This is a genomic window from Gracilimonas qinghaiensis, assembly GCF_046602855.1.
Lineage (GTDB): Bacteria > Bacteroidota > Rhodothermia > Balneolales > Balneolaceae > Gracilimonas.
Genome location: NZ_JBKINJ010000001.1, coordinates 1,499,459 through 1,610,017, shown reverse-complemented (window position 1 = coordinate 1,610,017; position 110,559 = coordinate 1,499,459). Strand labels below are relative to the sequence as shown.

Genomic DNA, 110,559 nt, shown 5'->3' with positions numbered 1-110,559 from the left:
TATAATATCTTAAGCCTCGTTTAATTATGTTGAACGAGGCTTTTTATTTCAATCATAAATCGTCTTCATGAAAACGTTACCTCTGCTGTTATTTTTCACATTGACAATACTCAGCTGCAGTGATATTCAAAGTCAGAACTCACCGGCAGTAAAAACCGGAGCGGAAGTGTTATTGGATGAGCATCTGGAAAAGCTAAAGGGAAGAAAAGTTGGGTTGATCATGAATCCCACCTCCAGAGTTGATGGCACCCACATGCTGGATACTTTATTGAGCCTTGGTGTAAATATTAGAGCCTTATATGCCGCAGAACATGGTTTTAGGGGTGAGGCCGCGGCCGGAGAGATCATTGAAGACGGAGTAGACCGGTCTACAGGTTTACCGGTCTATTCGTTGTATGGAAGTTCTAAAAAACCGTCTGCAGAAATGCTCGATAAAGTAGACCTATTACTATTTGATTTGCCTGATATGGGAGTCAGGTTTTACACCTACAGCGCAACGATGGGTATGGTACTTGAAGCCGCCTGGAAGAATGATAAGGAGGTATGGGTCCTTGACCGCCCCAACCCATTAGGCGGAGAGTATGTTGCCGGATGGACTCTGGAAGAGAGATATAAATCGTTTGTCGGTTATTATCCTATGCCCATAGTCTATGGTCTTACCATGGGGGAGATCGCACAGATGGCGGTTGGTGAAGGGTGGATCAATACAGGAGATAACCTGAAATACAAGGTCATTGAAATGGAAGGATGGAATCGCAAGATGATATGGCCGGACACCAAGTTACCTTGGATAGCGCCGTCTCCTAACTTGCCATCATTCGATCATGCATTTGCCTATACAGGAACGGTGATCTTTGAAGGTACTAACCTTTCAGAAGGCAGGGGAACTGACGAACCGTTTTTGACCATTGGATCACCCGGTTTTACCTATAACTCATCTGATATCAGGAATCTTGAGGAAAAACACCACGTTAGGCTCGACTCAGTCTGTTTTATTCCCAAAAATATTCCTGGTAAAGCTTTAATTCCCAAATTGGAAAATATACCATCTAAAGGGATAAAGATCTCTTTTCCAAACGGTTATGAAAACACTGATCCTTTGAAGCTGGGATTAGATCTTTTAGTCTACGCAAGAGAACATACAGACAACTTTGAGGTCACAAACTTTGCAAACAAGCTGTTTGGGATAGATATTGAGTCTTCTATTGAGAGCGGTAAACCATTACCCGGCTGGGAAGAAGATGTCAGCATTTTTAAAACTAAAAGACAACCTTACCTATTATACAAATAGGTACTAATTTGACCTTCGTCTCTTCCATTCATAAGAAACCAATGCTGCGCTCACAGATGCGTTTAATGATTCTACGTTATTCTCCATAGGGATCTTGATAAGTGAATCACATCTCTTAAGGTTTTCCGGTAAAATGCCTTCCCCTTCATTCCCGATCATAAAAGCTATCGGTCTGTCAAGGTCTGCTTGCCATAGTTCTTTTTTAGCACTGCCATCCAGTCCTACGATTTCAAATCCTGTTGCTTTGAGATCTTTCAATCCCTGATTAAGGTTATGCACGCGGATGATAGGAATTCTTCCGGCTGTTCCGGCAGAGGTCTTGAATACGGTAGCATTGACTGGAGCCTGATTTTGCATGGGGATGATCACCGCATCAATACCGGCCCCGGCAGCTGAGCGCAGTATAGCTCCAAAATTGTGGGGATCCTCGATACCATGAAGTAACAGAACAGCGGGGTTTTCAGTAAGGATCAGAGTTTCGGCCCAATCAAAAAAATCGGTGTATTTTGCAGCACTTATCTGTGCCACAAACCCCTGGTCATTTACCTTGCCAACCAGGCCGTAAATTTTAGCTCCGGGAACTTTAACAAGGGGAACTTCATTTTGATCTGCAAGTTCTGAAATATCCTTGTAAGTAGATGGTTTGATGTTATTTTTCACAAAGATCTTATCGACCTCGTGAGGCCTTTCCTTCAGGGTTTCTTCCACTGGATTTCGACCGTAGATGAAAAAATTGTCAGTATTTGGCATAAATTATTTTAAATCCATTCTACTTTCATTATAATGAATGAAAGTTATGGGTTAATAAGTTAGCAAGAAAGATAAAGGTTATGTTTGAAGAAGAAGAATTTAAAAATCCCACCGTTAGCAACGATCTTCAAGATCATATAAAGTCAAATAAAACGTCACGAATATCCGTGTTTATGGATAAGGTCCATTCTATTGATGGTCTTTATTTCGTTTCTTCCCTGTTACAGATATTCTTGGGCAGTGCTGTGGTAGCGCTTTCACTGATTGGAAGTATTCAGCCGGTTTGGCTAGCCACTCTTATGACTGTATTTGGATCAATTTCCTTGATGAGCGGCCTGTTCATGCTGCACAGAACTATTGCCTATGCAGGTACATTTGATTCATTGCTGCAAAAAGCGATCAAGCATGTGATCAACAATCAAAATTGAAGGGACTGTTAACTCTTATTTATCGTAGATATAGCTGCATTTCTTATTGCGGTTTCTTGTTATTAGGTTCGCTTACCTTCTTTTTCCTATTAAATATTTCAGTAAATGCACAGGTGAATGATATGCCCCTTCCGGTATCATTATATTCAGATAATGGTGATAACTTTGTGGTAATTGGTCATCGGGGTGCCAGTGCCTACTATCCTGAAAATACCATGGGTGCATTTAAAGCCGCCTATGATATGGGGGCTGAAATGATAGAAATGGATATTCTGCTAAGCAAAGATGGAATTCCTGTTGTGATTCATGACGAAACACTAAATAGAACAACCAATGGCAAAGGCAAAGTGGTTGACTACTCTTATGAAGAGTTAGCAAAACTAGATGCGGGATCATGGTTTGGGGAAAAGCATTCACATGAAAGAATTCCTACCTTGGAGGAAGTGCTTATATTTGCCAGAGGCAAGATAGCTCTGAATATTGAGATAAAGACAGAAGCAGTCACAGATGAACTTAAAAATGGTATTGAAGAAAAAGCCTACAACCTCGTAAAGAAATACGATATGAGGGATCATGTCTTATTCTCTAGTTTTGATTACCGGTCAGTGGCCTATTTAAAGGAATTAGATGTGAATATCGCTGTTGGCTTGTTGTATGATAAGCAACAATCTGAGGGTATGGGGCCAAAACAGTTGGTAGATGCCTATGAGGCAGATGCCTTTAACTGCAGTTACCGTCAATATTCAAAAAAGTGGGCAGAAGAGGCAACAGGCGCTAATATCCCGGTTTTTGTTTATACTGTAAATAGTGAGCGAAAAATGAGAAAGATGATCAAACGGGGTGTGAACGGAATTTTCAGTGATAAGCCGGACGTACTTAAACAAATTGTGGATAACATGTGGAAAAGTAAGGGTGGATAATTCCCGTTTTGCATTGAATGAGGGTAGGGAACCCCCTATATTTTACATCCATCAACCATACTCACATCTCGCATGTCCACTAAATATATTTTTGTAACCGGAGGGGTTACTTCTTCGTTAGGTAAAGGAATAATCTGTGCATCTCTGGGGCGTTTACTTGTCGCTCAGGGTCTTAAGGTAACTATCCAAAAACTGGATCCTTACATTAATGTTGATCCGGGTACGATGAATCCCTACGAACACGGTGAAGTATATGTAACGGATGATGGAGCTGAAACCGATCTGGATCTTGGTCATTATGAACGGTTTCTTGATATACAAACTTCTCAGGATAACAATGTTACGACCGGTCGTATCTATTATGATGTGATCACAAAAGAACGTCAGGGTGCTTATCTGGGTAAAACCGTTCAGGTTATACCTCACATAACTGACGAGATCCAATCGCATGTCCTTAAACTCGGTCAGTCCGGAGATTATGATATTGTGATCGTAGAGATCGGTGGTACTGTAGGCGATATTGAAAGTTTGCCCTATATAGAGGCTGTGCGACAGCTGCGTTATAATGTAGGGCGGCATAATACGCTGTCTATTCACCTCACTTTAGTGCCTTATCTGGCTGCTGCGGGTGAATTGAAAACTAAACCAACTCAGCATTCTGTAAAAACACTTTCGGAAAGTGGACTTCAACCTGATATTTTGGTTTGCAGAACCGAGCATCCTCTTGATGAAACAATTCGCAGAAAAGTTGCCCAGTTCTGTAATGTAGATCTTGAAGATGTGATAGAGTCTATTGACGCCAGCAGTATTTATGAAGTTCCGTTGCTAATGCAGAAAGAGGGACTAGATAAACGTGTCATTGAAAAGCTTAAGCTAGAAACCAAAGAACCGAATTTAGATAACTGGCTTGGATTTGTTGAAGCGGTTTGCAATCCATCCGGTGAAATTGAGATCGCACTGGTAGGAAAATATGTTGAACACCACGATTCCTATAAATCGATTGTTGAAGCTTTCATACATGCCGGTGCAGTTAACGACTGTAAGGTGAAAATACGGTGGGTCCAATCAGAAGAACTTACTAAAGAGAACGTGACAGAACATCTGAAGGACATCTCCGGTATTTTAGTCGCACCGGGTTTTGGTGGACGTGGAATTGAAGGTAAACTGGCATCCGTAAAATATGCCCGGGTCAACAACATTCCCTTCTTAGGGATCTGTTTAGGTATGCAGTGTGCTGTTATAGAATTTGCACGAAATGTATGCGGATGGGAAGAAGCCAACAGTTCAGAGTTTAATGAGGATACCGAATATCCTATCATCGATATTATGCAGGATCAAAAAGATATCGAAAATATGGGTGGCACCATGCGTCTTGGTAAGTACACATGTAAGCTTGATAAAGATTCTAATGCATACAGGGCTTATGGTCAAGAGATCATAGAAGAGCGTCATCGCCATCGATATGAGGTTAATAACAACCTCAGGTATAAGCTCACCGAGAATGGAATGAAGCTGGCGGGAATGAATCCTGAGCGCGACCTGGTAGAGATCATTGAGATCCCTAAGCATCCTTGGTTTGTTGGAGTTCAATTTCATCCTGAATTAAAGAGTACGGTCAATAACCCGCATCATCTGTTTGTGGACTTCGTTAAAGCCAGTCTTCATAATGCAAAAGACTCTAGTCTGTACAACTCACTTAAAGCTGAAGAAGAAGAAGTAGCTAAATAAATTAATGGACAAGAAAAGATACTCCGATAAGATCAGGGTTCGTTCTTGTGGTATTCTGATCGAAGAAGGGAGAATCCTGCTTATAAAACTTCATTCACCCGTTACAGATAAACTTATATGGATACCGCCGGGTGGTAGAGTTGATTTCGGTGAAAGTCTCAGTGAAGCCCTAGAAAGAGAGTTCAAAGAAGAAACAGGCTTGAATATTACTGTGAAAGACCTATTATATGTAAGTGAAGTGATAAAAAATAGAATTCATGCTATTGAATTCTATCATTCTGTAGAAAGAACTGGTGGAAATCTTTGTATAGGAAGAGATCCGGAGGTAGATGACCGAGACCAGATCATTAAGGATTTGAAATTCTTCACTATGGAGGAACTAAATGATATTAATGTGGTTCCCTCATATGTAAAAAAAGATTTATGGAAAAGAACAGACCTGATCTGAATTATTTCGAACCTGAGTCATTAAATTAAGGTCAACTTTTGTAAAATAGGATCTTGATTGAGGTTAATTTGGATGCTCACTTATCATCTCATGACTCAATGCTTATATTCAGTAAAATTCTAATCAAACTATGTGTATGAAAAATTTATTAATTACTGTTTTCATGTTATCTGCATTGCTAACGGCTTGTTCAGATAATGCGGATGTGAAGACATTCGTAAATGCTAACGGTTATACCTTTTACAACGACTCACTGATCACTTTTCAAAAAATGATCATTGAAGATGGAAAAGTCAGACAGGTTGGAAGTGAAGAGCTATCCAATATTGGTGAGGCCATCGATGTTGAAGGAAAAACTATTTTGCCCGGTTTAATTGATGCCCACGCCCATGTTATGGGGCTAGGGTTTCAGGAATTAAATATTAATGTGGCAGGTATTGAAACGCTTGAGGCTACATTAGACTCTATCAAGGCCTATGCTGAGGCAAATCCTGAATTAGAGTGGATTCAGGGACGTGGGTGGAATCAAACACTATGGCCCGAAAATGAATTTCCTACAGCAGCCGATCTTGATAAGGTTGTTCCCGATCGTCCGGTTTGGTTAACTCGTGTTGACGGCCATGCAGGCTGGGGAAACACAAAGGCACTAGAGATCGCCAATATAAGTCAGGACACTCCGGATCCACAAGGTGGTAAAGTGATCCGCGATAGAAGCGGTAAGGCAACCGGAGTTTTTATTGATGCAGCAGAAAGTTATGTAACCCAACATATTCCGGCCCCGACCGCAGAGGAGCGAAAACTTGCACTCGAAAAAGCCCTTGAAAAAATGTCGAGTGAAGGAATTACATCCGTACATGATGCTGGTATTCCGGCGCAAACCTGGGAACTGTACAAGAATTTTGCTGATGAAGGTAAAATGATCACACGGATATATGCTATGATCGCCGGAACAGGAGACGATTTCGATAAGCTATCAAAGAATGGTCCTATCAAATCATATGCAAATGACAGGCTTGCCCTCAGAAGTGTAAAGATCTCTGCCGATGGGGCGTTGGGGAGTCGCGGTGCAGCTATGAAGGAACCGTACTCTGATGATCCCGGAAACAGAGGCTTATTATTCTATGATCAGGAAGAATTGAACGAAATGGTTGATAAATCTATCTCAAATGGATATCAAACCAATATCCATGCAATTGGCGATAGAGCAAATGATGTGGTATTGGACGCTTTTGAACAAGCCATTGAGGAATTTGGAGACCAAGGCCTTCGCCACAGGATCGAGCATGCACAGATCGTTTCGCTGGAAGACATTCCACGTTTTAAAGAACTCAATATCATTGCTTCTATGCAGGCTACGCACGCAACCAGTGATATGAATATGGCTGAGGACCGAGTTGGTTCAGAACGTATTAAAGGAGCGTATGCCTGGCAGAAGTTTCTAGATCAGGGAACCGTAGTAGCTAATGGTTCTGACTTCCCCGTAGAACACGTTAATCCATTCTTTGGGCTGTATTCTTCAGTCACCCGGAAGGATCATGAGGGAAATCCACCAAACGGCTGGTATCCTGAAGAAAAACTAAGCAGGGAAGAGACACTAAGGTCTTTTACATTAGACGCTGCCTATGCGGGACATCAGGAAGATGTACTTGGCAGTCTTGAACCCGGTAAATGGGCAGATTTCATTATTATAGATCGTGATTTCTTTGAAGTTCCCGCCATTGAGATATGGCAAACCGATGTATTGGAAACATGGGTTGCAGGAGAGAAGGTATACAGTGAATAAGCACTGAAAGTGATATTTATAAAGGCTCAGATCTCTGATCTGAGCCTTTTTTTAATTTATGATCCGGCACCTGAATTTGCTGACTGGTTTGCATATATTATATGTAAGAAATATGTAAACTATTTATGAATATGGACAAAAATGCTATCCGGGGTCGAGGCGCTTCAGATAATCCGGTCAACAGGTTTGAAGGAAATTACGTGGATTATGACCTGGATGAGGAAACAGGTGAGAAGCCATCCCCTAAAACTCAACTAATACGGGATGCCTCGAAATCGCTGATCACCTACAATAATAGTCCTGATATTGGTTTCAATGCAAGCATCAATCCATATAGAGGCTGCGAACACGGTTGTATATATTGCTATGCCCGACCATATCATGAGTACCTTGGCTTTTCCTCAGGGCTGGATTTTGAAAGTAAGATCATGGTCAAATATGATGCGGCATCGATTCTGAGAAAAGAGCTTCGAGCTGATAATTGGAAGCCGCAGGTTATTGCCATGAGTGGAGTTACTGATATCTATCAACCCATAGAGAAAGAACTTGGTATTACCAGAGAGTGCCTGAGTGTACTGGCTGAATTCAGAAACCCGGTTGGTTTGATCACAAAAAATCATCTGGTAACGAGAGATATCGACCTGCTAACCAAACTTAATGAGTATAACTGCATAAGTGTTACGATATCTGTCACAAGTTTGGATAAAAAAATCACCGGTGTGATGGAACCACGAACTTCACGTCCAAGTAGGAGACTGGAAGCTATAAGAAAACTCTCAGAAGCAGGAATACCTGTAGGTGTAAATATTGCCCCCATAATTCCTGGTATTACAGACCATGAATTAGTATCCATACTTGAGAGTGCAAAAGAGGCCGGAGCAGATTTTGCCGGTTACAGTATTGTTCGGTTGCCATATAAGGTGAAGGACCTGTTCGTTGAGTGGCTGGAACAACATTTCCCAGACCGCAAAAATAAAGTTTTAAATAAGCTTCTCGACATTAGAGATGGCAAATTGAACAATAGTAAATGGGGTGAGCGTATGAAAGGTCAAGGTTCCTATGCTGCACAGATACGAGATCTTTTCCATGTTCATGTAAACAAACTAGAGTTGAATAAAAATAGGCATAAGCTATCCACAGAACATTTTATAAAGGATACAGGCGAACAACTTAGATTGTTTTAAAAATATGTTGAATTTAGATGCAGGCTATAATTTTTTATAGAAATCAACAATTTTTATGTGTTATATGAACCCGACATCACACAACAAGGTTTTAGAAAGTTGCTTCTTATTCCTGGTCCAATGTCACATGCATACCTGGATATAAATAGGTAACAGATGCCATGATTCATTCAATCTTCACTTTTACGTCGTATTTCAAATTTGACATTTGATTACCTGAAATTTACTATTCAGGTGCCAATCTAAATACTCAGTTGAGGAGGATACGTCATGAATAATGAAGCATTTCTAGAAGCCGCAGAAACCGGCAATATCGAAACAATATCCCGGCTACTTAAAGAAGGGATAAATGTTGATACACAGGATAGCCATGAGAGAACGGCTCTTTTAAAAGCAGCTAAATACGGACATATGGATATAGTAAAATTATTAGTTAAAAATGGGGCAGAGGTAGATCACAGAGATAACAGAGGTACGTCGGCTTTATATTGGGCTTCCACAAACGGTCATTATAAAATAGTGCAGTACTTGATAGAACAGAGCAGTGACGTGGATGTTCATGATGACAGGGGCTGGTCAGCTAAGGATCAAGCCATAACTCATCACCATGATAATGTAGTGGAATTATTAAACTCAGCAGGCGCTCACTGAGCGGATTAATTTATTGAACAAAAAAAAGCAGTGATAAATGATTATCACTGCTTTTATATTTTTAGGCTGTATTACCTAAAACTTTTAGTTGTCAATTGGGATAGCGCGCTGTTCTATTTCCTGAATAAGGTTAGGAAGTTCTCCTTCAAAGATAGGTGCAACTTTTTCTAACTGGGCATCCACCTTGTCAGCAAGGTCAACATACACTTCGTATTGTTGTTGTGTAGGTCGTCCGTCACCAGTGGCAACAGTACTTGCAAGCGCAGCAAGTTTGTTATTTAGCTTGATAGGGAAGTTAAGAACATCCTGATACGACTCAGCTTTAGTCTGCATGAGTGCACTTTCAACTTCTTCAAGAACATTCAGCATTGCGTCTGCACGTTCCTGAATTTCAGTATTGCCGGAATAGTCTGACTTCACATCATTGATCTGAGTACGAACATCTCTGATTCGGTTGATCGTCTTATGAGTGGTATCAAGTTTGGCAATAATGGTTTGATGCAGATCAAATTGAGCCTGAAAGTCTTCCTGAGTAGTTTCAATTCGGGGGTCCTTAGTCAGCTCAAAATTTTCCGAACCAACTACATCACCATCCACGATCAGTCGTACTTCATATGTACCAGGAATAGCTTCGGGTCCGGATGTATTACCTGACCAAAGAATCTGGGTACCATCAATATCTGTTGCACCAGGATATCTGAGGTCCCATTCGAATGAGTTGTTGCCCATTTTTGTGGTTAATACATCACCGGGAACGTTGTGTTCTACTTCATAGAAGTTTTCTGACTCCTCGACAGGGGTTCCGTCAAGCCTTTCCTTATTAGAGAACGTTCTGATCACAGTTCCATCATTCTCCAGGAATTGAAGTTGTATTTCAGAGTCAGGTATTTCGTTCAGGTTATAATAAACTACTGCTCCGGATTCCGGATTTTCACCAAATGTTTCACCTGGACTTGGCTCAGAATGGCGACCAAAGAGATAAGTAGTTTCCGGTTTATACAGATAGTAATCCGAATTTTTAACTTCATCGCTTAATTGATGTAATACAGTCAAATCATCAAGGACCCAGAATGAACGACCCTGTGTTGCAATGATCAGATCTTTGTCTCTTTTGTGGACTGTAAGATCTGTGATTGGCACAGCAGGCAGGTTCAACTGAAGTGGCTGCCACTTGCCACCATCATCAAATGAAACGTAAACACCGGTTTCAGTACCTGCATAAAGTAGACCTTTTTTATTTGGATCTTCACGTATTACACGGGTAAAGTCACCTTCCGGTATTCCGCTTGTGATCTTGGTCCAACTTCTTCCGTAGTTATCAGTTTTATACAGCATGGGTGAAAAGTCATCGAACTTATACCGGTTAGCTGCAAGATATGCCGTAGCAGGATCGTGTGGGGACGGGTCTATAATACTCGCCATGGCTTCAGGCATTCCTTCCGGAGTTACCTCAGTCCAGGTCTCACCATTGTCTCGGCTAACATGAATTAAACCATCATCTGCACCGGCCCATAATACACCCGGCTCAACGGTTGATTCCGCAAAAGTGAAAACTGTATTGTAATACTCAACACTAGTGTCATCTTTTGTAAGCGGACCGCCTGACTGACCTTGCTTTGATTTGTCATTTCTGGTCAGGTCATCACTTATGGTTTCCCAGCTCATACCTTCGTCAGTTGAACGGTGTATGTACTGTGAAGCTGCATATAATACATTTGGATCATGAGGAGAGATATAGATCGGGAATGTCCACTGAAATCTATATTTGAGGTCCTCAGCACCTGCACCCATTGGATTGTCAGGCCATACATCTACACGATCACTCTGATCAGTAAAGTCGTTGAATTTGTTGAAATACCCACCGTAACTACCACCATAGGTTACATTTGGATCTTCAGGGTCAGGGGCAATATACCCACTTTCACCACCGGCAACTGGAGCCCAGTCTCTTTCTGTGATACCGGAACCTGAAGTTCGGCTCAAAATACCAACTGTACTGTTATCCTGCTGTGCACCGTATATCCTGTATGGAAACTGATTATCAGTAATTACCTGATAAAACTGTGCAGTGGCATATTTGTGGTAAGAAGACCAGCTTTTTCCACCGTTATAACTTACCTGAGCACCACCGTCATCGGCAACAACCATCCGGTTACCATCGTTAGGTGATATCCATAGATCATGGTGATCGCCGTGGGGTGTGCCTAATCTTTCAAATGATTCACCACCATCAATTGACTTGTGGAAACCTACGTTCAGCACATAAACCTCATCTTCACTGTTGGTACCGGCAACTACGTGAGTGTAATACCAGGCACGCTGACGCAGGTTACGATCTGCAGTAGTTCTGCTGAAGGTTTCTCCGCCATCATCTGAACGAAAAAGGCCACCATTATCTGCTTCGATTATAGTCCAAACGATGTCAGAATTCAAAGGGGAAATAGCTACACCGATCTTCCCTTTCATGCCTTTGGGAAGGCCGGGTCTTTGTGAGATATTCTCCCATGATTCACCGCCGTCAGTACTTTTGTAAAGGCCGCTGCCTTCACCACCACTAGACATCTCCCATGCGTTTCGGTAGGCTTCCCACATAGAAGCATAAAGGATACGCGGGTTGTTCGGATCTATCTCAATATCAACAGCACCGGTTCTGTCATTGTGAAAGAGCACCTTATCCCAGGTCTCGCCGCCATCGGTAGTTTTGAAAACCCCTCTCTCAGAATTTCCTTCCATTCCAAATGCGTGCCCTAGCACAGCAACCCAAACAACATCTTCGTTGTCCGGATGAACTACGATCTCTCCAATAAAATGAGAATCACCTAAACCGATGTGTTCCCATGTTTTACCACCGTCCACAGAACGGTACATACCGTCACCTGCCGACATATTACCCCTGATACAGGTTTCACCCATACCGGCATAAATTACGTTGTAGTTTGAAGGGGCTACCTGAACGGCACCAACGGATCCGGTTTTAAAATAACCGTCAGATACGTTGTACCAATTGTTGCCGCCATCGGTAGTTTTATAAACACCACCACCGGTGAAACCACCGTAATAGGTGTGAGGTTGGTCAGCATGACCTGCAACGGCTACGGAACGTCCGCCACGGAACGGGCCAATATTTCTGTATTCTAAATCCTGCATAAGAGTGTGTTCATAGTCTGGGTTTTCAATATCCTGACCATGGCCAAAGATCTGTGCCTGAACAGGCGTAATGCCCCAAACAAGCAGAGCAGCCACACATGCAAATATGTAGGCACTGAGTTTGAAATGTAATTTATTCGGTATCATAGATAACTAATTTTATTGAAGATTTATGCTAAGCGCATGTAGCCCAATGTATAAAAAATAAAATGGGAGCAGCGTAAAAAGATGTGAACCCGATAAAAGGTTTTTTAAAAAAAGCCCCGACTTATAGATCGGGGCCTGTTAATGAATTTTGCCTGTTTACTAGTTGTAGGCAGAATTTTGAACCATGTTCTCATTTGCATCCATATCCCGTGATGGAATGGGAAATACCTGACGACCCGGATCGGTCAGTGATATTGGGTCACTACTGTTCAACCGTTCAATTCCGGATAAAGTACTGAGTGCATTTCCGGTTCTTACAAGGTTATACCATCTGTGGCCTTCCATGATGAACTCGAGTCCTCTTTCAAGTTCAATAGCTTCGAGTATCTCAGTAGCTTCATCTACACCTGTACCTGTAGTATCAGCCATTCCGGCACGATTGCGGATCTCATTCAGATCAGATAATGCTCCAGGCAGATCAGGAGAAGTCTTACGAACCCTTGCTTCTGCTCGGTTTAGGTACATTTCAGCTAAACGTAGTATCTGAATATTGTCATCACCACCGGCTTTGGCATATTTGGTTGGATAGTAAGCCCCAACGTTAGCATCAAATCCGATTAGATTACCGCGTTCATCATCTGCACGAGATGTAGCAAGTGCTACTATCTCATCGTGTAAGGCAATATCACCACGGCCACCTTCACTTGAAGGGAAATACCAACCACGAATACCATTACCATCGGTTGTAGTGTAGGTAAGTTCAAAGATAGCTTCTGCTGTATTTTCATCTCTGAATATACTCTGGAATTCAGGAACTAGTTGAAAGCTGTAATCGTCTATTACTTCCGTAGCATAGGTTTCTACCATATCGAAATCTTCGATATAAAGGCCCAATCGAGACTGAAGAGCTTTAACGGCTGCTTCAGATACCCTGTTAGGTGAACTGAAACCGGATAGTAAGCTTTCAGCCATATCAAGATCATCCTGAACCTGCTGATACGAATCAGCAATAGAGGCTCTGCTTGGAAAGCTGTTTTCGTTGATCTCGCGTGAAGGAGGTGTAACGATCGGCACACCGAGCTCACCGTAAACACCATCTACGCCACCAAAGGTTCTGGTAAGATCAAAGAAAGCAAGAGCTCTTATAAAGTAAGCCTCGCCCAAAATACGATCCTGTGTAGCCTGAGGGATATCATCGATAGCAGGAACATCAGCGATAAGGTTATTGGCATGGTTTACCGTTGTATAGGCCTGAGACCATAGGTTTCTGTTCTCAAGGTTACCGGCAGAGGTAACATAGGTATCCATCTCGCGATAGAAATCCCACGTACCAATGCTTTGGGATATATCAGATGTCACATCTGACATTATTAGCAGATTGTCCCCGTAGTAATCTCCTGCCTGTAATTGGCTATAGAGTCCATTGAGTGCAGCTTCTGCACTTTTAAGATCCCGGATAGCCGTTTCATCCGATATTGCTGTTTGTGGTTCCTGGTCGAGAACGTCGCACCCAACCGCCACCAGCAATGTTATAAGTAATATATTTCTAAAGTTTTTCATAGGTAATAAAATTTATTCAATTAAAATGAGATATCAATTCCACCGAGAATAGAGCGAGCTTGTGGCATGGTGTAAAACTCTATACCACGAGTCAGTGGTGAAGTTGCGGTTGCCGTAACCTCCGGATCAAGACCACTGTAGTCTGTGAATGTCAGGAGATTTTGTCCACTCAGGTAAATACGAGCCCTTGAAATTCCCACACCAACTTTGTTCAGAATCTCTACAGGTACGGTATACCCGATGGTAGCATTTTTGAGTCTCATGTAAGATCCGTCTTCAACAAATCGGGAAGGACGCAAGTTACCGGCATAGTTGGAACTGGTCATTTGTGGTACCATGGTAACGTCGCCGGGTTGTTGCCAGCGGTCAAGCTGTGAACTCAGATACCCGGTATTTCTGGTACCTCCGTGCTCCTGGAAGAATCGGTTCCAGTTTAACTGATCGTTTCCATAACTGTACTGGAAGAAGACCGACAGATCAAAGTTCTTGTAATTTACTTTGTTAGTGAATCCGCCAAAGAAATCAGGGTTTGCATCACCTACGATCTTTCGGTCAACATTTGGGTTGAAGGTGCCGTCGCCGTCTACATCGGTGAAGATAGGTTCACCGGTTTGTGGATCAACTCCGGTTTGCTCGTGGAAGTAGAATGAATACATTGGGAATCCTTCCTGATAACGGTAGATGTCTCGGTTGTAAACATTAAACGGGGCGGCCAGTTTAAGGATTTTGTTTCTGTTGCCTGAGATGTTGAAACTCAGATTCCAGTTCAGATCTTCTTTTTGGATCACATCGGCAATAATTCCGAATTCCATACCTTTATTCTCAATTTCACCAAAGTTTTGAACTAGCTCTTCAAACCCTGTTGAGAATGGCACCGGTACAGCCAGAAGAAGATCTTCTGTCTTTTTGTAATAGTAGTCATAGACAAAGTTCAAGCGGTCATCAAAGAGTCCGATATCCAGACCGATATCCAGTTGTTTTGTTGTTTCCCATTTCAAATCAGGGTTCCCAAGCTGGTTTGGACTTGTTCCGGGACTGTCGCCGTAGCTTTCACCACCCCACAGGCCACGGGATTGAAAATCATTAATACCACTTTGATTACCGGTGATACCGTAACTTGCACGAAGCTTCATTTCAGAGATATTATTGAAATTGAAGAAATTTTCCTCTGAAACAATCCAACCCACTGCTACAGAAGGGAAAGTACCCCAGCGGTTGTTCTCACCAAATCGGGAGGAACCGTCATGACGCACTGTAATTGTAGCCAGATATTTGCTGTCGAATTCATATTTTACTCGACCGAAGAACGAGGCAATACCCCAGCTGCTACCGGATGAGGAGGCTGCCTGAACAGCGGCATCCTGAATGCGACGGAAATCGTTGCTCGGGAACTGTTCGCCTTCAGCAGTAGTACGCTCAAACTCAGATTCCTGAACGGAAGTACCTATCAAAGCACTCACATCATGATTCCCTACGTTAAATAAATAACTCAGGGTATTCTCTGCAGTCCAGTTGCGAATGGTCGCAACCGTTGAAAGGGCACTACCATTTACGGCAGAACCATTGTTCAGAAGAGTATTATCGTAACGGTTTTCCTTGATCTCATTGTAATCCAGACTCCAGCTGGTTCTGAAGGTAAGACCCGGAAAGAACTCATAATCGGCAAAAACGTTACCTATAATTCGGTTCGTATCCATGTTGAAATCTACCTCATTGGCTGCGGCAACAGGATTCTCAAAGATACTGAACTTAGTGTAGTTGCCGTTTGCATCGTAAACCGGAAGGTTTGAGGGAGTAAAGTACACGCCTCCCAGAACACCGGTAATATTATCATTGTTACGGGCGCGGTTTCGATTTGAGAACGAGTAAGTTGAACTAGTTCCAAAAGTCAATTTTTCAGATGCAAGGATATCAAGATTGAGACGGGCACTGCTTCTTGTAAACGTAGCAGGCTTAACCACACCATCCTGATCGTAATTAGAACCGGATACGGAGTATTTTACATTCTCATTACCACCGCTTACAGTTACATCGTAGTTTTGTACGATCCCTGTTCTGAAAACTGTATCAGCCCAGTCTGTGTCAATAGCACTCTGAGGATTTGCATATGGGGCAGACCCACCATTATTCACAGCAGCCTCATTCATTAGCATTTCAAATTCCGGACCACTTACTAGGTCGGGCCTGTTAACCGGTTCTTCATATCCACGATACATGTTAACATTAACTCTTGGTTCAGAAAATCCACCACGTTTGGTAGTGATCAATACTACACCATTAGCTGCACGCGCACCATAGATAGCTGTTGCCGAGGCATCTTTCAGAATTTCTATGGATTCAATATCAGAGGGATCGATATCGGCCAGGGCACTGGTTGTTTCACCGCCCAGTCCGAGTCCAAAGTTACCGGTCTGAATAGGAATTCCGTCAACTACATAAAGCGGATCACTACCGCCTGAAATTGAAGAAGTACCACGGATCTTTACAAAGATACCGCCACCGGGCGTACCGGAATTCGTACTGATCTGTACACCGGCTGCACGACCCTGCATAAGCTGGTCAGTACTGGCTGAAGGTGTATTTTGCAGCTCTTCCGAGCTAATAGAAGAAACCGCACTTGTCAATGTTTTACGGTCTTGTTCACCGTAACCCACAACAATTACGTCCTCTAAAAGTTGCACATCTTCAGAAAGTTGAATATCGATCGTGGTTCTGTCACCAACAACTACTTCTTGTTTAATAAAGCTGATGTAGCTGAATTCCAAAACGGATTCTTGAGTGGAAACAGTAATTTCGTAATTACCATCCGCATCCGTACTGGTACCGTTCAAGGTTCCTTTTTCCAGAACATTTACACCGGGCAGAGGGTTACCGTCCTGTTCGGATGTAACTGTACCGGTCACTGTGATCTGAGCGTAGCCCAGAGTACTGATTCCAAACATGAGGATAAGAAAGCAAACGAGTTGCCGTCCCATACTCCGCATTCTTTGGAATTTATCTTTTGGGTTGGGTGCATTTATCCCTGCACCTATATTGTATCTGTAGGTCATATTATGCCTTCCTTATTGGTTAGTGATTTGGTGTCAAAAGCCTGTTTATTTAATGTTATGAATAGGAGAGTCAGGCTGATGACTTGTTACATATAATGTAAGTGACAGTGTCACAAATACTATTGTCCTTTAATAATTGTCTCTAGGCTACCCAAACAGAGCCATAAGGTCAATTTTTGGAAGCTTTTTTATTGTAGATATAATTGAGGCTTTAAGTAAAATAAAATCTATGTGCTACAGATATACATCAAGTATTTATGTAAGTAAATATTTGTAAATCCTCATAATATCTTCACAATAAAATAATACTGGCAGTTTTTGTGAAGCTATTACTTGCCATAAAGTAGAAAGATAGTAGGTCGTTTGTGAAGATTGGGAAGAGGCTTTGAATTCCACTCACTGATGTAAGATGTTCTAATATCTTCAGATGGAAGAGTTATATCGGTTGCCGTGCATAAACTTGTGGTAGGTGAGGCGATCTTTAAAATATCTTTCAAAAGCTCATTATTACGGTAGGGAGCCTCCATAAAAATCTGTGTGCGATCGTGTCGTCTGGATTCCCCATCCAGCTGTTTGATCATAGATCTGCGCTTATTTTGATCCATTGGGAGATAACCGTGAAAGGCGAATTCCTGACCGTTAAAACCAGCTGCCATCAAAGCTAATAAAATAGATGATGGACCGACAAGCGGAACAACCTTGATCTGATATTGATGAGCTAGTTTAACCAATCGGGCTCCCGGATCGGCTACTCCGGGTGCTCCTGCTTCCGAAAGAACACCGGCATCCCTGCCATTTAAGATTGGCCTGAGAAAGGAATGAATTTCCTGATCCGGGGTATTCTTGTTGAGAGGATAGAAATCGATCTCGTATTCCGGTATAGTATCACCTACCCATTGTAAAAACGATGATGCAGATCGGATGTTTTCCACCATCAAAACATCCAATTTCCGGATGATATTGAGGGTGTACTCCGGAAGAGTGTTATTTTCAGGGGTTTTGCCAAGAGTGGTTGGAATGAGATATAAAGTACCTGCCATTAATCTACCCGTTCAATTTCAAATTCATCAGCGTGCTCGTCAGCGGACCTGCGTTTTATAAATCGGTTCAAAAATATACCAGCTATGAATGTCACAAAAAGACCAATACCTGCCACACTCATATTGAAGAGAGAGGTGCTTTTTTGGATTTCATAAGTAGGAAAGAGGACGATCTCTTGAAATGCCCCTTCCTGATATCTGATAGGAATAGCTGAAGATTCCATCAATTCTTGGGCCATCTGTACCGAAAGTGATAATTTCCGTTCTATGACCTCACCATCTACCTTGAAACGAATATCTACATAGCCGTTACTTTGAGCCGCAATTTGCTTTATATCAAAATCCGTTACTTCTGCAAGATAAGACTCTCCGTTTTCAAAGGTATCCATAGAGCCTTTGTAAACCATGCCCTGTTGGAAAACGAGAAATAACAGATAGGCTGGAACAAGCCAGTAAGCATATAAAAATCGGTATTTACTCATTATCAGGAGTTATTGCTTTAAGAGTGGTTTCGTAAAGTGCGGGATCCCAGATCAGGCGCTGCTGATAATCTTCCTGCATATAATTTGCAGACATATGGACCCAAAATCCTACTGGCAGCTGATCAAAGAATACAGCTTGAACAGATGTATGTCCATCATAGATGGATGTTCCAAAATCGATCCCAACCAGTAATCCCATTCTGTTATCGTAAATAGCACCGTAATCTTCAAAGTTACGGGCAATGGGCTCAGAGCCCATAGGCCAACGCAATTTGTTTTTGACTCTTTCTGAGATCTCCTCACTTAGTATCTGATTATTCCATAGGCGCAGCATCAATGCAGCCAACTCACGTGTAGTAGCCTGAGGAAAATAAGCAAGGGCATCACGCTCTTCCATAAAACTGAGGGACAAGCGGTTTTCATCAAACTGATTTTTAACTGATCTATTGAAGTTAGGATCATTGTTTAGCTGTTCAGCAATTTGTATCACTTCCCCTGAAAACTGTTCAAATGAAATAGATCTCAGATCTGAGGTGTCATTGAGAGATGGATTTATTCTACTGTACATTCCACTGAAGGGAAGAGGTATTAAAGATTCAGCAACATTTAGAGAATCCATTAAAGAACGAATGTTCTCTTCTCCCAGTTTGAACCATATGTAATCTGCAGAAACCAGATCACTATTTTCGAGCATCGCTTTTACAACATCATCAAGTGGAGCAGTTTTATTATCGAACTCCTCGATTAGTTGACCGTGGTTGTTTTCACTGATCTCAGGAAGTGCAAATTTGTTGATCTCTTGTAAGGTTACTTCTTCATTTGGATCCAAAATTCCCTCAGTAACCTGTCTTTCATACTCGATAAGCAGAAATATATTGGCAGTTGCTCCCAAAGTTCTAGGCACATCAGATTGATAAAAGATGCCGGAGTCAGGATTATTGACGTTATATGAGGTTATTGAAACCCATTCAGGGTGTTCTCCTATGAACTGAGCAAGACCTTTGAGTGAATAAGTGCTTTCAATAAATTCACTGCCTTCGGCCATGCCCTCTTCATTTTGAAAAAGGGTCTTGAAACCGGAATAGTTTAACCCAATTACCATTGCGAAGACAAACGCAGCAGCAGCTAAAAAGACGAATAGAAACTTAAGTGCTCTCTTCAAAAAGTATAATTTTGTTACTGAGATTAAAATCAGCACAAAGATACAAAGAAGAAGAGAGCTTATCCCGATTTGTTAATGGTAAAATCTAATAGGCTCGATCGACGAAATGATAGTACGGCCGTTCTTAAAATCCTGATACAATGCGCATTAGTTCAGCACTTGCCCAGGCGCCGTACGTACCCAGCGCATATCCAAGCACAGCGAGTAAAACTCCAACCGGAGCCAATGCAGGGTGGAATGCAGAAGCTACTATTGGAGCAGATGCAGCCCCGCCAACATTTGCCTGACTTCCCACTGCCACAAAGAAGAACGGTGCTTTTATTAGTTTACCAACCAGTAATAAGATAAACACGTGAATGAGTATCCAAACGGCACCGATCACAAAGTAACCGGGAGCATCGAGCATGGAGGCAATATTCATTTTCATCCCTATGGTCATTACTAGAATGTAGAGGAAGAGACTCCCTATTTTTGAAGCTCCTGCCCCTTCAAGGTTACGAACCTTAGTGAAGGACAAGATCAGTCCCCCGGTTGTTGCAACCACAATAATCCAAAAGAATGAAGAGTTCAAGCTTAGTCGGGAAAGGTTAGGAGCATTCTCTGTGATCCACGGAGCGATGGTATCGCCTGCAAGGTGACCAACAGCAACCAAAGAGAAAGCAACTGCAATGATCTTGGTGAAGTCAACCAAAGTCGGAACCCGGGCAATACTTGCCTGATAGTCTGCAATACTTTGCTTTAATTGATCAATAGCCGAGGAATCAGCCTTAAACCAGCTATCCACTTTATCAGAAATTCCGGCTCCATAGAGTAAGAATGCCATCCATATATTGGCTACAATGATATCAACTGTTACCATGGCACCAAATAGGTCGGTACTGGGTTCATAGATCTCGAGCATGGCAGTTTGGTTGGCTCCACCACCGATCCAGCTACCGGCAATAGTGGCAAGTCCGCGCCATACTTCTTCAGGTCCGGATCCACCAATGATTTCAGGATTTACAGTGCCTACGATCAGAATGGCAATCGGCCCGCCTAACATAATACTGAAGGTACCGGCAAGAAACATAATGACGGCTTTGGGCCCAAGATTTAGAATTCCTTTCAGATCAATACTTAATGTGAGCAAAACCAGGCTAGCCGGAAGTAAGTAACGGGATGCCACGTAATATAGATTGGAATCAGCCTCGGATACAACTCCAAAGGTTGTTAAAAGAGATGGTATGAAATAGCATAGCAGCAGTGATGGTACGAACTTATAGAATTTCTTCCATATGGGATTGTCACTGTGTGAAGTGATGAAGATCGCTGCCAAAATAGCCATTAGCAGTCCAAACGTTACGGCATCGCTGGTAATAAGAGGTGTTGATTCCATGCTTTTTAAATGATCTCATTTTTATTAAAGAAAGAGGATACAAAAAACTGAGCATTCCATCATACTAGTTTTATCTAAAATAAAGTGGTTAAAAACATTTAAATAGAGCTTTTCTATAAGGGATTGGCTTGAAGTGTACTTATTTTCATTGCCTCACTTAACTCAATAATAAAAGTTTAAAAGTTTATAGATGATCGTATCAAAATTTGGCGGTACAAGTGTGGGCACATATGAGGCTATGCAGCGTAGTGCCGGTATTGTTGCTACTGATCCTGAAAGGAAACTTATTGTTATAAGTGCAACTTCAGGTACCACAAATGATCTTGTGGCTCTTTCTGCTTACAACCTTGATTCTACAACCAGGGAAGGAATATTGGAGAGAATTGAGAAACGGCACGTTGATATAATCAAGCAATGTGGTGAATCGGAGAAACTTGAAAAAGTTTTTTATTCTCAGCTTTCTGAATTGAGAGAACATCTCGATTTTGTGGGGCGTGATAAAAGATGGAAAGACCGGCTTTATGCATTTGGCGAACTTATGTCCACAAGTATCTTTGTTGAAGTTTTAAAAAAGAGAGGTATCGATGCCCAATGGATGGATTCACGTGAGGTCATCAAAACAGATTCAACATTTGGGAATGCTGAACCTGATTATGAGGTCATCAAAAAGAAAGCGGAAAAACTGATCGATAAAAATACGACCTATCTGGTTCAAGGTTTTATTGGGTCTGATATTTTTGGAAATACAACAACATTAGGTCGTGGCGGTAGTGATTTTTCAGCCGCACTTTTTGCCGAAGCCGTTGAAGCCAATACCCTTGAGATATGGACCGATGTAGCCGGAGTTTATACCACTGATCCGCGGATAGTTCCGGATGCCTTCCAAATTCACGAAATTTCGTTTGATGAGGCTGCCGAGCTTTCAGTGTTTGGAGGAAAGGTTCTTCACCCGGCCACGTTAAAGCCTGCAATAAGAGGCGGCGTGAACGTGAGAGTGGCTTCCAGCAGCGATCCGGCTGAACCTGGAACCCTTATAGTTAAAGAGGCTAAAAAGAAACCGGCAATCAGGGCAATTTCACTTCGAAAAGATCAATCTTTACTAACTGTAAATAGCCTGCAAATGCTCCATCAGCATGGATTTTTGGCGCAGTTGTTTAAGGTATTAGCTGAACATAAGATCTCTGTTGATCTGGTCAGTACTTCTGAGGTAAGCGTTGCTTTGACGCTCGATACCGCCGTAAATGCGGCTAATAAAGTGGAACTCACAGATTCAGTGCTGGATGAGTTAAGGGAGTTTGCAGAGGTATCAGTAGAAAGTGATCTGGCCCTTATTGCCTTGATTGGTAACGATATGCAGAAGACCTCAGGATTAGGCGGGCCGTTATTCACGGCTCTGGAAAGATATAATATCCGTTTGATCTGCCATGGGGCAAGCTCAAATAATCTGTGTTTTTTGGTGGATCATGGAGAAGCCGAGCAGATCGTACGAATGTTGCACGATAAATTTATCACAGAATAGTATATAGAGGTATGAAAATTTCAGTAATTGGACCCGGGAAAACTGGTAGACATGTAGTTGAGCTTTTAGGACAAGAACTGGGTGAAGCTTTTGATGAAAGCAATCCGCCTACGGTTGAAAAATTAAAGCAAGCGGATGCTGTTATCATTTTTGTGCCTGGAGATGCTGTACCTGATATAGTAGATGTTGTGATAGAATCAGGTGTGCCGGCTGCCTGGGGAAGCACAGGATATGATTGGCCTGAGGATCTGGATGAGAAAGTGAAAGCTAACAATTCAAGATGGGTGATTGCTACCAATTTCAGTCTCGGTATGAATATCATCCGTAAAAGTATAGAAGCCATCTCAGCCGGTTCAGAGATACTGAGGGATCCTGAGTTTCATATTCATGAAGTACACCACGTGCATAAAAAGGACGCCCCAAGCGGTACCGCTTTGTCATGGAAGGAATGGCTGGATAGGGAGGCTGAGGTTACATCAGCTCGTGAAGGAGATGTGAAGGGGATTCACGAATTAACGATGAAAACCGGCACAGAAGAGATAACCCTGAAACACAAAGCCCTTGACAGAGCTTTATTTGCAGAAGGTGCAATATGGGCTGCAAAGCAGTTGATCAATAATTCGAGTATAGAATCAGGAATTTGTACCTTTGGGCAGTTATATGACCAAGTAATGGAGGAACAGTAAATATGGAAAATTTTCCGCTTTGGACCGCAATAGTAACCCCTATGAATACCGACGGGAGCATAGATTACGACAGCTTTGAAAACATACTCAAAAAACAGGAAGAAGCCGGAAACGGCGTACTAGTTCTGGGAAGTACCGGCGAGGGGTTAAACCTGAATGAAGAAGAAAAACGTGAAGTTGTTACCTTCACCAAAGGTCTTGAATTGGATATTCCAATGATGGTGGGAGTGGGAGGCTTTGATCTTCCGGCTCAGGCTGACTTCATCCATTTTTGTAATGAGATCGAACCGGATGCTTTTCTTCTTGTAACACCATTATATGCTAAACCCGGCGCTGAGGGTCAATTTGAATGGTTCAGCGAACTGATGGCGGAAACGGAGATCCCTTGTATGTTGTATAATGTGCCGTCACGTACAGGCGTGAAAATGCACCCAAACGTTCCGGCACGATTAAGTAAGGAATTCGATCATTTAATGGGCGTCAAGGAAGCAAGTGGCAGTGTAGAAGAATTCAAGGAGTTTAGGCGTCAGGCCCCTGATATAAAATTCTACAGTGGTGATGATGGATTGACTCCAGCCTTCTCAGAAGAGGGTGGTGTTGGACTTGTTTCTGTAGCTGCCAATGTATGGCCAAAGGCTACCCATAAATATACAGAGTTATGTCTGAAGGGAAAGACTGATGATCTGTTTCCTATCTGGAAAAATGCTACGGATGCTTTATTCAATGCTCCAAATCCGGTTCCGGCCAAAGTGCTGTTGAACCGTAAGGGCTGGATCACAAACGATACAGTCAGGTTGCCGCTTTCACTTGGAGATATCTCCGAGGAATTGGAGCAGGAGCTTCTGAAAGCGGATAAAGAGATCAGCAGCTGGCTGGAAAAACACTAATTATTATCAGTAAGTTATTCTGGTTCCGATTTACCGGGACGAAAGATCTTCACATGTCTAAATTGTGTAGGTTCTTCGCTTTCGCTCAGAATGACTTATAAAGTGAGAACAAAAAGAAATTCAATAATCAAAAATACAGAATGAATTACGAAGAAGTTTTAGATAAACTGGAAGAAGGCACGCTTAGAGCGGCCAATAAGAATGAGAACGGCTGGGAAGCCAATATTGAAGTGAAAGAAGCTATTCTTGAATCCTTCAAGAATGGTGAGAATACTTCATACGAGGGTATTTACGAAGGCTTTGTGGATAAACACAATTTGCCACCTCGCTTTTTTGCACCTGAAGATGGCGTCAGATTAGTACCGGGTGGGTCTTCGGTACGCCGTGGTGCCTTTGTGGCATCCAGTGTGATCATTATGCCGCCAGCTTATATTAATGTTGGGGCTTACGTGGATGAAGGTTCTATGGTTGACAGTCATGCCCTTGTAGGTTCATGTGCTCAAATTGGGAAGAATGTGCACCTTTCTGCCGGGGTTCAGATCGGTGGAGTGCTGGAACCGGTTGGAATGAACCCGGTTATCATTGAGGACGACTGCTTTATTGGTGCCGGATCTGTGATCGTGGAAGGCATCCTTGTTAAAAAAGGAGCTGTGATCGCCCCCGGTGTGACCTTATCAAAAGCTGTTCCGGTCTATGATATAGTAAATGAGAAAATGCTGGATAGAGGATCTGATATTCCTGAAAATGCAGTGGTGATTCCCGGAACTCGTCCTGTCAATAATGAGTGGGCAAGGGAAAAAGATCTTAGTATGGCGTGTCCTATTATCGTGAAATACAGAGACGAAGGTAGTAATGCCTCCCTCGAATTAGAAAATGCTCTCAGATAAAAGTGTTATAGTGCAAAGGTATTACCGTGTTAAGGTACTCCTTGTACCACGGTAATGCCTTAACACTTAAACACCGTAGCACTTTTAATTAAACTGCCAATGCTTTATTAGCTACCGCCAATCCTTTCACAAATGCCTGTATTACAGCCTCAAGCGTATCAGGTGAAGCGCCTTTGGATGTGAATTGATGACCTTCTTTTTCCAGGGTTAGTGTAACAACGACCAGTGAATCGGTATCCGGACTAAGGATCTCAACTTCATGATTGATCACCTCTAAGGGGAGAAAGGCATCAGTTTCTGATTTGATGGCCGTCAGAATGGCATCAATAGGACCAACTCCCTGGTCCAGTGATATCACTTCGTCACTGCCCTGAATTTTAAGTTTAACAGCAGCACTAACCAGTCCGTGTTTACGCATGGTGAGTTTGTAGTCGACGACCTCTACCGGATGAGTCAGGTCAGTATCCTCGTTATAAACCAATGAACGCAGAACCTTGATCTCTTCTTCTTTTAGCGTTTTACCTTTGCGATTGATGTTATGAACATACTCATCATATAGCTTGGTATGGCCTTCATCCATGTTCACATTTTCAAAACCGTTATTTCGAGATTGACCCCAGCTATTCTTCTGCATGTCTGTAAAGCCTGAATCAATGTATTGTTGTATACGATCCAGGTTTGGGGGCAGCACAGGAGATGAAAGCGAATATTTTGCCACAATGTGGGCACTCTTTAACCCGGTTCCGGTAAGAACAAAAAGACATTTTTTACCTTTGAAGGTATCCAGGTTGTTTTTGAATGTAGCAAGTGGAATCGCACAAGCCGGCTCAGTGAAGTAGCCTTCTTCAACCGTCATTTCCTTCATGGAATCAAGTAGCTCATTTTCGGTGGCCGTGAAAGCCAAACCATCCGTTTCCTCGATGCCACGAAATACTTTATGGAAATCCAGAGGATCGGCCACAGCTACCGCATCTGCCATAGTGTTAACATGATCTTTGACGATCTTATCCTTCTTGAATATTCCTTCTACCACTGGTGAACTTTGTTCAGGTTGAACTGCTACAAAATGAGGAATCTTGTCAATGAGTCCGGCTGCTTTAAGTTCCTTATAACCTTTGTAGATCGCGGCAAAATTGGTTCCGGCGCCAATTGGGACAAAGATATAATCAAAGTCAGTCATTCCCTGCTCATATAGTTCATAGGAAAAAGATTTTTGTCCTTCTTGGCGGAATACATAATCACCGGCCAGGTAGTAATTACCGGATTTGGCAAATTCACGGCAAAGTTTCTCACATACCATGAAATCCCCTTTGATCTTGATGATGGTGGCATCATAGATGGTAGCCTGAGCCAGTTTTACTTCCGGAGTTTTTTCAGGTACAAATACAAAACACGGGATCTTAAAGTAGCAGGCATAGGCTGCTACAGACGCGGCCATATTTCCGGTTGAAGCAAGGCAAATGGCGTCAGCACCTAATTCGAGGGCTTTCTGGACCTCAATGTAACTGCCACGATCTTTGAAACAACCTGTAGGATGTTCAAATTCGAGCTTTCCGTATAGTTCGGCGTCATATTTTTCAGAAAGCCTTTCCAGCTTTTTCAGTGCTGTAAAGTGATTTTTGAGCGGATCCGGTTTGATGTTTTTAAGAGGGTACTGAATTTCCTTACGTGCTTCTTTGTACTCAATATCAAGAACACCTCCACATTCAGTACAGTACGTACTTGTTTCTTTTTCATCATTTACTTTGCCGCACATAATGCAGCTTATTGTGTATCCGGAATTGGTCGCTTTCATTAACTAATTGATTGTGGAATTGCTCTATTGTTTATGGATCAAATGTATCAAAAATTTACGAAAAAAGCGCTTTTTTAACGATCTGGATCACAAGGGAAGCAATATGATCTCTTCAAAATCAAGGTCAAGCTCTGACAAGACCGGTGCCGCTATTTCTTCTATTTCATCTTCAGCGTAATCATTGAGACCTTCCAGCTTCACATATAGAATCTCATTTTGTTCGTCAATGAAAAATTGAGCATCAGTGGATTCAAAACTTGCTTTTAGCGTATTGATCAGGAATTCAACGTCCTCTACAAATGCTTTAATTTCGTCTTCGGTAGGTTCGCTCATTTTGCTTAGGTTCTTGCTTAAAAGTTATACGTAAAACTATGAATAAATACATCGCAAAACTGAGTGAAATTTCAGCTAAACCGGAGCGACTGATCGTTGGTTTGATGTCAGGCACATCCCTCGATGGGCTTGATATCGCGTTATGTATATGTGGAGCGGATGGTATAGAGGTGAACCAGTTCCGTTCAATTCCTTATTCAAGGGAATTAGGGGAACGTTTATCGGCCATTCAATCGCGTGAGACCACAAAAACCCGGGAGCTGACTCTTCTGCATACAGATCTTGCAAATTATTACGCAGAAGCCGTAACAAATGCGTTAACGGACTGGACAGTTCCGCTAGAGGAAGTTGACCTGATCGCGAGTCATGGACAGACGGTATATCATGCACCGTCTCAAATCAATAAAGGCATCAATGCCACTTTACAGATAGTGGATGGTGATCACATAGCGCAGAAAACGGGAATCATTACGACCTCGGATTTCAGGCAAAAACACACAGCAGCAGGAGGTGAGGGTGCTCCGTTGGCAGGTATCTTTGATGAATTTGTCTTCAGGCACGAAACCGGGAATCGGTTACTCATAAATTTGGGAGGTATTGCGAACCTTACCTGGCTTCCTTCCAAAGAAAGTGGAAAAGAGGTCATAACGGGTGATACCGGCCCGGCAAATACGCTCATAAACGAAGCCATGCAAAAGTACTTTGATAAGCCTTTTGACGAAGACGGAAAAGTAGCTGCATCGGGCAAGATACATTCAGAATTGGTTCGGTACATTTTGTTGGAACCGTATTTCAGGAAGTCGTTTCCAAAGACGACCGGGCAAGAAGAGTTTCGGCTCAAATATATTGAGCAACTGATGCAGGGGCATGGTATTGAATGCACTGAAAAAGATCTGGTTGCCTCACTGACTTCATTGACAGCCCAAAGCATCTCAAGAGCTGTGGGTGAGATCACAAGTGAGAATTTTTTTGAATGTTACGTGAGCGGCGGTGGGTTTCATAACAATACCTTGATGGGCGAAATTAGGGAAAGAATACCTAAGGCGGAGTTCAGAGATTTTGATGAATTGGGAATACCTGCCGATGCCAAAGAGGCTGTCATGATGGCCTTTTTCGCCAACGATTTGGTTTCAGGTGAAGGATTTCCCATTCCCGGAGTGACGGAGGAAAAAATCCATTTTGGGAAGATCAGTTTGCCGGGGTAGAAAATTCATATTTTAAAGATTAAAAATGAAAAACTGAGGTATGTACCTTACTCTCACTTATGAAATGTATAGCTGAATTGAATATGGACTGTTAGGCTGTTTGCTCAAGAGCCATGACAAGTACATCAACTATTTTTTCGATCTGGTCTTTAGTGATCACCAGCGGTGGCAGAAACCGAACAACAGTTCCATGGGCAGCATTTCCTAATACCTGATATTCAAACATTTTGTCAACCACAGGTCGGGCAGGGCGATCCAATTCTATTCCTAGCATAAGGCCTTTTCCGCGAATATCCATAACTGATGGATTATCTTTTAGTTTTTCCTCAAGCAATTCCACCATGAAGAGCCCTTTCTCGGCGGCCTGTTCAATGATCTTTTCATCTTCGATGGCGTCTAGTGCTGCATTTGCTACGTGACAGGCAAATGGATTGCCGCCAAATGTAGTGCCATGGTCTCCGAAATTAAAAGCTGAAGCAACCTCTTCTTTAGCCATAACGGCTCCAATGGGAATACCTCCGGCCAATGCTTTGGCTGTAGCCACGATATCAGGCATAACATCAAAGTGTTGGTAGGCATAAAACTTTCCGGATCGCCCCACACCGCACTGCACTTCATCGATGATCATTAGAATATTAAGCTCGTCACAGAGCTTTCTGGTTTTCCGCAAAAACTCCGCATCGATCACATTTACCCCACCTGAGCCTTGAATGGTTTCAAAAGCAATAGCGATGGTATTTTCATTTGCTGCAGCTTTCAGTGCTTCAAAATCATTAAAAGGAACTTGCTCAAATCCTTCCGGCATGGGGTCGAAGCCTTCGGTATAACTTGGCATTCCCATGGCAATGGTAGCCAACGAACGACCATGAAAACCTTCACTCAGCGTAATGAAATTCCCGGACTTTCCGTGTTTCTTTCCCCATTTTCGAGCGAGTTTCACACAGGCTTCCATGGCTTCCACTCCGCTGTTGCAGAAGAAAGCTCGGTCTAACCCTGAAACTTTAGCGAGTTTCTCAGCAAGCAGACTTTGTGGCTCATTATAAAAGAAATTGGATGCATGTAGCAATTTTTCTGATTGTTCCTTGATGGCCGCCACAATTTTAGGATGGCAATGTCCCAGATTATTTACGGCTAGTCCTCCAAAGGCATCCAGGTATTCATTACCCTCTGTATCCCAAACCAGTGCCCCTTTCCCATGAGATAAGGTTACCGGTAGGCGATTATAAACCTGGAAGTGATATTGCTTTTCAAGCTGCTGTGCTTTATCCATGTGGTTATTGATGTAATAGTATAAGGTTATTTGTACTTCATTAATTCTCTTTCCCAACCTCCGGTTGGTAACGCCTGTCTGAACCTCCGGTTCGACACAGTAAATAAGGCTATTGTAAAAATATCTGTAAGGAATCATCCCGAAATCTCTCTAACTATGAGAAAGCAAAAGAGTAAATATCATGGGCCGAAGCCGGTACAAAATTTACGCAGAACATTATCCATACTTTATCACAAGTACAATAAAAGATGGGTTGCCACTATTGTCCAATCCAAAATTAGCAAAAACTGTATTGGATAGCCTCACGTTTCTTCAAACGGAACGAAAGGTACTTATTTATGGATACGTAATCATGGAAAATCATTTTCACGCTATCGTAAAAGGAGAAGATCTAGCTAAGAAGTTGAGGCTTGCTAAATCATTTATGGCGAGAGAGATAATTGATATTTTGCGAGCAGATAAAAATGCTAGGCTGTTAAGCCAAATCGCATTCAGAAAATTGAAGCATAAGTTAAAGTGTGATTACCAGGTTTGGGCAGAAGGATTTCATCCCAAACAGCTTTCTAATAATGAAATGGTAGCTCAGAAATTAGAGTACATTCATTTTAACCCAGTAGTCCGGGGTTTTGTGGAACGGCCTGAGCATTGGCGATATTCTTCAGTGAGAGACTATTTGGGAGGGGAGGGATTGATTCCTATTACTATTTACTCAGGTTGATTATCCTGAATTATCTGAGTGGAACCGGAGGTTCCGGTATGCATTCCGAACGGGACGTTCGGAACGAGCCCTGTCATAGTATATTCAACCGGGGATTCTCGTTCCCAACCTCCGGTTGGTAACGCCTGTCTGAACCTCCGGTTCGAATGCTAGTGACTAAGCACCAACTAATTTCAACCCGATCCTGCCTCGTTCCAGATCCAGGGTAAGGATCTCAATACTGATAATGTCTCCCACACTAACAACATCGTGGGGATCTTCGATCTTTTTATTTTCTGCCATATTGGAGATATGAAGCAGTCCATCCTGCTTTACACCGATGTCTACAAAAGCACCGAAGTCCACCACGTTGCGGACCGTGCCTTCCAGCTGTTGACCTTCTTTCAGGTCTTCCATCTTCATGATATCCGTGCGAAGTAATGGTTTAGGAAGTGATTCGCGAGGGTCACGACCCGGTTTTTGCAGGTTTTCGATGATAAGTTCCAGTGTTGGAATCCCCACGCCGATCTGTTCAGCCGTTTCTTTAGGATCCATGTTCTTGAATTTGCCTGCGATCTTATCTTTTTCCTTTGAAAGATTTTCAAGATTGATCCCAAACAGGTTACATAGCTTTTCAGCCGCCTCATAACTCTCGGGGTGAATGGCGGTGTTATCCAGTGGATTCTTGGATTCGGGGATGCGCATGAAACCTGCGGCCTGCTGGAAACGGAAATCGCCGACACCCTCGATATCACGAATTTGATCACGTTCGATGAAAATGCCTTTTTCTTCACGATGTTTTACAATATTGGTAGCCACCCGACTGGTCAATCCGGATATATGGGATAAAAGCGGGGCCGAAGCGGTATTCAAATTCACCCCAACTTCGTTCACACAGCTTTCAACAACATCATCGAGCTTGCCGGAAAGCTGATTTTGATTTACATCATGTTGGTAGAGACCCACACCAATAGATTTCGGGTCGATTTTAACAAGTTCGGCAAGGGGATCTTGTACTCGTCGGGCGATAGAAATATTACCACGCTGAGCGGCATCCAGTTCCGGAAATTCCTCACGTGCTACATTGGAAGCAGAATACACAGAAGCTCCGGCTTCATTTACGATCAAATAGTGAAGCTCTTCATCGGGATGTTTCTCTTTTCGCTTTTTAAGAAATTCTGCAATAATCTGCTCAGTCTCGCGACTTGCTGTTCCGTTTCCTATGGCGATGAGTTCAACGCCATATTTTTCAATGAGTGTTTCGAATACCACTTCTGCCTCGGCTACTTTCTTTTGCGGAGGGGTGGGATAGGTGGTGGTTCCTTCAAGATATTTTCCATGTTTATCCACTACGGCCACTTTGCATCCGGTCCGGTAGGCGGGGTCGAGCCCCATAACCACTTTGTTATCCAGTGGTGGCTGCATGAGCAGATTACCAAGGTTTGTGGCAAATGTTTCGATGGCATGTGCATCGGCTTTGTCGGTGAGTTCATTTCGGAGTTCGCGCTCAAGGGATGGGAACAGCAGACGCTTGAATGCATCTTCCACAGCATCTTGCAGGTGTTCTGTGAAGATACTTAGATCGTTACTTATCACAATATCATCAATATTCTCAAGTGTACGTTCTTCCCACAGATCAACATTTACAAATAGGATGTTCTCCCTTTCACCTCGGTTAATTGCAAGAATTTGATAGGGCTTCAGCTTGTTTACTTTCGCTGAAAACTCATAATAGTCCTCAAAATTGGTCCGCTCTTTTACCGTTGGGTTTTTCTTAGTAACAATATTAGCATGTTCTGAAAATACCTTACGCAGCATTTCACGAACGTCAAGGTTTTCGTTGATCCATTCAGCCACGATATCGGTGGCGCTGTCAAAAGCATCTTCCACGGTTTCCACTTCTTTTTCCGGGTTGATATACTCTTTGGCATATTTTATGGGATCCCCGGAAGTGATCTCCTGCTCCCAGATAAGCTTTGCAAGTGGCTCCAACCCCTTTTCCTTGGCTTTGTCGCCACGGGTTTTTCGCTTCTGCTTGTAGGGTAGATAGATATCCTCCAATGTTTTCAGGTCGGTACAGTTCAGGATCTGATTTTCCAGTTCCGGTGTCAGCTTTTCCTGTTCTTTGATGGATTTAAGGATGGTCTCCTTGCGGGCTTCCAAAGTACGCTGAGTTTCCAGTCCGTCGCGTATAGCACGTATTTGTTCTTCATCAAGACCATCGGTGGCCTCTTTTCGATATCGGGCTAGGAAGGGAACCGTAGCACCTTCATCCAGGAATTTTGCTACAGTGCTGATCTGTTTGCCGCTAAAATTAAGTTGGGATGCTAAAAAACTAAAGATCTTGGTATCGCTCATGGATGATATTCGGTTAAAAATTGGACACTGAAAATACGGAAGGTTGTGGGAAGTTTTGAGTTTTTAATAAGGAAATTTTGAATGAGTATTAGTTATTTGTTAATCATTATTCGTGTACTCCATGTACAATCCAACGAATAAGGAAAATAAAGTGTAACCTTTTGCTGTCTCATCAGTGTATAAGGGTGAAAACACTAAAACCCGGGATCTGAGGTGAATTCAAATTCAGATAAAGCATTAATGATGAAGGTGAAGAATGGCGACTTCGATAAGCTTGGCTTATTGTTTGAGCGATATCATCGTGGACTGTACGTCTATTTCTACAGAATGTGTAAAGATCAGGACACCTGTGAAGATCTGGTTCAGTCCGTTTTCGAAAGAATATTAAAATACAGACAGAGTTATACCGGTGATGGTAAGTTTTCGACATGGCTTTTCAGTGTTGCACGGAATCAATTCATAGATCACCATCGAAAGAGTAAAAGAAATGGCATTCCGGTTCAGATCGATGAATCCCGTATTAAAATGTCGCAGGGAACTGAAGAATCGGTTCACCAAAAAATGAAGAAGAAAGAGATTCTGGAAATGGCACTGAATAAGCTGGATCAGGAAAAAAGGGAAGTGGTCATATTGAGTCGCTACGAAGGACTTAAGTATAGAGAGATCGCCGAGATCATGGAAACAACCGAAGGCGCCATTAAAGTGAAAATGTTTAGGGCAATGAAAGAATTGAAAGACCTGGCTGAGTCTTTCGAAAAGGAATACAGTTATGAATGATAAATATGAACAATTGATCGCAGAGTATCTGGCAGGAGAGTTGGATAGTGAGGGCAAGAAGAAACTGGAAGTTTTGATTGCAGAAGGTAAGATCGACTTTGTTGAGTTTAGAGAAGTGGAGGAGATTCACGAAGGTCTCAATGATCTCTCAGTTCCAAAACCGACTGAGACGATGGGTGAACGTTTTTATACGATGCTTGAAGAGGAAAAAAGATCGAATAGCATTGGGTTTAAGCAATTGTTATTGGATCAATTAGGTCGTTTAATTGAATCGTTAACATTGCCCCGAATGGCTTATGCGTTGGTGCTGATTTTTATTGGTGTATTTATTGGCTCGTGGTCAGATCAGAATGGAAGTGAGATCGATCAGCTTAGTCAGGAAATGCAGTCACTGAAGGAAATTATGATGGTGAATATGCTGGAAGGTTCATCTGCTACTGATCGCCTGAAAGCAGTAAATATCAGTACAGAATTACCTAATGCCGATATGGAAGCGGTCAATGCATTACTTTTCACCCTGAACAATGATCCTAGCGTGAATGTAAGGGTTCAGACCATCGAGGCTCTCAAGCGCTGGGGCGATAACGAACGGGTGAGGCAGGGTTTGGTGCACTCAATCGCAACACAGGAATCCCCGATCGTCCTGATCGAACTAGCGGATGCCATGACAGAACTTGAGTTGAGGTCATCTGCAAAAGAATTTGAAAAAGTATTAGAGGAGCGAAAGCTCGATTATAACGTTCAACAAAAATTACAAAGCAGCATTGCTGTATTGATGTGAGGAGTGAAAATATGAGGAAAATGTATTTGGCAATATTGACCCTTTGTCTCTTGAGTATTGAAATATCGGCTCAGTCAAATGTGGTAACTGAAAGGGTAACTGAGGATGTGGAAATGCGGATATCAGCTTCTGAACTGACTCGTGAGACTGTGTTTCACTTCAACAATATCAACGGAGATCTGAACGTGGAAGGTTACAACGGAGATGAGATACTGATAACCGGTACCAAGATCATAACCGGGAAACCGAATGTCAGGCGCAGTTTTGATCCGGGTGAGTTCTATCTGGATAAGCTCTCCAAAAACGGACACCTGTTTGTATTTGTGCGTCATCCGGGACTTGAAGTAGAGATCGAAGACAACGAACTGAATTATCGTTCGAATAGGGAAAATATCTGGGAAGAGAAAATTCAGAGATTTGAGTTCAATCTTCAAATGAAGGTGCCACATTATCTGATGTCGGAGATCTCTACCATCAATGCCGGTGAAGTGGTTGTTGAAGGCCTGAGTAGTGGGGTAGATGCCAGTAATATAAATGGGAGCGTAATCTTGAGAAGCATAACCGGCGGTTTGATCATCGCTGAAACTGTGAATGGTAATATAAAAGCGGAGTTCAAAGAGACTCCTCATGCAGATGTTGAGCTTCACACAGTTAACGGCAATATTGAAGTACTGGCTTCAAAAAGTTTTTCAGCAAATGTAACCTTTAAAAGTTTACACGGTGAACTATATACCGATTTTGACGACAGAAGTTTTCGTTCGGATCGGAAAGGTAAAAAGGATGGGATGAACCGGTTCAGCATTGGAAGTTCTGATACCATACAGTTCGGACAAGGTGGGCCAACAGTGCAACTTCGCTTACTAAACGGAAATGCATACATCAAACAACTGTAATCAAATTATATAATATCATGAGAAGTATGAAGATCAATTTACTTTCGGCATTAATTCTAAGCGTTCTTTCTGTTCCTTTATTTGCCCAGAATACTATAGAGGTTCCTTTGTCGGATCCGGGGCAGCCTGGAAAACTGAGCATCAATGCGATGTTTTCGGATGAGATCACTGTAAGAAGTCACAATGAACAAAACGTAATCATCAATTACAGCGGAGATGGTATCCGTGAGGAAGACAGTCAGGCTATGAAAAATGGTATGAAACGGATCTCCGGAGGCGGGATGGGTTTGGAAGTGGTCGAAGACAATAATGAGGTCGAAATTTCCACCGGCCCATTTCCAACTAATGATCTTGAAATGACGGTTTACGTACCCCGTAATTTTTCCATCAAGTTAAATACAGTACAAGGTGATGTAAATGTATTTGATGTGGAAGGAGAATTAGAGATCAGTGCAGTAAACGGAGATATTGATCTTGGCGATATCAGTGGAACGGTACTTGTAAACTCTGTAAATGGGGATATGAATGTTGATTTCAAATACATTACACCCGGTTCACCAATGTCATTTACAGGAGTGAATGGTGATATGGAAGTCGCCTTCCCGGCAGATTCAAAATTCACTGCAAAAATGAAGACCGAATGGGGTGATGTGTACACAAATTTCGATATGGATATCGATCGTGAAGGAACCAAATCAGAGTCAAAAAGTGATGATGGGTTCAAGATCGCCATCAATAAATGGATCATAGGTGAAGTTAATGGCGGCGGACCTGAATTTTTATTCAAAACTCTTCATGGAGATATCTCCATCAGAAAAAAACAAAATAAATAGTAACTTTTTCTTCTGCTATTCGTGTAAGACATAAACCTAACTTAGGAGCCGTAACATAAAGCTACATAATATGTTGCGGGGATAGGACTCCTTTCAAACAAAATAAAAATTACTATGAGATTCGTATGTCTAACACTAGGATTGCTCTGCTTTGTTGGCGGAGTAAATGCCCAGAATTCTTATCAGGAAAACAAAGTTATTGATACATTAAAGGAGCAAAATATCCGTTCAGGCAGGGTTGCATCACCTTCAATTAGTGCTTCCAAATTAATAGACCAATCAAATTTACAACTGGACGGTCTTGTTAATGAAAATGTTTGGATTAATATCCCCATAGCTACTCTTTTTACACAGCGCTCTCCAAACGATGGAGCACCGGCTACTCAAAGAACAGAGGCCAGGATCCTGTACACCGATTCACACGTGTATATAGGATTCAAAGCATACGATTCTGCACCTGATTCAATTATTGCACCCTTATTTCGAAGAGACGGTACCGAAACAAGTGATTGGGTGACCGTGGGTTTTGACAGTTATAATGATAAACGAACCGCCTTCATTTTTGCGGTAAATCCTCGTGGTGTTCAAAGAGATTTTATGATCATCAATGATACCAACGAAGATGCTACCTGGGACGCTGTATGGGAGGCCAAAGCACAAATTACCGATTATGGTTGGTCGGCTGAGATGAAGATCCCATTATCACAGCTCAGGTTCGATTCCAAGGCTAATGAACAGAGATGGGGTATCAATTTTCAGCGCAGCATAGCAAGAAGCGGCGAAGAAATTTTTTGGAAACCCACTTCGCAGAATGCCTCAGGAATTGTTTCTAATTTTGGAGAACTAAGTGGTATCAAACAATTGTCTGAACCCAGAAGGCTTGAAATCATGCCTTACGTATCAGCCGATTTTACCCGCATTCCTGAACGGCCTACCTCTGATCCTTACTATCAGCGAAATGATCTCTCGGGGAGGGTAGGAGCTGACATCAAATATGGAATAACTTCAGATCTGACTCTCTCTGCTACCATAAACCCTGATTTTGGTCAGGTGGAAGCGGACCCTGCAGTTATAAATCTGACAGCTAATGAGAATTTCTATTCAGAACGACGTCCTTTCTTTTTAGAGGGAAGGGATATTTTTCAATTTGGTCAAACCAAAACCTTTATCAGATATAATGTACCCACACCATTTTACTCAAGAAGGATCGGTCGCTCTCCACAGGGCTCACCGGGCCGAGCCGGCGTAAATGCTGAATATAATACCGTTCCGGATCTCACTACGATTGCAACGGCTGCAAAATTGAGTGGCAAAACCAAAAATGGGTGGTCTATTGGTCTGATGGACGCTTATACCCTTCAGGAAAATGCAGATTACACTTTGGGTAATGGTAATGATGGTTCTATTGCAGTTGAACCGGCAACCAACTATCTGGTGAGCCGAGCCAAGAAAGATTTCAATAAAGGTAATACCTATTTGGGTGGATTTGCTACAGCTGTGAACCGATCTTTGGATGGACGTTACTTTGAAGATTTCATGCATAGCTCTGCATATGTGGGTGGTGTAGATTATGAGCATCAGTTTGATGATCAGAACTGGGTAGCAAGCGGTGCATTGTCTGCCAGCAGCGTACATGGCAGTAATGAGGCTATTGTAAGAACACAGCGGTCACCGGTCAGATATTATGATCGTATTGATTCAGATGTTCTTTCAGTCGATCCTTCAAAAACGGCACTGCAGGGTTTTTCCACTGAAATGAGTATCAAGAAGCAGGGGGGTGATGATAATTGGTTGGCTGCTTTGACCTATTCACAAACCTCACCGGGTTATGAGGTCAATGATCTAGGATTCCAAACACGGGCCGATCTTAAATGGGTTGGTGGAGTGGTGATATATCGAGAGATAGATCCTAAATATGTAAGATATTATGATTTCTTTATCGGTTACGATTCAGGATGGAATTATGATGGTGACCAGATCAGAAACAGTATTATGAATGGTGGAAGTGTGTCATTCAATAATCAATGGTCATTTAATTATAACTTTGGTTATAACTTCAAGCAGTATTACGATCGCATCAGTCGTGGCGGCCCGGTTTTGGAGCGGCCAAAAGACTGGAATCTGATCTCTAACCTGAACACTGATCGGAGTAAAGATATCAGCTTTAATATTGGAGGAAATCTTCGCCGTGAAGTAGCCGGTGAGTACGATAACGCGGTCTGGTTAGGAGTAAACTATCGCCCTACAACTTTCATACAATTAAGTTTTGGACCGGAATATAGGCATCAGGTGGATGTTGATCAGTACATAACTGCTGTAAGTGATGTAAATGCTACTCATACATATGAAAATCGTTATGTTTTCTCAGATATAGAACAGCATACATTAAGTGCGAATCTTCGACTGAATTGGACCTTTAGTCCAACCATGAGTCTTCAAACTTATTTCAGGCCATATGTAGCGACTGGAGATTTCTCAAGGTTCAAAGAAGTGGCTGAACCATATACGTACAACTATGATGTATATGGTGAAGATATTGGCAACATAACAGATCAGAATGGAATTTATACGATCGATCCGGATGGGAACGGAAGTTCTTCTTCATTTTCCATCGCTGATCCCGATTTCAACTTTCGTTCTCTACAGGGTAATGCCGTGTTCAGATGGGAGTACACTCCCGGATCAACCCTTTATTTTGTATGGCAGCAACAGCGGGAGGATTATTCAAGAGTTGGTGCATTTGATCTGGGTGATCAACTGAATGATCTTTTCAATGCCAAACCAACGAATGTATTTCTAATTAAGCTTAGCTATTGGTTTGGAAGCTGAAAATTATAATTAATTGGAAAAAAAGGGCATATCAATAGTATGCCCTTTTTAATATTGTTATAGGTATGCCTGTTTAGGCCTCAGTTTTGCAAGTGCTTACGCGGTCAAGATTCAGTCTTGCATGTACTTAATCCAAACGGAGCGTAAAGCGGACAAAACCCAATCAGACTGGTTAATACAAATACACCTGCAAGTACTAATAAAACGATACCTGCAGTTCCGGTAACGATACCTGAATAGTATAGTATTACAAAAATTGCAGCAAGTATAAATCGAATTATCTTATCAGTGGAGCCCATGTTTTTGTTCATAGTAACCTCATCTTTTTTTAATTAAAATATCCATTCAAATAGATAGACCAAACCTGTAACTATGATAATACATAGTATACAAACGCCGATGAATTTTAGTATTTTATTCATACAATATTTGCACTTTTTTGTGGTTTGATAATATCAATCAAACACTTTCAACATTAAACTAATTATTTATCATTAAGAAATAATGAATACACAACAATTAACAGCAGAACAGGTAAATTCGATTCAGGCTACTTTTATTAACAAAGTGTATGGCTGGATGGCTCTTGCTCTTGCAATAACCGGTTTTGTCGCACTCAGAGTAGCGAGTTCCGAAACATTGGTCAACACTATTGCAAGTAATCAGATCCTGTTCTTTGGGATTATCATAGCCGAGGTCGGATTGGTTATCTGGCTTTCAAGTTCAGTTAAGAGCATGAACGCTACTCGGGCCATTACTTTATTTTTGCTGTATTCGGCGCTGAACGGACTCACATTTTCGGTACTGTTCCTGATCTACACGGCCGCTTCTATTGCTTCTACCTTCTTTATTACTGCAGGAACCTTTGGGGTGATGAGCGCTTACGGATATTTTACCAAGACGGATCTTTCCAGTTGGGGGAATATACTTTTTATGGGGTTGATAGGGATAATTATTGCCAGTATTGTAAATATTTTTTGGCATAGCGAAATGTTGTATTGGGCAGTGACCTACATTGGTGTACTGGTATTTGTAGGACTCACAGCCTATGATACTCAGAAGATCAAACGCATGAGTCTTGAGATGGATGTGGAATCAGAAGAGGGAAGTAAAGGAGCTATTATGGGAGCTCTTGCCCTTTATCTTGACTTCATTAATATGTTTATTTTTATGCTGAGAATATTTGGCGATCGCAGGTGATTGGTTACCGGAATTCAGATTAATTTTTAAAGCTTCTGCTTAAATTGGCAGGAGCTTTTTTATGGATTGAAATTCATTTGAAATTTGTAGTGAACTATAAATCAATTATATATGAGCAAAGCAGACAACTTATCACAAGCATATAAAAGCAGAATCGTTGAAATGGCTTGGGAAGATCGCACTCCCTTCGATGCCATCGAATTTCAATTTGGACTGAATGAAGAGGAAACCATCGAATTGATGCGATCTGAAATGAAGCGATCGAGCTTTAAAATGTGGCGAAAACGAGTGACAGGTAGGAATACAAAGCATCGAAAGAAAAGAAAAGACTCAGTTAACAGGTTTCTGAGTCCTAAAAAATATTGATTACGGTCTAACTTTCAGAATCTGTGAATAAAGTTTTGGCTGATTCGGGCCGTGATCATTAATAAGAAGTGAGTGGTGGGAATGGACTGTGATTGTTTCACTTGTCTTTTAGTTTAAAAACTTGGCCAAAATAGATAATGGCTTTATCGATATTTTAGATGATTAAAACCTCATAGCTGTTATAGAATTTTTTTACCTTTGGGGTCTGTAAAAAAAATTTGATAATCCGACTGCTCAACGCTGATGAGTGATTACCAACAAAATGATAATAAAGGATTCTGGGACCGTCTGGGGATAGGACTTTCCGGATTATGCGCCATACACTGTCTGCTGGTCCCGGTATTTGTATCGCTGATTCCGCTTTGGCCGGCTCTTGATGACTTTCACGAATATACTCACCTGGTTTTTTTTCTGGCCATTGCCCCTGCTGTGATCCTTTCTGTGAAGAACCGAAAAGATCTTAAATCAATATCAGGTTATTTATTTGTTGGACTGGTGATCATATTCCTGGCATGGCTTTTCAATGATACATTAGGGGATTACGGTGAGGCAGCCGTTACGTTGATCGGGAGTTTGCTTTTGATACGTGGACATTGGTTGAATTATAAAAAAAAGATGGGTTTTACCACGTAAGCTGTTGCAGCAAGCCACTCACTTTTTGTGCACATCCCCAGCTAAGAGTAACACCTGCCCCTCCATGACCATAATTGTGAATTACCAATTTATCACCAACTTCCTCCGCTTGGATCCTTAAACCATTCTCAGTAGAACGCGTAAAACGATATCCGAGCTTTGAATGCATTTCAGAAACAGGAGGGAGCTCGTAATCAAAGGAAAACTTAAGAATTTCTTTGTGAATCTCTATGATCTGAGTAGGTAATTCCAGATTTTGCACGTTTGTCACCGGGTCCACGTTCTCTTCACCCTGCCATTCCCTATTTTCATTAATGTAGCCTTTTTGTCGGCTTCCACCTAAAACCAAACCATCATTGCGGGAATAACAATATACGTCCTGTTCGCAACCTGATTCACTTCTGTAAACCTGTTTTCCGGGATAATAATTGTAAGATACCGGATCTCCTTTAGGGTCCATGATCGTGGCCGCACCTGGTATGTTGATCAAATGTCCCCTATGGATGATCCGGCCCGAGGTATCTCCAAAAAGATCTATACTTCCGATCTCAGTGCAATTGACGATAACATCGAAAGGGAGGGCAGGCAAGTCTTCAGTTTTTAATTCTTTGATCTCAAACCCGGATACTTTATTAAGTACCTTCTGTATCAAGGCAGGGAAATAGAGAGGCCAGTCGGCAAAATAGGTTTCGAATCTCCAGCCACTTTTAACATGGTGATCCGGATGTTCCGGATAGAACTCACCTCTGAATTCATTAAAGATCCGGAATTGCTCCATTACATTTGCATAATCAGGCACTTCTTTGTGGTAAGAAAAAAGTTCATAATGCTTTGTTTTTGTTACACCGGGGAATCGCTGACTGTAGAGTGTTTCAAAATAATTCTTACTAATACTGAAGACCTCATTGAGTTCGTCTGAATTGACAGCGTGAGGAATGATGGAAGCCGCCGGAAACAAACTTGAAAATTCCGGGTTCAAAGCAGCTGACCTCGGATCATCTTTTGAAATAATATGAACCTGATATCCCAGTTGCATGAGTAGTGAGGCGGTACTTAGGCCGCTGATACCGGCTCCAATCACACATATTATCTTTTTTTTGTTCATAGCAACATATATAAGGTTTTCTATTTAAACAGCTGATGAATTGAAACCGGCCGGAGTTGTAAGATCATCCTATTTTTGGTAGTTTAAGATATCATCAACCAATTATCAAAGGCGTGCAAAATCTCATTTCATTAACAACAGTGGTAGCCGTGCTTCTTTCAATTTCTGCTTGTGACATGCTTACCATTAGTGATGCTGCACTCGAGTATCCTACGGTTTATTCTAAAATGGAACTTGGTGAGCTTCAAGCCTTGAATGAGGATTATCAAGAACTTAATAATGGTCGACTTTGCTCCACTCTTAATGAGTATGGTTTTACCGGGTACAGTGAAATTCTTTTTATTGACGGAAAGAACCCATGTGCGAGAGTAAATCGAGATGTAGTACGAATTGAAATGACCAACACTGATACGTTGCTCAGTGCCGCTAAACGAGTTTTGTATAGAAACCGGCAATTCACCGGAATTGAAGATACCAATCGTCTTAAGTTAAGTTCTATGAATCCACAACCCGGGTGTATAAACTGTGGTCAATTCGATGAATATAGTGCTAATATTGAATGGAGCCTTACGTTTGAAAAACAATTTATTGACTCTGCAGAAGTTATTGGGACTGAAATTACGGTCTTTTTAGATGCACTTGGTGTGAACCGAATTTGGGGTAATTGGTATGCAGATTTTAAAACACCTGATTATATCAATTTTGGATATGTAGATGTACAGCAAGAAATGGTAGGAATGGAAATAGATTTACTGCCTTACACCGGAGTAGATACAACATATAGTTTGCAGGCTGAGGATCTCCAGGGTATTCCTGGAAAAATACACTATCCCGTAGAAAGAAATAATGGAGAAGAGCTAGAAATTCGGACTTGCTGGGCCATTCCGGTCAGCTACGGAATCGACGATACATTTCCGGGATGGGTGGCATATGTAGACATAGAAGAGGGAATTGTGGTAGATTTAGTTATAAGATTTTCAGAAGAAGAAAACAATTTTTCAGGTCAGCAAAATAAAAATGTAACTTTTGTTTACCCATCCTCTCTTTAGTGTTAGGGTAAACAAGAATAATCTTAAGCTTATTAAGGAAATAAATTGGCAGAATCAGTGAAAAAAGTTCTTATCGTAGAAGATGATATGATAATTTCTCTTGTTATTGAGAATATGATTAAAAAATTAGGTCATAATCTTGTTGGCAAAGTAGCTTCAGGAGAAGAGGCTATTAAGCTTGCTGAAGAGCATGAGCCTGATATCATTCTCATGGATATCAGGTTAAAGGGAGAGGTCGATGGTATTGAAGCAGTAAAGAGAATCCAAGAAACAATCGATACAGCAGTTATCTATCTGACTGGCAATTCTGACAAGGTGAACTATGAAAGGGCCAAGGCAACAAATTGTGTTGACCTTATCTCAAAACCATTTACTATTGGTGAGCTGACCCGTTCTTTGGACCTTGTCGAATAAATTTCTAACGTATCTTTTTTGAACTTTTATCGTAGGTTTTCAGATAACAAATGGGTAAAACTATGAGCATAAAGTTTAAAAATCTGCGTAACGATCTGGAAGATCTTGAAGAAGAATCAAATACCGATATGGGGAGCGGTTCGTCAGTACAGGAAAGTTCTTCCGGGTCAAAAGTCGCTAATTACATATTACTTCTCGCATTTATCGCTACGTTAGTTTTCTATGCGGGATCCAAGATTAATTTCCCAACTTTTGATGTCAATCCTATCGAATCCTTTGTTCAGGAACTCAATCAACCTGACGAAGACCTGCTGAACAGAATGGGAGCCCGCATGGAAGAAATGGGTTACGGCTTGATGACGCATGAAGAACTCATCGCGCTTCGTGAAGAAGGAGTGACAGCAACATACACATCTCAAATAAGAGACGTCGGTTACTCGGATGTGACTCTGGGTGAATTGATCGCATTGCAAAATGCTGACGTAAGTGGCACTTTTACCAGAATGATGAAAGAACTGGGTTACGAGTTAAGCATTCAGGATCTCATCGATCTCAGAAATGCAGATGTAACGGCCTTTTTCACCAGCAATATGCTGGATATTGGTTACACCAAGCAAGAACTTACCAAAGATAATCTTATAAGGATGAGAGGTATAGGTGTAACTCATCAACAAGCCAAAAGATTGATGGAAGAGAGTGGTGCCAGATTATCCGTTGATGAGTTGATAAGAAATCGAATAAGTAATCAATAGTAAACTTCCCCGTAGTTGGTTTATTTCTAGTTCAGAAACACCTATTTTTGCCCCCCGCATCAGAAAAAGGTGTGGACTTTTTATTGAACCCAATCACTGATACAAAATATGGCAAAAATTACCTTACCCGAAGTAGAGCTTAACATCTATTCTAAAAAAAGCCCTACAGAGATCACAGTTGTAGAAAATTATATTTGTACTAAGGAAAGCAGTCCAAATTTTGTTCGCCATGTAACCTTTGACGTATCCGGAACTGATCTTGAAGGCAGGGTTCGCATAGGGCAGTCAATTGGTATTTTACCTCCCGGTGAAGATGAGAGGGGTAAACCCCATAAGCTGCGTTTGTATTCTATCTCATCTCCAACGAAAGGAGAAGACGGTAAACCGAATCTGATCTCTACTACCGTGAAGAGAACAATTGAGGAACTTGACGGTAATTTATATACAGGTGTTTGTTCAAATTATCTGGCAGACCTTAAGCCCGGTGACAAGGTGAAGGCTACAGGTCCCAGTGGAAAAAGGTTTCTACTGCCTGAAAACCCGGAGGATTTCAATTATGTATTTTTTGCTACCGGAACAGGAATTGCTCCATTTAGAGGAATGATCATGGAAATGCTGGAATCCGGTTATAAAGGTGAAATTGCACTTGTTTTTGGAGCTGCATACCGTACAGACCTTATCTATTCGGATTACTTTATGGAAATGGAGAAAAAGTACGACAACTTCCACTATATTGCTAAGATCTCAAGGGAAGATCGACGAGCTGATGGTTCTAAATATTACGTTCAAACGGCTATTGAAGACGAAGAGGAAATACTAGATCCTATCCTTAGCCAAGAGAACACCCTGATTTATATTTGTGGGATCAAAGGCATGGAGTCTGGGATTTACAAAGGATTGGCAAAAAAAGGATTTTCTGAATATCTGCTGGTGAAAGGTGACTATGTAGATACAGATCCTGATGAGTGGAAATGGCAGGAAATGCGCCGAAAGGTAAAGCCCGGCGCTCGTTGCTTCGAGGAAGTATATTAAATTTTAAACATGAGTTTTTGTCACACCGCCTGATACCACAAATCGCATGAAATTTGTGGGGTCAGTTTTGATCGGAGTAACTTTATCTCTTGGGACGATGTACAGGTTGCCGGATACATTATAGGAATGCGGGCAATAAACAGCTACATCGTTTTCCAAACCAAAATGTGATAGAGAGTCTTCAGTGATAAAACCAAAGCGTTTCATGCCAACCGGTTCACTGAATTCAACAATGACAGGTTTTGTGAATTTCTTTCGCTCACCTACAAATGCTTCCGTCAGATCCTTTAGTGAGTTATAAACAATATTGATAAATGGGGTTTTGGTCATAAGTTTTTCAAACAGGAAAACGATCGGTCTGGCAAAGGTTCGGGACATCACGTATCCAAAAATTGTAGTGAGGGTGAATCCTGTGATGATCCCTAATCCTGGAATTTCATACTTGAACCAGCTGAACAGCAGATTGTTGAATAGAGAATTTGTCCAGATTATCGTTGAATAGGCCAGGTATGCGGTCAATGCTACCGGGAAAATGATAAGTATGCCGCGGAAAAAGTAATTGAGAATGGTTTTCATAGTCAGACCGTATATTTAATTTTCTAAAATCTAAAAGTAAATCCTCAAAGATGTTGAGTTTGGACTGACTTTATTTTCAGACCGTGTCACTCTTTCATTTTTATGATCTGATCATAGACATGAAAGGCACTATGTACGGCACCATCCATATAGCCGGGTGAATTTTCAGCTGTTTCAGCTCCGGCAATGATAAACTTATTATTCAGGTATGTTCTTTGAAAGATCGCATGTCCATTGTTTTGATGCGGCAGTACATGCTTATCATAGGGGAAATATGTGAATGGTTCATTCGCCCAAACCAGTTCGTGATATTCTGTGTAATCATTGACCTGATTCCCATAGTATTTACTGAGTTGCTTAAGGATCATTTGGAGTCGTTCTTCTTTAGATACTGAGAAATAGCTGCCATTTAGAAATCCTTTTATTGCATGCTGATTATCATTCCTTGTTGAGTGATCATACATTTCATTGATGGGCCCAACATTGCTGAATACCGTTCCGCTTGAATCTTCTTCCAGCCAAAATGGATCATCAAATATCAATCCGAATTTTATGGATTCTCCCATCCAAGTGTGTGTAGTTGCTAACAGCTCCGAAACGTTTTTGGGAAGCTCAGGGTCGAACTTTATGGACTCAGATAAGAGTTTTGGGGGAAGTGTAGAAACTACAACACCGGCTTCGAAAGTAATGTCAGAGCTTTCAACAATAACCTTATTTTTTTCAGAGGTGATCTTATTTACGGGTTCATCCAAAAAAAGATCTACATCTTTTAAATGCCCTTTCAGAGTAGTTATCAAAGCCGAGGTTCCGCCTTCAATTCTAAAGCTGGGCTGCTGCTGGACGGGAAGGGTAACCAACTGATGTGGGCTCATGGAGGTCGGCTCATAAATGGCTTTACCACCCAGTCTTTGCTGAAAGGTATTCAGGCCAAGTTCATCCAATAGAAATTGGAGCTTGGTATGAGCAGGTCCCAACCAGGTGGCTCCCATTTCAACTGTTGCCTGACCGTGCCCGCCAACGGTTAAAATTCTTCCGCCAAGCCGATTACGTGCCTCAACTACGGCTACCTTTAGATCGGTATGTTTGAATAAATAAGCTAGTGTTAATCCTGTAAGACCGCCGCCAATGATGAGGATATCAGCTTTTGTCATTCTTTGATCAGTTCAATTTTATCGATGAGCAGATTGAATGACTCCGGTTTTTCGTTACCAATCAGGAATCGTATTTCTTCTATAGAATTATGGTCGAAATTTGGTTCGTTTAGCTTTCTTCCCCGGAAGGTCGGATACAGGTCTCCAAGCTTAAATTCAACGTCCTGCCAATCACCGTTTGTCTCAAAATAGGAGATATAGGATGCATAATCACCAGTCTTATGTTTTACTCTGAACTGATATTTTTTACCATCTCCTTTTAGACGAATCCGAATCAAATGATCTTTGGTTAAAGCGATCGGGGAGAATTCATATTTAACAGATGAGAAACCCCCGTTGTTTTGAAGAGATATTTTACCTGAAAACTGACCGTGTCCTGCATCAGAAAGTGCAAAAGAACCTTGGGAGCGACCTCCCATAACTTCGTCATCCACAACGCTCCAGTTTTCAAGGATTGAGTTCTTATTAAAATCAAATAATAGTTGAGTGTCCATAGAAAGAATGAAAAACAAAATTCCGATTATAAACTTCATTAATTATATCTGTGAAGTAGGATTATCACGTGATGAACTAATTCCTGAGCATACGATTTCGTTCCTAAAGTGATTAATCGTGATCACAAATTATGTTAGGGTTTACCTATTTAATCTCTGACTGAATACTGGAAAAGTATACCAGCAATTACAAAAAGTGTGAAGAAGAAACCGTTAACTGCCAGGATCTCATATACAGAACTGTCTGGGAGGTTCGACATTCCGGCTTTCAGAGCAGCAATAGTGATCATTGTTTGAGCCACTGCCATACCAAACATTGTGTACATAAGACCTGTTGGCTTAAATCTTGCGATAAAAGCTCCAATGATCCCGACCGCGATCACTAAAAAGTATAGCAGGTTGAATTCATTATTCTCAGAACCGATAATCCCAACGGCAAGATTACTCCAGATAAGGAATAACCCTGAAAATAATGCAAATCCGATGGCTATCCGGTAAATAGTACTTGTTGATCGCCGGGTGATAATAACGTAGGTGAGTCCCGTGGCAAATATTAGTGTTCCCGCAAAAATGAAATCGGATGCCGTCCATACTACATCATCTGAAAACTGCATGGCGACCAGCGGGACCAATAATAAGGTGAATGTAATCAATGCCAGTTTGGCTATAGTTCCGAAGAGTGTTTTATGTTTGTTCATGAGTTTACTTCTGTATTAATTGTTTAAATTTGATGGATAATTATGATGAATGTGATCATTGAAATCCGAATAATATGAGAAAGAGATCACTACTACAGCTCCAGTAATCGCAAGGATAAACGCGATCATCCCTTCAGTGAGAGCGGATCTATTGTGATATTGTTGGGGTGTAGTCGTCATTTATGTGAGGTTGGAGTTTTCAAATTGAAAGAACTTTGAATTACAAAGTATGATGATAAATTTTTTTGAGCCCTGTTTAACTCTGTAGTGAACGAATTTTGGATCGAGTGAAAAAGTACCAACCAGTTCCGACCAATATCAATGCGAGAGGAATGGCTCCCGGTTCATTTTCAACAATGACCATGAAAGTCAATAATGCAATGCCGATGAAGATGGTCAATAGTGAAAGCAGAGTATGCATTTTTAGTTTTTTGAATTGATTTGTTTTCATTGCTATTTCTGTGATTTTATGATTTGTTCAAGAGCTTTAAGATGTTCATCAAACGCTTTTTTGCCCTCTGGTGTCATAGAGTAACTGGTGTTAGGTTTATTGTCGATGAAAGATTTTTCTACCTCCAAAAATCCTTCTTTTTCCAGTTTTTTGACATGAGTGGCCAGATTGCCATCGGTCACATCAAGGAATTCCTTGAGGGAGGTAAAATCCAGGGAATCGTTGACAGCTAGTGTTGACATTATTCCCAACCTAACCCTGTTTTCAAATGCTTTGTGTAGATCGTCGAATGATAACTTCACTGTCGATCACCTTTCATACTTGAAATGCATATACATTCCATACAGGATGTGAACAAGACCAAAACCGATCGCCCAGAAAAGAAGTCCGTAGCTGATAAAGGCCATGTTCAGTAATCCAAGTACCATCTGTACAAAACCCATGATCCGGACTTCCTTGATGGTATAAAATCCGGCGTTGAATAGGGCAAGTCCATAAAATACCAAAGTGAGGGGAGCGATCAATCCAATTAAGCCTTTGGAGATAAGTATTACGATCAGGAATCCGCCTGTAAAAAGCGGAATAGACATGTTCGTCAACATTCTGCGCGAGGTGGCATTCCATACTTTTTCATTTCTTTTCTGAGCCTTTCGTTTAGAATCCAGAATGGCGCTGACGAGAGCCAGTGTGAGTACACCTATTGCAATTAATATGACACCGGTAAGATCAGGATAGGAGTAAAAGATCTCATCAGGGTGAAAATCAAGAATGCTATAGGCGATCCATGCTCCGATCAGGGCATAGAACCCGGCTAATATACCTGCCCAACCGGAGAGTGATAGAAATTTAGAAGACCGCTCCATCATGGACCGTATTTCTGCAATATCCTGAATGTAATCTTGTTGTTCTTTCATGCAAAGTACTTTTTAATTAAAAGTACATACAAAATTATAATCTTGCAACGCCAGTTTCTTTTGGCTTCGATTACTTTAAATTTTGAATTGCGATTGGCGATTATGAGATTGCCCGGATTTCAAAGACTTCTGAGTTAATAATCACTTGAGTATTTAAGTCTGTAATTTGTCCTCAAGTCAGGAGATCAAAATGAGAGTACATGCGAGTAAGGAGAACCCAATTTTTTAATTTAAGGCTTTCCACTCTGTTACAGTCATATATTAATGATATGCCACTTAGCGTGAACGGGCTATAAGAATCGACTTCTAAATCGATCATTTGTTGCATCGATCAATTGCTTTTAAGAATAAATTGATTTTCGATATACCGGTCTGCGAATAAGGTTTAACGAATCTCAAACCACGCATGAGTTCAAGCCATATTTTTCCTATATTTAAGGCTCTGTAAAATTCAACACTCACACACTAAATTTAATGTCGCACAAGACTTCTGCTCAGATCCGTCAGGAATTTTTTGATTTCTTTGCTGAAAAAGATCATGCTATTGTTGACAGCGCTCCTGTAGTCCCAAAAAATGATCCAACTTTGCTTTTCACTAATGCAGGGATGAATCAGTTCAAATCTATCTTCTTAGGAGAAGAGGATGCCCTCAAGCACGATGGCAAGCTCTGGAAACGTGCGGCTGATACTCAAAAATGTATTCGTGTCAGTGGTAAGCACAACGACCTGGAAGAAGTAGGCCATGACACCTACCACCACACCTTATTTGAAATGCTGGGTAACTGGTCGTTTGGTGATTATTTTAAAAAAGAAGCTATAGGCTGGGCCTGGGAGCTTTTGGTTGACAAATGGGGGCTTGATCCTGAAAGACTGTATGCCACCGTGTTTGAGGGAGATGATGCTGATGGGTTGCCAGCAGATGACGAAGCTATAGAGCTATGGAAAAGTGAGACGTCAATTTCACACGATCACATCCTAAAATGCAGTAAGAAGGATAATTTTTGGGAAATGGGTGAGACCGGTCCATGCGGACCTTGTTCAGAGGTACATATCGACCTTCGCTCAGATGAAGAGCGCAAAAAGAAACCCGGTCGGGATCTGGTGAACATGGACGATTCCCGTGTGATGGAGATCTGGAATCTTGTATTCATTCAGTTCAACCGTAAGCCGGATGCTTCCCTGGAAAAACTACCTGCCCAACACGTTGATACCGGAATGGGCTTTGAAAGGGTTTGTGCAGTACTTCAGGAAAAGACATCCAATTATGATACGGATGTCTTTACGCCGCTTTTAGATGAAATTGCCGATTTGGCCGGACTGAAATATGGTGAGGATGAAGATAAAGACATTGCTATGCGTGTTATTGCCGATCACATTCGGGCAGTGACCTTCTCCATTGCGGATGGTGCTTCACCCGGAAATGAAGGTCGAGGTTTTGTGATCCGAAGAATTTTACGTCGAGCCATCCGCTACGGCTGGGATGTCCTTGATTTCAAGGAGCCGTTCTTCTATAAACTGGTAGATGTATTAGCCGAGCAGTTCAAGGATGTATTTCCTGAGATCAAGGCACAGAAGAAATATATAGTGAACGTGATCCGTTCCGAGGAAAAGAGCTTTCTGAAAACATTGGGTCAGGGTATTGAGCTATTTAACGAGATGGTGGAAGGGGAGAAGAAGCTATCCGGTGAGGATGCGTTCAAACTGCACGATACCTACGGTTTCCCAATCGATCTGACGGAACTCATGGCTCGCGAGCGTGGAGTTGAAGTAGATGTAGATGAATTTAATAAGCACATGAAGGCACAGAAAGATCGTGCTCGTGCTGCCGGCAAGTTCTCGGTGGACCAGAGTGAAACTAATGCTTGGAAAGCAGTTCAGCAAGGGTCTGTTGCGGACCACAGATCTGAGTTTGTAGGTTATGATGACGCAGAGGTAGAAACTAAAATTATTGGATACAGAAAAGAAGGAGACAGATTTGCCCTTCAACTCACTAGAACACCATTTTACGCTGAAAGTGGCGGTCAAGTTGCCGATACAGGTGTGCTCAAAAATGATGAAGATTATTTGAAAGTCATTGACGTGCAAAAAGGAGCTGACGGAAAAAACATTCATTACGTAGACAATTTGCCTGAAGATTTATCCGGTACATGGACTGCTTCCATTGATCTTGACAAACGTATAGAAATTCAGAAACATCACTCTGCCACGCACCTTGTTCATGCCGCATTACGAGGAATTTTGGGTGACCATGTTGCTCAGAAAGGATCACTGGTGGATGAAAACCATCTGCGCTTTGACTTCTCTCACTTCGAAGCCATGACCGACGAGCAGCTGGAGGAAGTTGAACAGCTTGTGAATGAGAAGGTTCAGGAAAATATCCCATTGCAGGAAGAGCGGAACGTTCCGATGGATGAAGCCAAAGAACGTGGAGCTATGATGCTGTTCGGTGAAAAGTACGGCGAAACCGTGCGTGTGATTACATTTGACGAAGATTATTCTGTGGAATTGTGTGGTGGTACTCACGTTGGAGCTACCGGTGAGATCGGCTATTTCCGGTTCACCAACGAAACCTCGGTAGCTGCGGGTATTCGCAGGATCGAAGCTGTCTGTGGAACTCAGGCTGATAAGATTCTTCGGGATGAAAAACGATTATTACAGCAGGTTAAAGGAGCCATCGGTCAAACCGAAGATCTGGCTGCCGATGTCATGAAACTGATCGAGGACAAGAAAGCTCTTGAGAAAGAGCTTGAAAAAGTTCAGATGCAAAATACAGGCGCTAAACTGGATGAACTTATTAGGGATGCAGTGTCACTTGATTCAGGCATTAAACTGGTAAAAGGAGAGATTGCCGGCGCAGACATGGACGCATTGAAGCAACTTGGTTACGATGGACTTCAGAAGACAAAAGAAAATACTGCCATTGTACTTGGTTCTAAAGATGAGGAGCAAGGGAAAGTTTATCTGATGGTAGCTCTCACTGAAGACATCATCAGTGAAAAAGAACTAAAAGCCGGAGCATTGGTCGGTCAATTGGGACGAATTGTTGGCGGAGGCGGAGGCGGTCAGCCGAATTTAGCAACGGCTGGCGGACGTGAACCCGAAAAATTGTCTGAAGCACTAGAAAAAGTGAATGAATTGATCGAAGAATCTATTTCCTAATTAAACATCAGAATAGAATGAGGATAGCATAAATTGGACGAATAGTCGTTGTTTTTTGGTTAATTGAATTAATCTAAATCAGTGACGATCTAGTAGATCGGTGCCATCCGCCTTCCATTCTGATGTTTTACCAGGAGCAGAATCAAATCACAAAATCTTCATAAAAAAATGGATATATTTGCAGCCCTTTGATGCAAAGATTGATCTCAAAAAAATATTATGGCTAAAAAGAAAAAAGACGAAGTAAATTTTGCCCCCCGGGGAAAAGGAAGTGAAAAAGACGGTGCCGTGCAAAAAGGTGTTGATCTTCCGAGCCCCACCAGGAAAAAGCATAAATCCTTAGGCTTGAGTGAGGATGACCTCAAAGCTATGTATGAGCAGATGTACCTTCAGCGACGATTTGAAGAGCGTGCAATGCAGCAGTATCAAAAAGGAAAATTTGGCGGATTCTTGCACCTCTATATTGGTCAGGAAGCTGTTTCAACCGGGACTGTTTTTGCACTGAACGACGATGATGATATCATCACAGCCTATCGCGATCACGGTTGGGGATTGTGTCGAGGCATCACTCCAAATGAAGGGATGGCTGAATTGTTCGGTAAGAAAACCGGATGCTCCAAAGGTAAAGGCGGTTCAATGCACTTTGCTAAAACCGAAAATCATTTTTGGGGCGGTTACGGAATTGTAGGTGGCCACATCCCGATCGGTGGGGGGCTTGCATTTGCGAACAAGTACAATCAAAACGGTCGCATTTCAGCTACCTTCTTTGGTGACGGAGCTGTGGATCAGGGGGCGTTGCATGAGACCTTTAACATCGCCAACCTCTGGGGACTACCGGCTATTTTTGCCGTAGAGAATAATGGATATTCCATGGGTACTGCAGCCCGCCGACACACGGTAACTGAGATAGTTGATCGAGCTAAGGCATATGGAATGAAAAGTAAGGTTGTAAATGGAATGGATGTATTCTCTGTCTATGAAGCCATGAAGGAGGTTTCCGAAGAAGTGCGAGAATCATCTGAACCCTATTTTTTAGAGATCAGAACCTACCGGTATCGCGGTCACTCAATGTCAGATCCTCAAAAATATCGTGATAAAGAGGAACTGGAAGAATATCAGAAGAACGATCCCATTGAAAGACTGAAAACTTATCTGAAAGATGAGGAGATCCTTAAGGATAAAGAAATTGAGGAAATAGAGGAGAAGGTAGAGCAGGAAGTACTGGATGCTGTGGAGTTTGCAGATGATTCTGATTTCCCGGATGAGTCGGCTCTATACGATGATATGTTTGCCGAAGATGAACCATATTTCCACAAATAATTTTAAACTGACTATATAAAGTAATGGCTGAATTACAATTTAGAGAAGCAATACGAGAGGCAATTGACGAGGAAATGGCTCGTGAAGAGAAAGTCTTCATTATGGGTGAGGAAGTTGCCGAATATAATGGTGCTTATAAAGCTACTGAAGGACTTTTAGACAAATACGGCTATAAGCGCGTGATCGATACACCGATCTCCGAGCTTGGATTTGCCGGAATTGGTGTGGGAGCTGCAATGAACGGACTTCGTCCTATTGTAGAATTCATGACTTTTAACTTTGCAGTTTTAGCTGCTGACCAAATTATTAATCATGCCTCCAAAGCAGGCTATATGACCGGAGGTCAGATTTCGATGCCGATCGTATTCCGTGGGCCAAATGCTTCTGCAGGTCAATTGGGTGCAACACACTCCGTGGCTTATGATACCATGTATGCACACTTCCCTGGCCTGAAAGTGATCTACACTTCTGAACCGGATGATGCCAAAGGGCTTCTTAAATCTGCTATCCGTGATGATAATCCTGTACTGTTCATGGAATCGGAGCAGATGTATGGAATGAAAGGCGAGGTTTCCGAAGAGGAAGATTATATAATCCCGATCGGAAAAGGAAAAGTAAAACGTGAGGGAAGCGACGTAACAATTGTGGCTCACGGAAAGATGTACCATGTGGCAAAACAGGCTGCCTCGCAACTTGAGAAAGACGGCGTAGATGTGGAAATTATCGACCCAAGAACGGTCAAGCCGTTGGACTTGCCACTGATCGTGGAATCGATCAAAAAGACCAATCGTTGTGTGGTAGTGGATGAGGCCCATCCATTTGCAGGATTTGCAGCGGAGATCGGATTCCTGATCCAGCGTGAAGCATTTGATTATTTGGATGCTCCCGTTCAGCGTGTTACACTGCCGGATGTGAATGCACCGTTTGCAAAGAATCTTTTTGATGCCTGGCTTCCGGATGCAAAGAATGTTATCGAAGCTGTAAATCAGGTTACATATAGGAATTAGGCAAAAGTGAAAAGTGAAAGGTGAAAAGTATGCAGAGTACAACTTTTCACCTTTCAACTTTGCCTTTTCACTCTAACACCCGTTAAAATAGTATAAGCTCAAAAAATTAATAACTCACTCAACAGTATAGACTAAATATTATGGCCATTAAGATTGAAATGCCAAAGCTTAGCGACACCATGGAAGAAGGGGTGATCGCATCGTGGAATGTAGAAGAAGGAGATAAAGTAGAGGCCGGTGATATTATTGCCGAAGTGGAGACTGATAAGGCCACCATGGAAGTTGAGGCCTTTGATGGAGGAACCGTTCTTAAAATCCTAGTTGATACAGGCGACGCCGTTCCTTTGGGTGGCCTCATGGCCGTGCTGGGTGAGGAAGGTGAAGATATTTCCGATATCCTTGAGGAAGCTGAATCTGCTGATTCCGAAAAATCTGAAGAAGAAGCCGAAGCTGAAGAATCAGCTGACGATGGTAAAGAAGAAGCAAAAGATGAAGAGGCTAAAAGTAAAGGCAATGGTGGTTCAGCCACACTGACTTCTCCAAAAACTGAAAGCAAGCCTTCCAAAAAAGAAGACACTGAGGCATCTACCGGGGAACATGGACGAATATTAGCTTCACCACTTGCTCGAAAAATGGCCGAGGATAAGAATATAGATCTGTCCAAAGTTAGTGGGTCCGGACCTAACGGTCGTATCATAAAGGCAGATATTGAAGACTATAAAGAGGAAACTCCTGCTGCTGCGAGTGAATCAACCCAAACTTTTGAAAGTATCGAAAGTAAAGAGGTCAAGGTTTCTCAGATGAGGAAAACCATAGCCCGACGATTGTCGGAAAGTAAGTTTACGAATCCTCATTTTTATGAGACTATTGACATAGATATGAAGTCGGCAATCGCAGCCCGCAAACAAATAAATGATGCAAATGAAGACGTGAAGATCAGCTTCAATGACATTGTGGTTAAAGCGTGTGCTACAGCCTTGACACGCCATCAGTATGTGAACAGCTCTTGGCACGATGATGTGATCAAACAGCATGGAGAAGTTCATGTTGCGGTTGCTGTAGCCATCGAAGAAGGTTTGATGACACCTGTCATCCGTCATACGGACAAAAAAGGCCTGGCACAGATTTCCTCCGAAACCAGGGAATTGGCCGCACTGGCACGTGACCGGAAGCTTCAGCCTGAACAGATGGAGGGAAGTACGTTTACCATCAGTAACCTGGGGATGTTTGGCATTGAGGAATTCACAGCCATTATAAACCCGCCGAATGCGTGTATCTTAGCCGTTGGAGCTATCCGTGACGTACCGGTTGTGGAGAATGGAGAAGTGGTTCCCGGCAAGCGCATGAAAGTGACGCTATCATCCGATCACCGTATCGTGGATGGAGCCAAAGCCGCAGAATTTCTGAATACCGTTAAGAATCTGCTGGAAAATCCACTTTCGATGTTACTGTAAACTTAGCGTAACCAAAGTAATTGAAAGCCCTGTATTCGAATAGAATGCGGGGCTTTTTCATTTTTACTATAGCTGGTTGAATGGAACGCGGATAACGCTGATCTTGCGGATGGTCACTGATTTTTTAATTATCAGGTAATAATAAACTGGGTCAAGCGTCTTGCTTGAATCAACTACTACCTTGATCAACATCGTAGTGCTTCTCTAAATACCAATCTGCTCAATCCGTCTCATCCGTGTTCCATTCCCCGGTCTAATTCTGTTTTCAAATTCCATTACATTTTCTAACAAACTTAAGCTCGTTCCCAACCACCCGGTTGGGAATGCCTTGCTGGACCTCACGGTCCCTGTAAAAAAAGAAAGTGCTGTAAATAACTTTTTTGAGCCTTGGCACCTTTACCCACCCCTTGATCCCCCGACAAACTTGCCGGGGGAAACTTTGGATCAAACAACTTACCCTTCCTCCCATGCTCCTTTTTTCATTTAAAAAAGTTGCTTAATTAAGAGTGATTTTTGAAATGTTGTTTTTCTAAAAGAATAATATTTAGTTACATAGATGGGTACATCTAAATTAAGTTGAGATTTATGAAATATGTAGCAACAAATTTTAAAGCCTTCATACTTTCCCTTACTGTGTTGTTTTGTACAGCGTGGGGGGGGGGGGTAGTATCTGCCCAGGAAGCCCCTGACTATATTAAAGGAGAATTGTTAGTCACACTGAAAAAAGGCCATTCCATTGAGCAGGTTCTCAATAAGGAAGCACTTAAAAACAGCGGCATTCGAATTGAAAAACACCTACCAAACCTTGGCATCTGGAAGCTTTCCTTCCCGGAAGTCCCGGGATTTGACACCAGGGCAAGGCTGGCCCTGTTCAAAGGGTTCTCAGAAATTCAAGCCGCACAGTTGAATCATAAAGTGGAGTTACGGAGCCGGTCCACCACACCCAACGACGAATATTACGGGGACCAATGGGCTTTGAATAATACCGGTCAAACCGGAGGTACTTCTGGGGCAGATATTAGCGCAGAGGGAGCCTGGAACCTCACCACAAGCAATACGACAGCCAATGGCGATGAAATCGTAATTGCAGTAATTGACAATTTTTTTGATTTGGATCACGAAGACCTGAATTTTTGGAAAAATGAGGAGGAGATTCCGGGCAATGACCATGACGATGACGGGAACGGATATGTAGACGATTATGACGGGTGGAATGCATACGATGACAACGGTGATTTCCCGGATGCAGAAGAGTACGACTTTCATGGGACACATGTAACGGGAATAGCAGCGGCCAAAGGAAACAATAATACAGGGATAAGCGGGGTGGCACCCAATACGAAAGTACTTCCCGTTATGGGTAGTTCTCCTTATGAGAGTACGGTATGGAGCGCGTACGAATATATTATAACTTTACGAAAGCAATATGAGAATACAAACGGACAGGAAGGAGCCTTTATACCGGTTACGAATTCATCATTTGGATTAGATTATGCGAATCCTGCCAATCACCCTATTTGGTGTGCGGCCTATGATTCATTAGGAGAATACGGTATTGTTAATGTTTCCTCTGTTTCAAATAATGATTACGATGTTGATACAGGTGGCGGAGTACCGGACACCTGTTCAAGTGATTATTTAATTACCGTTGCCAATACGGACCACAACGATGCATTATCCGATACCAGTGCGTATGGTGCTACTCATGTGGATTTGGGGGCCCCTGGCAGTATGATTGTTTCTTCTGTTCCCATTAATCCAAATCCTCCTCCATCATGGGGAGAAACCCAATACAATAATAAATACGGGAGAGACACCGGGACCTCGTATGCAGCACCCCATGTAACCGGGACGGTGGCTTTAATGTTTTCGTATATGTCCACCACGCAGCTTCAGCTTTATGAAAATGATCCTGCAGGGATGATGCTGCAAGTTAAAGACTGGATATTGGACAGTGTGGACCCGGTTCCCGATCTAAGCGGGATAACTGTGAGTGAAGGCCGCCTCAATGCATATAAAGCGTTGCAGGTAATGTTTGACCCGCCGCCCTCAGCTCCCACAAACCTGGTGGTCGTGAATGAAGGTTCCGGTGGTGGCCAAATGCAACTGGCCCCGGCTGAACTGGACTGGGATGATAATACGGAGGCCGATTTGGATTTTTATAAGGTGTATCGAAAATGGCAGGGAGAACAGAACTGGACTATGATCGGCCAGCCTTCGGTGAGCACATTTACAGACCAGGAAACCTCGATTAACGATGTGGACGGAGACCCGGTATCCTATTACGTAACTGCGGTGGATGATCTCGGACAGGAATCCGGGGCGTCCAATACCGAAACCGTAACAGCAGATGATCTGTTTATGAAAGTAATGCCGAGAAGTGAAGAACCCGCCAGGCCGAAAGAATTTACGTTAAGCTCAAATTATCCCAACCCGTTTAATCCTGTGACCACGGTGGAATACGCGCTGCCGGAACAAGCGGACGTGCAGCTTTTTGTCTACAACTTACTCGGGCGCCGGGTAGCTGTATTGGTGGACAGGAACCAGCCGGCCGGCCAGTACCGGGCGTCATTTGATGCTGCCGGCCTGTCCAGCGGATGGTATTTTGCCCGCCTGCAAGCCATAGGGGAAAGCGGTAAGGAATTTAAACAAGATATAACCATGCAGTTAGTTAAATAAAGAAAAGAGAGGTAGTACCATGAAAAATATAATCTCAATACCTGCTTTGCTTTTGATGTTCTTTACCGGCATCATTTTGAGCTCCTGCGATCTTTTTAATAGCGACGCCAGCCAAAGTCAGGAAGAACCTCCGGTAGAAAATGTATTGGCCGAAACAAAATGGATGCTTGCTGAGATGCAGCCCGATGGAAGAGAGCCAGTACGATTTGAGCTTAATGAAGAAAGTCACGGGAAAGATTTCTTTGCTATTTATTTTAAACAAGACAGCACATTTGAATCACATCCCGGTTGTGGCTGGATTGGCGGGAATTATGAAGTACTGGCAGAAAACCACATTAACATACATAGAGTCGGGGGAACGAGGGGTGTTTGTGATTACACGTTAGAATTCCAGCGTATGCTAAGAAACGCTCAACGCTTCGAGAGCACGGGAGATACATTGGTCTTATTTCATGATGAGATTCCTTTTGTTGAAGATACTTTAGCCGGAAAATTCGTATTCAATAAGGAAGGTTTCGAATACTATAATCCCTGGCCGAAAGATTGATCCGATAAGTCACTGCGGTCCGTTAAATAAAGAGAAGCAATACCATGAAAAAATCAATGCAAAGAACGTTGTTTCTGACAATTATTTCCGGACTCCTGCTTTTATCCTGCGATCTAACAGACCGGGGTAACACCGCCGAGTCTCAGCCCCCGATTGGAAGACACCAAATGGACCCTGGAGGCATTTGTGCTTGAATCCGGAGACCCCATTGAAGTTGAAAACACTTTTCAAGAAAATTACCAAATTGCCTTTGGTACCGATAGCGCGTTTTACGCCACATCAGGTAATACTTGTGATGGATTCTACGAATATTCTACAGATGGTCCATAAATATGTCTGTAGGATGTACAGGGGGTACACTTGGTCGGCACAATACCAAACGGCTCTGTACCTTTCATACAAATATGAGATAAGTAACGAGAAGCTGTATTTTTATCATGAGGGACTGTCCGGTGCGTATTTAGAAAAAGATACGCTTAGTATGAAACAAGGACTTGAGTTCGAAAGCGGATGGCTTGTATGGGCAGATGATTAACTCCTAAATCTATATCTTTAATTTGGTTTTACCACGTTGCCTAGCTTTGAATTCTCTGAAAGTGCAGTTTTAGATAAATCCAAAGTAGGCAGTATTATAAAATATTTCCACGATTATCCACTTAATTCGCCTCATCCGTGTTCTATCCCCAGTCTCATTCTGCCTTCAAATCCATTACATCTTCTTACAAACTTCTCAGATTTATTTACGTAATTGAAGCTCCAACATGAATTAAAAGAAATTCCTATGAGACTTCTATTACTATCGGCCTTACTAATATTGTCAGGGCTTTTCCATTCCACTAATGCACAGAGTTCAGAAACGGTAGAGGTGCAGCAAACGATTGATCGCCTGTTCGAAGGGATGATCAAAAGTGACAGCAGTTTAGTGGCTTCAACATTCAAAAGTGATGCCATCATGCAGACCATCAGAAACCATCAGGATGGGAGTGTAAGTGTAGTCAATGGTGATCTGAGTCAGTTTTTATCGGACATCCACAGGGCTGAACCCGGAGTATTGAATGAAAAGCTGAATGGATATGAGATCAAGGTAGATGGTAAACTTGCTTCCGCATGGACACCCTATGAGTTCTATGTAGGTGAGGAATTCTCTCATTGTGGAGTCAACTCTTTTCAGCTGCTAAAAACATCTGAGGGATGGAAGATCTTTCATATTGTAGATACACGCCGCAGAGATAACTGTGTAGAATAAAGGCAGAAAACTCCCATAGGGACCATTAATTATTCAGTGCTCGTAATAAATTCTAAACTTATCGCAATTCATCTATGAAAAGATCATATACACTTCTGTTCGTGATGCTATTTGTTGTACAACATGGCATAGCTCAGGTCAGCGAGGCTCAAAGGCAGCAAGACGTGCAAAGCATAGACAATCTGATGGAAGCTCTGTACGCCTCAATATCAGGAGAAAAAGGAGAACCCAGAGACTGGGATCGTTTCAGGAACCTGATGCTACCCGGTTCCAGACTTATCCCAACTGCAAGTGGCGAGGGCGGTGTGAACAGCTATCAGATCATGAGTCCGGCTGAATTCATAGAGAATACCGATCCTTATTTCGTTGAGAATGGATTTTATGAGTATGAGATCAACCGTGAAGAGCATCATTATGGCCGCATTGTTCATGTAATGAGTACCTATGGCTCTAAGAGAAGCAAGATGGATGCTGAACCATTCAATAAAGGAATTAACAGCATACAGTTATTCAACGATGGGCAGCGCTGGTGGGTTGTTACCATATATTGGGCACACGAGTCAGAAGATAATCCGATTCCTGAGCGTTTCAGAGGTTAGATCCCAAACGTATTTTAGTCCGCTGTATTAAGGAGCCGGTCAATGACTTTTGCCTTTCCGGGCTCTACATACTTCCCATAAGAAATAACGAGTATACCTTGAACTCCGTCATCTGCTTTGATAGCGTGCACTGTGGATTCACTACCCGGGTCGGTCCCCTTATCAAAGTTATGGGACTCAATAATACTTAATTCATCTGTAGTGTAAGTAGCTTTCAGAGATTTGCAGGTTATATTGTCTTCTCCCAATTCAAATACATGGTCAAATCCTTTCTCTTTGAGAGATTCAACGGCGTCGGCTAAGTCTTTGTACATAAATGTATTAGTTAATTTGTTTACTATAATATACAAAATAAAAAAGCCGCTCGTTCAAGCGGCTTTATAGTAAAATAAAAAGCTGTAATAGATCAGTCTTTATTTTTGATATCTTGGATCTCAAGGCGAATTTCCTGGGCCAATTTTTTTAGTTCTTGTAGGCCTTTACGTGCGCGTGTTCCTGCTGCTTTGTTGCCTTTGTCGTAGAATTTTTCCATTTCGACTGCGGTTTCTTCTACGAGATTTTTGATTTCTTCAACTCTGCTCATTAATAGCTCCGTTAAATTATTATTGGTTAAAATTTTCTGTTTTCAGAAAGTGCGTTGAAGCTATTCAATCGGGGGTATTGAGTCAAATTAAAACTGCATTATTTTGTGAATAAAGCACTTTTTTATGTTTTTTAAGGCATTTTTGTCACTTTCTTCCAATTTAGTCTGTTTACGAACTTATTTGCGGCAGCATTAGTACCGGCTTTTGATCGAATACTGCAGTTTCACCAATTTTTGACTCCATCAGGCTATCTGTTTTTTTTATCACAACCCGAAAGGATAAGTTTCCGGTACGCCTTCTTCCTTTTTGCGTGCAGGAAGGGGCGTGATCGCCTCAGTTTCATCTACCCAAATATATTCATCGAATTGATTGGACAGGGAAGCCTGAAAATAATGACTTTGCATTTCGGTTTTAGGCCGATAAATAACTCCGATGGCTCGTTCAAGTCTGCTTTCTTCAAGTCTTTCCGTTAAATCTTCATGCCCTTGTTTGTGCAATGGCAGTATAAAGTTATTTGGTTTAGCCTGATGCATCAGGAATTCTAGACTTTCTTTTGGAGTTGGGCGGACATCCATTATGTTCATTTCATCCCCCCAATTGTGAGCAGCAGCTACAGTGCCGTGATCAGTTCCAAAGCCAATGTTATACGCTTTGTCGCCGAGGTCTTCTTTTGCAAGCTGTCCGATATTGTGTTCTCCCCTTGCTCCCATCTCAGTGGCTTGTGCATTTCCAATGTGAGAATTATGAGCCCAAACCACGACTTTGGCATCACTTCCTTTATGCTCCATAAGAGATTTTAAAGTGTCATACATATGGCTGTCTCTGAGGTTCCAGCTCGACTGTGCCCCCAAATACATGCTACGATAGTATTTTTCAGCATTTTTAACCAATCGTGCATTTTGAATGGCATCAAAGTATCGGCCTCCATTATTCTTTGCTATATCAGCTCTTTCAGATAAGATCTTGGAGAGCATTTCTGTCACATCCTTTTCACAATTTTTGTACTGATCGCTCATAGCTGCTGCGCCATAGCTTGACGGATTACCTTCATATGGGGTAAGGCAGCCGTATCGATTACGTGCTGTTTCGGCGAGGTCGGAATCAATGTCTTCCAAATAATCTATAATGGCTTTTACCGAAGAGAACATACTGTAGAAATCGAGACCGAACACGCCTACTTTTTCTTTCTCAGATCTGTTTTCATTATGATCTTTCAGCCATTTCACGAAACTAAGAACTTCCCCGTTACTCCACATCCACGTGGGAAACCTTGTGAAGGGCTCTTCTTCAGGAAGGGAGATATTAGTTTCTCTTACGTATCTATCTACATGAGCAGCATCGGGCCAATCGGCCTCAAGTGATACTATATTAAAGTCTTTCTTTTGTATGAGTTCTCTTGTCAACTGTTCACGAAGGCGGTAGAATTCGGAAGTTCCGTGTGATGCTTCTCCGATCAATACTACTTTGGCATCGCCAACACGCTCCAACAGTGAAGTAAAGTCGGCTCCTTCACGTTTGTCAAAAGGTTCCGCAGCTTGTTCGATAAGTTCGGTTACCGTTTTTTCCCGTTTTGATGGCGAGACCTCCTTCGCTTCTTTATTTAGCCAGCCGCCGGAGCCAATAAGTGGGACAAACTGAACGCGGCCGAGCTCTTTCTCTTTGAACTCGCCATTTTTTTTGGTGGTTAGAACCAGCCTTTGGGTTCTGATCTTGTCTCCAACCGGAATAATAATACGGCCACCCTCAGCAAGTTGATCTTTCAGGTCTTCCGGTATTTTTGGTCCGCCTGCTGCAACGTTAATGGCATCAAATGGGGCATGTTCAGGCCAGCCCTCTGTGCCGTCACCATGACGTACATGAACGTTATCAAAACCAAGCCGATCCAAACGTTTTTTAGCCGCTTCCGCGAGAGTTTTATGACGCTCGATTGTATACACTTCGGCGCCAAGTTCACTCAGTACGGCAGCTGCATATCCTGAACCTGTACCTATATCGAGTATTTTTTCATCCTTTTCGATATCAAGGATCTCCGCAGCCAAAGCGACTACATAGGGTTGTGAAATCGTTTGTTCTTCATCAATTGGTAACGGAGCATCTTTGTAGGCGAATTCCACGAGGTCTTTCGGTATAAATTCTTCTCTCGGAACATTTTTCATTGCCGAAAGTACTGCAGGATCCTCAATACCCCTACCTTTAAGTTGCTTTTCAATCATCTCTTGTTTCTGATGTAATAGCTCACTCATTTTCTTGTAAGGTTTTCTTAATGGTCATCTTGTTATCCTGTATAACAAAGTATACACACCAATAGTTTTAACTATAACGGCCGGTAGCATTTAGATAAAAAACAGATCAATCAATATCCGAATTGAGTAACTGTGTTAACCCAAGACAGTGGTACTATAAAATTCCGGTTTCAGTTCTGCAAGCAGGGAAGAAGCCAGACTAACATTGTTTATATGCAAATGATCCTGATAACTAGAGTATTTTCTGTTTTCAGGTTGACCCCAGAAGCTCTCAATATCTTCAGCAAGCCCCAGATTTTCTTCGAGTTTGTTTAGCTTAAGGTCGTTCTCTATCAGAAGATCTCGGTGATGGTCTAGAGCTCGCAATCCCATCGATAAGCCACACTCACGAAAAGCAAGACGGTATTCTGCAGGATCTGTGACTTTTAACTTATTTGATATGGTATCAAGTCCGCTCATAGCCTCTTTGAATAGTTTTTTTGGTTTAACTGATTCAGGGAGTATCATATATCGGCTGAGTTCTGCAGATCGAACTATATTCAGTAAAAGTCCTCCCAAGCCTAGTGGATCAGTTGTGCTCCAATTTTGGCCTTCGCAGATCTTTTCGAGTTTTTGAAGATATTCAGTAAAATCATATTTGGCAGATGACAACATTTCACACTCAAGCGCGGTCAGATATCCCTCGAGTGGATCATGTGCGCCCATCGTTGGCACTTGAGGATAACTGAGGTCAACACTCATTTTCCAATAGAGATGGAATCGACCATCTGTTTTTTGGAGAAAGTGCCTGCCGGCAAGGCTTAATTCAACAGCGTGTTGTTTCCATTCTTTGATATCTAAATTTTCTGATGCCTGAAGAAGTGCATGTATCCAACGGGTATGGTAGTGATAATACTGACCGTCTCTGTCCCATTCTTTCCGGTCATTGAAAGGCTCAGATTGCTTCCGTTCCGGTTGTGGCTTCCCAATTCTAAGTCCTTTTACCGTTGGATGTTTTTGTGCTTCCTCTTCCGGTAAATCACTTATCCAACCACTTCGGGAATCATTTTGGTCAAATTTTCCAAGTGTATGATGAACTTTATTGATCAATTCCCGGATCGTTTCTTCATACTCTTTTTCATCATACAATGATGCAAGAGCTAAAAAATTCTGAAGGGCCAATGCATCCGTCCAGAGATAGCGCTTTTGCTTCATCTCCGAATCACTTCTTAATCCGGTTCCTTCTGAAAATTCATCCATTAGTTCTTTTGCCAATTCTTCTGAGATGCTTTGAATCTGACTCATGAGTCTAACTGTTATTGTTTACCTGTCAATGACTTAGTTTATAACAAAAAACATGATCAGCCTGTTCATGTTTCTGCTAAATACGGGCGAGATCAAGTCTGCAGGATTGATGTGAGATCTAATAGAGAGCCGGGTAGATATGCGAAATGCAGACGGATGCCAGCCTTTATTCTCTGGTGAGAGATGAGGACTTAAAATTAAATGGCAGAAGGTCGGCGCTTAAGTGTTCAGAAATTGTTCCGTCAGCGTGGTGTAGTATTATATCATGATATGGTAAAAACTCTACAATAACCTGCCGGCACGCTCCACATGGACTACTTATTTGACCTTTTTTGGTGTGAATCTCAAGTCGTTGAAGGTTTCTGAATCCGGCTGAAAGGGCTTTAGAAAGAACCACCCGTTCAGCACAAAGCCCCTTGGACCATTCACTGACTTCAACATTAACACCTTCGAAATAGCCGGTCTTTGTAAACAAAATGGCAGCTACCTGGAAATCTGAGTTCGGGACCACAGCTTTTGGGAGCAGTTGTTTGAGTTTTTCTGAAGCATCCAATTGTCCGGAAATTGATTTTAAGAGATCTTCAGCTTTGTTCAATGGAAGATCCTGTTCAATGATGATTTCCAGATCAAATTCATTCTTCCAGAAACTCAGCTGTTCATATTTATAATCGCTTAAATAGAGTTTAGACGGTGTTTCGCCCTCACTTAAACAGATGGTGCAGGCAGCCTGTATAGCAGGGATCGTCAGAGGATAAGATATATTTTCAATTCTAATACCGGCATAGAATTTTCCCGTACTGCTTTCAACTACACAGGTTTTGGGGTTCTGAGAATAGGGGGCGTACGATTTTTCTGGAAAATTATTTGACATAAATGATCAATTCATTATAGCTGAATAGGCAGCGTCTGCCACTCGTGACCTGATTCTGCTGATGGTGCTGCCGTAGGACCGGTTTGGATAGGTACGGTTGGTTAACAGTATCACTGCCATGTTCTTCTTGCGGTCTATCCAGAAGCTGGTGCCGGTGAAACCAAGATGGCCAAAGGTGTCTTCGCTGGCATTACTTCCGGCGGTTGTAAAGCCGGATGGACTCTTTCTATCAAAACCGAGTCCGCGTCCACTAAGTTCGGATTGTTTGGTCGTGAACATTCGCACTGTCTCAGGTTTGAGGTATTGTTGACCGGCGTAAGTGCCATCATTAAGCAACATAGTGCTGAATTTGGCTACGTCTATGGCGGAAGAAAATAACCCGGCATGACCGGCAATTCCATCGAGATAGAAAGCTCTTTCATCATGAACCTGTGCCTGGACCAATCCACGTTTGTAAACCGTATCAATTTCTGTTGGGGGAATCCTGCGCGTTAACCAACGGCTGTTCTTACTTGGATTAAAGAATGTACTGTACATATTCATTGGGAAGTAGAACTCACTGCGCGCGTAGCGGTCAAATGGTTGGCCTGATACATCAGCAATGATCTCTGCCAACAATATCATTCCAAGATCGCTGTATACATATTGGGTGCGGGGTTCATAGGTTAGTGGTTCATTTTTAATGGCTTTGATGATCTCACTGCGAGTTTTCAGAGAATCCACGTACACTCTGAAAGGTGGCAGTCCGGTTTGGTGGAGCAGAATATCACGAACGGTAATATTTTTCTTTTCAGGCGTGTTAAATTCGGGAATGAATTTTGAAACCGGATCCTCCAGCCCCATCTTTCCTTCATCGATCAGTTTCATGGTTGAAGCTGTGGTAGCCAATACCTTAGTTATTGATGCCAGGTCGTACACGTCGGTGTTCTTGATAGCATTGGTTTTGTTGTAGGTTTGATAGCCGTAGGCTTCATTGTAGGCCAGTACACCGTCCTTAACTACAGCAACCACTGCCCCAGGGAACACGGAGTCACGAATGGCCTCATTTACGATCCTGTCGATCTCAAATAATTTGTTGTGATCCAACCCAACTTCTTCGGGTGTTCCGAAGCGAAGAGTGGTGTGGGGAATCCCAATGCCTTCTCCGAGATCATACAGTCCGGGGATCTCAATAGGTAAACGGGCATTGACTTCAGTGGCACCAAAAATAGCAGGAACCACACCGCTTATCTGCTGTGAAGAATTATACCAGCCGAGTATATGTGCATCAGCATTTTTTAGATCAGAAAGCACATATGGATTTCCGAATGAAACCAGTATAGAAGGCTTGTTGGTTCTAAGAATTCGATTTAAAAACGATACCTGACTGTCAGATAGGTGGATAGACTGTGCAAAACGCAGATAGATAAATGAGCTGAGTATGACTAGATCAACCTCCTTAGCCTTTTGAAGCATCTCCCGTTTATCTTTTTCGCTGGTGCGTTTGTCATAGACATGAAATGAAACGCTTGGATGATAATCTCTAAGTTGACGGGCAAAAGATGAACCGGTATCTCCATCACTGTCATCGGCCACTGAAATAACCATGATCTCAGGATATTTTGAAGGTAAAAGTGGGATCAGATCTTTTTCATTTTTCAGAATAGTAGTGGATTCCCGTGCAATACGATCGGATTCTGCTCTGTGGAAAGCTGTATTTACCTTTAGATCCAGAGAGGATATATCAATCTGATTAGATTTCCCAAATAAGCCATACTGCTGTTTCCATAACATCAGTTTACGGAATGATTTATCTATACGTTCCTCGGTGATCTCACCATCTTTAACGGCTTGCTCTACTTCATTAATGGCCGTGAATACATCAGGGCTGATGAGCATGATATCGGCGCCGGCATGCAAAGCTTTGACAACAGCTTGTCCCGGTGAATACTTGGATGAGATCCCATTCATTTCAAGCCCGTCAGTAACCACCATGCCATTAAAATTGAGAGAATCACTCAGGATCTGTTCCAGAATAAAGGGACTCAGAGTGGCAGGTGTGTAAGTACCTCCATTAAGTTCAGGAAAGGCAATATGAGCACTCATTACACTGCTTATACCTCCGTCAATAGCAGCTCTGAACGGAATCAGTTCTAGGGAGTCCAGTCTTTCGTAGGAGTGATTTACTACGGGAAGGTCTGTGTGGGAATCTGTATCGGTGTCGCCATGTCCCGGAAAATGCTTAGCGGTTGCCACGATGCCTTCACTTTGAACGCCTTGAATAAATGCAGTTCCATATTCTGAAACCATATTTGGATCGCCCGAGAAAGAACGAACGTTAATGACCGGATTATCAGGATTGTTGTTCACATCAAGTACGGGCGCATATACCTGATGAACACCAAGAGCTTTAGCTTCAAGGGCTGTGATCTTACCCATCATAAAGGCATTACGCTTGTTGCCGGTTGCGGCTACGCCCATGGCGGGGGTGAACCGGGTGGTGCCGGAAATCCGCATTGCAGCGCCAAATTCCATGTCTTGTGAGATCCAAAGCGGAAATTTGGCCATGCGCTGTAACTTATTGGTCAGTACAGCCTGACCATAGATGTCACCACGCATAAAGATGATGCCGCCCACATTATAATCTTCAACCAGTTCTTCTAGCAGTCTGAAATTTCTTGAATCGCGATTGGTGAATCGACCTTCGGCTGGAACAAAGAACAACTGACCGATCTTTTCTTTAAGCGTTGTATTCGTGATCACGGAATCAAGATACGCTTCTGATGTGACATCGAGCGCCGGATCCGTATAGGATTTATTGACTCTTTGCCCAAAAAGGAATTCCGTTAAGCTTTGTGCAGTCAACGGCATACTTATTGAAAGTGCAAAGAAGGTACAAATGGAAATAATTTTAAGTAAACCCTTCATATAACGTCTGTAATACTATCTAGATTTTTCGGAATATCGACTATTGAAATGTACATGTTAGTAACAGTCTAAACCAATTGATTATTTTAAGAATAGTTAAACTGATTTAGTAAAATCATGGGAATACAAGTACTGCCGAATCAGTATAAAGATCAGGTTCAAAAATAATCAGAATGAATTCATAATTTTACTTTATTCCGAGCCATTAAATGCTCATTTTTAAGTATGATAAGTGACGAAAAAAAAGAGGAAGTACGGGCTGCTGCAGATATTGTAGAAGTTGTGCAGGATTACGTGAAGCTGAAGCGATCCGGCAGTGGTTTTGTAGGTTTGTGTCCTTACCACGATGAAAATACGCCTTCTTTTAATGTAACACCCCGCCTGCAGATCTTCAAATGCTTTGGCTGCGGTGAGTCAGGTGATGTATTCAAATTTGTGATGGATCAGGAAGGTATCGGATTCACGGAGACTGTCCGCCAACTCGCTGAACGTTACGGTGTTTTTATTCCCGAAGAAGAAAATGATGAGCCCGCAGAGACCACACAGCTCAGAGAGGGAATATTACACGCCCTTAAATTTGCGGGTGTTTTCTTTTACCGAAATCTGATCGAGAATCCGGAAGCTGATAAAGCCCTGAAATATCTTGAAGACAGAGGCTATGATCGACAGGTTTTCAAAAAATATGGTTTAGGTTATGCGCCTGCCGGGGGAGAGGAACTTTTTAAAGCTGCAAAGAATGCGGGTATCGACGAAAATTATTTATTGGAAGCTGACCTCATAAAACAGAGTAATCGCGGAGATGGTTATTATGATACCTTCCGCGGGCGACTGATGTTTCCGATCTTTAATCCAACGGGAAAGGTCATTGCTTTTGCAGGGCGGGTTTTGGGCAATGAGAAGACAGCGAAATACATCAACTCCTCACAGACCAAGGTGTATAATAAAAGTGATGTGGTTTACGGAGTGAATTTTGCGAAAAATGAGATCCGAAAGCATAAGGAAGTTTTATTGGTTGAGGGTTACACCGATGTGATCACCCTGATGGAAAACGGTATCGGGAATGTGGTTGCGAGCAGTGGTACTTCACTAACGCCGGGGCAGATGAAGATCCTGCATCGCTATGGAGATCGAATTGTAATGATATATGATTCAGATGATGCAGGGCAAAACGCTATGAAGCGTGGCATTAACATAGCACTTGCAGAAGGGATGGAAGTAGAATTACTGGAACTCCCCGATGGACAGGACCCTGACTCTTTCGTAAAACAATTTGGTAAGGAATCCTTTGATGACCTGAAAAAGGAAGAAGCCGGAGATTTTGTGGATTTTCTCTTGTTGAAAGCCGGAGAGGAAGGAAGACTTGATAAGCCAACTGAAGTTCCAAAGGTTATTACGGAGATCCTGGAATCGATAGCCAGCATTAAAGATTCGATTCAGAGGCAGGTGTATGTTCAATATCTGCATCAAAAGGTCCAGAAATTTCAGAAGGTGAAGGAATCAGATCTTTACGAACAGCTTGAGCGCGTTATGAACGATAAGCGATGGGAAGAAAAGCGTTCTGAGAGGAGAGAGGAAGTTCGTCAAAGGATTCAAAATCAGGATGGACCGCAAGATGACGCTCCCCCGATCGGCGAACTGAGATCTGCTTCGAGCAAAGAGACGATCAGAAGGGCTTCCTTATCGAAGAAAAAACCACATTTTGAGAAGGAATTGATACGCTTGATGATCACTTACGGTCGAAATATGGTGGAATACATTTGCTCGTTCACCAATGCAAAACTCTTTGAGGATGATGAGTTGCGTATGTTCTATAACGACATCATTGAGCGGTATAAAGATGAAAAAGATTTTTCAGTCAACACTTACACGGGCGAGAAAGAGCCCTTCCCAAGATTGGTAGGCGATGTGTTGCTGGAACAGCATTCCGCCAGTGATCGTCACGAAGAGAAGATTGGCCTGAAATATGAGAAGGATAAGAATCCATATAAGACGGCTAAAAGTTCAATTCGTGCGTCACAGATCAGCTTTTACAGAAGAAAGCTGAATGAATTGGCTGATCGTATAGGAGAGGCTAAAGGGGATGAAAAGCTATCTTTGATGGAAAAGCAAAAAGACGTTAAGTCCAAATTGACCCGCCGTGAGACTACCGACCCTGATGACCTGTATCCGGATCCTGAAAAGGGTGTCAGTAATGAGGTCAACGAAAAGGTCTTTACCTATAAAATGAAGAATGAGAGGTGAGTACTGAGAGTTGCTGGGTGATGTTATTGCAACTTACTATTATGAGCTTACTTTTTTTAGACCCCTTCAGGGTCATCATTATAGTAATTACAGATAATGAATCAGCTGCATTATTAATTACTGGTGAGAGCGTAGACTAAAATATTGGCGCCCATTTGCAGTGCCTGTTGCCTTAAATTTTGTGGGGTGTTGTGGACTTCAGCATCGGTCCAGCCATCCCCGAGATTGGATTCGTAGCTGTAAAAAACTACCAGACTGCCTTCGTGAAAGATCCCAAAACCCTGAGGAGGTTTACCGTCGTGTTCGTGGATCTTGGGTAGCCCGGAATTGAATTCGAATACCTGGTCATATATTGGATAACTGAATGGGATCTCTACTAATTCTTCTTCTGGGAAAATCCTATCCAATACAGGTTGGATGTACTCATCGAGACCATAGTCGTCATCAATTAAAAGAAATCCACCGTTTTCAAGGTATTCACGGAGATTGCGGATCTCAGCGTTGTTCAGGGTGATGTTCCCGTGACCTGTTAAGAATACAAAGGGGTAGGAATGGAGTTCTGCACTGCCCAGGTCCACATCGCTGTAGGAATTTGAAATAGGGATCGGAATATTATTTTTGGTAAAACGGATGAGGTTTTCGAGGGCAGAGGGATCATTATACCAATCCCCGCCACCGCGGTATTTTGCCCGGGCGATCTCAAATTCTCCTGAATTCTGAGCCGAGATCGGTTCAGCAAAACAGCAAGCTGCTAAAAATACCAGTAAGATCCTTAAAGTCATATTATAAGCCGGGGCGTTTGATGTATACTTGAACGGTATCCGAAGCTAAGGCTCCAAACACACCAATTCCACCTTCGATGTTATAAATTACATTCTGAATTTCTCCCGGCGACAGAGTGGACCCGCCAAGCTGTGTTTCCTGCGATCGAATAAAGTCATAGACGTTATCATCGATGGTGTTAGCAACGATCAAATTGTCTCCATAAAAGGCCACGCCTATCCATGGGTATTGTACTGTAGCACTACCATCAGGGTTAAACTCAAAGCCACTCTCGTTGATGATGCCCGAGCTGTTGTTAGCGAATTCCTCGAGATCTTCTTCAGGTTCATCACTGTCTGAAAGCAATTCCGCATAAAAAGGAGTGAGGTTCTCAGAAAATGGCTGCAGGCTTATGGCATTGAATACATAAATATTCTGACGATTGGGGTAAGAACTTGCACTCAGGGTAAATTCGAGCTGTTCGGTTGACTGGTAGACAATAGAATCCTGAACTTCCCCGATGATCTCAAAGGCTTCAGGTACCGTAGCAGTCGATGTAATTCGCTCTGAAGTGCCAGGGAATATGATATCAAGTTTATAGGTTCGGCCGGGAATTACATTATGATCAAGTTCAGGAACGTAGATACCGGGGGTATCATACCGATAAGACCAACTAAGCTCAATATTGCTTCCGGGGCCGGATTCCAACAATTGAATTTCGACACCTGCATCGTTTGTGGCGGCTTCCTCAAAATCGTAGAAAGCATCAGCGGGGACGGTGGTAGATAGGCGCACCTCGGGAAGCAAAGCGTTGGCTATCAGATAGGACTCAACCACATAATATTCTTCATAGTCATCCTGGGTGTAGGGATCACAAGAAGAAAGAACCAACGCAAAGCTGAGTAATAAGAGTGTATAGTACTTCATGTCTTAAAAGTTTACAGTGTATGAAATGGAAGGCAGTATGGGTAGCATATTGACTGCGTTGATCTCGATCGGATTCTCATTAAAATCAAAATTATAGAACCAGGTATTCCTTCGTGAATAGACATTAATTATCTGAAGTTGCAGTTCAGAATCACCCAGGTTAAAGAAACGGCCTGATCTTGAGAATGAGATATCGAGTCTGTGATAGTTTGGGAGTCGGGAGGCATTCACTTTGCCAACGGTAAAAGCATTTCGGTCTTCATTGGTCCACGGCAGGTCATATTGCACATAACGGCCCAAGACTTTGGTGTAAGACTGGCCGGTTGCAAAACTGAAAGAGCCCGTGAACTTCCATCGATCACTTAGCTGATAATTTCCGACAGCGTTGATGTCGTGCCGGCGATCATATTTTGGGGGATAGAATCGTGCGGTTTGTTCCTGATTGGATATCTCAGCATTGAAGCCCGGAAACTTTCGCCAGGTATAAGCAAGAGTATACCCGAGGAAGCCGGTAAAGGGTCCGGCTCTTTTTTCAAAAAACACTTCTGCGCCATAGGCATATCCCTCACCAAACCTGAATACATCCTGATAAGGAAGTCCGCCTACATCCGGAAGGAATGGATCCAATTCGAAAAGGTCATTCATGCTTCGGTAATAGAATTCGATATCAAGTCCATAGTCTGTAAAGGGAATGGTCTTGGCACCAACCACAAACTGATCGCCATAGGCCGGTGAAACGCCTTCAGCCGAAGTCAACCATACATCAAATCCCGAAAAAGCCTCATTTGAGATCAGGGTAATGAACTGATTGTAGCGGCCATAGGCACCTTGTAATCGGATCCGCTTATTTGGGCGGTATTCAGCTGCCATCCTCGGTTCAACCCGAATATAATCTCCGTCTGAAAAATAATTAAACCTTACGCCGGGTGTCAGGATCCATCGATCGGAAGGCCGCCATTCATCCTGTACGTAGAAAGAGGCATACTGATTTTGAATGCGGCTTTGGAAGGTGGTTCTGTCGTCGAAAATATCATTTAGATTGAAGGTGAAGATGCCGGACCAAAACCCCATTTTTAAACGGTGGTCGTTATTGGGAAGGTACTCCAGGTCTGATTTAAGCGAGAAATCATAAATATTATTTTCCCTTCGGAAAGGCGTTCCCGCGAGATCAAAATCGGGATAGTTGAAATAGCGGGAGCCGGTCACGACTGTATTGGAAAAAAGTTTTTCTGAGAAGATATGGGTCCAGTTTCCGCTCACAGTCTGGTTTCCGTAATCCAGTTCAAAAACAGCATCATCGGTAAAGGGAAAGGTCACCCGATCCTGCCCTGCATAGAAAGCCAGAGAGAATTTGTTGTTGGCATTGGCGTCGAAATTGACTTTTCCGTTAACATCATAGAAATAGAATTTAGAGGGGCTATTATCGACAGACTGGCGGAGTCCGGCAAGTAAGGGCTCGAGGGTAGATCGACGAACGGCAAACATCCATGAACCTTTTTTGTACGGACCTTCAATACTGGCACGCGATGCCAGCAGTCCTACGGTGGCTGAGCCCGCGGTCTCTTTACGGTTCCCGTCTTTGTTATAAATGGTGAGTACGGAACCGAGTCTGCCACCGTATTCAGCGGGATAGCCACCTTTATAAAGCCGTACATCCTTGATGGCATCCGGGTTGAAAGTGGAGAAAAACCCAAAAAAGTGACTCGGGTTATACACAGTGGTTCGGTCGAGCAGGATCAGGGTTTGATCGGGACTTCCGCCTCGAATATACAAACCACTCGAGAAGTCAGAGGCAGCCTTCACTCCCGGTAAAAGCTGAACGGAGCGGAAGACATCGGCTTCAAAAACGGAGGGTAATTCCTTGATTAGCTCAGTATTAACCTGTGCGGTTCCGATATTTTTTTGCTCCTCCAGTTCTGCCTGCGAGCGCACTTCGATCTCTTCCAATTCTATGCTTTCAGGGATGAGGTCAATGTCGAGACGGAGGTTCTCACCCGGTTCAAGAGTGATCTGACGACTGTAGCTCTGATAGCCAATGTAGCTTGCGATAAGTGTATAGGTGCCGGGTTCAATATTAGTAATAGTGTAATAACCAAGAGTATTGGTGGAAGCCCCGAGGCGGGTTCCCTGAAACCCGATATTGGCACTGATCAGAGTTTCACCGGTCTCAGAATCGGTTACATAGCCACTTACGGATGCTGTCTGCTGTGCGGTCACTTCTACTGTACTGCAGATAAGGATCCCCAATAAAATTAGAATAATGCGATGCATTGATACCTGAATAAATAACGATGAATAATTATGATTGACTTACACGAAAATATCCACTGAAAGTTATGCAACCGTATTCTTTTCAGGGAAGAAAACTATAGTTACATTTATTACCAATTTAAAATTCCTAAAGCTAAGATATGTGTGGCAGATACGTCCTCTACGAAGAACTTGATGAGATCGATCATTTTCTGGGTGTTATGGAAAGGCATGGAGAATATCATCCAAGCTATAACATTGCACCCTCTAACGTAATGCCTGTAGCCTTTACGGCAGAGAGTGGAAGACGGACGCTGGAGTCTATGCACTGGGGATTTATGGGATGGCAGCCCAAACCCGGTGAATCTCCTTTTCTTCCCATTAACACGCGGGATGATTCGGTTGCTGAAAAGCCTATGTGGACCAAAGCGTTTGCCGAGCGGCGGTGTATCATACCTGCCAATGGCTTTTATGAATGGACGGGCTCGAAGGGAAATAAAACGCCTCACTACATCTATCCAAAGCAGGAACCGCTGTTTGGCTTTGCAGGACTTTATTCAGACCTGGCACCCGACAACCGTCCTGCACGTCGGTCTTTTTCCATTATTACTACTTCACCAAATCAGGTGATGGAGGAAATTCACGACCGCATGCCGGTGATCTTGCATCCTTCAGAATTTGGCGAATGGCTGGATCCGGCACAGGGTAATCTCGCATACCTTCAGGAATTTTTGCAACCTTATCCCAATGATGGACTGCAGGAGCATATTGTACCTAAAGCTGTGGGAAATGTTCGTAATGATGAGCCGGGTCTCATCGCCAAGGCCGATCTTTTTGGGTAGAAAAGATCAGTTATTTTTTCGATCGCGTGAGAAGGTCTTACGAAACCATGCTTTGATCTGGTTTTCCAAACTTTTTCCATTATCAAAGGCGTGATAGAAGCGTGAAAAATCGCCCATGCCATCATAATCTATTGGATCTGATTTCTTGTCCATTGTATTGTTTTTTTGATGAATAGTCACTTTAAATAATGAAGAAAAAGCATCAAAAGTTCCTTAAAGCCGCTATCGCACAAAAAAGAATTCCTCATCCACTTCCTGGATCATGCGCCAGTCCATCTCATCAAGAATATATACGAGATGGAAAAATCGCTGAACGTCAGTCTCCACTACATAATGCAATTGCTTGGTGACCATAACATTTTCTATGTGCTTCGTAGGGATGTCCAAGACCTGGGCTGAGTTGATCTTGCCGGATTGAAAGCGGTAGGGCTGCATGCGTTGCACCAATGGCAGTTCAATACCGGACTGCTCCTGTTGAATCTGCGACTTCGGAATGATCTCAAATCGATAGGGAACGATGCGATGTGCCCTCGATGGCAGATGCTTATGGCGCTGTATGAAAGCCAACATGCGATCCACCGTGTAATTTTCCATATCTGAGTTGGGATCCAGCGACCACAGGAGCTCCTCCTCATTGAACACCAACTCAATGATAGGTCCCTCTTTGGTCTCCACGCTGAAGAATGATTTCCGGACCCCGCCATCCACCTTACTATGGCAGGAGCGTATGCGAGCCATGTGCTTCATGTATGGTTTCCTCCAGGCGGGCTTTTGGGCCTGCGAATATCGGCTAAAAAAAGCGATCATTTCGACCAGCGGAAATTTGTTCATGACCAGTGATTTGGTTTGGTCGTTTTAAACTATACACATATTTTATACATATCAATACATAAAGCAGAAAAATGTCGAAACATAAGCCACATTCATATCAGCCTGAGCAGGATGTCCACCGCATCACCCTGTACAATACCATATATCCTGAGCATCAGCACACCTCACGAAAGGACCGGTTATATCTGCACTTCGACTTTGCGTGCTTTTATGCGCAGGTAGAACAGTTGCGAAAAAATATATACGGTATTCCCCTTATCATAGGCGGATGGCGCAAAGAGAACGGGCAGGTAAAGGGGATCGTGGCCACAGCCAGTTACGAAGCCCGTAAGATGGGGATCAGCACGGGGATCAGTGCATTTGAGGCCTTTCAGATATGTCCCTATGTCTGTATGCTTCAGGTAGATTATGATGCCTATACGGCTATCTCCAAACAAGTGCATTTCATCTTTAAGGAGTTTGCTCCGGTGGTGGAGCGCTATTCCATGGACGAGTATTTTATGGAGATCGATTTTCTGAAAGATCGGTCGCGCAAAGAGATCGATGATTTTGCGTTGAGATTACAGAAGCGGATCTATGAAGCAACGCGGTTGGTGGGAGCCGTGGGGGTAGCCCGTTCCAAGACCTATGCCAAGCTCTCGAGCAGCCTGAATAAACCCAAAGGGAGGACCCTGGTCCTGACCGATGAGGATGAACGAAATGAAATATGGCCGCTTCCGGTGAAAAAGGTATGGGGGGTAGGCCGCCGCCGGCATGAGCATATATTGGCTGAGGGCTACAAGACCATTGCCGATGTGGCTGAAAGGGGAAATGAGAAGACCTTTATCCGGCTGTTTGGCGCCAATTTTGGAAAGATGCTGTATCAAACCATCACGGGAGAGGATCAGGGCAGGGTAATGGAGGAGATATCCGAGGATTACAAACCCAAGCAGGGCGTAAGTTACGGGCATACGTTTTCCGAAGGTTCAACCGATGTGGAGCGCATCAAGGGTGAGTTTGCTATAGCGGTTCAGAAGGTGTGCTACCGCATGCGGGCATATGGCATTCGCGCTGCCAGCTATTCGGGGATGTTTGGTTTCAATGAACCCGGGGAACCCGGAGTGGGCTTTCGCTTCGTGACACCCGCTCACACCAATATTGATGACTATGTGTATCAGGGTTGTATGAAGGAGATCCTGCCGGCCATAGAGCAGGTGTGCCGGAGCGGGAAGGAGATACGAAATATCGTGCTTGGCACACACGACATAGACAAGACGAGCCAGCTTAACGTGTTCTTTCAGGATGATGAGGAAAAGGCGGCTCGGATCAAGGCAATGGATCAGATCAAGAACCGGTTTGGGCAACAATATATCACCCGTGGAAACACCTTGCACCGGGTCACCGGAAACACACATTTTTTAAGCCGGAATGCCTGACAGGACAATAAAACAGAGGGTTACAATGTTATGATTATGTTACGAAATTAGCGTAGAATTTCGTATATTTAAAACAGTTCATTGACGTATTGGGGGTGTTCTGGATTCGACGGGTTGAGTATCACCGTTGGTTGCGTGTCGAGATTGTCCAATGATTCTCGTAATAACAATCATTATGGATCAAAAGTAATTGACAATAATTACTCATACCGCTTAGCAGCTTAAACTGTTGAGCCGTCCCGCTGGTTAAGTGCCTATCATTGCCAGCCCGGACGTCATACAAGATAGGATAGCGTTAAAGTGCTTTCTGTCGCTTTAACGTGAAACTTTAACAGGATAGTTTGAAGTCGCTTAGGTACTGGGCTCGGCTTCAGGCGAATGTCAATCAGTACCTACACATGTAGATGCTAACAGGTCTACCTTCCCGGACCGGGGTTCGACTCCCCGCACCTCCACTTTGTTCGCTTAGACGCTCTCAAAGCGGTACTTTCGCTACTTTGAGGGTTACTTAACGTGATATTGAGTAACCGCTACAGTATCCACAATTCGTTGGTTACTGTTTGGTTATTGAGATAAGCAAAAATCCACAATTCTCAATATATAATATCATGTTAAACAACAACTTAGATTGGTTATTCTTTCCACGTAAAGATAGAAAAAGAAAAAAAGACGGTAAATCGCAGTTATACCTACGTTTTAAAGAGAACGGTACGATTGCGAAAACGAAATCTCTGGGCCTTTATGTGCATTACAACGATTGGGACTCAGATAAACAACGGTTACGTAAAGACTCCGAAGACGTTAAGATCAACGAAATCTTATCTGCTGTTGAGACCCGTCTACAAAAGGAATACCAACAATGTGTGGTAGATCAAGACGTACACGCTGAACGGTTAGTTAAAGTTATCGACGAGGAAGACGAGACTGTGACACTCATCTCCATCTTCGAAGATCACAATAACCGTATGAGTAACCAGATCGGTAAAAACTTTACGGTCAGCACGCACAAGAAATACAAAACTACGTTAAATCATGTGCGGTCTTTTCTAAAAGAGATCGGAAAGAAAGACGTTGACGTTACCAAAATCTCCACTCCGTTTCTCTACAATTTCGAAGAGTACCTAAAGAACAATGGTTGCTCCCAGAATACAGCATCAAAATATCTGACCCATTTACGTAAAGTGGTTTACATTGCTATTAAAAAAGGCCACAAAAAAGATAACCCGTTTATCGATTATAACTTCACCTACGAAAAGAAGAGTCCTAAATTTCTAACCGGCAACGAACTCCAGCGTATTCAACAGAAAGAGTTCGACATTGAACGGTTGGGTTACATTAAAGACTTATTCCTTTTTGCGTGTGAGACTGGTCTTTCCTTCTCGGATTTGATGTCTCTTAAAGAAGAAGATATTCAGGAGGATTCGGATGGTGATCAGTTTATTTACACCCACCGCATTAAGACTGGTAACGGATTCACTGTGCCTCTTAGCAAGAGTGCCAAACAGCTAATCGAAAAGTACGAGTCGTTACCTACATTACTGCCTACGATCTCGAACCAAAAAATGAATGCGTATTTAAAAGAGATCGCTGACTTGTGTAAGATCACAAAGAAGTTAACATCACATGTTGCGCGTCATACATTCGCAACTCAGATGATTACAAAAGGGGTAGCGTTGGAAACAGTAAAAGAGATGTTGGGTCATTCCCGTATGTCGTCTACTGAAATCTATGCAAAAGTAACGCCCATCAAGATCAAGAAGGAAATGAGACAGGCAGGTTTCATGTAATAAAAAAGGCCCCTTGCGGGGCCGTTTCTTTAAACGCTCATTTGTATGAACTCGTATAGTTCATCAAACATTTTCGGCCAGTTGGTCCGTGAGGATGTCAACTGTTTGCTTGCCAGAAGTTCAAACTCTTCCCCTTCCTTTGAGGCGATCAATTCGTCCAACGCTCTTAGGGTTTTATCGTTTGCTTTAAGAACCGGATAAACCATTACGTCTCTGTCTGGGTAGATGTCCATAATGCGATTGTGTTCGCTAATGCCATCCATAAAGGTCTTACACAACAGGACCACGTTCATTGGTCGCTTACGTGTGGTAGGTTCAGGATTGATAAAACCCTGTAAGTTTCTGCGTCGTTCTTCGGCGCGTTTTTCGTCGTACTCTTTCTTCTCATCAACATTAAGACGAAAATCATCGTAGTTGGTTTCGGGGTGGGCAGAAAAAGTGTCCTCTAACATCCCGTGGAAAATGTCACCGAATCTTTTATCGGAAACCCCAAGATCGTTCTCTCGTTCGGGGCGGAACACGTTGAAAATGTCGGGGTCGAGTGTCAGGTTTTTTAAGCCTTCCATATACCTACGGGCCTTCTCAATGTCTTGGACCGGATTGTCTTTAAGTTCAAACCGAAGTAGGTACTTTAAAGCGTTTAATTTGAGGAACCCTTTGAACTCTTCTTCAGAGGCCACGAGTTTCATCATTTCAATAACTTCAAGTTCTTGTGAGGTGTAATGTTCTGGTTGGTTAATTGTTTCTTGCATTGTGATTTGTTGGGGTTGGAGGTTTTATTAAAAATGTGGTCGTGTTTGTCACCGTATTCGAAAATGCTAATCGAGGCGGGTCTACGGTCGGACCCTTTTCCTGCGTCGGACATCAATACTGAATTTTTTGAAAGTCGTCTAATGTTAAGACACCTTTCTTTTCGATAATTTCTAACACTTCGTTTGCGTCAGCTACCTGACCATCGTGCAATACCGCAACGCATCGATCGTCTTCTCTATAAGAAACATCACTGATCTTTATTTTAGAAGAGGATTGGATTTCGTGCTGAAGGACTTTACAAAGGTCCTTGTATTGTTGGTAATGTTTAAAAATTGTGTCTGTATAACTCATACTGGTAGTTTGGGTTTTCCTTTCTGTTCAGATTCTTCAAAGACCTTCTCGTCTTTGTCTTTCATAACGTTGTATTGAGGGTCGCCTTCAACGATACGCCACTCGATGATCTTGTTATAGATGATCTTCTTGCGATCGTCAAAGACTTGTTCAACTTTCATCTCTCCACGAAGTCCAGTGAATTGGATCGGGAATAGTTTGTGGTACACGTCAACAACGAACCAATTGAACTCAATAGCGTCGCACATTTTTTTAAGCCTTGACTGGCCGTAGTGTTTAATCAGATTCACACGCAACAAAACATGCTGATAAGCTAACGTGCCAGTGTCAACGGTATGACACAGCACCATAATGGGATCGTCTGTCTCATCGAGCATATACCCTTGTGTGATAGTAAACGAATACCATCCAGAGGGTAGGGTATGTTTAGTGTGTATATCTTTCTTACTCAGTTTCATTGGAATCGTCCTCAGCGTTCGCTCCGTAGTAGTTGAGTTCGTTTTCGATTGCGAATCTCGCAACGTATCCGATCCCGTGAAGGTTCGCTTTGTTTAACACGGTCTGTACAATCTTACCTTCAGTGTCCGTCAGGTCAGATGTTGTAAATGCTTCGATCTTATTAAGCTTGTCCAAGAAAATGACATTCTTGTACTCATCTAAAAAGAGAATAGCATTGCGTGTTGGAATACCAAAGGCGACATCGAGGCCCATACGAACAATTTCGCTGGCATTATCGAACTTATCGACAACGTCCAGTTGATCCTTGCGTAAATAGAAGGTGCGACTTTCACCACCGGATGATGACTTACGACGTGCAACTTCAGCAGACCGGATAGAATGACCCGCTGAAATGATCCATCGCCGTAATCGGTCAGGGTGTAATTGGACACCATCTTCCTTTTCTCGTCGTGATAGGGCACGTAGTGACCACCGATCGTCATTGACGTATTCGTTGACGATGTCCTTCTGATATTTTTCGTATTCTTCTTTTGACATCCCCAACGTATTGTTGGTTGAGCGTTTTGTGTGTTTTAAGTTTCCTAATTTTCCGTGAGTTGTATCTTTATTTTCAGGCATAATAGAGCTTATTGGTTATCTTTTAGAGTTATTTAAAACAAAATTGAAAGTATATGTCTAACGTAACTAAATTAGTTCCAGAAACCGACGCTATCCATCAACGTTTTGCTGACGCCGATGTCATCGACCTTAGTTTAATCGATGGTTGGAGTGAGCTTGATGCTGAACAACATAGGTATTTGATTGAATATGCCGAATGTTTTCCGAAAAAAACACAAACAGCATTACGTGCTGGAATTCCGACTTCAACAATGTACCGTTGGTTTGACAACGATACCGATTTTAAAAATGTAGCTAATACCATTAAGAATTTATATGGTGAGTCTCTTCACTTTGTTCACTTCGAAGAAGCTAAAAAGAATTCCAAAATTCGTAGTCAACAGCTTAAAGCGTTGGACGTTGAAGGATGGAAATCCGAGAAGAAAAAACAAATCGAAAACCAACAAACCAACATTTTTCTTGGTAAAGATGGTTCCGGTCTCGGTGCTCTTACTAAAGCGTTTAAAAAAGCTGAAGAAGCGGAAGTCATCGAAGACTAATCCCTTTCGTTTAATTGTTTTATGTTATGCACTCCCAACTGTACCAAAGTATAGTACGCTGAATAGGAAAGTACAAGTTGCGTTATAAGCTTTTCTCCTTTCGTAAATGTCCGCCCCGCACGGTGTTCCGTCATCGGGTGAGGTGGTTCGCCGTTCTGTAGTGGACGGACAAATTCGAGTACAACAACTTCTTTCCCGTTGTATATCCTCATAACAGACTCACCTAATGGTGTGTTGTATTTTCGTTGGCTACCGGACATTGGTTCATTCGTTAACATAGACAAAGGTATTTGAAGCGTTCATAATGTTTGCGAATTGTGTGGTCCCGATCTCATCCTTAATAATGCGGAGAAGTTTCAGTGCATTTTGCTTCTCTTTGTCGTCTTGGTTGTTACGGAATCCAATAATATTATTGGCGATCGAGGCTTGTCTTCTCTTACACTTCATCGCATACTTGGCTTTAGTGTACCAACTGCGATAATATTTTTCGCCGGTCTCAGCTTCTCTTGCTTTGGCCAGTTCTAACTGGTGCTCGATCAAATCTGCGTCTGATAATAATTTTTGTTTTTCGTTTTCTATCTCCACCGTTTCAAGGTCAGAGAAGTGGTTTCTTATTTCTTTAGGGGTTTTATCGTTTAACATTGTACAGCTAAGGGTTATTCAATGATAGGTTAAAAACACCCCGACTATAATCATCGGGGCGTTAGGGTTTAGGACAGGGCTTCGATGCAACGGTTCGCTTCACTCATGTACACTTTCATGAATTGGACAGGGTCGTCCGCATCTTTCTTGTATTGCATCATGAGTTCGGTTACTTCGTCAGGGGTTGAGCATTCTTCAAAAGCTTCGACGATCTCTGGATCGACGTCTTCTTCCCACGGTGGTTTACCGTCGGTTTCGGGGGCTTCCTTCTTGCTACTTTTCTTTTTTGAAGACTTCTTAGATGCCTTTTTTGAAGGCCCTTTCTTCGAAGATTTCTTAGAAGATTTTTTCTTCGTTGTCTTCTTACCTTTCTTCTTTGAAGACTTTTTCTTTGATGACTTCTTAGAACTTCCTGAAGATTCGGATTCAGTGTCCTCGGTTTCGGTAGATTTCTTCTTTGAAGAAGTTTTCTTACCTGACTTTTTGGAGGACTTTTTACCACTTTTCTTTGAGGTTTTTTTACCACTCTTCTTACCACTCTTTTTGCCTGAGCGTTTTGTTGAACCGGAGTCAACGTCAGAAGGGTCTGGGTCGATAATGTCTTCACCTTCGTAAAGGCCAAGACCAAGACCGTGCATTCCACAGGCTTTCGTGAGGGCACGCTGTAACGCGCGGTTCACTTGATCACTTGATGGAATACCAAAGACCGGTTTGTTTTTGAAATTCAGAATAGGAAGAACAGCGGTGTGAGTGTGATCTTCGATCGTTACAGACACTTGAACATCTGACCCATAATCTTCAGCGTAGAAGAAAAGGCGTCCGTCGTCAAAACGGTGATATTCAAATTTTGCTTCGGGGAAGTTCTCTTTAACGTTCTTCCAAGCTCTCGCCCACGGTAAGTAGGTAAAGCCATTCTTGTCTTCGGTGTGTTCTTGTACATTAATATCGTACAGGGTACTAAATATGGACATATTAGGGTTTTGGAGGTTTTAGGTTTTTGAAACGGAAAGGGACACTGATTCAGTTGTCTTTGTCTTCCCCTGTTCCTTGAGTTCTTTTTTCATACGTTTGACCGCTTCTTTAATGCCTTTCTCTTTGGCAATAAGTTTGGTTAGTGTAGGGTCGTCGTATGAATGATAGGTCCGTGATGAAACGGTTACTGAATTCCCAAAGGTGGTGAGTGTTGTTTCACCGGTTTCTTCTGAGAGTTGTTCTGCGATTTCTTGTGCTCCTGCCTTGCTCACATCTTTAAGAGCTTTTCCAAACTCTTCGAGGTGTTTGCCGATCAGGTGTACAAGTAACGGATCGTAGGTTCCAGAAGACTTATAGCTTTCGAAAAGATTCTCAGCTTGGCCTTGAAGGGATTCGATCTTCTTGAGGTTCTTAATGTCGTTGAGGTCGTCGTGTTCCTCATTGAACAACATCAAGCTCGCGTCTATTGCGTCTGTAATCATGATTGGGGTTGGAGTATTTTAGGGATTTTGCTGTGTGCTTGTGTGTGATACTTCTTAACGGTGTCCAATCGTTCCAAATCTTTTTTGGTACGAGCTTTACCGTTAAACCTTTCCAAGTATTCTTGGGTGGCATTCTTTAAAAAGGTGAGGGAATGTTCTGTGTCCGAACGAAGGTTTGCGTTAACCATACCGGTTGCGATCTTCTTCATTTCGAGCAAGTAGAATCCTCGGCAAGCATCTTCCCAATAGCGCTCTATGTCGCTAAAGAGATCATCCTTAGTTATCATTGTAATTTGGGTTTTGGAGGTTAACTTGGTGGAATATAATAGGGTGGGTAGCCCTCACCAAAGATTATCTGACCAACTTCATATTATTTCTTGGGGGTTCGAAATCGTATACGTTCGTTGATCGGTTAATGGCGTCTTCAATGATCTCATGAACCGAGTTTTCGATGTTATAACCGTTCGGGTCAATAAAGTTTTTAACCGCGTCCAGTTGTTGCTCAGTTAAAATAACTGAAACATCTTCTCGTAAGTCATGAAATTCATCATCGTCAATAGTCCCAGCTTCGTGGGCCATCTGTAGATATACGCCGGAGATCATGTTGTCGGTAATGTTAAGTTTTGTCATAAATTTGCGATGTGAGGGTTCTCGATTAAATGTTGAACATTGGATACCACTTCCTCTTTGGAAGCGTCAGCACCAAGTAGTACGATGCCTTCATCAATGTAGCGTTGGTAAGTTTCTTGTACGAATTCGTCATCACAATCTTCGAGAGGACAGAAAATTAATTCAGTCAAATCGACAGATAAATCAAAGTGATCGGAAGCGTCCCATAAAGGAGTAACGAACGAGTTGTCCGATTCTTTTAATTTAGGTTCATCTTTCGCTGTGAATTCCCAATCGTCAGAGATCGTTGCGTAGTGGCCAAGTAAACACCCGACCGTTCCGCATTTAAGTTGTCCTTTGAACCGGTCAAACCGGAACTCTTCGAACACGAAATCGTCAGTGCTGTCTAATAGGGTTTGGAGGTTATCAGTATTCATTGTGTTTCTTTTTTAACAGTAAAGATTGGAATTTTTATTATTGGGGTTAACTGTTTCTTTTCGTCAATTAAAGCGTCGACACCGGCTATTTTCTTTTCTTTAAACCGTTCGTCTTCTTTAAGTAATTCATAGACTGCTTCGGTAACTGGATGATAGTTCATTTGTCTTTCGATTCTAATGCGTTGGCACCTTCGGTAGCGAGTTTAGCAATCCATTCCCAAAAGTTCTCGTCGTCAACATGAACTTCGTGCCACTGGTGACCTCGATGAGTTCCACGATTTACTGTGATAATGGAAGGGCCGAAGAACGGGTATTGATAAAAGTCGCCTTTCAACGCTTCGCCTTCTTTGATCACATACACGTCAGTTTTATTGTGTTCACTATGTTCAACAGTGAATTTCAACGCGTCGTCTTGGGACACTCGTTTGAGATCGTAAACTTCAATCCTAAGTTGGGTGAGGTAACTAATCTCTTCTTCGTTGAGATTGTCTTTACCCCAATCGTTGCCGTAACCAACAAACCCACTAAAGGCGTCGACGTCCAGACCGTCACTCATCGTATCGAAAGGTGGGCGGTAGTCGATTTCAAGTAATGCGTCTCGGTACTCTTTTCGTAATTCGTTTTTTCTTTCTTCTGTTAACATAATTAATATCCTCCGGTTAATTCGATTGTTAGATTTTTTGTTCTGGCCCTAAAGGTAACCCCTTCAGCGACCAACATTGCACTAACCTTAGTAAATTCAGTTAATGTTTCACATTTGATTAATTGTTGCATGATAGTTACCCGAACACAATTTTGTTCATGACCGCCAGTTGAAACCATACGTCAGCATCGTTAGCGTCATAACCGCCAGTGATAACACGGGCCGATCGTTCAGGGTAGTTGTTGTGTAATTTCTTGAATGCGTTCTTTGCACTTGCCATATTGATTGCACCAACTTCGGTTTTATCAGACTTTTTGTGGATTGGGATAATATGACCTGATTCAATGGCTCTACATAGTTTGACAGATAACGGATCGGTATTGTCGGTCGCGTTTTCTCTGATAATATCGGTCGCTTCCTTCGTCAGCCAGTACCAATAGTTCGAACCGCCTTCAATAGCAGTGACGATTAAGTTTTCGAGATTTTCTTCAAAGATGTCGTTTAGTTCCTTAGTCATTGTATTATAAATTTAGGTGTGATAGAGGTTAATTAAAAGGGGGGTATGTAACCCCCCAAAGTTATGCTCTCCGTTGAGAAAACGAAAGCGCGGTATTTTTTAAGTGTTCCTGTTCCAATTGTAGCCCCGTTAAAGCTGAATAGAAGTTTAAAAAGCATAATATATTAGTGTTTGTTTAGATATACCCCAATGTTGTGTCAGTTCGTGCGTCGATGTAACTCTGTTTTAATCTCACCACGAAACTCTTTTAAAGCTAACCGCATGTGAGATGGCATTGTGTGTTCAGCGAGGAATTTGTCAATTCCCAACTTCTCTCTGACTAATTTACTGTTATCGACGCGTTGTACTATTGTTTGATTGGACATATCTGGAGGTTATAGTTTAATGTTTAGTTAGAATTACGACGGTGACGTAGTATTTGTTTGTACGCCTGACTCACTTTACGTTTAAAGTGTTGTCGTAATAGGTATTGGTCTGCGTCCTCATCCTCGATCCGCTTGTTGGGTGAGTTCATGAGGGCGTCTTGTTCATCCGGCTCCATCCCTTCCGAGAAGTGCCTGATGATATTCCTTGTGGTTAATTTTCTGGATTCGAATTGTTTTCGTATAAAGGCGTTGAACATGTATTTAGGTTTTGGAGGTTAGGTAGGACCACAGGAGTCACCGAATGCTCCGGCAGGAAGTGTCCACTGGTCCATAATTATATTTTCGTTGTAGTCGTAAGCGGTTGCTAAGTCAACAAGGCTCGGTGTGATAGAACCATACGGGGTTCCTTTGTCTACCAAGTCACGATACGATTTGTCGCGTTTGATAGTCACATCGAATTCTGCCTCATAGTCAGCGATTTTATTGCCCTGTTCTGGACTGATCGCAAAACCGGAAGCGACTTGATCTGCGTTACCGAAAATGCAGAACTTACAGGACACACGGCCCCAACCTAAATAATAGGCAGGGTGCGCACGAACGTTGTATTGTTCGATAATGTCCCATACTTGTTCTTCTTTCCAGTCACGGATCGGTCGCCATCGATCTACGTATCTTTTGAATCGTTTACCATCTCTCAGGTCAGAGCGATCGGGTTCCATAATTGCGTAGTTCGCACGGGCCTTTGATTCCTCACCACGTTCGCCAGATAAGACAACCGTCTTAATTCCTTTGAACCGGTCTTGGTTACGAATGGCAGTGGCACACACATCGATCTTGAGGTATGCACTACACCACCGGACTGATAGGTCAGGGGAGACTTGAGGGAACTTGCGTCGGGTAGACTCGCTTCCACGAGTACCACCAACTTCAACAAGGTTCTTATCTCCATCTTCGAATACCATCGGTGCGGTACGTTGATTCTCACGTAACATCTCGCGTTCGAACCCGCCCTTCTTCCAAGAGAAGAAAATCGGTACATCAAACGCTTCCGCAAAACTTCGGCAGTAGTCCTCTGTACATTCCCAATCCATAAATAAATCTGAATCAGGACCGCCATCGATACAATGATGCCAGAGTTCGATCTTTTCTTTAGGTACACCCAAGTCGAGCAGATAAAGAAACGTAGCAATAGAATCCTTACCACCCGAAAAGGCTACAATGTATTTGTCGTAATCGTTTGTGATAGGTCCGATCGTTTATACCTCTTCCATAACTCTGCCGACAATGTTTTCGACAAATGCTTGCGTTTTTACCGGAGTCTCGATCATTTCACTTTCAACGATCTTTGTGATCTTCCGACGCTTAGTCTCAAGCTGACTTTCGATCACGTCGATCATATAGTAATGAACGGACTCTTCGATCTCTTCTTTGTGTTGGGGGAATGCGTTGTTGTTGATTGCGGATAAGATGTCCATCGCCTGACCTTCGGTAATGTTCCAACCGACTTGTCTGGCTTTGTTCTTAATGTCTTCTGTCGTGATTTCAATTTTGATTGATTGCATTATGATAGGGGTGTGGAGGTTAAATTTTAGAATAAGGTATGGTTATGATTTGGTAAGGGGTTCCAATAACTTTTTGGTACGCCTCTTCTTTATTGTCGAACTTTATTGTGTTACCGTCACCATCTTTGATGATTTCGAGTTCTATTTCGTCTAACAATACGTAGAACAATCCCACCTCATCGGGTGGATCGACTGGTTCAGCGTTGAGATCAATACTGTGTAAATGTTGGTCAACACCGTCATTAAATACATCGATGCTACCAATGTTGTACACATGATCGTGGTCAATAAACATTCTTACGTTGACGTCTAAGTCTTGGTGTTCATCGAACAGTTCGTCGAATTGGTCTTTTATTTCTTGGGCTAACATTATGATAGGGTTTGAAGGTTATAAATCAGGTACATAAACATTACGGCATACAAAAGAGAGATCGCCACTAAAGCGAGGCGATCCCAGAATTTGAACTTCATACCAACTCTCCCGAATTTTGCGTTTCACGGTGAAAGATTTCACTGGCTTCGTAGAAGACTTGCTCATCATCTAAGAAGTGTTCTCGTTCGTGTTCCGGTAGGTTGTCGAACCACGGGAACTTCTCATCTTTGACGGTCTCGAATGATAGTACCTTCGGACGCTTGCCAAGTCTGTGTTCATACTTCTCAGCAAGTTCAATGGTCTTATGGTCGAAGTAGTTGTACTCATTAAGAGGGTTGCCTGAAATTTTGCAGTGATAGTCACTTTCCTTATAAGGCATTAGGATATTTTGCACCTCTTCAATGCTGTAATAAAAACTGAAATGAATGTCAGTCATCTCCCAAATGTGCATGTCGTCCATCTCATAACCGTGAATCAACGCAAGTTGCCAGAGGACCCAAATGTATTTGTAGTCATCCGTGTACCACTCTTCCCACTCTTCATCGTAAATGTCGTTGGAATGAAAGGACATAAACCCATCGTAAGAAGTGAAAGTGTCTTTGACAGAAGAATGTAAATCATCACGATATTCGTAAAAATCGGATTTAGCTTTTGTGAGTTGTTCTTGGGTGAAGGAAGCGACGACCAAGTTCTTATCGGTCTGGAAATTGTACTCTCTTGGACTCCACACGGATTCGTGTTCAAGCTTTTCGAGATACCCTAATTTTTTGAGAACATATTCCCAATGACCGGCGACTTCAAGACACACGTCTTTTTCGTGTTCTTCGTAGTCTGCAACCTCAAGGATCGCTTCAACGATGTCACCGTCGTCTTGGTTTTGTTTAAGTTTGAGTTCAGTGGATATGTTATAGGCTTCTTCGTATTCGGTGTCACCGTAGTACCAGATTGAATGGTAGAATCCTGTGAAGGAAGGTATAACGGTGTGTATGTCTTGGAGTTCCATAATATGATAGGGTTTGGAGGTTAATTTGTGACGGACCGTCACTGGGTCCGTCTAAGTTATTGATTATAATTGTTTAATGCAAGTGTGAGAAAAATTAATTTTCTTGCACATATATCTCGTAATGGTCTTCCGAGAATTCGACAATAGCGAGTCTGGGTTCATCTTTGAACATCCAATACTCGTAGTACCGGTCCTCGGCTTTGTTTTGGCGGATACAATGACTAAACCGGTGACGGTGTAGTTTATTGAACCGCTTCTGTTGTTTATGTATTAATGATAGTTCCATAATTGTCAGCATTTATTGTGTCTGAGTTATACGTATTGGTAACCTTCTTCAAGGACCCACTCGATGATTGCTTCTTTGTCGATGTGGTCGTGAAGGTCTCTTCCGTGTAAGGTTTCGAGGTTGGCGTAGCCGTTGAACCGGACGTACTCGTCAGAGAAATTGTAGTCACCGAAGAATATCCGTTGGACCAAATCGAAATTACTTCCTTGAAAGAACGTCTCGAAGAAGTATTCATCGTTTTCATAAATCTCATCATCGAAACGGTTGGTCTCTCGGCAATAGGTGTTGTGGAGGTGTAACCACTCGTGATCATCCTCATCGTCGATGTCCCCAAAGTGTTCGAGATATTCGTATATCTTTTCGACATCTCTGGTTCCAAGACTCTCTCCATAGAGGAAGCGGGGGAACCCTTCGTAGTCGGTGAACATAGGTTCCTCACGTATGGAATATTCGTCCAGTGGAGATTTCTCGTCGGCTTCTTTGAGGTGATCGGTCACGTACTGCATGAACTCGTCTGCTCCAGAAAAGTCATCGAGTTCTACCCAATGTCCGAATTCGAATTGTTTGCCGTGATTATAACTTGCGTAGTCAGTTAAAAATAATTTAGGTGTAGTCATGATATGATAGGGTTTGGAGGTTATGATAATTGTCTGGATTTGAGAACGATCAATTTCTTCATCTCTTTTCTCAATTCGTGGTATTCTTGTTTCGATTTCTGTTGTTTCAACGCTTTCCTACGTTGTACTTTTTCGTGTTTGTTCATGATAGTTCCTATTCTAAATTCCACACGTCAACATAGGTGTTGATCACTGCGGTTTGGCATTTAGTTGGTAAGTCTTCGAACTCGATCGGGCTACCCAAGTGTGCATACTTCGGGCGGTCGATCTGTTCGTCAGAGAACCCGTGTTGTCCAAATCCTTGCGGATGGAATGGGTCTTTGCTCAATCCTAAGTGTATGAAATCGTCATACGGGGACTTACGATACCGGCCAGTGAATACGACAGTGTAACGGTCAAAAGATTTACCGCCATTGTCGTAACATCTGATCCACTTAGGTTTACCTTGTGGTAGTAGTTTTACTTTTCTGGATGACATTGTGATAGGGTTGAAGGTTATTTGTATTCATACGATTTTTCTATGTCTTCGTACGGTAACGAATGTTCGTCACAGTATTCCAACGCGTCATCAAAGTCCAAGAAAAGGACTTCGTTAACGTAATAGTGGGGTAGTTTACTCATGATAGTTCCTTATTCTTCCATTAAAATGTGGTTAATCTTTCTTCGGATCGTGTTTTTGCCTTTGAGAAAACCTTGATTGTATCCGATCTTGTAAATTTGACCGACGACACAAGCAGTTGATTTGAGGACATTGATGTTGCTAAAGCCTCTTATTTTTCTGGTTGACAAAATTTCTCCTTGCATTCCGTATTCCGTCCAATGGACACTAAAGGTTCTTCCATCCGAAATCTCAACGGTAATGTTTGGATGTCGTTCAAACAGTTCGACTCCTTCATCTATTGTGAGGTCTTGTTCGTATTTAGGCATTGTAATAAGATTTAGAGGTTCGCAATTAGTTGTGGTAGTTTGCTCATGATAGGGGGTCCTGCTCATAGTATAGAGCACATTCGTACTCGATGATTTGTTCGAGCATGTTGTTAAACTTATTCATCCAGTTTTGTAATGGAATGTTGTCCGGCGCGAGATCACCATCGACTACAAACCACGTATATTTTGACGTCAAGATCGACTCGACAGAATCGAACCGTTCGTCTTCGTAGTTGTCAGTGTATATTGCTTGGTACAGTTCATCGTCCTGCAATGTTAAATACTGGATAAAATTACCCAACGCTTCGTTCACAGCTTCATTCTCACGTCCGGCGTGGAATTCAAAAACTGATAACATACGGTCAGTCTCGTATTCAAATTTTATACTGACCCTGTGAAGGTTCTTCTCAAACACCTCTTCGTCAGGCGTTTTGTCTCCGTGTTCCAACATCCCAAGAGACCATTCCGTAGCTCGTGCTAAAGTTTCGTAATCTGATTGTGTAAGTTTCATGATAGTTCCATTTTTGTTTCACATTTGTATTCAATCACTCCGTCGAAATGTTCGAGGATAATGCTGTGGTCAAAGAACCGTTTCATTTCTTCTTCGATCTCTCGTGCGTTGGTTATGTTCCGACACTTAACAACCGACTTTATTGAATGGATTTCTGCGTGAGGGTGGTTGACGCCGTAATACTCTGGCAAGTAATATCTAATGTCACCGAACACCACCGTACATTTTTCGTCAGAGCGTACTGATTTGCGTTCGTCGATCGCTCTTTGTAGGGATTGGTTGTCTACCCTTCCTACTATGCTGTGGAGTAGCCACGACTCGATCTCGGCTTCCCTGACCACATAGTCAATGGTCTCTCCATCGGCTTTTCTGAGTATCCGTGCAACAAGGTCCGGCAGGAACGTATCTTCAGACACAGCTACATGTGACCCGATCTCTGGGTCGGCCCAATGTTTTACACATTCGGTATCGTCAATGTTTAACGCGATACTCATGTCATTCAGATGTCTTTGTACTGTACTTCCGAGACATTGTGCGTGTAAAGCTGTTTCCGGTGCGTTTTTTTGTAAATCGTTAAGGATACTTTTTACGTGTGTTAGTCTTGTAATAAAGCTCATTGTGATAGGGTGTTAGGAGGTTAGTTTTAATACGTTAATAATCGCAAGTACTTGGTCGGGTTTGACCTCGTAGGTTTCGATTTGGTTTTGCCAGATGTTGTCTGGGTCCATCTCATCTTTGATGTCTTCGTAAGTACATCGGGAAGCGATCGACACACCATTGGCATCGATCAGTTCAACGTCGTATTGACTCACGTCAATGTCGGCGAATTCATAGAACGTGTATTTTAGAGTGTACATGATAGTTCCTATTTAGAGGTTCGCAATTAGTTGTGGTCGTTTCGTGATGGGGACACAGTTATTTATGAGAGCTTTGACCTTCTCGAAGCGTGTGTCCAATCGTTTCTTATAGTGGTGTTCAACTGCCGGAACGATGTTGTCTGTGATCATGTGACGTCCCATCCCATCGTCAGAGTGCCAGTCACCTAAGAATCCGGCGCAGGAATCTATGATTTCGTCTTCGTATTCGACCACGAAGCTGTGGACATTACCACGAAGGTATTCGTCATACGTTTCCACTTCGGCACGAAGATGATCGTAGACCCTTTCCTCACGTTGTTTACTGATCCGATTCCAGTGGTAATTCTTTCGGGCGTCCTCGCGACTAACCCAAATGAACCCAACCATACCTGAATCCCAACGACAACTAAACGACGACGTTGACATAGTGATACCTGAATGATCATACAGATAGAGAGGAAGCCAAATAATATTTTGATCGACCCACTCTTCGATTCTTTGGAATTCTTCATCCGTGAATTCTGAGTAGTAGCCTTTGTCGGGAAATAAACCTGACATACTGTGGAAATACTCGAACATACCGTACTCACTGGCAAATTCTGGAGACCATTGTTCATCACCAAGAGTGTACCGGTTATGGCCACAGACCATTGTTCCAAAGTTGTCCCAATCGCGCGGGGATTCAGCCCAATCGTCGTAATGAATTGATATTTTGTAGTTACCGATTTCTGTTTCTCTGTCGTCATAATCTAAAGCGAGTATGTGTTCTATAATGTGTGATAGTTCCATTGTTATATGATAAGAGGGGTTAGAGGTTATTCGTCAGGATAAAAGAATCCTTGATGTGGACAGTCGGTCAGTGGTTCGTCCACCCACTCGCGGTCGGGGTCTTCGGTAAGGTTTGGTGATAGTGCCTTTTCGTCCGAGTGGTGCAGTACGATACCTTCATCTCGTGTTTCTTTACCGTTCATCTCTGCTATTAACTCAAAGATGTCTTTACCACCAAACTCACCGTAGCCATAATAAGCTGGCTCGTGCCACTTATTCCCTTTGTTATCAGTCATCGTGACTGGAAAAGGTTCACGGTCACTTGGTGTGGTTGGTATACTTCTTTCTGTGTCGTTTGTTTTAAAACTAAATAGTCCCATTGTGATAGGGTTTAAGGGTTGGAGGTTACTTAATGTAGACGGATAGGTTCAGTTCATCAATAATCTCATCAAGAATACGTTCGTATGAAGTATGTAATTCTGTATCGTTGATGATGTCAGCGATTTTATGTCTCGTAGTTTTTTTGTCTACGTATTGGTCTAACTCTGTGAACGTAGGGTCCATACCGGTTTTCGCTTTAAAGATTTCAATGATCATTTCAGCTTTATCGGTCAGAGGGATCAGTCCTTCGTGTCCGCGTTTGTCACCTTTACCGTATCCGTAAACGCAATTGAATAGATGTCCACCCGCGCCGGTTTCAATATTTAACTCACCGTACACTTCTTCCTCAATGTTTCTCATCAAGGTTAAGGGAGTTGCGTAATCGAAGGTGATGTCTTCGAAAAACTGTTCGTTATACCGTTGTTTGATTAGGTCTTCTTTAGTCATAATGTGATAGGGTTAGGAGGTTACTTGAATACTTCTACTTCTTCGATGATCCAGTTACGTGTCGTACGATTCTCTTTATCGTGTTCGTTGAAAATCGTGGCGTTCATTTGCATCCTCTCAAAGTCAGCGACTTGGTCAGGGGTACAATCGTTAACTGTTTTGGACATAGTTTCCTTAGTGTCCATTTCGTACATGTTGACTCTTACCTTCATGCCTCACTCCATTCTTCGAATTCAGGAGAGTCGATGATGTCAACCGGTACGAGGAATAGATCACAGTTTTGATGTAACATATAAACCTGATCATCAATAACTACCCGTAGGTTGTCTAAGGTTTGTTCCCAATTGTCCCAATAGTGGTCGCCATTGTAGGGGTCGTGACTTTCTAAGTAACTGATAGTGTTATTGTGTACACCATACCATACCCACGTAGAAGAGAGCAACATAGCGCAAAAATCGCGCGGTATATAAACACCACGGGCCGAGTCCATAACATCCATCACTTCGTCTTCAATGACCGGTTTGTCCATCAAGTAGTAGTTGTCCGATATAGTATTGTACAGCACGGACACTGCCACCAGTAGCGATGGGTCTGGGGTTCCTTTGTTCAATTCGTATGCGTAGTCCATAGCATCTTCGATGGTCGTACGGTTAGCGAACATCGGTATCGGTTGTAGTTGTGTAAAGTTCATTGTGATAGGGTTTTGGAGGTTATAATGTGAGATAATGTATTTGAATTTTCATCATTTGATCGTTTGTCAATTTGTCGAGAAGAAAGTATTGAACTTCCGTTTCTCTGTCTTCTTCACCTTTCCAATCGTCGACTTCTACCTCGCCAAGTTTTCTGGGCGTAGAATCGTAATTGTTTCTAAAGTAAATTGCGTAATGTGAATTCATTGAGAACTCATGTAAGACAGGTACGATTAGTGCTTCCATAATGTGATAGGGTTATTCGATTATAAGTTCAGATACGTCTTTATACATGATTTGTCCGTCGTCCATACTTCTTCTGGGGTCTTCAACGATGACCCATTCCTTGTCCATCGTGTGTCTACACAAGTGATCAAGTTTCCATTTAATAGGGTCAAAGTTGCTATGTATGCCCGATGGAATGAAATTACGAACGTCTTCGATAGATGGGTTGTGAGGCATACGAATAGACCCAATCCATAGTTTACCGTCAGACATTACGTCGAGACCAGTCACCCATTCTAAATGTGTGAACTTTTCTTTCGTACCCCAATGTACACTTTCTACGGGTACACGGATACCAAATTGGTTTTGTCTAAACGGATAGTACAGTGAATCGTAATGTCCGTCAGATTCCACTGGTACGTCGCCAAAGTATAGTTTACCGTCCTTGATGCTGAAGTCTAAATCGTCAGCTTTAATGCGTCGTTTCATAGTATTGTATTATAAGATTAGTGGAAGGGCGCACAGTATGGCCCATCCGATTATGATGTAAAAAAGACTGATCAACTTTCTCATCGTACGGTTAGGTTAGACGTGTCCATTCCTGCCGTATCGGTGAAGATGATAGTTCCGTATTCTTCTTGTAGGTCAGATATTATTGTGCTGTTCATTGTTTTGGGTATTAGAGGTTATAGTATTTCTATTTCGTTTTCGGGTGTTGCCCCGTAGGTAGTGAATAAATTGTTAGAGCCGTGATAGTTACATACGTCCTGAACTTTTTGTCCAAGCGGTAATTCGTCCCACTCTTCTTTGGTCAGTCCATTCCACGACAGTATGCCGTCAATGTCTGCCCAATCAAAGTCATCTTCTGACACATAGCCAGAGTCATACAGTCGTTGGTCTTCGAACGGAACCTCAGCAATGAAACATAGTTCATCGGGTTCACACTCGTCGTTCTTCTGCCAGATTATTCCATACTCAAATAATGAGATTTCAATGGACGCGTCGGGTCCTTCCCACTCATCTTCTTTGATTTCTAAGGTGACCGGCGGGTAATCCCAAATGACGGTGAACTCTTCTTCACATGCGCTACATTTATTGATGGATCGTTCCGGTTCGTCTTCACGATCGGGCAACCATTCAAGTATTTCAATGTCGTGGAAGTAATGACGCGCGTCGTCAATACCGAGTCCTTCCCAATTGTCACAGTTCGGACAGTGGATATAGACGGTATTGTGGTCAGTGTCTATTGTAGTTTCCATAATGATAGGGTATTAGAGGTTAAAAGTGATGTCATACGCAACCACATTGCAGATCGGATTGCTCCAATCGGGTTACGATAACGTAATAATAAATCAACGCCCAGCGGTCAGACTGAACGTCGATGTACCCCTAAGCCAAAGCGGATGATAGTTCCATACGAAACAGAACCATCTCATATCGTTTACCGTCACCGTCGATCTTACAACACTCGCATTGATTCAATGAGAATTCAATGGTATTATCGGTCGGTGTCATCCAGCCTAATCGTTTCAATCCGGCGCGTATTTGGCGCTCTCGCTCGTCTGCTTCTTCACGGTCATGATAGTAGTCCAGTCCTGTGTAGTCGTCGTTAACAATAGCGTTACGGCAGTCCTCACATACGTGGACGGTTGGGTGTTCCATTGTCTTGGGGTTAGGGGTTGGAGGTTATTGTTTTTTGACGTCGCGGACCACTCCAAGCTTTAGATCGTAAAACTTATCGTACGCTTCGTCTTCGTTATTAGCTACAACACCACGGGCTTTAGTTTCTCCCTGCGGTGTTTCGTAAATGAACTTGTATTTAGGCATAATGATAGGGGTTATAGGTGGTCGAATGTGTTCTGTGGTTCGGTCCAATGTGATGAGAACTCAGCATCGGGGAACGCTTCTTTAGCTTCCTCATCCGTGTTGAATGATTCGATAAAGTTCTTCCGTGATTGTCCTGCGAGTACAGAGTGTTCGGGATAGGTGTCCCATCCGTACACGTTAATGTTCCCGTAGTTATCCTGTGAAATGGTGTAGTAATCGTAGTTATTAGACATGATAGTTCCTTATTTTTTCAGTTCTTTAAACAGTTTGTCTTCCCATTGTTTTTCGTAGTCTCGGACGTACTCATCCACCCACGGCTCAAGCTTAGTGAGGTAACGGTTATCCAGACAACCCATCCACGATGTAGTATTACGTTGCATTAATCCGAACTTCTCGCGCCGGTATGATTCACCCGCAGGGAACCCGATCTCATCCATAGCTTTGTTAAAGATTTCAATGCCAGCGTTATGTACAAAGAATCCAAACTTAAATGTTATACATATCTTTGTCGGTAGTGGTTGTATGGTTTGGTCACTCATAATATTATTGGTTTGCGAGACTCGCAAGTCTCTCGTAGTTATGGTTATGATAGTTCTTACATTGGTGTTTGTACGGCTCCAATGATTAGTAATGATAGTACGGCCACAGAAATCCCTGCGACTATACCACGTTTCGGTCGTTCGTGAATGAATCCGCCGAGCATAAACATACAGGACAGACTAATTATTCCAATGATCATAATGATAGGGGGTTGGAGGTTATAGGGTTATGCAATAAATACTGATACCACATAGGTACAGTACAGCCCTAATGATAGGGCATACTTCACCCAAGTAATTATAAGATATAGCGTCGTTTTAGATATGAGGGTCTGGAGGTTATACGGTCACGGGTTTGATATACATGTCTACGGTCTCAAGTACCGCGTCTATGTAGTCCATAGCTATATTGGCATACTCCAACGTTTGAGGAACCAAAGCTTCGAGCCGTAGTAATTCGTTATCGGTTAGTTCTATTCCAAGTTGGTCAACGGTTTGATGTAGTTCGAGTGTATTAGTCATAGTTATAGGGTATTAGAGGTTATACCTCACCTGTAAGGAAAGGTTATTTTATATAGTTCACCCGTAGTTCACGGGCATAGTAATGATAGTACAGAATAATCCCGTGGTTGCTGTCAAACAATCAAAGGCGGATATAAAAAAGGCCCATACCTTTTAAGATACGGGCCGTGTATGAATGTATGTGAGTGTTACGCGGTCTTAATGTCTTTGTCTAAGACTTCGAGGCCGAATACTTGCTTCATGTTAACGATAGTCAATTCAAGCTTGCTTCCGTGCTTGGTCCATTCCTTGTTTACTTTTTCAAGCATGTTCAGAACTTCACTCAAAGAAAACCGGCGCTCTAATTGTACAGAGTCAACTTCAGACTTGTAATTTTTGCGTAGTTTGGCCTTGTTTACGTCCTGCCCTGCGAGTTCCAAAGACTTCGCTATTTTTGTCACGTCACGGGTGATAATTTTATTACGTTTCTCTGAATCTTTCTCTTTGTCACCTGTAACTCTGAAGCCACCAACGCGACGTTTCCCAAGTGATACGGTTTCTTTGTCAATCCATTCACAGTCCCACTTTTCCATCTGACCTTTGGTCGCAAAGTTCAAAGCTATTTGAATGTTACGGTCCTCAGCTACCAATCGCATAGCGGGAGATAGTCGGAAGTCAAAGTCGCTATCTTTGTCAATATTTCGTAGACGTTTCAAGGCCGTAGAAAGGTTTCTTTCTTGCTCTAATACGTCCTGAAGCGCTTCTTTTCGTGCTTCTTTTTGGTTTTTTAAAGTTTCTTTTTGCTTTTTGGATAGTGTATTTTTTGAATCTTTCATGATATGATATGTTAGGGTATTGTTAGTTATAGTTTAAGCCTTGTTTGGCTATTGGGTATAAGGTCCAACCCCATTTCAAAAGGATTTGGACCGACGGAAAAGCTCTCACAAAAAACGTTATTAATTGGGGTAAAGTAGCACATTATTAATCTAACCTATGCATTCGCAATGATGGCAGAGCCAAGCGGTTAGACGTTACGCGAGCCTATCGGTTATAGCGTATACGCAATGATGGATTAATGGTTGAAAAGTTTGGCGCAGTTATGCGTAAAAATCCTAAACTTTCGCGCGGTCCATTGTTGCATACCTATACTATACCTAAACAGCGATAAGGTAGCTTTTATTAGTTAGTATCCTATCTATAACATAGTCACATACGGATAGTATGATTCAGTTATTTTGTACGCTTCAAACGTTTTTTAGGTGTCATTCCATAGGGCCACACTTGCATAGATATGCACAGATTCAATCGGTTAACGTAGATATAGTTCACCTAAGAAAGCTCTCTTAATTCATAACACTTTGCAGTGAAACAGAGCCTTTCGGATACGTCAATAAGTCAAAGAGCATAGGACAAAGAAACGGGAATGTTTCAAGCGAAAAGCGATACCCAAAAAATTGAGTACTTGCCTTTCGGCCCTACCTTATAATTGGCCCATTTCAGGGAAAGGCTTATAAGCGCCCTTTCAAGCGTTGGCTTGTTGCCTTTGCTTGAATGCGATTCTAAACTACAAAAAATTTCCAATACGGCGCAAATCTAATTTGCTTTATTAGAATTATCTAATGTTTGGGGGGTAAACTTGACTTTGGTTGAAATATTGTTTGATTCGCGCGCGTCGCGTGACGTGTGATGGCCAAAAAGGAAGCCTGCGCGACTACGAAAAAAACTTTAAAAAATCAAGTGAGGGCTGGCCTCAGAGGTGGGTGGGGGTACGTCGGGGGGTCGAATCTTTCGCACGCAAGCGTGATAGTTCCGTTTGTAATGCGTGAGCAAATTTCGCTTCAAATTGGCTTTGTTCACTGGTGGAACCTTTAAACCAATTGTGTAGCTTACGGGTTGAAAACATTGCAGTTTGGGTAAATAGGGAGGTTATAGAGAAGATCGGGATATATATGTATGAACCTACGTTCATGTTAATCCTTATGGGTTATTTGTTAACGTATCTCTTGTTGTTGTCAGTGTTTTTAGTGTATCAGTGCTCGACGTTCGATCTTCATTTGTAATTACCCCGAAACAGGCACATTACCGTTCGTTCGAGCGTTTTCTAATACAACTGTGCTTAATTGACAAGTATAAAAGTAAGGCCGAAAACAAGGAAAATCAATTATTCGGTTAAAATTTCTTAATTGATGTAAATGTGTAATTATTACACACTTAACCCGATTGCGAAGATAATTGCGAGAAAACAATTCGTCCAATTAATGTAAAAAAGAGATTCGCTTAAATATTTTTCGGGTAAGAAAGGGAGTCAGGAAGTGCAAAATAAGCTGATCAAAATGGACACAGAAAGTATAGACATAAAAAAAGGAGACGGACCCCTCCGTCTCCCTATAACCTCCAACACCCTAAAAACAACGGCCAGATTAGATATGCAAAGATACGCCTCTGGCGGAGCATTTAGTAGTGTGGACTCATAATATAAAGAAAGTGTGAAGACTTCGCAATAGTTAATTGCGAGATTTTTTCCGGCGCACACATGTTCATTAAAATCGTGTGTTCACGTTACGTGTACAATACAAAATACTGAACATAAAAAAAGGACCAACCGGTTAGGGCTGATCCTTGAGCGTTCACTTGTCGGGTGAGTTCCGGCGGGGCCGGTTACATAATTACATAGCTCAGGACGATCATTAACATCGCCACGATCTCGGCATTCCACACAACGTGTTCCTTATCGTATAGATAAAGCATCGGTATGGACATTGCCATTAATACTGTGGTGATCCATATACCTTCGAGGACGATGAATCCTAAAAAAGCTGAAACAATGGCCCCTACGACACCTACCAAATGCACGTACTTCGTATTTGCGCCGGTACTTTGGTGGTTAAGGGTGATGCCAGTGAAAGCAAGTCCGGCCATCGTAAGGAATCCGTACGCGCCCATTCCGTGTAACAGGTTGAGAAACCCGATTAACGATAAGAAGACTACAAAGAGGATACGTTCACGGCGACTAAACCTGTAGGTTGACTGTGATATGCTCTTGAGCTTACCGAATCTGTGTTGGACGAATGCGACGTACGCCATAAATATAACTAACTGTATAAGAGCTACTAAGGTCATGAGTTAACGTGTAAAGAGATTAATATTACTGTTATATAGATGATACCCCAAAATAGGGCGATTTTTGTGTGGTCCTTCATTCTGTTAAATAGTCTTCTGAAAAGTTCTGGTTGATAAAAATAGGGGTGTTTGGACCCACGTAAGCCTGTACGACGTTGAAATCGAAGTATTCAAGGGCTTCTTCGTATGACATACCGTCTTCCTGTAAGATTTCGATACACCGGTCAGCATCATAAACCAACCTCTCTTCATAGTAGTCGACCCCGACGATTGCGTTGTCGAAACCTTCCGCTTTTAACGGACCTGTTGATATAGTGTTAATGAGAGCATTGTTGATCTCTCCTGACGTGGTTAAATCTTCTGCGGTAATAGTTGCTGACATGTTAAATGTGTTGTATGGTTAGAAAAATAGAGTACGGGCCACAGTCAGCTATAAAAACTGATCTGTCGGGGTTCTTCGTTTGTTTTGTACACGAGAACGACCAATACCCTTTATTGTATATGACGGCTTTAATTCTCAACATCGTCTTGACTTTCAAAGTGCATTCTCACTTGGTTGGCCGGTATGATGGATTTTAAATGATCGTTCCACTTTACCATCTTCTCGTGGTTCTTTTCGAGTAGTTCCGGCGTTACCGGTTCGGTCTTCTGTAATGGTTTCCCATCCACTCCTACTAATCCACTCATAGGGTCGCCTGTTTGATTCCGGAGATACGTTTGAAGTTAAATCCGTCGTCGTCATCGTCAAGGTTGGATACGGCGAATAGGTCCTCATAACTGGTGGACTCAATGACTTCCTCATCCTTATCGATACACACATTCGTCTGTCCGAATACGGCTGTTGAAAGGTCCGCACATACACATGTACAAATACCGTCTTCTGTGATTACTTTATTTCCTACTTTAAATTTCATAGCATTCTCATTAGTTCATTGGTAATTTTAGTTCGAGGATCAGTTATTTTAGCACTGTTCCAGTTCTGCGGAAAAAGAATCGCCTTTCCCCCAGCGCGTCTGAATTTTTCGACGTTGCGTTCACTGTCGTCGATCAGAATACGCGCCGGTCCCGCGAGGTGTTCTTTGTGGGGCGTGATGAAGAACTTTCGGTGTAATTCAGAGGGAAGGTTTTTCTGAATCCACTTCATTTTACCTGACAGGCAGGAAGGCGATTGGGAGGGAGAGGTACATAAGTACAAATGATCAGTAAACATCAAGAAGTCGATAAGACCATCGGTCCACGGATATTTATCCATTGTAGACCAAAACGCCTCACCGTATTCATCAATATTCGCCCAGAACTCAGACGGGGAGATACCAACATAATTGGCAATGTCCCAATTATCGAGTTCCGACAGATTGGTTTGGGTTAACCGTGCATACTGTCCAACGAAGTCACAAATGACTCCGTCCATATCGAGATATATCTTCTTGTGTGCTGACATAAGTGGGTGTTGGAGGTTATAAATGCGGGGACCCAAGTAATCCCTGATCTTTTTTGTTTACGGCGAGTGAAGGCTAAACTCGTTACTGGCACATTAAAGTGGGGACGAACGATGCAAAACTGCGTTGATGGGTAGAAGCCATCTGCACGTTCAACACCCCCCGTCCTTTGTACGCCCAGCAGGGATCGAACCTGCGACTCACGGCTTAAAAGGCCGTTGCTCTACCAACTGAGCTATAGGCGTATGTCCCGTCAATCGGGGAAAAGACGGGGGTAAGGTGCTTAATACTTCTCTGGTCATCTACTACCAGTATAAATCATAACTGTAAGCAATAATGATTAAAACTATAATTATGACTTCCCATTTTGGGAGAGCCGAAAGTAGGATTCGAACCTACGACTTATCCCTTACAAGGGGACCGCTCTGGCCAACTGAGCTATTCCGGCTAATGCCACACAGAGCTTCAGGAATGTGTGGTCGGTGTAAGGAGGTTTACGAGTATATGGGGACCCGCCTGAAGATCACCGTATACTATTCAGTAATTTCCTTTAGTCTGTTTTCGAAACGAGTGAGTTTCTTGATCTCGGTATTGAGTTCGTCCACTTTCTCGGTTTTCTCGTCGATCATCGCGTCGTACATATCGACGGTGTTCATCTTCTCTTCGAACAAATTTTGGGCCTTGTTCTGTGTTTTCTGACGAGAGTCGATCAGTTTCAAACGGGCCTTTTCAATAGCGTTGAATGTTTTGGTAAACAAACCAAACGCTTTATCGATGGATCGTTCAAGTAGATACTGGTTTACGTTTTCTTTGATTCCTTTTATCGTTGGCATAGTTGAGGGGTTGGTGGTTAAAAGTGTTCTACGTCGTGTTCGACCATCTGAATGAGGTCTTCGTTTTCTTCTAATCTGTAACACAATTCGTACGATTCACCCATAAAAGGTTCCATCGCTTTGTTGCTCTCTTTAAGAGCCTCAAGTAAAGCCTGTGCTACATCTCTTTCGTCTGACATTAAATTGGGTGTTAGAGGTTATAGGGGTCTTTGGTTGCCCATGACGATTCGAATATACTACCCATCGCTCGTTTACCAATGAAATCCCCAGACAACTTTCTAAAAATCTTCAGACCATTTTAAAAACTGATAAAAGGAGTCACACTTTGATGAGCATATCAGTTGGTATAAGCAACTGTGGCGTGTGATCTTGAGGGTCGTTACGGTCTTTGCGTCCACCCATCGTGTACTTATAGAAAGGCTTATTTATTTTTCCGAATTCATGATAGTACAATCCATCGGTGAATTTGTAGAAAAGGTAGGTTGGAATCTCTGTTGACTCATACACTTTGATCGCTTCGAAGTATTTGGTTAATTCAACGACGATGAACTCGTAGTCAGTCATTTTTATGGACCTGTTCTTGATCTCACAAAACGTCTGGATTTCATACCGTTCGTTAAAATTACCGCCAACATCTTGGACTATGCAAAAATCAAAAGAATACTTACGGGGTAAGGCTTGCACCTCAACCCCCCAAGCTTCCTCAACGACAGATATGATCTCTCGTTCGTTCTTACGATCCTTTGCGGTCTCGTAAAGTTTACGGCGCTTATGTTTTTTGCGCCCTTTCTTTTTGCTCGGCATTACCGGCGCTTATGTTTAGGTCCGGTTACCCCTTTGTCGCGAATGGACTTTTTGAGGGGTTGAACACGAGCGGTCACTTTTTCCGCAACACGTCGTTTCTGTGACGGTGTTTTGGCTTTGTACTTCTTCTTAGCGCGACTCTTAGTCTGAGACTTACGCTTACGGCTTCCGCCATCGTACTTCTTACGGTTCTCTTTTCTGGAGACAACACGTAAGTTTCCGGCGCTGTTAGAACCGCCTTTACTCAGTGGTATCCGATGGTCAACTTCTTTACCGTCGCCTTTTCGGACCTTCCCTTTCTTCTCCATCTTACGTCGGGCCTTGTTACGGGTCGAGCGTTTCTTGATCTGATCGGGTTTACTGTGGTAGTTCTTGTACTCTTTCTTGTAGTCCCTGTCTTCGGGTTTTTGTGGCATAACTTAGTGGGTTATTGGTTCTGGAGTTATTGTTGCTTTCCCGTTGGCGACTTTGAATTTTATGAACCACGACCCAATACCTTGCGGTGAGAATTCACTTTCGACGGCCCATCCTGCGACGGGAGGTCCTTTGCCATCACCGTCACGTTTGTACGATGGTAACTGTAAGTGAATCTGTTTGTCGTAGTACACTTTACCGTGACTATTCACGCGTAGGCGATCCAGAGGGAAGTACCACTCGTTGTGCGTGTGTCCGGTACAGATAATGTCTGCATCTGGTAGGTATACTGATCGGCGTCCTGTTTTCAAGACCCCTTTGGTAACTGGTGCTGTCCCACCGCTTCCGTGATGGAAGTAAAGTTTCTTCGTGAATCGACCGCCACCGTTGACGTGTTCGAAACGGAAGAAAATGAATCCTCGGTATCCCCAACGCATAATGTTTGGGTTCTCTTTGGATAGTTTGTCGATGAGAGTGTTGAGCGGATTGTGGCCGGTATTCTTAATCACAGATGTTTCGTGATTACCAAGACCAAAGCCAATGGTGTTCTCGGCATACGGGCGGTAAAAGTCCGCCACGTCTTCGCTAACGGCGTCCAAATAATCAGAACGTTTGTACTCGTCCTTGAGGTCTTCCGGCGCACTGCGACGATCGTGCCGTCCCTGCATGAGATCGTACGTATCACCAAAGAATAGATTCTTGGCTCCACGTTCTTTTGATTCTTCCAAGTGATTTCTCAAAATCTCTCTTTCACACTTTACCGAATCGGCGTGGTGGTCAGAGGAAAGGAAGAATGGGAATTCGTCTCCGTGTTCGTATGCGATCCGAATGATCGTTACAAAATTGTTGACTTTTTCTACTGAAATCTTATTGTCGTTCATCGGTTACTCCATTTTGCTAATTCGGTCATTTCACGGTCCTGTTGGTCTTTACCGAATGAACCACCGAACAGGAAGTCGATGATGGTGTTAACTTTGGCGGACATTCCACCCCAGATGGCGGAGATAAGTGTCACAGTGAATTGACTAAAATCAATATCGTTCACTGCGGTTTGGTAGAGCATAGTCAAAAGTCCTGCGGTCAGGATCATAAACGACACCAAGAAGGTGATCGCAAATAGCTTTTGTAACTGGTCGTCTTTTTTGTAAAGACTCCGTGCGTCCTTTCTATCTTCGTAAGTCAGTTCTTGACTCTCGATGTCGTTGGCCAGCTTTTGTAAAGCGAGGTCTTTGTCTTCAGGGGATAGGTCAGCCCCAAGAACACTTTGAATGATGTTGCCGACGCCACTCTGGTTCATTGCGAAACTCGCAACTGATTCCAAAACGTTTCCGACATCACCACCTTTGTCCTTGAGAAATTTGACAATCCCCCATTCTTTTGGGGGTTTTGGCATTAAGTAGGGGGTTGGAGGTTGTTAAAAATTACTGAGTCTCGCCGTTGCGCTCTCGTTCCGCTTTTTTCTTTTCGAAACGTTTACGTTGACGTTCTTGAATCGGTAAATAATCCGAACCAAGTGTCGTAATCTTATCTTTTTGTTTTTGTGTTACTTCTTTTGCACTCATTGGTTTTCGTGTGTTAGTTGTGTATTCTGGTCCGACAACGCCTCCAGTAATGACTCTACGGCACGGTTGGCCCGTGGTAGGACATTCACTCAAAGCATCGTCCTTCATTGATTGAATCTTTTCGAATTTGGTTCCGTCTTCGCGTTTATAGATATACTTAGGCATGATGCAAATGATGGGTTAACACAAGTAGAGCGTCTGAAACTGCTTCATCTTTGTATCCAACGACTTTACCGTGATGGGTTTCTGGTTTATATCCTTCAGAGCGCCACATCTCGTTCATAGCCTCACGGGTTTGTATCTTATCGACGAAACGTACATCAAAGAACGATTTCTTACACGTCGACTCCAGATAAAATGTCGGGGCCTGTCCGAGCTTGTAAACACTAAATGCCGTTATGATGGAAACGACCATCGATAAGGCCCAACTCGCTTTGGCAGACTGACTGCCGTGAGGTTGTTCGGATACGACTTTTTCAATTTGGTATCTGTCACACACATCTTCGAGGAAACGAGAGTACAAATACATTTCGACAGCATTGCGCTCCGTTGTTTTCTTCAGTTCTTTTTTCTGTCTCTTCGAGATTTCACACTTAAAAGTGCCGTAAGCTATTATGGTTTCTTCGATGTCGTCGTACACGACCCATCCGGTAGCAGATTTGGAGGGATCAAGAATTAAGATATTCATTGTGTTCGTACATTAGGTCGACAATGTGACCCATATCGAAAACTGGCAGTAGTTCATACTCGCCTTGTCTGATGTAAAGAATGAACATCTCATCCTGTACAGGCAGATCGTATTGTTCTCTGACGATCTTTTTGTATATGCTCAGTTGTAGACAATAGTGGTAATAATTTGAGTCAGGTAACATTTCGCACGGGTAGTGCATCATCTTACCATTGTAACCTTCATACTTGATCTCTTTGTTTGTCTTAAAATCCATTATGACAAACTTGTCGTTCTCAGGGTTGAAAGCCAACCAGTCAATCGCGGAACAACGTTTAAGACGCTCATCGTATATGACCCATTCAGAAAGAACGGATCGGTAACCGAGTTTACCTTCTGCTTCGATAATACACGCGAGGTCTTCTTCATCGTCTATGATGAGACCGTCGTTAATGTAATCTTCGGCAAGCTTGTGAACGTGGTTACCATACTCGATGGCGTCGTCGCGTTTTTTGTCCCACTCAGCTAACACTTCTTCTTGAGTACGCCGGTCTCGACTGGCCACAAATTTTGATATACCATCACGATCGAACTTCTCGTGGAACTCTTTGATCCACGACGTTATTCCGTACCATTGTTCTTTCGTCCCATCTTCGGTAATGAACTCGTACTTGTGCTCATCCTCGTAGAACAGGACGTTTTTATTCCTTTCGTGATTTAATATTGCTTCTTGTGGGGTCATTGTTCGGGGGTTGGAGGTTTGATTCCAAATATAACCACTATAGAGCGTTACCCGAAGAAATCCTTAGACAACTTGAGTGATTTGTACATGTCCAGAAAAAAAGTTCCAGAGTTGTCAAGGGATATTCATGAATTGCGAGAAATGGTGGTTAACTTTGAAGCAAGGAAGAAAGAGAAAGGGGATTTAGGGGATTGAGTAAGAAGGAATGAAGACAACGAAACGAAACAGTTGACTAACTATTAGTCCCATCGAATCAGTTTATTTGATGTCCCGTCTATAAACTACTCTTTAAAGAATAGTTAACTACTCTTAGAAGAAAGTAAAGACTCTAAACTAATAGTGGATTTAGAGAAGTAGTCTCATCTTACTAAACAGTGTTCTAAGTAGCTCAAGTAATCAGTACAAAAAAGACTGATCAAAGGAACACCAAGTATGACAAACCCAAAGAAATGGAAATACAAATCCTTAAAGAACTGGCGAAAGAGTACGGATGGCTATTCTCTCTCGCCCTCGGAATAATTTATTGGCTATGGAAAAATTTTATAAAGAAAACTTTAGACGAGAACAAGCACCTTCAGAAGAAAGTCACGGAATATGGGGAAAAGTACGAAGCATCTTTGCTGGAAAAAGCGAGGGAGAAGGAAATCCTGTACGAACGAATAATCGAGATGGGCAGACACAAGACATCCACAGGCGAATCCAAAGACGAGAAATAAGAGAAAAACGTGCTCGTCTACGCTTAATGGAACTCTTAGGCGATAAAGCTACAATTGCGATGTACGCAAGTGGCGAAGTTGATGAGATTCTTATTACCGATAAAGAATTCCCGATCAGTGACGGATGGACCAAAAAACAAATTTACAGAGACGACGAAGTGGAGAAGTTTAAAATTTGGGCCAACGGATCGACACTAACCGCCCACAACCATTGGCAGAACGAACACGTTAAAGTTCTCGAAGGTTGTTTCATCATAAAGTTATTTGAATCGACGAACCCCAAAGATATAACCACTCACAAAAATGTACGTATAGTTGAACTTTGTGATGGTGACGATTTAGACATCCCTCCCTTTTTGTTTCACGAGATCACCGGTGAAGGTGAACTCATTAGTGTTATGCGCCCACCCTTGTCAGTAAGACCGGTCGAGTAATGTCAGACAACCCAAAGATTCCTTTTGACGCTTTCGGTTCCTTCTTGACCCGATCTCCGTACCTCTATCATATACGGTCAGAGGATAATCAGATCATTTCTTTTAAGGCTAAACCAGCCCAAGAAAAACTGTACGAAATTGTTCAGGAAGAGAAGAAAAGGACAAAAGACATTTACGGGTATGAACAAGTAAAATTGATCGTGTTGAAAGGTCGTCAGTTAGGTATCTCTACCGAAAAGGCG

128 protein-coding genes, 2 tRNA genes, 1 other RNA gene and 1 pseudogene (1 of these 132 running past the window's edge) are annotated in these 110,559 nt (G+C 42.5%); 44 read left to right on the top strand and 88 right to left on the bottom strand.

Translation table 11 applies throughout. The features are described from left to right. Positions 1-67 precede the first annotated feature (67 nt). Positions 68-1,291 (top strand): exo-beta-N-acetylmuramidase NamZ family protein, encoded by a 1,224-nt coding sequence (locus tag ACKGJO_RS07260; RefSeq protein WP_411322748.1) that lies wholly within the window; start codon positions 68-70, stop codon positions 1,289-1,291. Positions 1,292-1,294: 3 nt separating this feature from the next. Here ACKGJO_RS07260 and rlmB read toward each other — a convergent pair whose 3' ends face one another. Beyond that, positions 1,295-2,041, bottom strand: a complete 747-nt coding sequence (gene rlmB, locus ACKGJO_RS07255) for a 23S rRNA (guanosine(2251)-2'-O)-methyltransferase RlmB (RefSeq protein WP_411322747.1) — start codon at positions 2,039-2,041, stop codon at positions 1,295-1,297. Positions 2,042-2,121: 80 nt separating this feature from the next. On the opposite strand from rlmB, the gene ACKGJO_RS07250 reads away from it, so the two are divergent. From ACKGJO_RS07250 to ACKGJO_RS07220, 7 genes are all read left to right on the top strand, one after another. Further along, on the top strand, positions 2,122-2,469 hold the full coding sequence (locus tag ACKGJO_RS07250; protein WP_411322746.1) for a hypothetical protein: 348 nt from the start codon (positions 2,122-2,124) through the stop codon (positions 2,467-2,469). A gap of 122 nt (positions 2,470-2,591) precedes the next feature. Beyond that, on the top strand, positions 2,592-3,389 hold the full coding sequence (locus ACKGJO_RS07245) for a glycerophosphodiester phosphodiesterase (RefSeq protein WP_411322745.1): 798 nt from the start codon (positions 2,592-2,594) through the stop codon (positions 3,387-3,389). Between the two features lie 72 nt (positions 3,390-3,461). Continuing rightward, on the top strand, positions 3,462-5,117 hold the full coding sequence (locus ACKGJO_RS07240) for a CTP synthase (RefSeq protein WP_411322744.1): 1,656 nt from the start codon (positions 3,462-3,464) through the stop codon (positions 5,115-5,117). Between the two features lie 4 nt (positions 5,118-5,121). Continuing rightward, positions 5,122-5,565: an NUDIX domain-containing protein gene (locus tag ACKGJO_RS07235; RefSeq protein WP_411322743.1), complete on the top strand. Its 444-nt coding sequence runs from the start codon at positions 5,122-5,124 to the stop codon at positions 5,563-5,565. A 136-nt stretch (positions 5,566-5,701) separates the two neighbouring features. Beyond that, the gene (locus tag ACKGJO_RS07230) at positions 5,702-7,348 is read left to right on the top strand and encodes an amidohydrolase (RefSeq protein ID WP_411322742.1); all 1,647 of its coding nucleotides are present in this window, start codon (positions 5,702-5,704) and stop codon (positions 7,346-7,348) included. A 131-nt stretch (positions 7,349-7,479) separates the two neighbouring features. Beyond that, on the top strand, positions 7,480-8,532 hold the full coding sequence (locus ACKGJO_RS07225) for a PA0069 family radical SAM protein (RefSeq protein WP_411322741.1): 1,053 nt from the start codon (positions 7,480-7,482) through the stop codon (positions 8,530-8,532). A gap of 270 nt (positions 8,533-8,802) precedes the next feature. Then, entirely contained in the window at positions 8,803-9,183 is a 381-nt protein-coding gene (locus tag ACKGJO_RS07220) for an ankyrin repeat domain-containing protein (protein WP_411322740.1), read from the top strand. An 84-nt stretch (positions 9,184-9,267) separates the two neighbouring features. On the opposite strand, the gene ACKGJO_RS07215 is transcribed toward ACKGJO_RS07220, so the two are convergent. From ACKGJO_RS07215 to ACKGJO_RS07185, 7 genes are all read right to left on the bottom strand, one after another. Further along, positions 9,268-12,477 (bottom strand): WD40/YVTN/BNR-like repeat-containing protein, encoded by a 3,210-nt coding sequence (locus tag ACKGJO_RS07215; RefSeq protein WP_411322739.1) that lies wholly within the window; start codon positions 12,475-12,477, stop codon positions 9,268-9,270. Positions 12,478-12,636: 159 nt separating this feature from the next. Then, a complete protein-coding gene (locus tag ACKGJO_RS07210) occupies positions 12,637-14,037 on the bottom strand; it encodes a RagB/SusD family nutrient uptake outer membrane protein (protein ID WP_411322738.1) in 1,401 nt (466 codons plus the stop codon). A 20-nt stretch (positions 14,038-14,057) separates the two neighbouring features. Then, a complete protein-coding gene (locus ACKGJO_RS07205; RefSeq protein WP_411322737.1) occupies positions 14,058-17,087 on the bottom strand; it encodes a SusC/RagA family TonB-linked outer membrane protein in 3,030 nt (1,009 codons plus the stop codon). 329 nt (positions 17,088-17,416) lie between these two features. Beyond that, positions 17,417-18,127 carry an SAM-dependent methyltransferase gene (locus ACKGJO_RS07200; RefSeq protein WP_411322736.1) on the bottom strand — a complete coding sequence of 237 codons (711 nt, stop codon included), beginning with the start codon at positions 18,125-18,127 and terminating at the stop codon, positions 17,417-17,419. Continuing rightward, on the bottom strand, positions 18,127-18,609 hold the full coding sequence (locus ACKGJO_RS07195; RefSeq protein ID WP_411322735.1) for a hypothetical protein: 483 nt from the start codon (positions 18,607-18,609) through the stop codon (positions 18,127-18,129). The genes ACKGJO_RS07200 and ACKGJO_RS07195 overlap by 1 nt, the downstream gene beginning before the upstream one ends. Then, the gene (locus ACKGJO_RS07190) at positions 18,602-19,771 is read right to left on the bottom strand and encodes a serine hydrolase (protein ID WP_411322734.1); all 1,170 of its coding nucleotides are present in this window, start codon (positions 19,769-19,771) and stop codon (positions 18,602-18,604) included. The genes ACKGJO_RS07195 and ACKGJO_RS07190 overlap by 8 nt, the downstream gene beginning before the upstream one ends. Positions 19,772-19,895: 124 nt before the next feature. Continuing rightward, positions 19,896-21,146 carry a DUF819 family protein gene (locus ACKGJO_RS07185; protein WP_411322733.1) on the bottom strand — a complete coding sequence of 417 codons (1,251 nt, stop codon included), beginning with the start codon at positions 21,144-21,146 and terminating at the stop codon, positions 19,896-19,898. A 190-nt stretch (positions 21,147-21,336) separates the two neighbouring features. Here ACKGJO_RS07185 and lysC point away from each other — a divergent pair, with 190 nt between their 5' ends. From lysC to ACKGJO_RS07165, 4 genes and pseudogenes are all read left to right on the top strand, one after another. After that, the gene (gene lysC, locus ACKGJO_RS07180; RefSeq protein ID WP_411322732.1) at positions 21,337-22,665 is read left to right on the top strand and encodes a lysine-sensitive aspartokinase 3; all 1,329 of its coding nucleotides are present in this window, start codon (positions 21,337-21,339) and stop codon (positions 22,663-22,665) included. An 11-nt stretch (positions 22,666-22,676) separates the two neighbouring features. Then, entirely contained in the window at positions 22,677-23,351 is a 675-nt protein-coding gene (locus ACKGJO_RS07175) for a dihydrodipicolinate reductase C-terminal domain-containing protein (protein WP_411322731.1), read from the top strand. 2 nt (positions 23,352-23,353) lie between these two features. After that, positions 23,354-24,238, top strand: coding sequence for a 4-hydroxy-tetrahydrodipicolinate synthase (dapA, locus tag ACKGJO_RS07170; protein ID WP_411322730.1), 885 nt, complete (start codon positions 23,354-23,356; stop codon positions 24,236-24,238). 128 nt (positions 24,239-24,366) lie between these two features. Continuing rightward, positions 24,367-25,125: pseudogene (locus ACKGJO_RS07165) on the top strand (2,3,4,5-tetrahydropyridine-2,6-dicarboxylate N-succinyltransferase); the annotation flags it as partial. A gap of 88 nt (positions 25,126-25,213) precedes the next feature. Here the strand turns inward: ACKGJO_RS07165 and ACKGJO_RS07160 are convergent. Together ACKGJO_RS07160 and ACKGJO_RS07155 are read right to left on the bottom strand one after the other, a co-directional pair. Beyond that, positions 25,214-26,881 (bottom strand): pyridoxal-phosphate dependent enzyme, encoded by a 1,668-nt coding sequence (locus tag ACKGJO_RS07160; RefSeq protein ID WP_411322729.1) that lies wholly within the window; start codon positions 26,879-26,881, stop codon positions 25,214-25,216. Between the two features lie 126 nt (positions 26,882-27,007). Then, positions 27,008-27,253 carry a hypothetical protein gene (locus ACKGJO_RS07155; protein ID WP_411322728.1) on the bottom strand — a complete coding sequence of 82 codons (246 nt, stop codon included), beginning with the start codon at positions 27,251-27,253 and terminating at the stop codon, positions 27,008-27,010. 38 nt (positions 27,254-27,291) lie between these two features. On the opposite strand from ACKGJO_RS07155, the gene ACKGJO_RS07150 reads away from it, so the two are divergent. Further along, the gene (locus tag ACKGJO_RS07150; RefSeq protein WP_411322727.1) at positions 27,292-28,458 is read left to right on the top strand and encodes an anhydro-N-acetylmuramic acid kinase; all 1,167 of its coding nucleotides are present in this window, start codon (positions 27,292-27,294) and stop codon (positions 28,456-28,458) included. 91 nt (positions 28,459-28,549) lie between these two features. Here the strand turns inward: ACKGJO_RS07150 and ACKGJO_RS07145 are convergent, their stop codons facing one another. Continuing rightward, positions 28,550-29,728 (bottom strand): aspartate aminotransferase family protein, encoded by a 1,179-nt coding sequence (locus tag ACKGJO_RS07145; protein WP_411322726.1) that lies wholly within the window; start codon positions 29,726-29,728, stop codon positions 28,550-28,552. A 181-nt stretch (positions 29,729-29,909) separates the two neighbouring features. Between ACKGJO_RS07145 and ACKGJO_RS07140 the strand changes: the two genes are divergently transcribed. Next, a complete protein-coding gene (locus ACKGJO_RS07140) occupies positions 29,910-30,446 on the top strand; it encodes an REP-associated tyrosine transposase (protein WP_411322725.1) in 537 nt (178 codons plus the stop codon). Between the two features lie 156 nt (positions 30,447-30,602). On the opposite strand, the gene ACKGJO_RS07135 is transcribed toward ACKGJO_RS07140, so the two are convergent. Beyond that, positions 30,603-32,783 (bottom strand): Tex family protein, encoded by a 2,181-nt coding sequence (locus tag ACKGJO_RS07135; RefSeq protein WP_411322724.1) that lies wholly within the window; start codon positions 32,781-32,783, stop codon positions 30,603-30,605. Between the two features lie 213 nt (positions 32,784-32,996). On the opposite strand from ACKGJO_RS07135, the gene ACKGJO_RS07130 reads away from it, so the two are divergent. The 5 genes from ACKGJO_RS07130 (at position 32,997) to ACKGJO_RS07110 (ending at position 38,896) form a co-directional block, all read left to right on the top strand. Continuing rightward, positions 32,997-33,560, top strand: a complete 564-nt coding sequence (locus ACKGJO_RS07130) for an RNA polymerase sigma factor (RefSeq protein WP_411322723.1) — start codon at positions 32,997-32,999, stop codon at positions 33,558-33,560. Beyond that, positions 33,553-34,341: a hypothetical protein gene (locus tag ACKGJO_RS07125; protein ID WP_411322722.1), complete on the top strand. Its 789-nt coding sequence runs from the start codon at positions 33,553-33,555 to the stop codon at positions 34,339-34,341. The genes ACKGJO_RS07130 and ACKGJO_RS07125 overlap by 8 nt, the downstream gene beginning before the upstream one ends. 50 nt (positions 34,342-34,391) lie before the next feature. After that, complete coding sequence (locus tag ACKGJO_RS07120) at positions 34,392-35,234, top strand: DUF4097 family beta strand repeat-containing protein (RefSeq protein WP_411322721.1); 843 nt, start codon at positions 34,392-34,394, stop codon at positions 35,232-35,234. Between the two features lie 26 nt (positions 35,235-35,260). Then, complete coding sequence (locus ACKGJO_RS07115; RefSeq protein WP_411322720.1) at positions 35,261-36,067, top strand: DUF4097 family beta strand repeat-containing protein; 807 nt, start codon at positions 35,261-35,263, stop codon at positions 36,065-36,067. A gap of 114 nt (positions 36,068-36,181) precedes the next feature. Then, positions 36,182-38,896 carry a DUF5916 domain-containing protein gene (locus ACKGJO_RS07110; protein WP_411322719.1) on the top strand — a complete coding sequence of 905 codons (2,715 nt, stop codon included), beginning with the start codon at positions 36,182-36,184 and terminating at the stop codon, positions 38,894-38,896. A 104-nt stretch (positions 38,897-39,000) separates the two neighbouring features. On the opposite strand, the gene ACKGJO_RS07105 is transcribed toward ACKGJO_RS07110, so the two are convergent. Then, entirely contained in the window at positions 39,001-39,207 is a 207-nt protein-coding gene (locus tag ACKGJO_RS07105; protein ID WP_411322718.1) for a YgaP family membrane protein, read from the bottom strand. A gap of 193 nt (positions 39,208-39,400) precedes the next feature. Between ACKGJO_RS07105 and ACKGJO_RS07100 the strand changes: the two genes are divergently transcribed. The 3 genes from ACKGJO_RS07100 (at position 39,401) to ACKGJO_RS07090 (ending at position 41,095) form a co-directional block, all read left to right on the top strand. Next, positions 39,401-40,096: a Bax inhibitor-1/YccA family protein gene (locus ACKGJO_RS07100; protein ID WP_411322717.1), complete on the top strand. Its 696-nt coding sequence runs from the start codon at positions 39,401-39,403 to the stop codon at positions 40,094-40,096. Between the two features lie 111 nt (positions 40,097-40,207). After that, entirely contained in the window at positions 40,208-40,462 is a 255-nt protein-coding gene (locus ACKGJO_RS07095) for a TIGR03643 family protein (protein WP_411322716.1), read from the top strand. A gap of 243 nt (positions 40,463-40,705) precedes the next feature. After that, positions 40,706-41,095: a MerC domain-containing protein gene (locus ACKGJO_RS07090; RefSeq protein WP_411322715.1), complete on the top strand. Its 390-nt coding sequence runs from the start codon at positions 40,706-40,708 to the stop codon at positions 41,093-41,095. On the opposite strand, the gene ACKGJO_RS07085 is transcribed toward ACKGJO_RS07090, so the two are convergent. After that, the gene (locus ACKGJO_RS07085) at positions 41,085-42,200 is read right to left on the bottom strand and encodes an FAD-dependent oxidoreductase (RefSeq protein WP_411322714.1); all 1,116 of its coding nucleotides are present in this window, start codon (positions 42,198-42,200) and stop codon (positions 41,085-41,087) included. The two genes, ACKGJO_RS07090 and ACKGJO_RS07085, sit on opposite strands and share 11 nt — an antisense overlap. A 113-nt stretch (positions 42,201-42,313) precedes the next feature. Between ACKGJO_RS07085 and ACKGJO_RS07080 the strand changes: the two genes are divergently transcribed. The 4 genes from ACKGJO_RS07080 (at position 42,314) to ACKGJO_RS07065 (ending at position 45,447) form a co-directional block, all read left to right on the top strand. Then, entirely contained in the window at positions 42,314-43,249 is a 936-nt protein-coding gene (locus ACKGJO_RS07080) for a hypothetical protein (RefSeq protein WP_411322713.1), read from the top strand. Between the two features lie 57 nt (positions 43,250-43,306). After that, on the top strand, positions 43,307-43,663 hold the full coding sequence (locus tag ACKGJO_RS07075; RefSeq protein ID WP_411322712.1) for a response regulator: 357 nt from the start codon (positions 43,307-43,309) through the stop codon (positions 43,661-43,663). A 62-nt stretch (positions 43,664-43,725) separates the two neighbouring features. After that, positions 43,726-44,415 carry a hypothetical protein gene (locus tag ACKGJO_RS07070; RefSeq protein ID WP_411322711.1) on the top strand — a complete coding sequence of 230 codons (690 nt, stop codon included), beginning with the start codon at positions 43,726-43,728 and terminating at the stop codon, positions 44,413-44,415. A 108-nt stretch (positions 44,416-44,523) separates the two neighbouring features. After that, positions 44,524-45,447: a ferredoxin reductase domain-containing protein gene (locus ACKGJO_RS07065; RefSeq protein ID WP_411322710.1), complete on the top strand. Its 924-nt coding sequence runs from the start codon at positions 44,524-44,526 to the stop codon at positions 45,445-45,447. 3 nt (positions 45,448-45,450) lie between these two features. Here ACKGJO_RS07065 and ACKGJO_RS07060 read toward each other — a convergent pair whose 3' ends face one another. The 7 genes from ACKGJO_RS07060 to ACKGJO_RS07030 form a co-directional block, all read right to left on the bottom strand. Continuing rightward, positions 45,451-46,023 carry a DUF502 domain-containing protein gene (locus ACKGJO_RS07060; protein WP_411322709.1) on the bottom strand — a complete coding sequence of 191 codons (573 nt, stop codon included), beginning with the start codon at positions 46,021-46,023 and terminating at the stop codon, positions 45,451-45,453. 86 nt (positions 46,024-46,109) lie between these two features. Continuing rightward, positions 46,110-47,174, bottom strand: coding sequence for a flavin monoamine oxidase family protein (locus tag ACKGJO_RS07055; RefSeq protein WP_411322708.1), 1,065 nt, complete (start codon positions 47,172-47,174; stop codon positions 46,110-46,112). Next, positions 47,171-47,707 (bottom strand): CIA30 family protein, encoded by a 537-nt coding sequence (locus ACKGJO_RS07050; protein WP_411322707.1) that lies wholly within the window; start codon positions 47,705-47,707, stop codon positions 47,171-47,173. Before ACKGJO_RS07050 ends, ACKGJO_RS07055 begins: the two co-directional genes overlap by 4 nt. Before the next feature lie 110 nt (positions 47,708-47,817). Further along, the gene (locus ACKGJO_RS07045; RefSeq protein WP_411322706.1) at positions 47,818-48,366 is read right to left on the bottom strand and encodes a hypothetical protein; all 549 of its coding nucleotides are present in this window, start codon (positions 48,364-48,366) and stop codon (positions 47,818-47,820) included. Between the two features lie 256 nt (positions 48,367-48,622). Further along, complete coding sequence (locus tag ACKGJO_RS07040) at positions 48,623-48,817, bottom strand: hypothetical protein (RefSeq protein ID WP_411322705.1); 195 nt, start codon at positions 48,815-48,817, stop codon at positions 48,623-48,625. 2 nt (positions 48,818-48,819) lie between these two features. Then, complete coding sequence (locus tag ACKGJO_RS07035; RefSeq protein WP_411322704.1) at positions 48,820-49,119, bottom strand: winged helix-turn-helix domain-containing protein; 300 nt, start codon at positions 49,117-49,119, stop codon at positions 48,820-48,822. A 6-nt stretch (positions 49,120-49,125) separates the two neighbouring features. Then, the gene (locus tag ACKGJO_RS07030) at positions 49,126-49,731 is read right to left on the bottom strand and encodes a hypothetical protein (protein ID WP_411322703.1); all 606 of its coding nucleotides are present in this window, start codon (positions 49,729-49,731) and stop codon (positions 49,126-49,128) included. Between the two features lie 474 nt (positions 49,732-50,205). On the opposite strand from ACKGJO_RS07030, the gene alaS reads away from it, so the two are divergent. From alaS to ACKGJO_RS06985, 9 genes are all read left to right on the top strand, one after another. Beyond that, positions 50,206-52,890, top strand: a complete 2,685-nt coding sequence (alaS, locus tag ACKGJO_RS07025; protein WP_411322702.1) for an alanine--tRNA ligase — start codon at positions 50,206-50,208, stop codon at positions 52,888-52,890. A 219-nt stretch (positions 52,891-53,109) separates the two neighbouring features. After that, positions 53,110-54,210 carry a pyruvate dehydrogenase (acetyl-transferring) E1 component subunit alpha gene (gene pdhA / locus ACKGJO_RS07020; protein ID WP_411322701.1) on the top strand — a complete coding sequence of 367 codons (1,101 nt, stop codon included), beginning with the start codon at positions 53,110-53,112 and terminating at the stop codon, positions 54,208-54,210. A gap of 23 nt (positions 54,211-54,233) precedes the next feature. Beyond that, complete coding sequence (locus tag ACKGJO_RS07015; RefSeq protein ID WP_411322700.1) at positions 54,234-55,217, top strand: pyruvate dehydrogenase complex E1 component subunit beta; 984 nt, start codon at positions 54,234-54,236, stop codon at positions 55,215-55,217. 140 nt (positions 55,218-55,357) lie between these two features. Further along, the gene (locus tag ACKGJO_RS07010) at positions 55,358-56,671 is read left to right on the top strand and encodes a pyruvate dehydrogenase complex dihydrolipoamide acetyltransferase (protein ID WP_411322699.1); all 1,314 of its coding nucleotides are present in this window, start codon (positions 55,358-55,360) and stop codon (positions 56,669-56,671) included. Positions 56,672-57,256: 585 nt separating this feature from the next. After that, positions 57,257-59,350, top strand: a complete 2,094-nt coding sequence (locus ACKGJO_RS07005; protein ID WP_411322698.1) for a S8 family serine peptidase — start codon at positions 57,257-57,259, stop codon at positions 59,348-59,350. Between the two features lie 19 nt (positions 59,351-59,369). After that, entirely contained in the window at positions 59,370-59,897 is a 528-nt protein-coding gene (locus ACKGJO_RS07000) for an META domain-containing protein (protein ID WP_411322697.1), read from the top strand. A gap of 153 nt (positions 59,898-60,050) precedes the next feature. Then, entirely contained in the window at positions 60,051-60,227 is a 177-nt protein-coding gene (locus tag ACKGJO_RS06995; protein ID WP_411322696.1) for a hypothetical protein, read from the top strand. 451 nt (positions 60,228-60,678) lie between these two features. Continuing rightward, a complete protein-coding gene (locus ACKGJO_RS06990; protein WP_411322695.1) occupies positions 60,679-61,143 on the top strand; it encodes a nuclear transport factor 2 family protein in 465 nt (154 codons plus the stop codon). Positions 61,144-61,217: 74 nt separating this feature from the next. After that, positions 61,218-61,742, top strand: a complete 525-nt coding sequence (locus ACKGJO_RS06985) for a hypothetical protein (protein WP_411322694.1) — start codon at positions 61,218-61,220, stop codon at positions 61,740-61,742. A 14-nt stretch (positions 61,743-61,756) separates the two neighbouring features. Here ACKGJO_RS06985 and ACKGJO_RS06980 read toward each other — a convergent pair whose 3' ends face one another. From ACKGJO_RS06980 to ACKGJO_RS06955, 6 genes are all read right to left on the bottom strand, one after another. Continuing rightward, positions 61,757-62,056: a hypothetical protein gene (locus tag ACKGJO_RS06980; protein WP_411322693.1), complete on the bottom strand. Its 300-nt coding sequence runs from the start codon at positions 62,054-62,056 to the stop codon at positions 61,757-61,759. 92 nt (positions 62,057-62,148) lie between these two features. Then, positions 62,149-62,325 carry a histone H1 gene (locus ACKGJO_RS06975; protein WP_411322692.1) on the bottom strand — a complete coding sequence of 59 codons (177 nt, stop codon included), beginning with the start codon at positions 62,323-62,325 and terminating at the stop codon, positions 62,149-62,151. 264 nt (positions 62,326-62,589) lie between these two features. After that, on the bottom strand, positions 62,590-64,569 hold the full coding sequence (locus ACKGJO_RS06970) for a protein-L-isoaspartate(D-aspartate) O-methyltransferase (RefSeq protein WP_411322691.1): 1,980 nt from the start codon (positions 64,567-64,569) through the stop codon (positions 62,590-62,592). A gap of 135 nt (positions 64,570-64,704) precedes the next feature. After that, positions 64,705-65,853 (bottom strand): hypothetical protein, encoded by a 1,149-nt coding sequence (locus tag ACKGJO_RS06965; RefSeq protein ID WP_411322690.1) that lies wholly within the window; start codon positions 65,851-65,853, stop codon positions 64,705-64,707. A gap of 166 nt (positions 65,854-66,019) precedes the next feature. Then, on the bottom strand, positions 66,020-66,724 hold the full coding sequence (locus ACKGJO_RS06960) for a cytidine deaminase (RefSeq protein ID WP_411322689.1): 705 nt from the start codon (positions 66,722-66,724) through the stop codon (positions 66,020-66,022). A 6-nt stretch (positions 66,725-66,730) separates the two neighbouring features. Continuing rightward, a complete protein-coding gene (locus tag ACKGJO_RS06955; RefSeq protein ID WP_411322688.1) occupies positions 66,731-69,631 on the bottom strand; it encodes a glycoside hydrolase family 3 N-terminal domain-containing protein in 2,901 nt (966 codons plus the stop codon). A 225-nt stretch (positions 69,632-69,856) separates the two neighbouring features. Between ACKGJO_RS06955 and dnaG the strand changes: the two genes are divergently transcribed. Continuing rightward, positions 69,857-71,872 carry a DNA primase gene (dnaG, locus tag ACKGJO_RS06950; protein ID WP_411322687.1) on the top strand — a complete coding sequence of 672 codons (2,016 nt, stop codon included), beginning with the start codon at positions 69,857-69,859 and terminating at the stop codon, positions 71,870-71,872. A gap of 113 nt (positions 71,873-71,985) precedes the next feature. On the opposite strand, the gene ACKGJO_RS06945 is transcribed toward dnaG, so the two are convergent. From ACKGJO_RS06945 to ACKGJO_RS06935, 3 genes are read right to left on the bottom strand one after another with little or no spacing between them, the layout of a single operon-like run. Beyond that, a complete protein-coding gene (locus ACKGJO_RS06945; RefSeq protein WP_411322686.1) occupies positions 71,986-72,654 on the bottom strand; it encodes a DUF4159 domain-containing protein in 669 nt (222 codons plus the stop codon). 1 nt (position 72,655) lies between these two features. After that, positions 72,656-73,561 (bottom strand): DUF4249 family protein, encoded by a 906-nt coding sequence (locus tag ACKGJO_RS06940; RefSeq protein ID WP_411322685.1) that lies wholly within the window; start codon positions 73,559-73,561, stop codon positions 72,656-72,658. Positions 73,562-73,564: 3 nt separating this feature from the next. After that, a complete protein-coding gene (locus tag ACKGJO_RS06935) occupies positions 73,565-75,832 on the bottom strand; it encodes a TonB-dependent receptor (RefSeq protein WP_411322684.1) in 2,268 nt (755 codons plus the stop codon). Positions 75,833-75,972: 140 nt separating this feature from the next. Here ACKGJO_RS06935 and ACKGJO_RS06930 point away from each other — a divergent pair, with 140 nt between their 5' ends. Continuing rightward, the gene (locus tag ACKGJO_RS06930; RefSeq protein ID WP_411322683.1) at positions 75,973-76,653 is read left to right on the top strand and encodes an SOS response-associated peptidase; all 681 of its coding nucleotides are present in this window, start codon (positions 75,973-75,975) and stop codon (positions 76,651-76,653) included. A gap of 6 nt (positions 76,654-76,659) precedes the next feature. On the opposite strand, the gene ACKGJO_RS06925 is transcribed toward ACKGJO_RS06930, so the two are convergent. Together ACKGJO_RS06925 and ACKGJO_RS06920 are read right to left on the bottom strand one after the other, a co-directional pair. Beyond that, positions 76,660-76,806 (bottom strand): hypothetical protein, encoded by a 147-nt coding sequence (locus ACKGJO_RS06925; protein WP_411322682.1) that lies wholly within the window; start codon positions 76,804-76,806, stop codon positions 76,660-76,662. Between the two features lie 69 nt (positions 76,807-76,875). Then, positions 76,876-77,484, bottom strand: coding sequence for a hypothetical protein (locus ACKGJO_RS06920; protein WP_411322681.1), 609 nt, complete (start codon positions 77,482-77,484; stop codon positions 76,876-76,878). Between the two features lie 71 nt (positions 77,485-77,555). On the opposite strand from ACKGJO_RS06920, the gene ACKGJO_RS06915 reads away from it, so the two are divergent. The 3 genes from ACKGJO_RS06915 to ACKGJO_RS06905 all read left to right on the top strand — a co-directional run bounded on the left by ACKGJO_RS06915 (position 77,556) and on the right by ACKGJO_RS06905 (position 80,686). Beyond that, entirely contained in the window at positions 77,556-78,899 is a 1,344-nt protein-coding gene (locus ACKGJO_RS06915) for a Y-family DNA polymerase (protein ID WP_411322680.1), read from the top strand. A gap of 91 nt (positions 78,900-78,990) precedes the next feature. Continuing rightward, positions 78,991-79,357: a transfer-messenger RNA gene (ssrA, locus tag ACKGJO_RS06910) on the top strand. 150 nt (positions 79,358-79,507) lie between these two features. Beyond that, on the top strand, positions 79,508-80,686 hold the full coding sequence (locus ACKGJO_RS06905; protein WP_411322679.1) for a tyrosine-type recombinase/integrase: 1,179 nt from the start codon (positions 79,508-79,510) through the stop codon (positions 80,684-80,686). Positions 80,687-80,715: 29 nt separating this feature from the next. Here the strand turns inward: ACKGJO_RS06905 and ACKGJO_RS06900 are convergent, their stop codons facing one another. The 3 genes from ACKGJO_RS06900 to ACKGJO_RS06890 form a co-directional block, all read right to left on the bottom strand. Next, positions 80,716-81,438 carry a DUF3310 domain-containing protein gene (locus tag ACKGJO_RS06900; RefSeq protein WP_411322678.1) on the bottom strand — a complete coding sequence of 241 codons (723 nt, stop codon included), beginning with the start codon at positions 81,436-81,438 and terminating at the stop codon, positions 80,716-80,718. 348 nt (positions 81,439-81,786) lie between these two features. After that, positions 81,787-82,038, bottom strand: a complete 252-nt coding sequence (locus tag ACKGJO_RS06895) for a hypothetical protein (protein ID WP_411322677.1) — start codon at positions 82,036-82,038, stop codon at positions 81,787-81,789. 196 nt (positions 82,039-82,234) lie between these two features. Further along, the gene (locus ACKGJO_RS06890) at positions 82,235-82,867 is read right to left on the bottom strand and encodes a hypothetical protein (RefSeq protein ID WP_411322676.1); all 633 of its coding nucleotides are present in this window, start codon (positions 82,865-82,867) and stop codon (positions 82,235-82,237) included. Between the two features lie 53 nt (positions 82,868-82,920). Here ACKGJO_RS06890 and ACKGJO_RS06885 point away from each other — a divergent pair, with 53 nt between their 5' ends. Next, positions 82,921-83,406 carry a hypothetical protein gene (locus ACKGJO_RS06885; RefSeq protein ID WP_411322675.1) on the top strand — a complete coding sequence of 162 codons (486 nt, stop codon included), beginning with the start codon at positions 82,921-82,923 and terminating at the stop codon, positions 83,404-83,406. Here the strand turns inward: ACKGJO_RS06885 and ACKGJO_RS06880 are convergent. From ACKGJO_RS06880 to ACKGJO_RS06620, 53 genes are all read right to left on the bottom strand, one after another. Then, entirely contained in the window at positions 83,403-83,666 is a 264-nt protein-coding gene (locus ACKGJO_RS06880) for a hypothetical protein (RefSeq protein ID WP_411322674.1), read from the bottom strand. The genes ACKGJO_RS06885 and ACKGJO_RS06880 overlap by 4 nt on opposite strands. 4 nt (positions 83,667-83,670) lie before the next feature. Continuing rightward, positions 83,671-84,048 carry a hypothetical protein gene (locus ACKGJO_RS06875; protein WP_411322673.1) on the bottom strand — a complete coding sequence of 126 codons (378 nt, stop codon included), beginning with the start codon at positions 84,046-84,048 and terminating at the stop codon, positions 83,671-83,673. A gap of 68 nt (positions 84,049-84,116) precedes the next feature. Then, positions 84,117-85,019: a Sak single strand annealing protein gene (locus ACKGJO_RS06870; protein WP_411322672.1), complete on the bottom strand. Its 903-nt coding sequence runs from the start codon at positions 85,017-85,019 to the stop codon at positions 84,117-84,119. 18 nt (positions 85,020-85,037) lie between these two features. Further along, positions 85,038-85,502, bottom strand: a complete 465-nt coding sequence (locus tag ACKGJO_RS06865) for a hypothetical protein (protein ID WP_411322671.1) — start codon at positions 85,500-85,502, stop codon at positions 85,038-85,040. Further along, entirely contained in the window at positions 85,499-85,789 is a 291-nt protein-coding gene (locus ACKGJO_RS06860; protein ID WP_411322670.1) for a hypothetical protein, read from the bottom strand. Before ACKGJO_RS06860 ends, ACKGJO_RS06865 begins: the two co-directional genes overlap by 4 nt. A gap of 64 nt (positions 85,790-85,853) precedes the next feature. Continuing rightward, positions 85,854-86,132, bottom strand: coding sequence for a hypothetical protein (locus tag ACKGJO_RS06855; RefSeq protein WP_411322669.1), 279 nt, complete (start codon positions 86,130-86,132; stop codon positions 85,854-85,856). After that, positions 86,129-86,548: a hypothetical protein gene (locus ACKGJO_RS06850; protein ID WP_411322668.1), complete on the bottom strand. Its 420-nt coding sequence runs from the start codon at positions 86,546-86,548 to the stop codon at positions 86,129-86,131. Before ACKGJO_RS06850 ends, ACKGJO_RS06855 begins: the two co-directional genes overlap by 4 nt. Further along, positions 86,545-86,709, bottom strand: coding sequence for a hypothetical protein (locus ACKGJO_RS06845; RefSeq protein WP_411322667.1), 165 nt, complete (start codon positions 86,707-86,709; stop codon positions 86,545-86,547). Before ACKGJO_RS06845 ends, ACKGJO_RS06850 begins: the two co-directional genes overlap by 4 nt. Beyond that, positions 86,706-87,191 (bottom strand): hypothetical protein, encoded by a 486-nt coding sequence (locus ACKGJO_RS06840; protein WP_411322666.1) that lies wholly within the window; start codon positions 87,189-87,191, stop codon positions 86,706-86,708. Before ACKGJO_RS06840 ends, ACKGJO_RS06845 begins: the two co-directional genes overlap by 4 nt. A gap of 136 nt (positions 87,192-87,327) precedes the next feature. Continuing rightward, a complete protein-coding gene (locus ACKGJO_RS06835; protein WP_411322665.1) occupies positions 87,328-87,708 on the bottom strand; it encodes a hypothetical protein in 381 nt (126 codons plus the stop codon). Between the two features lie 388 nt (positions 87,709-88,096). Next, positions 88,097-88,330, bottom strand: a complete 234-nt coding sequence (locus ACKGJO_RS06830) for a hypothetical protein (RefSeq protein WP_411322664.1) — start codon at positions 88,328-88,330, stop codon at positions 88,097-88,099. Between the two features lie 18 nt (positions 88,331-88,348). Further along, complete coding sequence (locus ACKGJO_RS06825) at positions 88,349-89,065, bottom strand: phosphoadenosine phosphosulfate reductase domain-containing protein (RefSeq protein WP_411322663.1); 717 nt, start codon at positions 89,063-89,065, stop codon at positions 88,349-88,351. Between the two features lie 264 nt (positions 89,066-89,329). Beyond that, positions 89,330-89,635, bottom strand: a complete 306-nt coding sequence (locus tag ACKGJO_RS06820) for a hypothetical protein (protein ID WP_411322662.1) — start codon at positions 89,633-89,635, stop codon at positions 89,330-89,332. Positions 89,636-89,654: 19 nt separating this feature from the next. Next, complete coding sequence (locus tag ACKGJO_RS06815; protein WP_411322661.1) at positions 89,655-90,005, bottom strand: hypothetical protein; 351 nt, start codon at positions 90,003-90,005, stop codon at positions 89,655-89,657. Between the two features lie 97 nt (positions 90,006-90,102). Then, complete coding sequence (locus ACKGJO_RS06810) at positions 90,103-91,011, bottom strand: hypothetical protein (RefSeq protein ID WP_411322660.1); 909 nt, start codon at positions 91,009-91,011, stop codon at positions 90,103-90,105. A gap of 94 nt (positions 91,012-91,105) precedes the next feature. Continuing rightward, positions 91,106-91,297, bottom strand: coding sequence for a hypothetical protein (locus tag ACKGJO_RS06805; protein WP_411322659.1), 192 nt, complete (start codon positions 91,295-91,297; stop codon positions 91,106-91,108). 26 nt (positions 91,298-91,323) lie between these two features. Next, positions 91,324-91,914, bottom strand: coding sequence for a hypothetical protein (locus ACKGJO_RS06800; protein ID WP_411322658.1), 591 nt, complete (start codon positions 91,912-91,914; stop codon positions 91,324-91,326). Between the two features lie 154 nt (positions 91,915-92,068). Next, a complete protein-coding gene (locus ACKGJO_RS06795; RefSeq protein WP_411322657.1) occupies positions 92,069-92,392 on the bottom strand; it encodes a hypothetical protein in 324 nt (107 codons plus the stop codon). Between the two features lie 17 nt (positions 92,393-92,409). Continuing rightward, positions 92,410-92,535: a hypothetical protein gene (locus ACKGJO_RS06790; protein WP_411322656.1), complete on the bottom strand. Its 126-nt coding sequence runs from the start codon at positions 92,533-92,535 to the stop codon at positions 92,410-92,412. A 9-nt stretch (positions 92,536-92,544) separates the two neighbouring features. Beyond that, positions 92,545-92,841 (bottom strand): hypothetical protein, encoded by a 297-nt coding sequence (locus tag ACKGJO_RS06785; protein ID WP_411322655.1) that lies wholly within the window; start codon positions 92,839-92,841, stop codon positions 92,545-92,547. A gap of 43 nt (positions 92,842-92,884) precedes the next feature. After that, positions 92,885-93,352 (bottom strand): hypothetical protein, encoded by a 468-nt coding sequence (locus ACKGJO_RS06780; protein ID WP_411322654.1) that lies wholly within the window; start codon positions 93,350-93,352, stop codon positions 92,885-92,887. Then, on the bottom strand, positions 93,349-93,846 hold the full coding sequence (locus tag ACKGJO_RS06775) for a hypothetical protein (RefSeq protein ID WP_411322653.1): 498 nt from the start codon (positions 93,844-93,846) through the stop codon (positions 93,349-93,351). The genes ACKGJO_RS06780 and ACKGJO_RS06775 overlap by 4 nt, the downstream gene beginning before the upstream one ends. 135 nt (positions 93,847-93,981) lie before the next feature. Next, the gene (locus ACKGJO_RS06770) at positions 93,982-94,209 is read right to left on the bottom strand and encodes a hypothetical protein (protein WP_411322652.1); all 228 of its coding nucleotides are present in this window, start codon (positions 94,207-94,209) and stop codon (positions 93,982-93,984) included. Positions 94,210-94,221: 12 nt separating this feature from the next. Further along, positions 94,222-94,998, bottom strand: coding sequence for a hypothetical protein (locus ACKGJO_RS06765; RefSeq protein WP_411322651.1), 777 nt, complete (start codon positions 94,996-94,998; stop codon positions 94,222-94,224). A gap of 26 nt (positions 94,999-95,024) precedes the next feature. Continuing rightward, the gene (locus ACKGJO_RS06760; protein ID WP_411322650.1) at positions 95,025-95,357 is read right to left on the bottom strand and encodes a hypothetical protein; all 333 of its coding nucleotides are present in this window, start codon (positions 95,355-95,357) and stop codon (positions 95,025-95,027) included. Positions 95,358-95,382: 25 nt separating this feature from the next. Then, on the bottom strand, positions 95,383-95,805 hold the full coding sequence (locus ACKGJO_RS06755; RefSeq protein ID WP_411322649.1) for a hypothetical protein: 423 nt from the start codon (positions 95,803-95,805) through the stop codon (positions 95,383-95,385). 20 nt (positions 95,806-95,825) lie between these two features. Beyond that, positions 95,826-96,017, bottom strand: a complete 192-nt coding sequence (locus ACKGJO_RS06750; RefSeq protein ID WP_411322648.1) for a hypothetical protein — start codon at positions 96,015-96,017, stop codon at positions 95,826-95,828. Next, positions 96,014-96,496, bottom strand: coding sequence for a hypothetical protein (locus ACKGJO_RS06745; RefSeq protein WP_411322647.1), 483 nt, complete (start codon positions 96,494-96,496; stop codon positions 96,014-96,016). The genes ACKGJO_RS06750 and ACKGJO_RS06745 overlap by 4 nt, the downstream gene beginning before the upstream one ends. Positions 96,497-96,515: 19 nt before the next feature. Further along, on the bottom strand, positions 96,516-96,740 hold the full coding sequence (locus tag ACKGJO_RS06740) for a hypothetical protein (RefSeq protein WP_411322646.1): 225 nt from the start codon (positions 96,738-96,740) through the stop codon (positions 96,516-96,518). A gap of 12 nt (positions 96,741-96,752) precedes the next feature. Beyond that, positions 96,753-97,208: a hypothetical protein gene (locus ACKGJO_RS06735; RefSeq protein ID WP_411322645.1), complete on the bottom strand. Its 456-nt coding sequence runs from the start codon at positions 97,206-97,208 to the stop codon at positions 96,753-96,755. A gap of 197 nt (positions 97,209-97,405) precedes the next feature. Further along, a complete protein-coding gene (locus tag ACKGJO_RS06730) occupies positions 97,406-97,978 on the bottom strand; it encodes a hypothetical protein (RefSeq protein WP_411322644.1) in 573 nt (190 codons plus the stop codon). A 130-nt stretch (positions 97,979-98,108) separates the two neighbouring features. After that, positions 98,109-98,381, bottom strand: a complete 273-nt coding sequence (locus ACKGJO_RS06725) for a hypothetical protein (RefSeq protein WP_411322643.1) — start codon at positions 98,379-98,381, stop codon at positions 98,109-98,111. A gap of 24 nt (positions 98,382-98,405) precedes the next feature. Further along, entirely contained in the window at positions 98,406-98,546 is a 141-nt protein-coding gene (locus tag ACKGJO_RS06720; protein ID WP_411322642.1) for a hypothetical protein, read from the bottom strand. Positions 98,547-98,557: 11 nt separating this feature from the next. Beyond that, complete coding sequence (locus ACKGJO_RS06715; RefSeq protein ID WP_411322641.1) at positions 98,558-98,779, bottom strand: hypothetical protein; 222 nt, start codon at positions 98,777-98,779, stop codon at positions 98,558-98,560. Between the two features lie 9 nt (positions 98,780-98,788). Beyond that, entirely contained in the window at positions 98,789-99,085 is a 297-nt protein-coding gene (locus ACKGJO_RS06710; protein ID WP_411322640.1) for a hypothetical protein, read from the bottom strand. Between the two features lie 339 nt (positions 99,086-99,424). Continuing rightward, positions 99,425-99,607: a hypothetical protein gene (locus tag ACKGJO_RS06705; RefSeq protein ID WP_411322639.1), complete on the bottom strand. Its 183-nt coding sequence runs from the start codon at positions 99,605-99,607 to the stop codon at positions 99,425-99,427. Positions 99,608-99,795: 188 nt separating this feature from the next. Then, positions 99,796-100,422 carry a hypothetical protein gene (locus tag ACKGJO_RS06700; RefSeq protein WP_411322638.1) on the bottom strand — a complete coding sequence of 209 codons (627 nt, stop codon included), beginning with the start codon at positions 100,420-100,422 and terminating at the stop codon, positions 99,796-99,798. A 1,822-nt stretch (positions 100,423-102,244) separates the two neighbouring features. Next, positions 102,245-102,529: a hypothetical protein gene (locus tag ACKGJO_RS06695; RefSeq protein WP_411322637.1), complete on the bottom strand. Its 285-nt coding sequence runs from the start codon at positions 102,527-102,529 to the stop codon at positions 102,245-102,247. Between the two features lie 253 nt (positions 102,530-102,782). Then, complete coding sequence (locus ACKGJO_RS06690) at positions 102,783-103,088, bottom strand: hypothetical protein (RefSeq protein ID WP_411322636.1); 306 nt, start codon at positions 103,086-103,088, stop codon at positions 102,783-102,785. A 128-nt stretch (positions 103,089-103,216) separates the two neighbouring features. Beyond that, positions 103,217-103,393 carry a hypothetical protein gene (locus ACKGJO_RS06685; RefSeq protein WP_411322635.1) on the bottom strand — a complete coding sequence of 59 codons (177 nt, stop codon included), beginning with the start codon at positions 103,391-103,393 and terminating at the stop codon, positions 103,217-103,219. Further along, positions 103,390-103,620: a hypothetical protein gene (locus tag ACKGJO_RS06680; protein ID WP_411322634.1), complete on the bottom strand. Its 231-nt coding sequence runs from the start codon at positions 103,618-103,620 to the stop codon at positions 103,390-103,392. Before ACKGJO_RS06680 ends, ACKGJO_RS06685 begins: the two co-directional genes overlap by 4 nt. Next, positions 103,617-104,147, bottom strand: a complete 531-nt coding sequence (locus ACKGJO_RS06675) for a 5' nucleotidase, NT5C type (RefSeq protein ID WP_411322633.1) — start codon at positions 104,145-104,147, stop codon at positions 103,617-103,619. Before ACKGJO_RS06675 ends, ACKGJO_RS06680 begins: the two co-directional genes overlap by 4 nt. A gap of 170 nt (positions 104,148-104,317) precedes the next feature. Beyond that, positions 104,318-104,390 (bottom strand) — tRNA-Lys (locus ACKGJO_RS06670). A 129-nt stretch (positions 104,391-104,519) separates the two neighbouring features. Then, positions 104,520-104,593: transfer RNA gene (locus ACKGJO_RS06665), tRNA-Thr, on the bottom strand. Positions 104,594-104,678: 85 nt separating this feature from the next. Beyond that, positions 104,679-104,978, bottom strand: a complete 300-nt coding sequence (locus ACKGJO_RS06660) for a hypothetical protein (RefSeq protein ID WP_411322632.1) — start codon at positions 104,976-104,978, stop codon at positions 104,679-104,681. A 17-nt stretch (positions 104,979-104,995) separates the two neighbouring features. Further along, positions 104,996-105,157, bottom strand: coding sequence for a hypothetical protein (locus tag ACKGJO_RS06655; protein ID WP_411322631.1), 162 nt, complete (start codon positions 105,155-105,157; stop codon positions 104,996-104,998). 139 nt (positions 105,158-105,296) lie between these two features. Then, positions 105,297-105,782, bottom strand: a complete 486-nt coding sequence (locus tag ACKGJO_RS06650; RefSeq protein WP_411322630.1) for a hypothetical protein — start codon at positions 105,780-105,782, stop codon at positions 105,297-105,299. Continuing rightward, positions 105,782-106,198 carry an HNH endonuclease signature motif containing protein gene (locus ACKGJO_RS06645; protein ID WP_411322629.1) on the bottom strand — a complete coding sequence of 139 codons (417 nt, stop codon included), beginning with the start codon at positions 106,196-106,198 and terminating at the stop codon, positions 105,782-105,784. Before ACKGJO_RS06645 ends, ACKGJO_RS06650 begins: the two co-directional genes overlap by 1 nt. 3 nt (positions 106,199-106,201) lie before the next feature. Beyond that, positions 106,202-107,077 (bottom strand): hypothetical protein, encoded by an 876-nt coding sequence (locus ACKGJO_RS06640; protein ID WP_411322628.1) that lies wholly within the window; start codon positions 107,075-107,077, stop codon positions 106,202-106,204. Continuing rightward, positions 107,074-107,493 carry a hypothetical protein gene (locus tag ACKGJO_RS06635; protein WP_411322627.1) on the bottom strand — a complete coding sequence of 140 codons (420 nt, stop codon included), beginning with the start codon at positions 107,491-107,493 and terminating at the stop codon, positions 107,074-107,076. The genes ACKGJO_RS06640 and ACKGJO_RS06635 overlap by 4 nt, the downstream gene beginning before the upstream one ends. Positions 107,494-107,617: 124 nt before the next feature. After that, positions 107,618-107,923 (bottom strand): FmdB family zinc ribbon protein, encoded by a 306-nt coding sequence (locus tag ACKGJO_RS06630; RefSeq protein ID WP_411322626.1) that lies wholly within the window; start codon positions 107,921-107,923, stop codon positions 107,618-107,620. After that, complete coding sequence (locus ACKGJO_RS06625) at positions 107,916-108,446, bottom strand: hypothetical protein (protein WP_411322625.1); 531 nt, start codon at positions 108,444-108,446, stop codon at positions 107,916-107,918. Before ACKGJO_RS06625 ends, ACKGJO_RS06630 begins: the two co-directional genes overlap by 8 nt. After that, positions 108,427-109,167, bottom strand: coding sequence for a hypothetical protein (locus tag ACKGJO_RS06620; protein ID WP_411322624.1), 741 nt, complete (start codon positions 109,165-109,167; stop codon positions 108,427-108,429). The genes ACKGJO_RS06625 and ACKGJO_RS06620 overlap by 20 nt, the downstream gene beginning before the upstream one ends. A gap of 449 nt (positions 109,168-109,616) precedes the next feature. Between ACKGJO_RS06620 and ACKGJO_RS06615 the strand changes: the two genes are divergently transcribed. The 3 genes in view from ACKGJO_RS06615 to ACKGJO_RS06605 are tightly spaced (at most 26 nt apart) and all read left to right on the top strand, a layout consistent with a single transcriptional unit that may run on beyond the window. Further along, complete coding sequence (locus tag ACKGJO_RS06615; protein ID WP_411322623.1) at positions 109,617-109,883, top strand: hypothetical protein; 267 nt, start codon at positions 109,617-109,619, stop codon at positions 109,881-109,883. Positions 109,884-109,909: 26 nt separating this feature from the next. Beyond that, entirely contained in the window at positions 109,910-110,317 is a 408-nt protein-coding gene (locus ACKGJO_RS06610; RefSeq protein ID WP_411322622.1) for a hypothetical protein, read from the top strand. Then, positions 110,317-110,559 carry the beginning of a hypothetical protein gene (locus ACKGJO_RS06605; RefSeq protein WP_411322621.1) on the top strand. Its footprint extends 1,659 nt past the window's final position, so the window shows 243 of its 1,902 coding nt (coding positions 1-243); the start codon lies at positions 110,317-110,319; its stop codon lies off the right edge, out of view. The genes ACKGJO_RS06610 and ACKGJO_RS06605 overlap by 1 nt, the downstream gene beginning before the upstream one ends.

Excerpts from the sequence above, each read along its gene's own strand:
- ACKGJO_RS07260 (WP_411322748.1), top strand. The coding sequence starts at position 68 with ATGAAAACGTTACCTCTGCTGTTATTTTTCACATTGACAATACTCAGC.
- rlmB (WP_411322747.1), bottom strand. The coding sequence starts at position 2,041 with ATGCCAAATACTGACAATTTTTTCATCTACGGTCGAAATCCAGTGGAA.
- ACKGJO_RS07250 (WP_411322746.1), top strand. The coding sequence starts at position 2,122 with ATGTTTGAAGAAGAAGAATTTAAAAATCCCACCGTTAGCAACGATCTT.
- ACKGJO_RS07245 (WP_411322745.1), top strand. The coding sequence starts at position 2,592 with ATGCCCCTTCCGGTATCATTATATTCAGATAATGGTGATAACTTTGTG.
- ACKGJO_RS07240 (WP_411322744.1), top strand. The coding sequence starts at position 3,462 with ATGTCCACTAAATATATTTTTGTAACCGGAGGGGTTACTTCTTCGTTA.
- ACKGJO_RS07235 (WP_411322743.1), top strand. The coding sequence starts at position 5,122 with ATGGACAAGAAAAGATACTCCGATAAGATCAGGGTTCGTTCTTGTGGT.
- ACKGJO_RS07230 (WP_411322742.1), top strand. The coding sequence starts at position 5,702 with ATGAAAAATTTATTAATTACTGTTTTCATGTTATCTGCATTGCTAACG.
- ACKGJO_RS07225 (WP_411322741.1), top strand. The coding sequence starts at position 7,480 with ATGGACAAAAATGCTATCCGGGGTCGAGGCGCTTCAGATAATCCGGTC.
- ACKGJO_RS07220 (WP_411322740.1), top strand. The coding sequence starts at position 8,803 with ATGAATAATGAAGCATTTCTAGAAGCCGCAGAAACCGGCAATATCGAA.
- ACKGJO_RS07215 (WP_411322739.1), bottom strand. The coding sequence starts at position 12,477 with ATGATACCGAATAAATTACATTTCAAACTCAGTGCCTACATATTTGCA.
- ACKGJO_RS07210 (WP_411322738.1), bottom strand. The coding sequence starts at position 14,037 with ATGAAAAACTTTAGAAATATATTACTTATAACATTGCTGGTGGCGGTT.
- ACKGJO_RS07205 (WP_411322737.1), bottom strand. The coding sequence starts at position 17,087 with ATGACCTACAGATACAATATAGGTGCAGGGATAAATGCACCCAACCCA.
- ACKGJO_RS07200 (WP_411322736.1), bottom strand. The coding sequence starts at position 18,127 with ATGGCAGGTACTTTATATCTCATTCCAACCACTCTTGGCAAAACCCCT.
- ACKGJO_RS07195 (WP_411322735.1), bottom strand. The coding sequence starts at position 18,609 with ATGAGTAAATACCGATTTTTATATGCTTACTGGCTTGTTCCAGCCTAT.
- ACKGJO_RS07185 (WP_411322733.1), bottom strand. The coding sequence starts at position 21,146 with ATGGAATCAACACCTCTTATTACCAGCGATGCCGTAACGTTTGGACTG.
- lysC (WP_411322732.1), top strand. The coding sequence starts at position 21,337 with ATGATCGTATCAAAATTTGGCGGTACAAGTGTGGGCACATATGAGGCT.
- ACKGJO_RS07175 (WP_411322731.1), top strand. The coding sequence starts at position 22,677 with ATGAAAATTTCAGTAATTGGACCCGGGAAAACTGGTAGACATGTAGTT.
- dapA (WP_411322730.1), top strand. The coding sequence starts at position 23,354 with ATGGAAAATTTTCCGCTTTGGACCGCAATAGTAACCCCTATGAATACC.
- ACKGJO_RS07160 (WP_411322729.1), bottom strand. The coding sequence starts at position 26,881 with ATGTGCGGCAAAGTAAATGATGAAAAAGAAACAAGTACGTACTGTACT.
- ACKGJO_RS07155 (WP_411322728.1), bottom strand. The coding sequence starts at position 27,253 with ATGAGCGAACCTACCGAAGACGAAATTAAAGCATTTGTAGAGGACGTT.
- ACKGJO_RS07150 (WP_411322727.1), top strand. The coding sequence starts at position 27,292 with ATGAATAAATACATCGCAAAACTGAGTGAAATTTCAGCTAAACCGGAG.
- ACKGJO_RS07145 (WP_411322726.1), bottom strand. The coding sequence starts at position 29,728 with ATGGATAAAGCACAGCAGCTTGAAAAGCAATATCACTTCCAGGTTTAT.
- ACKGJO_RS07140 (WP_411322725.1), top strand. The coding sequence starts at position 29,910 with ATGGGCCGAAGCCGGTACAAAATTTACGCAGAACATTATCCATACTTT.
- ACKGJO_RS07135 (WP_411322724.1), bottom strand. The coding sequence starts at position 32,783 with ATGAGCGATACCAAGATCTTTAGTTTTTTAGCATCCCAACTTAATTTT.
- ACKGJO_RS07125 (WP_411322722.1), top strand. The coding sequence starts at position 33,553 with ATGAATGATAAATATGAACAATTGATCGCAGAGTATCTGGCAGGAGAG.
- ACKGJO_RS07115 (WP_411322720.1), top strand. The coding sequence starts at position 35,261 with ATGAAGATCAATTTACTTTCGGCATTAATTCTAAGCGTTCTTTCTGTT.
- ACKGJO_RS07110 (WP_411322719.1), top strand. The coding sequence starts at position 36,182 with ATGAGATTCGTATGTCTAACACTAGGATTGCTCTGCTTTGTTGGCGGA.
- ACKGJO_RS07105 (WP_411322718.1), bottom strand. The coding sequence starts at position 39,207 with ATGAACAAAAACATGGGCTCCACTGATAAGATAATTCGATTTATACTT.
- ACKGJO_RS07100 (WP_411322717.1), top strand. The coding sequence starts at position 39,401 with ATGAATACACAACAATTAACAGCAGAACAGGTAAATTCGATTCAGGCT.
- ACKGJO_RS07095 (WP_411322716.1), top strand. The coding sequence starts at position 40,208 with ATGAGCAAAGCAGACAACTTATCACAAGCATATAAAAGCAGAATCGTT.
- ACKGJO_RS07090 (WP_411322715.1), top strand. The coding sequence starts at position 40,706 with ATGAGTGATTACCAACAAAATGATAATAAAGGATTCTGGGACCGTCTG.
- ACKGJO_RS07085 (WP_411322714.1), bottom strand. The coding sequence starts at position 42,200 with ATGAACAAAAAAAAGATAATATGTGTGATTGGAGCCGGTATCAGCGGC.
- ACKGJO_RS07070 (WP_411322711.1), top strand. The coding sequence starts at position 43,726 with ATGAGCATAAAGTTTAAAAATCTGCGTAACGATCTGGAAGATCTTGAA.
- ACKGJO_RS07065 (WP_411322710.1), top strand. The coding sequence starts at position 44,524 with ATGGCAAAAATTACCTTACCCGAAGTAGAGCTTAACATCTATTCTAAA.
- ACKGJO_RS07060 (WP_411322709.1), bottom strand. The coding sequence starts at position 46,023 with ATGAAAACCATTCTCAATTACTTTTTCCGCGGCATACTTATCATTTTC.
- ACKGJO_RS07055 (WP_411322708.1), bottom strand. The coding sequence starts at position 47,174 with ATGACAAAAGCTGATATCCTCATCATTGGCGGCGGTCTTACAGGATTA.
- ACKGJO_RS07050 (WP_411322707.1), bottom strand. The coding sequence starts at position 47,707 with ATGAAGTTTATAATCGGAATTTTGTTTTTCATTCTTTCTATGGACACT.
- ACKGJO_RS07045 (WP_411322706.1), bottom strand. The coding sequence starts at position 48,366 with ATGAACAAACATAAAACACTCTTCGGAACTATAGCCAAACTGGCATTG.
- ACKGJO_RS07040 (WP_411322705.1), bottom strand. The coding sequence starts at position 48,817 with ATGAAAACAAATCAATTCAAAAAACTAAAAATGCATACTCTGCTTTCA.
- ACKGJO_RS07030 (WP_411322703.1), bottom strand. The coding sequence starts at position 49,731 with ATGAAAGAACAACAAGATTACATTCAGGATATTGCAGAAATACGGTCC.
- alaS (WP_411322702.1), top strand. The coding sequence starts at position 50,206 with ATGTCGCACAAGACTTCTGCTCAGATCCGTCAGGAATTTTTTGATTTC.
- pdhA (WP_411322701.1), top strand. The coding sequence starts at position 53,110 with ATGGCTAAAAAGAAAAAAGACGAAGTAAATTTTGCCCCCCGGGGAAAA.
- ACKGJO_RS07015 (WP_411322700.1), top strand. The coding sequence starts at position 54,234 with ATGGCTGAATTACAATTTAGAGAAGCAATACGAGAGGCAATTGACGAG.
- ACKGJO_RS07010 (WP_411322699.1), top strand. The coding sequence starts at position 55,358 with ATGGCCATTAAGATTGAAATGCCAAAGCTTAGCGACACCATGGAAGAA.
- ACKGJO_RS07005 (WP_411322698.1), top strand. The coding sequence starts at position 57,257 with ATGAAATATGTAGCAACAAATTTTAAAGCCTTCATACTTTCCCTTACT.
- ACKGJO_RS07000 (WP_411322697.1), top strand. The coding sequence starts at position 59,370 with ATGAAAAATATAATCTCAATACCTGCTTTGCTTTTGATGTTCTTTACC.
- ACKGJO_RS06990 (WP_411322695.1), top strand. The coding sequence starts at position 60,679 with ATGAGACTTCTATTACTATCGGCCTTACTAATATTGTCAGGGCTTTTC.
- ACKGJO_RS06985 (WP_411322694.1), top strand. The coding sequence starts at position 61,218 with ATGAAAAGATCATATACACTTCTGTTCGTGATGCTATTTGTTGTACAA.
- ACKGJO_RS06980 (WP_411322693.1), bottom strand. The coding sequence starts at position 62,056 with ATGTACAAAGACTTAGCCGACGCCGTTGAATCTCTCAAAGAGAAAGGA.
- ACKGJO_RS06975 (WP_411322692.1), bottom strand. The coding sequence starts at position 62,325 with ATGAGCAGAGTTGAAGAAATCAAAAATCTCGTAGAAGAAACCGCAGTC.
- ACKGJO_RS06970 (WP_411322691.1), bottom strand. The coding sequence starts at position 64,569 with ATGAGTGAGCTATTACATCAGAAACAAGAGATGATTGAAAAGCAACTT.
- ACKGJO_RS06965 (WP_411322690.1), bottom strand. The coding sequence starts at position 65,853 with ATGAGTCAGATTCAAAGCATCTCAGAAGAATTGGCAAAAGAACTAATG.
- ACKGJO_RS06960 (WP_411322689.1), bottom strand. The coding sequence starts at position 66,724 with ATGTCAAATAATTTTCCAGAAAAATCGTACGCCCCCTATTCTCAGAAC.
- ACKGJO_RS06955 (WP_411322688.1), bottom strand. The coding sequence starts at position 69,631 with ATGAAGGGTTTACTTAAAATTATTTCCATTTGTACCTTCTTTGCACTT.
- dnaG (WP_411322687.1), top strand. The coding sequence starts at position 69,857 with ATGATAAGTGACGAAAAAAAAGAGGAAGTACGGGCTGCTGCAGATATT.
- ACKGJO_RS06945 (WP_411322686.1), bottom strand. The coding sequence starts at position 72,654 with ATGACTTTAAGGATCTTACTGGTATTTTTAGCAGCTTGCTGTTTTGCT.
- ACKGJO_RS06940 (WP_411322685.1), bottom strand. The coding sequence starts at position 73,561 with ATGAAGTACTATACACTCTTATTACTCAGCTTTGCGTTGGTTCTTTCT.
- ACKGJO_RS06935 (WP_411322684.1), bottom strand. The coding sequence starts at position 75,832 with ATGCATCGCATTATTCTAATTTTATTGGGGATCCTTATCTGCAGTACA.
- ACKGJO_RS06930 (WP_411322683.1), top strand. The coding sequence starts at position 75,973 with ATGTGTGGCAGATACGTCCTCTACGAAGAACTTGATGAGATCGATCAT.
- ACKGJO_RS06925 (WP_411322682.1), bottom strand. The coding sequence starts at position 76,806 with ATGGACAAGAAATCAGATCCAATAGATTATGATGGCATGGGCGATTTT.
- ACKGJO_RS06920 (WP_411322681.1), bottom strand. The coding sequence starts at position 77,484 with ATGAACAAATTTCCGCTGGTCGAAATGATCGCTTTTTTTAGCCGATAT.
- ACKGJO_RS06915 (WP_411322680.1), top strand. The coding sequence starts at position 77,556 with ATGTCGAAACATAAGCCACATTCATATCAGCCTGAGCAGGATGTCCAC.
- ACKGJO_RS06905 (WP_411322679.1), top strand. The coding sequence starts at position 79,508 with ATGTTAAACAACAACTTAGATTGGTTATTCTTTCCACGTAAAGATAGA.
- ACKGJO_RS06900 (WP_411322678.1), bottom strand. The coding sequence starts at position 81,438 with ATGCAAGAAACAATTAACCAACCAGAACATTACACCTCACAAGAACTT.
- ACKGJO_RS06895 (WP_411322677.1), bottom strand. The coding sequence starts at position 82,038 with ATGTGCGACGCTATTGAGTTCAATTGGTTCGTTGTTGACGTGTACCAC.
- ACKGJO_RS06890 (WP_411322676.1), bottom strand. The coding sequence starts at position 82,867 with ATGCCTGAAAATAAAGATACAACTCACGGAAAATTAGGAAACTTAAAA.
- ACKGJO_RS06885 (WP_411322675.1), top strand. The coding sequence starts at position 82,921 with ATGTCTAACGTAACTAAATTAGTTCCAGAAACCGACGCTATCCATCAA.
- ACKGJO_RS06880 (WP_411322674.1), bottom strand. The coding sequence starts at position 83,666 with ATGTCCGGTAGCCAACGAAAATACAACACACCATTAGGTGAGTCTGTT.
- ACKGJO_RS06875 (WP_411322673.1), bottom strand. The coding sequence starts at position 84,048 with ATGTTAAACGATAAAACCCCTAAAGAAATAAGAAACCACTTCTCTGAC.
- ACKGJO_RS06870 (WP_411322672.1), bottom strand. The coding sequence starts at position 85,019 with ATGTCCATATTTAGTACCCTGTACGATATTAATGTACAAGAACACACC.
- ACKGJO_RS06865 (WP_411322671.1), bottom strand. The coding sequence starts at position 85,502 with ATGATTACAGACGCAATAGACGCGAGCTTGATGTTGTTCAATGAGGAA.
- ACKGJO_RS06860 (WP_411322670.1), bottom strand. The coding sequence starts at position 85,789 with ATGATAACTAAGGATGATCTCTTTAGCGACATAGAGCGCTATTGGGAA.
- ACKGJO_RS06855 (WP_411322669.1), bottom strand. The coding sequence starts at position 86,132 with ATGACAAAACTTAACATTACCGACAACATGATCTCCGGCGTATATCTA.
- ACKGJO_RS06850 (WP_411322668.1), bottom strand. The coding sequence starts at position 86,548 with ATGAATACTGATAACCTCCAAACCCTATTAGACAGCACTGACGATTTC.
- ACKGJO_RS06845 (WP_411322667.1), bottom strand. The coding sequence starts at position 86,709 with ATGAACTATCATCCAGTTACCGAAGCAGTCTATGAATTACTTAAAGAA.
- ACKGJO_RS06840 (WP_411322666.1), bottom strand. The coding sequence starts at position 87,191 with ATGTTAACAGAAGAAAGAAAAAACGAATTACGAAAAGAGTACCGAGAC.
- ACKGJO_RS06835 (WP_411322665.1), bottom strand. The coding sequence starts at position 87,708 with ATGACTAAGGAACTAAACGACATCTTTGAAGAAAATCTCGAAAACTTA.
- ACKGJO_RS06830 (WP_411322664.1), bottom strand. The coding sequence starts at position 88,330 with ATGTTCAACGCCTTTATACGAAAACAATTCGAATCCAGAAAATTAACC.
- ACKGJO_RS06825 (WP_411322663.1), bottom strand. The coding sequence starts at position 89,065 with ATGTTACGTGAGAATCAACGTACCGCACCGATGGTATTCGAAGATGGA.
- ACKGJO_RS06820 (WP_411322662.1), bottom strand. The coding sequence starts at position 89,635 with ATGCAATCAATCAAAATTGAAATCACGACAGAAGACATTAAGAACAAA.
- ACKGJO_RS06815 (WP_411322661.1), bottom strand. The coding sequence starts at position 90,005 with ATGTTAGCCCAAGAAATAAAAGACCAATTCGACGAACTGTTCGATGAA.
- ACKGJO_RS06810 (WP_411322660.1), bottom strand. The coding sequence starts at position 91,011 with ATGGAACTCCAAGACATACACACCGTTATACCTTCCTTCACAGGATTC.
- ACKGJO_RS06805 (WP_411322659.1), bottom strand. The coding sequence starts at position 91,297 with ATGGAACTATCATTAATACATAAACAACAGAAGCGGTTCAATAAACTA.
- ACKGJO_RS06800 (WP_411322658.1), bottom strand. The coding sequence starts at position 91,914 with ATGACTACACCTAAATTATTTTTAACTGACTACGCAAGTTATAATCAC.
- ACKGJO_RS06795 (WP_411322657.1), bottom strand. The coding sequence starts at position 92,392 with ATGTCATCCAGAAAAGTAAAACTACTACCACAAGGTAAACCTAAGTGG.
- ACKGJO_RS06790 (WP_411322656.1), bottom strand. The coding sequence starts at position 92,535 with ATGAGTAAACTACCCCACTATTACGTTAACGAAGTCCTTTTCTTGGAC.
- ACKGJO_RS06785 (WP_411322655.1), bottom strand. The coding sequence starts at position 92,841 with ATGCCTAAATACGAACAAGACCTCACAATAGATGAAGGAGTCGAACTG.
- ACKGJO_RS06780 (WP_411322654.1), bottom strand. The coding sequence starts at position 93,352 with ATGAAACTTACACAATCAGATTACGAAACTTTAGCACGAGCTACGGAA.
- ACKGJO_RS06775 (WP_411322653.1), bottom strand. The coding sequence starts at position 93,846 with ATGAGTATCGCGTTAAACATTGACGATACCGAATGTGTAAAACATTGG.
- ACKGJO_RS06770 (WP_411322652.1), bottom strand. The coding sequence starts at position 94,209 with ATGTACACTCTAAAATACACGTTCTATGAATTCGCCGACATTGACGTG.
- ACKGJO_RS06765 (WP_411322651.1), bottom strand. The coding sequence starts at position 94,998 with ATGGAACTATCACACATTATAGAACACATACTCGCTTTAGATTATGAC.
- ACKGJO_RS06760 (WP_411322650.1), bottom strand. The coding sequence starts at position 95,357 with ATGGGACTATTTAGTTTTAAAACAAACGACACAGAAAGAAGTATACCA.
- ACKGJO_RS06755 (WP_411322649.1), bottom strand. The coding sequence starts at position 95,805 with ATGACTAAAGAAGACCTAATCAAACAACGGTATAACGAACAGTTTTTC.
- ACKGJO_RS06750 (WP_411322648.1), bottom strand. The coding sequence starts at position 96,017 with ATGAAGGTAAGAGTCAACATGTACGAAATGGACACTAAGGAAACTATG.
- ACKGJO_RS06745 (WP_411322647.1), bottom strand. The coding sequence starts at position 96,496 with ATGAACTTTACACAACTACAACCGATACCGATGTTCGCTAACCGTACG.
- ACKGJO_RS06740 (WP_411322646.1), bottom strand. The coding sequence starts at position 96,740 with ATGGAAGCACTAATCGTACCTGTCTTACATGAGTTCTCAATGAATTCA.
- ACKGJO_RS06735 (WP_411322645.1), bottom strand. The coding sequence starts at position 97,208 with ATGAAACGACGCATTAAAGCTGACGATTTAGACTTCAGCATCAAGGAC.
- ACKGJO_RS06730 (WP_411322644.1), bottom strand. The coding sequence starts at position 97,978 with ATGGAAACTACAATAGACACTGACCACAATACCGTCTATATCCACTGT.
- ACKGJO_RS06725 (WP_411322643.1), bottom strand. The coding sequence starts at position 98,381 with ATGGAACACCCAACCGTCCACGTATGTGAGGACTGCCGTAACGCTATT.
- ACKGJO_RS06720 (WP_411322642.1), bottom strand. The coding sequence starts at position 98,546 with ATGCCTAAATACAAGTTCATTTACGAAACACCGCAGGGAGAAACTAAA.
- ACKGJO_RS06715 (WP_411322641.1), bottom strand. The coding sequence starts at position 98,779 with ATGTCTAATAACTACGATTACTACACCATTTCACAGGATAACTACGGG.
- ACKGJO_RS06710 (WP_411322640.1), bottom strand. The coding sequence starts at position 99,085 with ATGAGTGACCAAACCATACAACCACTACCGACAAAGATATGTATAACA.
- ACKGJO_RS06705 (WP_411322639.1), bottom strand. The coding sequence starts at position 99,607 with ATGACTAATACACTCGAACTACATCAAACCGTTGACCAACTTGGAATA.
- ACKGJO_RS06700 (WP_411322638.1), bottom strand. The coding sequence starts at position 100,422 with ATGAAAGATTCAAAAAATACACTATCCAAAAAGCAAAAAGAAACTTTA.
- ACKGJO_RS06695 (WP_411322637.1), bottom strand. The coding sequence starts at position 102,529 with ATGGGCGCGTACGGATTCCTTACGATGGCCGGACTTGCTTTCACTGGC.
- ACKGJO_RS06690 (WP_411322636.1), bottom strand. The coding sequence starts at position 103,088 with ATGTCAGCAACTATTACCGCAGAAGATTTAACCACGTCAGGAGAGATC.
- ACKGJO_RS06685 (WP_411322635.1), bottom strand. The coding sequence starts at position 103,393 with ATGAGTGGATTAGTAGGAGTGGATGGGAAACCATTACAGAAGACCGAA.
- ACKGJO_RS06680 (WP_411322634.1), bottom strand. The coding sequence starts at position 103,620 with ATGAAATTTAAAGTAGGAAATAAAGTAATCACAGAAGACGGTATTTGT.
- ACKGJO_RS06675 (WP_411322633.1), bottom strand. The coding sequence starts at position 104,147 with ATGTCAGCACACAAGAAGATATATCTCGATATGGACGGAGTCATTTGT.
- ACKGJO_RS06660 (WP_411322632.1), bottom strand. The coding sequence starts at position 104,978 with ATGCCAACGATAAAAGGAATCAAAGAAAACGTAAACCAGTATCTACTT.
- ACKGJO_RS06655 (WP_411322631.1), bottom strand. The coding sequence starts at position 105,157 with ATGTCAGACGAAAGAGATGTAGCACAGGCTTTACTTGAGGCTCTTAAA.
- ACKGJO_RS06650 (WP_411322630.1), bottom strand. The coding sequence starts at position 105,782 with ATGCCGAGCAAAAAGAAAGGGCGCAAAAAACATAAGCGCCGTAAACTT.
- ACKGJO_RS06645 (WP_411322629.1), bottom strand. The coding sequence starts at position 106,198 with ATGCCACAAAAACCCGAAGACAGGGACTACAAGAAAGAGTACAAGAAC.
- ACKGJO_RS06640 (WP_411322628.1), bottom strand. The coding sequence starts at position 107,077 with ATGAACGACAATAAGATTTCAGTAGAAAAAGTCAACAATTTTGTAACG.
- ACKGJO_RS06635 (WP_411322627.1), bottom strand. The coding sequence starts at position 107,493 with ATGAACCAGAGTGGCGTCGGCAACATCATTCAAAGTGTTCTTGGGGCT.
- ACKGJO_RS06630 (WP_411322626.1), bottom strand. The coding sequence starts at position 107,923 with ATGCCTAAGTATATCTATAAACGCGAAGACGGAACCAAATTCGAAAAG.
- ACKGJO_RS06625 (WP_411322625.1), bottom strand. The coding sequence starts at position 108,446 with ATGAATATCTTAATTCTTGATCCCTCCAAATCTGCTACCGGATGGGTC.
- ACKGJO_RS06620 (WP_411322624.1), bottom strand. The coding sequence starts at position 109,167 with ATGACCCCACAAGAAGCAATATTAAATCACGAAAGGAATAAAAACGTC.
- ACKGJO_RS06615 (WP_411322623.1), top strand. The coding sequence starts at position 109,617 with ATGGAAATACAAATCCTTAAAGAACTGGCGAAAGAGTACGGATGGCTA.
- ACKGJO_RS06610 (WP_411322622.1), top strand. The coding sequence starts at position 109,910 with ATGGAACTCTTAGGCGATAAAGCTACAATTGCGATGTACGCAAGTGGC.